Origin of the sequence: Geodermatophilus tzadiensis (assembly GCF_003002915.1) — a bacterium.
GTDB classification, from domain to species: domain Bacteria; phylum Actinomycetota; class Actinomycetes; order Mycobacteriales; family Geodermatophilaceae; genus Geodermatophilus; species Geodermatophilus tzadiensis.
Window position 1 is genome coordinate 225,938 of the sequence record NZ_PVTG01000001.1, and the last position, 115,343, is coordinate 341,280.

The following is a 115,343-nucleotide window of genomic DNA, read 5'->3' on the forward strand; positions in this document are numbered from 1 at the left end:
GTCGAGCTGGTCGAGGGTCCACACCAGCTGGGCGCACAGCTGGGCGAGCCGGGCCGCGGGCAGGTCGGGAAGGCCGGCGAGGTCGACGCTGACCGTGGTGCCGGTGATGGTCACCGCGCGGGTCAGGGTGACGCCGTCGAGCGCGTTGAGGACGCCGGCCGCGAGCGCCGGCGACGGCCCCTCGACCAGACGGTCCACGAGCACCGTCGGCTGGGCCTCGCCGCCGAGCAGGTAGCGCGGGTCGGGCACCACGCGCTGCTCGGTCGGGTCGAGGAAGTAGGCCGCGCGCTCGTCGTAGAGCCGCTCGAAGTCGGGCACCAGCATGAGCAGGCCGTCGGGCGGGTTGGTGATCCGCCACTCCCCCTCGACCTCGACGAGCGTGAACTCGCGGGTGTAGGGCTCCCCCGCCGAGCCGGTGAACACCCCGCGGGTGTCCACGGTGCCCAGCAGGTCGCCGGTCAGCACGACGCCGCCGGCGTCGGTGGTCACGGTCGCGTAGTCCGGCCCGACCAGGGTGATGCCGCTGGTGTCCGACCAGGCGTCCTCCGCCTCGCCGGTGAGGTACTGCCGTGCCACGGGGTGGTTGCGGACGGTGCTGGCCGCCGCGTCGATGAAGCCGCGCACGACCTCCTCGGGCGTGCCGCCCGCCGGCGGCTCCGCCGGCTCGATGCCCACCTCGCCGGCCGGCCGGGCGGAGGCCTCGGTGATCTGCACGGGCGCCGAGGAGGTGGGCACGGTGGAGCAGCCGGTGAGCAGGGCCAGCGCGGCGAGCACCGGCAGCAGGCGCCTCACGGCCGGACCCCGGGACGGCGGACGATCGTGGGCCGCAGCGGCAGCGGCGAGCTGGTGAGGTCGCTGTCGGCGGTCAGCGGCAGGGTGAGCCGGAACTGCGCGCCGAGGCCGGGCTGGCCCCAGACCTGCAGCCAGCCGCCGTGCAGCCGCGCGTCCTCGAGGCTGATCGACAGCCCCAGGCCGCTGCCGCCGACGGTGCGCACCCGCGACGGGTCGGCCCGCCAGAACCGGTCGAACACGTGCTGCGCCTCGGCCGAGGACAGCCCCACGCCGTGGTCGCGGACGGTCACCGCGGCCGCCGTCCGGTTGGCCGCCAGGGTGATGTCGATGGGCTTGCCGGCGCCGTGCTCGACGGCGTTGCCGACCAGGTTGCGCAGGATCCGCTCCACCCGCCGGGCGTCGACCTCGGCGATCACCGGGCCCGCCGGGGCGCTGACCCGCAGCTCGCACCCGTGCCGGCCGGCCAGCGAGGACATCCCGTCGACCACCCGCCCGACGAGCGCGCCGAGGTCGGTGGGCTCCCAGTCCAGCACGGCGGCGCCGGCGTCGTAGCGGCTGATCTCGAGCAGGTCCGACAGCAGCCGCTCGAAGCGGTCGAGCTCCTCGTGCAGCAGCTCGGCGGAGCGGGCGACGTGCGGCGGGAAGTCGCCGCGGGACTCGTGCAGGACGTCGGCGGCCATCTGCACCGTCGTCAGCGGGGTGCGCAGCTCGTGGGACACGTCGGAGGTGAACCGCTGCTGCAGCTGGGAGAGCCCCTCGAGCTGGGTGATCTGCCGCTGGAGGCTGTCGGCCATCGCGTTGAAGCTGGTGGCCAGCCGGGCCAGGTCGTCCTCGCCGCGGACGGTCATCCGCTCCTCGAGCTGCCCCTCGGCCAGCCGCTGCGCGGTGCCGGCCGCCCGCCGCACCGGGTCGACGACCAGCCGGGTGACCAGCACGCCGATGCCCGCGACGAACAGGGTCAGCGCGATGCCGCTGATCGCGACCGTGGTGCGGATGAGGGAGAGCGTCTCCTCCTCCTGGTCCAGCGGGAAGGCGTAGTAGAGCTCGATCTGCCCGGCCGAGGACGCCCCCGCGGGCACCGGCGACCCGACCAGCAGCGTCGGCCGCGCCTGCCCCGAGTCGTTGGGGACCATCGCGTACTGGCTGTACTGGGCGCCGCCCGCGACCCCGGCGCGCAGGCCCTCGGGCAGGGCCGGGTAGATGCCCGGGCGGCTGACCGCGGGCGGCCGCTCCGTGTCGCCGGTCCGGTAGACCATGACCACGTCGAAGGTGCCGGCCGACCCGCCGCGGGTGAGCAGCTGCTGCACGGTGCGCTCCAGGGTGGCCCGCACGCTCGCCGCGTCCCCGGCGGCGATGCCGACCACCTCGGTCTGCGCGTAGACCACCCCGGCCTGCGCCTGGTCGACCGCGGCCTGCTCCTTGACCGAGAGCAGCTGGGTGCGGATCTGGCTGAACAGCACGAGGCTGACGATGACCACGACGGTGCCGGCGACGACCATCGTGATCGCGCCGATGCGCACGTGCAGCGACGAGCGCCACGCCGAGACGGCGGAGGCGCCCAGCCGGCGGGCGCGGATGCGCGCCCGGACGGCCCGGCGGCGCAGTCCGCGCCGCAGCGCGCGCACGTCGCGCGGGCGGTGACCGGCGGCGCGCGCCGGTGCCGGGACCCGGCTGCTGCCCGTGCCGTCGGCGGCCGGGGCGGTCGCCGACGCCGGGGGGTGGGTGGTGCTCACCGGCTCACGGAGCACGCCGGTCGGCTCCCGGGGCCCGCTCCGCTCACGGGGGGCCGGCCTTGTAGCCCACCCCGCGCACGGTGAGCACGATCTCGGGCTTCTCCGGGTCCCGCTCGATCTTGGCGCGCAGCCGCTGCACGTGGACGTTGACCAGCCGGGTGTCGGCGGCGTGCCGGTAGCCCCACACCTGCTCGAGCAGCAGCTCGCGGGTGAACACCTGGCGCGGCTTGCGGGCCAGCGCCACGAGCAGGTCGAACTCCAGCGGGGTCAGCGCGATGGGCGTGCCGTCGCGGGTCACCTGGTGGGCGGGGACGTCGATCTGCACGTCGCCGATGGCGAGCGTCTCGGCCTGCCCGGTCTCCCCGCGGCGCAGCTGCGCGCGCACCCGGGCGACGAGCTCGACGGGCTTGAACGGCTTGGTCACGTAGTCGTCGGCGCCGGCCTCGAGGCCCTGGACGACGTCGATCGTGTCGCCCTTGGCGGTGAGCATGACGATGGGCACCGTCGACTGGGTGCGGATGTCCTGGCAGATCTGCAGCCCGTTGCGCCCGGGCAGCATCAGGTCGAGCAGGACGATGTCGGGCCGGGTCTGCTGGAAGACGCCGAGCGCGCGGTTGCCGTCGGAGACGAAGGCCGGGTCGTAGCCCTCCCGCCGCAGCACGATGCCGAGCATCTCGGCGAGAGCGGCGTCGTCGTCGACGACCAGGACACGGCCGCGGCTGGGCCCGTTGTGCTGAGCGGTGGGGGGCACGCACCCATTCTGCGACGTCACGACCAGATCACGGAGGCGCTGGACCCGGCGTGCCGGATCCAGCGCCCCTCCCCGTGGTGACGTGCTGCAACGGTCCCCGCGGCGACCGACGGGAACGGTCCCTGACGAGCGACTGGAACGGCCCCGCTGCAGGGCCCCACCCTGAGCTTGCGAAGGGTGGGGGGCAGCGGGCGGCCCCCTCGCAGGGCCCCGCCGCGTGCGGAGCACGTGGCGGGGGGCGAGGGGGTCCTGCTAGTAGCGGTAGTGCTCGCTCTTGTACGGGCCCTCGACCGGCACGCCGATGTAGTCGGCCTGGACCTTCGACAGCTCGGTGAGCTTCACGCCGAGCGCGTCGAGGTGCAGCCGGGCCACGTGCTCGTCGAGCTTCTTGGGCAGCACGGTCACCGTGGGCTCCTGGCCCTCGTAGGCGGCCCGGTTGGTCCACAGCTCGATCTGGGCGAGCACCTGGTTGGAGAACGACGCGCTCATCACGAAGCTCGGGTGACCGGTGGCGTTGCCCAGGTTCAGCAGCCGGCCCTCGGAGAGCAGGATGATCGTGTGGCCGTCGGCGAAGCGCCACTCGTCGACCTGCGGCTTGATCTGGGTGCGCTCGATGCCCGGGGTGCGGGCGAGGCCGGCCACGTCGATCTCGTTGTCGAAGTGGCCGATGTTGCCGATGATCGCCTGGTGCTTGGTCTGCCCGAGCTGCTCGGCGGAGATGATGTCGCGGTTGCCGGTGGCGGTGATGATGATGTCGGCCTTTCCGATGACCTCGTCGAGCGTGGTCACCTCGTAGCCGTGCATCGCCGCCTGGAGGGCGTTGATCGGGTCGATCTCGGTGACGATCACCCGGGCGCCCTGGCCGCGCAGCGACTCCGCGCAGCCCTTGCCGACGTCGCCGTAGCCGCAGACCACGGCCACCTTGCCGCCGATCATCACGTCGGTGGCGCGGTTGATGCCGTCGATGAGCGAGTGCCGGCAGCCGTAGAGGTTGTCGAACTTGCTCTTGGTGACCGAGTCGTTGACGTTGATCGCGGGGAACAGCAGCCGGCCGTCGCGGGCGAGCTCGTAGAGCCGCATGACGCCGGTGGTGGTCTCCTCGGTGACGCCCTTGATGCCCTGGCCGATGCGGGTCCAGTAGCCGGCGTCCTGCGCGAGGGTGCCGCGCAGCACGTCGAGGATGACGCCGTACTCCTCGGAGTCGGCCTCGGTGGTGTCGGGGACGGCGCCGTCGGCCTCGAACCGGGTGCCCAGGTGCACCAGCAGGGTGGCGTCGCCGCCGTCGTCGAGGAGCATGTTCGGGCCGACGACCGCGCCGGACTCGTCGCGGAACTCGAACAGCCGCTGGGTGCACCACCAGTAGTCCTCGAGCGACTCGCCCTTCCAGGCGTAGACCGGGACGCCGGCGGGCTGCTCGGCGGTGCCCTCCCCCACGACGATCGCGGCGGCGGCGTGGTCCTGGGTGGAGAAGATGTTGCAGGAGACCCAGCGGACGTCGGCGCCGAGCGCGACGAGGGTCTCGATGAGGACGGCGGTCTGCACGGTCATGTGCAGCGAGCCGGCGATGCGGGCGCCGGCCAGCGGCTGCTCGTCGCCGTACTCCTCGCGCAGCGCCATCAGGCCGGGCATCTCGTGCTCGGCGAGGCGGATCTCCTTGCGGCCGAAGCCGGCGAGGGAGAGGTCGGCGACCTTGAAGTCGGCCTCGCCGTTCGGGGTGGTCAGGACGCGGGTGCCGGTAGAGGCGGTCATGTCGCTCCAGGGTCGAGGCGCCCACCGGGGAGGCGGGCGCTCGGGTCGCTGATCTGAGCGAGCATGCCGAGGCTTCGGCGGGGCTCGTGCCGTCGTCCAGGGTACCGGGTGTTCAGGACTCGCAGCCGACGCCGTCGCCGTCGCCGTCCAGGGCCGGGTTCCACCCCGGGTCGCCCACGCGGACCGGTGCCGCGCCGGCCGCGCGCGCCGCGGCGCAGTCGGGGAAGGGACCGGCCGGCGCGGACGGGGGCTCCTGCTGCGCGGCGGTCACCTCGCGGCTGGGCAGCGGCTCGCCCGGGCACCCGCCGAGCACCGCGGACGCCGCGTCGTGCTCGGCGGCGGTCATCCAGAGGCCGTAGGTCAGCTTCACCGCGACCTGCCGCGCCACGTAGGCGCAGCGGTAGGAGCGGTCCGGCGGCAGCCAGGTCGCGGCGTCGGCGTCCCCCTTGGCCTGGTTGAGCGGGCCGTCGACGGCGAGCAGGTTGAGCGGGTCGTTGGCGAAGGCGGTGCGCCGGGCGGCGTCCCAGCGCTGGGCGCCCTTCTGCCAGGCGTCCGACAGCGCGACGACGTGGTCGATCTGCACCGCTTCACTGGTGCCCTCGCCGCGGCGGAACGCGATGGTGGCGCCGGAGTAGGGGTCGTCGAGGGTGCCGGTGAGGACGACGCAGTCGCTGCCCGGCCGGAACGTCTCGCCGGTGAGGTCGCGGGCGAGGACGTCGTTGCGGGTGTCGCAGCCGTTGCGGTCGGTGTCGGCCCAGGCCTCCCCGAACTCGTCGCGGGAGTAGCCGGTCTGCGGCGCGCGGCCGCGCACCGGCACCGACGCCAGCGCCTCCAGCGCGCTGCCGGCGACCGCGGCCGTCGGCACGGCGTCCCCGGCGGCACCGGCGGCACCGGCGGAGGACCCGCCCAGCTCGGCACAGCCGGTGGCCAGGACGGCGGTCACGCCCAGGGCGCCGGCGCGCGCGAGGGCCGTGCGGAGGGACACGGCCGACGCTACGTCCGGCCTCCGCTCCGGCCGGGCCGCGACACGCGGCCGCGGCGCGGATCAGCGCAGGTTCGTGGTGGCCCGGTAGAGGACGGCCGGCCCGCGGGCGGTGACCGGCGCACCGGCCGCGACGAACGCCGACTGCCCGCGCTCGAGCACCACCTCGCCGTCGGCACCGGTCAGCGTCGCCCGCCCCTCGGCGCAGAGCACGACCTGCGGCCCGCGCGTGGTGAACGAGCCGGCCTGCTCGTCGAGCTGGGCGCGGGTCAGGTCGAAGTCCTCGACCGGCACCGGGTAGCGCAGCCCGCCGGGGCCGAGCACCGGGTGGATGACCGGGACGCGTCCGTCGGAGAAGTCCAGCACCTCGATGAGGGCGGCCAGGTCGACGTGCTTGGCGGTCAGGCCGCCGCGCAGCACGTTGTCCGAGCTCGCCATGACCTCGACGCCGGCCCCGGACAGGTAGGCGTGCAGGTTGCCGGCCGGCAGGAACACCGCCTCACCCGGCGCGAGCTTCAGGTGGTTGCACAGCAGCGAGATGACCACGCCGGGGTCGCCCGGGTAGGTCTCGGCCAGCGACGCGGCCCACCGGTAGGTGTTGATGAACTCCGGGTCGTGCGCGGCGACGAAGCCCGCCGCCCGTCGGGCGACGACGTCGACCAGGTGGGTGCGCCGCTTGCCCGACAGCGCGAGCAGCTGCGGGATGGCCGCCTGCAGCCCGCCGCGGGCCAGCGCCGCGATGGTCGGCTTGAGCTCGGGCAGCTGCAGCTTGGCCAGGCAGTGCAGCGACTCCTCCACCGGGCGGAAGCCGCACAGCGCCTCGAAGGTGGTCAGCGCCAGCAGCAGCTCGGGCTTGTGCCACGGGTCCTTGAAGGTGCGCGCCGGGTCGTCGCGCGGCACCCCGGCGGCCTCCTCGGCGAGGAAGCCGGCCTGGGCCTGCTCCATCGTCGGGTGCGCCTGCAGCGACAGCGGCGTCTCGGCGGCGAGGACCTTCATGAGGAACGGCAACCGGGCGCCGAAGCGCTCGTGGACCTCGGGGCCCAGCAGCTCCTGGGGCTGCTCGGTGATCGCCTTGTCCAGCGCGACGCCGGTCGAGAGCACGCTGGGCTGGTCGGGGTGACCGCCCATCCACAGCTCCGCGTACGGCTGGTCGGCGGGGACCGGCTCACCCAGCAGGTCGGGGATGACGGTCCGCGACCCCCAGGGGTAGTGCCGCACCGCGTTGTTCATCTGCCACATCGCCCCGCAGGCTACCGGGGCACCCACGGCCGATCCGGGTCCCGCCGCCTCGCGGTCCCCCGATCGGGCGGGCCGGCGGGCGGGCTCGGCCGCCCCGCCGGCCGGGGTCAGCGGCCCAGCGCCCGCTCCCGGTCGAGCGCCAGGGCGAGGTAGACGGCGCTGAAGTCGGCCACGGCCAGCTGCCGGGCCAGCCGCGGCAGCCGGCCGTGGCGGTCGGGCTCGCCGTGCTCGGCCAGCCCGCTGACCGGCACGTTGTGGGCCGTCGCGGTGCGCAGCACCTCCGCCATCGCCTCCGCCGCCGACCGCGGTTCCCGCTCGCCGCCGCCGTCGTGGGAGGCGGCGTCGGTGTCGCGGATGGTGAGCAGCCGCAGCCGGCGGCCCTCGTCGTCGGTGCGGTCGCGGAAGAAGTCGTCGCCGTCGCGCGGGGCCAGAGGGCCGCCGAGGACGGCGCGGGCGGCCACCCGCTGGTCGGGCAGCCGGTAGCCGCTGGCGGGCAGGCCCGCGAGGGTGGCCAGCTGGTCGGCGAAGCGGGTGGCCGCGGTGCCGGCCAGCGACCCCTCGGCGACGATCACCGGCAGCGCGTCCAGCAGCTCCAGGGCCAGGGTCTTGGCCGGGTTGACGAACGACTCGCGCGCCGGCCCGCACTCGGCGGCGACCTCGTCGAGCGTCGCCGCGACGGCCTCGCAGTCGGCGGCGGCCTGCCCGACCAGGCCCAGCCCGGTGGCCAGGCGCAGCAGCGGGGTCAGCAGCGACCACAGCGTGGTGTGCCGGACGCGCGAGCGCGGCAGCGGCACGTACGGCATCCGCGCGGTGGAGCAGGCCGCGCGCAGCGGTGCGTCCTCGGCGCCGATGCCCAGCAGCGAGACGCCGCGGCGGGCGGCCTCGTAGGCCGGCGCCACCGCGTAGGCGCCGGCGCCGGTCCGGGTGGCGACGACGGCGACGTCGGTCGGCCCGGTCCACACCGGCAGGTCCGGGCCGGGGACGACGTCGACGGTGACCGGGCTGGCGGGGCCCAGCAGCGCCCGCAGCACCGAGGCGGCCACCGCCCCCTCGCGCCGGGCGACGATGACCAGCCCGCGCGGGCGCCCACCGGTGGTGATCCGGTCCAGGCCGGCCTCGTCGGTCAGCCGGGCGGTCTCGCGGACCTGGGCACCGGCACCGGCGACGGCCGGCAGCAGCCCGCGGGGGTCGCGGGCACGCAGCACGTCGAGGTCGTCGAGGACCTCCTCGGCCAGCTCGGGCGAGGTCATGCCGACCGGGTCCGGGCCTCGTCGAGCAGCAGCACCGGGATGCCGTCGCGCACCGGGAAGGCCCGGTCGCAGGTCGGGCACACCAGCTCACCCGCAGCCTCGTCCACCGTCAGCGGGCTGTGGTGGGTGTCGGGGCAGGCCAGGACCTGCAGCAGCACGGGGTCGAGCCCCAGCGGTCCGGTCCCGCTCACGCGCGCACCATCCCCAGCACCCGGTCCCGCAGCTGCACCATGCGCGCCTCGTCGGGAGCCTCGACGTTGAGCCGCAGCAGCGGCTCGGTGTTGCTGGCCCGGAGGTTGAACCACGACCCGTCGGGCAGGTCGACGGTCAGCCCGTCGAGCTCGTCGAACGTCGCGCCCTCGGCCTCGAACGCCTCGCGGACGGCCGCGGTCCGCCCGGCGGCGTCGGCGACGGTGGAGTTGACCTCCCCGGAGGCGGCGTAGCGGCTGTAGGCGGCGGTCAGCTCCGACAGCGTCCGGCTCTGCTCCCCCAGCGCGGCGAGCACGTGCATCGCCGCGAGCATGCCGGTGTCGGCCCGCCAGAAGTCGCGGAAGTAGTAGTGGGCGGAGTGCTCGCCGCCGAAGACCGCGTCGGTGCGCGCCATCTCGGCCTTGATGAACGAGTGCCCGACCCGCGTGCGCACCGGGTCGCCGCCGTGCTCGCGGACGATCTCGGGCACCGCCCGCGAGGTGATCAGGTTGTGGATCACCGTCGTCCCCCGGCCCTTGGCCAGCTCCCGGACGGCGACCAGCGCGGTGATCGCCGAGGGGCTCACCGGCTCGCCGCGCTCGTCGACGACGAACACCCGGTCGGCGTCCCCGTCGAAGGCCAGGCCGATGTCGGCGCCCTCGCGGCGGACGGCCTCCTGCAGGTCGACGAGGTTGGCCGGGTCCAGCGGGTTGGCCTCGTGGTTGGGGAAGGTGCCGTCGAGCTCGAAGTACAGCGGGACGACGTCCAGCGGCAGGCCGGCCAGCACGACGGGGACGGTGTGCCCGCCCATCCCGTTGCCCGCGTCGACGACCACGCGCAGCGGCCGGATGCCCGACAGGTCGACCAGCCGGCGCAGGTGCTCGGCGTAGTCGGGAAGCAGGTCGCGCTGGGCGACCTCGGCGGTGCGGGCGGGCTCCCGGTCGTAGCTGTCGCGCTCGGCCCACTCGCGGACGGTGGCCAGCCCCGACTCCTGCCCGACGGGCGCGGCGCCGGCCCGGCAGAGCTTGATGCCGTTGTACTGCGCGGGGTTGTGGCTGGCGGTGAACATCGCGCCGGGGACGTCGAGCGAGCCGGCGGCGAAGTAGAGCAGGTCGGTGGAGCCCAGGCCCGCCTCGACGACGTCGACGCCGCGGGAGAGCACGCCCTCGGCGAAGGCGCGGGACAGCGGCACCGACGAGGGGCGCATGTCGTGCGCGGTGACGACCGCGGTGGCGCCGCTCTCGGTGGCCACGAGCTCGGCGAAGGCGGCGCCGATGCGCCGCGCGACGTCCTCGTCCCACTGGTCGGGGACGACACCCCGGACGTCGTAAGCCTTGATGATCGCCGACAGGTCCGTCACTGCCACCCTCGCCTGGACTGCCCGGCCGCGCGGCTGCGTCCGGTGCCCGTCGACACTAACGGCGGCTGGCGGTGGGGACCTTCACGGGATGTCGGGGAGCACCCGCAGGTGGCCGCGGCGCGTGCCGCGGCCGTCGTCGGCCGGCGGCCGGGGCGGCTCGGGACGAGCGGCCTCGCGGACGGCGTCGGCCAGCGCGAGCAGGTCGTCACCGGTCGGACCGGAGTCCTCGACGTCGATCTCGTGCCGGACGACCTCCCAGCCGCGCGGCACCGTGAGCCGCTCGGCGTGGAACTCGCAGAGGTCGTAGCTGTGCGGCTCCGAGAACGTGGCCAACGGCCCGACGACAGCGGTCGACTCGGCGTACACGTAGGTCAGGGTCGCCGCCGCCGGTTGTGCGCAGCCGCTGCGCGAGCAGCGACGTGACTGCCTCACCACCGGTTCCTCACGCGAGGCACAGTAGCCGCGTCCGCGGGGTGTCGGCGACAGGCGCACCGGTGCGCGCACCTCTGTTCCCCCACCGTCCCCACGCATCCAACCCGACGCTCCCGGGCACTCCCGCACCGGGTCGCCGGTCCCGCCGGGCGGTCGGTGCGCTGCCCGCGCCCCCGGCGCGCCGTACGCTCGCCCCGCCATGAGCCGACCCGACCGCCGCTCCCCCCGCACCCGCCGCGACCGGCACGGCCGGGGCCTGCGGGGCCGCCTGGTGCCCGGCGACGTGCCGCTCTCCCGCAGCCGGGCCGAGCAGTTCGACGACCTGGTCCTCGACGCGGTGGAGGACCTCGAGCGCCGCTGGGAGCGCGAGCTGGCCGGGGTCGAGTTCGCCGTCGAGGACGTGCCGTGGGTCGACCACACCGACCCCGACGAGGTGGTGCTCGACCCCGACGTCCTCGACGACGGCACGGTGCCGCTGGCGCGGGTGCTGCCCGCCCACCGCGAGGACGGCCGCGACGTGCCGGCGCGGATCGTCGTCTACCGGCGGCCGCTGGAGATCCGGGCGCACGACCGCGACGATCTCGCCGACCTCGTCCGCGATGTGGTCGTCGACCAGGTGGCCGTGCTGCTGGGCCGCGACCCGGAGGAGATCGACCCCACGGGCTGAACAGGACCCCTCGCCCCCACCACTCGCTCCGCTCGCGGTGGGCCCCTGCGAGCGGGCCGTTCCATCAGGTCGCCACCGGGCTGCCGAGGTCGGCGGCGAGGCGGCGGGCCTCCTCCAGGCGGGCGCGGGCGAAGTCGGCGTCGAGACCGTCGCCGCGGTCGGCCCGGGTCAGCCGGGCGACCAGCTGCTCGAGGGCGACGGCGTGCCACAGCAGGCCGACGTCGGGCTCCTCCCACCCGGCGGTGCGCGACCGGACGACGTCGGCGACGCGCCCGCGGTCGTCGGCGTCGGGCGTGGTGGCCCACAGCGTGAGCAGGTCGCGGTGGCGGGGCGCGGCGCGCACGCCGGACCACTCGAGGACCACCAGCCGCCCCTCCGCGTCGGGCCCGGTGGCCTCCGCGGTGGTGTCGACGACGGCGTTGGCGGCGCGCAGGTCGCCGTGGCCGGCCTCCGACAGCGGCAGCTGCGCCGCGGCCGCGCGCACCGCCCGCAGCTCGCCGACCCGCACCCCGCCGCGGAGCAGGCGCGCGGCGTCGCCCACGGTGCCGCGCGCCCGGCGCAGCACCGGCGGCGCGGGCGGGGACCACGGCTCCCCCGCGGGGACGGGCAGGGGCGCGATGCGCAGAGCGGACTCGACCGCCACCGCCGTCCACCGCGGCCCGCCGGAGGGGCCCGGGTGCACCCGCCGGGACAGCAGCCAGCGGCCGTCCTCGGCCGTGCCGAGGACCTCCGGGACACCCACCTGCCGGTCGGCGGCCCAGCGGCGCCCCCGCAGCTCGGCGCGCAGCCGGCGCAGCCCGCTCTCGGTGACGGCCAGGTCGAGCACGGAGTCGGCGAGCACCCCCTGGACGACGCCGAGGCGGGTGCTGAGGTCGGTGACCGCGAGCAGCGGGCCGCCGGCGCCGAGCTCGGCGAGCAGCGCGGCGACCCGCTCCCGCGCCGCCGTCCCCGCCGCACCCGACACGCTCCCCGCCACCCGGGGATCGTGGCAGGGACTCCGGCGGGTCGCACGGAGGGCCGGCGCGGGCGGCTTGGGATGCTCTCGGGGATGGACTCCCCCGCTCCGGTCGCCGCCTGGGTCGTGCTGGCCGTGGCGCTGCTGGCGCTGGGCGTGGTGGCCGCCGGCCTGCTGCTGGACCGGCGCCGGAGGCCCGCCGAGCCCGAGCCCGGGCCCGGGCCCCCGCCCCGGCCGGCCGGTCGCCGCTGGGCGCAGGACGACCTGCCCGGGTTCCTCGAGGCGCCCCCCGGCACCCCGGGGGCCGGCGACGCGGGGACCACCCCGCCGCCGGAGCCGGCCGCCCCGGGTCCGGCGGGGCCCGACCCCGCGGGCCGGACGGTGGCCGGGCTGACCGCCGCGGCGCTGGCGCTGGTCGCCGTGCTGGCCGCGGTCGCGGGCCTCGCGGGAGGCGGGGACGCCCTCCCCGGCCCGCCCGCGGCGGCTCCGGCGCCCCGACCACCGGCCCCGACGGCGGCACCGCCGAGCACCGCCCCGCCGGACCTGCCACCCGTGCCCGCCGACCCGCTGCCCGGCGAGCGGGGCGCGGGCGCGCTGGCCGCGCGCTCGGTGCCCCTGGGCGACGACGGCGTGACCGCACGCCTGGCGCTCGGCGGGCTGGTGCTGGAGCGGCGGGCGGTCGGGGTGACCGTCGCCTACCCGTCGGTGAGCGTGACCGTGGGCAGCGGCCGGGCGCTGGCGCACCTGCTGCTGCCCACCTGGAACTGCCTCGGCGACACGGCGCCGGCCGACCCGGCCGCGGCCGGCTGCACGCCCGCCGTCGTCGAGTACGCCGACCTCCCGACGCCGGCCCTGGAGGTCACCCGCGACGGCGACACGCTGCGGCTGACCGGGCGCTTCCCCACCTACACCCGCCCGTCGGGGACGCCCCCGGCCTACACCGGCCGCGTCTACCCGCTGAGCGTGACCGTGGCGCCGGCCGGGCGGCTGCGCGACGGGGAGGCGCGCGCCGAGGGGGCGCTGTTCCTGGGCACCGACCGCGCGGAGTCGCTGCCCGACCCGGCGCTCAGCCGGATCCGCGTCGCCGGCTGAGCGGCACCGCCGGCAGGTGGGCCGCGCCCCGGTCGAGGACCGCCCGCAGCACGCGCCCCTGGCCGGACAGCGTCACGCCGACGGCGGGCGCACCCCGGGCGGTGGTCAGGCCGCCGAGCTCTGAGCGCCCCCACCAGGGCAGCCGGTCGGCGCCGTCGACGAGCGTCAGCAGGCCGGCCCGCAGCCGGCCGCCGTCGGTCACCGTGGCCACCTCCACGCGGCCGAGCGCGGCGTGCAGCCGGGCGGCGGCGCGGACCAGGTCGCGGGCGCGCCGGTCGCGCTCCCCCGCCAGCAGCGCGGGCAGCGCGCGGTCGAGGTCGCGGGCGTCCCGGCTGCGCTCGACCCGGCCGGGGGCCACTGCGTCGAGGTCGTCGACCAGGCGGGTGGTGCGCGCGCTGGCCACCCGGGCGTCGGGCCGCAGCCGGGCCAGCGCCCGCACGGTGGGGTCGCCCAGCGGCAGCCCGGCCAGCCGCAGCCGCCAGGGCCGGCGCAGCGAGGTGAGCAGGTCCAGGACGCCGGCCGCGAGCCGGTCCGCGGCGTCCTCGTCCCGGGCAGGCAGCCGCGCGGTCGGGCGGCCGCCGGGTGCGGGCAGGCCGTCGCCGAGCAGGGTGGCGGTCACGACCGGGCCGGTCGTCGCCAGCGCCAGCAGCGCCAGCGCGTCGGGGCGGCCCGACCCCCGGGGTCCGACGACGACGGCCGCGGGCAGCAGCCGCGGGCGCCGGTGCGCCGCCTGCACGGACAGCACGGCGGTCAGCCAGGGCGCCTCGGCGGTGACCGGCGCGGCGAGCGCCCGGGCGAGCGGCACGGCGGCGCGGACCTCGCGGGCGACGTCGGCCCGGCCCAGCGCGGTGCGCGTGTGCCTGTCCCCGCCGTCCACCGGCCCATCCGACCACAGCGCCGGGCGACCGGCCCCGGGGACGCCGCAGCCCCCGACGGCGGTGCCGTCGGGGGCTGGGGAGGGGCGGGAACGGCCCCGGGGCGGGGCCCCCTGAGCCTGCGAGGGGTGGGAGGCGGGGGGCCGTCGACTAGATGGCGCGACGGCGCAGGCGGCGGCGCTCCCGCTCGGAGAGCCCGCCCCAGATGCCGAAGCGCTCGTCGTTGGCGAGGGCGTACTCGAGGCAGTCGGCCTTGACCTCGCAGCCGGTGCAGATCTTCTTCGCCTCGCGGGTCGAGCCGCCCTTCTCGGGGAAGAACGCCTCGGGGTCGGTCTCGGCGCACAGCGCGCGCTCCTGCCACGACTGGGCCTCGTCCTGCAGGGCCGCGCCGAGCATCCCCATCAGGCCCAGGTCGGGCCGGTCGGCGCCGCGGCCGCCCCGCTCCGTCGAGCCGATGTAGTCACTCAGCCACGAGACCTCTGCCATGACGATGCGTCCCCTTCGCTGTCGTCCCCGGAGGCCGAGTCCCCGGGTCTCCCCCGGGCGTCCCCCCGCGCCTCGTACCGGTCGGAATTACACGCGTGTCGTTGCCTGAGCGTCAACTTCGCCCCGTGTAAGCGGTTGACCACACGTGCCCCAGCAGTCACACCGCGTTCGTCACATCTCGTGGCAGTACCCGACACGCCCGGCTAACAGTGGACAACTGCCCATCGGGCACGATGAGTTTCGTGGAGATCGTCGTCCTCGCCGGAGGTGTCGGAGGGGCCCGGTTCCTCACCGGCCTGCGCGGCGTCGCACCGCCGTCCTCGGTCACCGCGGTGGTCAACACCGGCGACGACGTGACCCTGCACGGGCTGCGGGTCTGCCCCGACCTCGACACCGTCGTCTACACCCTCGGGGGCGCCATCGACCCGGAACGCGGCTGGGGCCGTGCCGGGGAGACGTGGACGGTCAAGGAGGAGCTGGCCGCCTACGGCGCGGAACCGACCTGGTTCGGCCTCGGCGACCGCGACCTCGCCACCCACCTCGTGCGCACCCGGATGCTCGACGCGGGCTACCCGCTCTCCGACGTCACCGCCGCGCTGGCCGACCGCTGGCAGCCGGGCGTGACCGTGCTGCCGATGAGCGACCAGCGGGTGGAGACCCACGTCGTCGTCGACGACCCCGACACCGGCCGCCGCGGGGCGATCCACTTCCAGGAGTGGTGGGTGCGCCACCGCGCCGAGCCCATCCCGCACGCCTTCGTGCAGGTCGGTGCCGAGCGGGCCCGCCCGGCACCCGGTGTGGTCGAGGCGCTGGCCCGCGCCGACGCCGTCGTCCTGGCGCCGTCGAACCCGGTCGTGTCGATCGGCACGGTGCTCGGCGTGCCGGGCCTGCGCGACGCGCTGCGCGCCACCCCCGGGCGCGTGGTCGGGATCTCCCCGATCGTCGGCGGCGCGGTGGTGCGCGGCATGGCCGACCGCTGCCTGCCGGTGCTCGGCGTCGAGGTCAGCGCCGAGGGCGTCGGCCGGCACTACGGCGCCCGCTCCGACGGCGGCCTGCTCGACGCGTGGCTGGTGCACGAGGGCGACCCCGCGCAGGTGCCCGGCGTCGACGTCCGCGCCGTGCCGCTGCTGATGGGCTCGCCCGAGGCCACCGCCGCGATGGCCCGCGCCGCACTGGACGCCGCAGGTGTCTGAGCCGGCGGGCGTGCGGGTCCTCCCGGTCGCGGGGCTGCCGGAGTTCGGCCCCGGCGACGACCTGGCCGGCGCGATCGCCGGGGCCGCCCCGTGGCTGGCCGACGGCGACGTCGTCGTCGTCACCTCCAAGGTGGTGTCCAAGGTGGAGGGCCGGGTGGTGCCGGTGCCGCCCGGCGCCGACCGCGAGGCCGTCCGGCAGCGGGCCATCGACGCGGAGACGGTGCGGGTCGTGGCCCGCCGCGGGCCGCTGAAGATCGTCGAGACCCGCCAGGGCTGGGTGGTCGCCGCCGCCGGCATCGACGCCTCCAACGTGCCCGGCGACTCCCTCGTGCTGCTGCCCGAGGACGCCGACGCCTCGGCGCGGGGGCTGCGCGCCCGGCTGCGGGAGCTGCTCGGCGTCGACGTGGCGGTGGTCGTCAGCGACACGTTCGGCCGCACCTGGCGCGAGGGGCTCACCGACGTCGCGGTCGGCTCCGCGGGCATCGCCGCGCTCACCGACCACCGGGGTGCCGTCGACGCCCACGGCAACCGGCTGGAGACCACCCAGGTCGCCGTCGTCGACGAGCTCGCCTCGGCCGCCGACCTGGTCAAGGGCAAGCTCGACGGCGTGCCGGTCGCCGTCGTCCGGGGGCTGTCGTTCCCCGCGCTGACGGAGGACGACGGCACGCGGCCGCTGGTGCGGCTGGGCCCCGGCGACCTGTTCCCCTACGGCAGCCGCGACCTGGTGGGCAGCCGGGTGCCGGTGGTCGACCTGGTGCCGCGGCCGGGTGACCGCGAGGCCGTCGCCGAGGCGTTCCGGGTGGCCAGCGCGGCGCTGCCGGAGTTCCCGGTGGTGCTGCGGCACGGCGGGGAGGGCGACGGCGTGGTCGACGTCCACCTCTACGAGCGGGTCACGACGACGACGGCGCTCAACCTCGGCGCGCTGGTCGGCGCGGTGCTCGTGCAGCTGCACGCGGAGGGCTGGGCCACCCGCTGGGAGCCGGTCGGCACGCCGGGCGGGTCCTCACTCGTCGGGAGGTTGTGGCTGGGCTCGCCGCGGGTCTGACGGCCGCGCAGTCGCTAGCGTCGCCGGGCATGCGGGGGATCATCCTGGCCGGGGGCACGGGCAGCCGCCTGTTCCCCATCACGCAGGCGGTCAGCAAGCAGCTGATGCCGGTCTACGACAAGCCGATGGTCTACTACCCGCTCTCGACGCTGATGATGGCCGGCGTCCGCGAGGTGCTGGTGATCACCACCCCCGGCGACCAGGCGGCCTTCCGCGCGCTGCTCGGCGACGGGAAGCGGCTCGGGATGCGCATCGAGTACGCCGTGCAGGAGCGACCGGAGGGCCTGGCGCAGGCCTTCCTCATCGGGGCGGGTTTCGTCGGCGACGAGTCGGTGGCCCTGGTGCTGGGCGACAACATCTTCTACGGCGCCGGCCTCGGGACCGCCCTGGGCCGGCTGCCCGACCCCGACGGCGGGCACGTGTTCGCCTACCACGTCGCCAACCCTCAGGACTACGGCGTCGTGGAGTTCGACGGCGCGGGCCGGGTCCTGTCGATCGAGGAGAAGCCGGTGGCGCCCAAGAGCTCCTACGCCGTGCCGGGGCTGTACTTCTACGAGTCGTCGGTGGTCGAGGTGGCCCGCGGGATCCGGCCCAGCGCCCGGGGCGAGCTGGAGATCACCGCCGTCAACGAGCACTACCTGCGGCGGGGCCGGCTGACGGTGACCGTCCTGGACCGGGGCACCGCGTGGCTGGACACCGGGACGTTCGCCTCCCTGCGCCAGGCCACGGAGTTCGTCTCGGTGGTCGAGGAGCGGCAGGGGCTCAAGATCGGCTGCATCGAGGAGGTCGCCTGGCGGCAGGGCTGGCTCGACGACGACGGCCTGCGGCGCGCCGCCGAGCCCCTGGGCAAGAGCGGCTACGGCGACTACCTGCTCGGCCTCCTCGACGGCCGCTGAGGAGCGGCGACGATCAGGTGACCTGATCATCGCGGTGCGGGAGGACGGCCCCGCCCTCAGATGCGGCGGTAGTTCGTCGGCGCCGTCCGCGGACCGCGGCGGGGCGGCATGCTCCCGCCGACGTGCAGCAGGCGCACGACCCGCTGCCGGTGCCCCCGCCACGGCTCGAGCAGCTCCATCATCCCGTCGTCGTCGGTCCTGCGGCCGGCCAGCGACCAGCCGACCAGGTTCTTCAGGTGGTAGTCGCCGTAGCTGACGGTGTCCGGGCAGCCGTGGGTGCGCTGGACCACCTCGGCCGCCGTCCACACGCCGATGCCGGGCACCGTGCGCAGCTTCCGCTGCAGCGTCGGGGAGTCGCAGCCGTCGTCCGGCTCCAGCGCGTGCGCCACCGACGCCACGTGCAGCAGCGCCCGCCGCCGCGCGCCGTCCAGACCGCAGCGGTGCCACTCCCAGTCGGGGATCTCGCGCAGCCGGCGCGGCGAGGGCAGCACCCGCATGCCCGCGGGCGCCGGACCGGGCGCGGGGTCGCCGGCCAGCCGCAGCAGCGCCCGCCACACCCGGTGAGCCTCGACCACGGTCACCTTCTGCTCGAGCACCGCCGGCACCAGGGCGTCCCAGGTGCGGCCGGTGCGGCCCAGCCGCAGGTCGGGCGTGCGCCGGGCGATCGCGCTGACGAGCCGGTGGCAGTCGGGGTCGAACCCGTCCGGGCAGTCGTCCGCGCCCAGCCAGCCGGGCACCGCCGTCCCGGCCCACTCCGCGCCCGGACCCCACGCCTGCACGCGCACCTCCCCGCCGCGGCAGGTGATGCGCACCGTGGCCGGCCCGCACGGCGTGGTGGTGGTGCGCCACACGGCGTCGCCGTCCCACTGCATCGCCGGGTCGCCGGCGCTGCGCTGGTGCGGACGCAGCACCGCCGTGAGGTCGAAGCGCCAGTCCGGCCGCCAGCAGTCGGTGAAGTCGGCGCCGTCGAGGACGGGCGCGGGTGCCGGCGGGGTCCGGGCCGGCAGGGAGGTGGTCACGCGGGTCTCCGGGGAAGAGAGGTGGAACAGCCCGCGCGTCAGCGCGGGGCCATGCGCAGGGCACCGTCCATGCGGATGGTCTCGCCGTTGAGGTAGCCGTGCTCGACGATGGCCAGCGCCAGCCGGGCGAAGTCGTCGGGGCGGCCCAGTCGCTTGGGGAACGGGATGCCGTCGGCCAGCGCGGTGCGGGCCTCCTCCGGGAGGCTGCCCAGCAGCGGCGTGTCGACCAGGCCGGGGGCGATGGTGCACACCCGCACGCCGACGCTGGACAGGTCGCGGGCGGCGGGCAGCGTCAGGCCGACGATGCCGCCCTTGGAGGCGGCGTAGGCGACCTGCCCGATCTGCCCGTCGAACGCCGCGATGGAGGCGGTGTTGACGACGACGCCGCGCTCGCCGTCCTCCTCCGGCTCGGTGGCGGCCATCGCGGCGGCGGCCAGGCGCAGCACGTTGAAGGTGCCGACCAGGTTGACCATGACGGTGCGCAGGAACGGGTCGAGGTCGTGCGGGGTGTTGCCCTTGCCCACGGTGCGCTGCGCCCAGCCGATGCCCGCGCAGTTGACCGCGATGCGCAGCGGCCGGTCCTTGCCGGTGGCGTCGGCGACCGCGGCGGCGACCTGCGCCTCGTCGGTCACGTCGGTCCGCACGAAGGTCGTGTGCCCGCCCAGCTCGGCGGCCAGCGCCTTCCCGCGCTCCTCGTTGAGGTCCACGATGGTCACCGCCGCCCCGCGCGCGGCCAGCGCGCGGGTGGTGGCCTCCCCGAGGCCGGAGGCCCCGCCGGACACGACAGCTGCGACGTCGAAGCTCTGCATGCCGGGCATTCGACCACGCCGCCTAGCTGTACCGGCCACCGAACCTCTCCTCGACGGCCGCGAGCAGGGCCTTGACCCGCTCGGCGTCGGCCACCGGGCACACCATCGTGACGTCGGCGGTGGCGACGACGACGCTGTCGCGGACGCCGACCAGCGCCACCACGTGCTCCGGGTCGTCGCTGAAGACGATGTTGCCCGCGCTGTCGAGGGACACCGCGAGCCCGGCGACGGCGTTGCCGCCCTCGGTCGCCAGGGTCTGCGCGAGGGCCGGCCACGAGCCGACGTCGAGCCAGTCGACGTCGAGGTCGGCGACCAGCACCCGGCCGGGCTCGGTGGCGGCCGGCTCGAGCACGGCGTAGTCGACGCTGGTCTTCGGCAGCGTCGGGAAGACCTCGGCGAGGACGGCGTCGCGCTCGGGCCCGGCCGGTGCGGCGACCACCCGGCCGAGCCCCGCGGCGCTGGCCGGCAGGTGCTCGGCGAGCGCGTCGAGCACGGTGCGCGCCCGCCAGACGAACATGCCGGAGTTCCACAGGTACTCGCCGGAGGCCAGGTAGCCCTCGGCGGTGGTGCGGTCGGGCTTCTCCTTGAACGCGGCGGCCTCGGCCACCCCGGGCACCTCCGTGGGCGCGCCGCGGCGCACGTAGCCGAAGCCGGTGGCCGGCGCGGTGGGCCGGATGCCGAGGGTGACCAGCGCCCGCGGGCGGGCGGTCAGCGCGTCGTAGGCGGTGCCCAGCGTCGCCGCGAACCGCTCCACCGGCCGGATCACGTGGTCGGCGCTGACGACGGCGAGCTCGGCGTCGGGGTCGGCCTCGGCCACCAGCGCGGCGGCCAGCCCGACGGCGTTGGCGGTGTCGCGGGCGACCGGCTCGAGCACCAGCCGGTCGGGGCGCAGCCGGGGCAGGGCCGCCTGCACCTGCTCGCCGTAGCGCGCGGCGGTGCACACCCAGATCTGCTCGGCGGGCAGCACCGCCTCCAGCCGCGCGAACGCCTCGGCGAGCAGGCTGTGCGCGCCGCCGTCCCCGCTGCTGACCACGTCGAGCAGCTGCTTGGGCCGGGCGGCGCGCGACAGCGGCCACAGCCGCGTGCCCGAGCCGCCGGCCATGACGACCGCGTGCCTCATGCCGATGCCTCCTGTCGGGTGCGGGTGCGGGCCGACCGCCCGACGTCGTCGGCGCGGCGCTGGAACCGGGCCCCGGCGGCCACCCGGCCGCTGACGTAGGAGAGCAGCATCCGGGCGCCGAGCCCGGCCCGCAGCGCGCCCCGCAGCGGGGCGTTGCGCCGGCCGGGGTGCTGTCCGGACAGGTAGCGCAGCGCGCTGGTGTGGTGCACCCGCGCCATGCGGTGCGGCTCGCGGCGGGTGGCGTGCCCGCCCTCGTGCACCACGACCGCCGTGGGCGCGTACACGTGCAGCCAGCCGGCCCGTCCCAGCCGCTCGGCGAGGTCGACGTCCTCGAAGTACATGAAGTAGCCGGGGTCGAAGCCGCCGACCGACCAGAACGCCTCGAGGTCGACGAGGAAGCAGGAGCCCGACAGCCAGCCGGCGGTGCGCTCGCGCGGCGCCTCGCGCTCGCGGCGGTAGCGCGCCGTCCAGGGGTTGGCCGGCCACGCCCAGCCCAGCAGCGCGTGCCCGGCGCCGGTCGACAGCCGCGGCAGGTCGCGCGCCGACGGGTAGAGCTCGCCCTCCGGGGTGCGGATGGCCGGGCCGACGGTGGCCGCGCGCGGCCAGCGGCCGGCGACGGCGAGCAGCTCGTCGAGCGAGCCGGGCTCGAAGCGGACGTCGGGGTTGGCCACGAGGGCGTACCCCTCCGTCACCCCGGCCAGGCCGGCGTTGACCGCCGCGCCGTAGCCGACGTTGCCGCCGGTGCGCAGCAGCCGCACGTGGTCGTGGCGGGCGGCGACGTCCTCGGGGACGCCGTCGGTGGAGCCGTTGTCGGCGAGCACGACCTCGACCGGGCGGGTGGTGGCCTCGGCCAGGGAGGTCACGAACCCCTCGAGGGTCTCGCCGGGCGAGTAGGTCACCGCCACCACGCGCAACGGCCGGTCGGGAGGGGGGCTGGGCACGGGCCGACTGTAGGAGGCGGGCCCGGGGAGGCAGGGGCGGACGGCGGGAGGGCGGGGCGGGTGTGGCCGCTGGGACGTGGGGGACGGTCCCGTCACGAAGCGCCCCAGGAGCCCCGCGGGAGCCCGGGCCACGGAGGCCGCGCCGGTACAGTCGCCAGGCGTGACCTCAGCCCGTCCTGACCTCGTCGTCGTCGGTTCCGGCTTCTTCGGCCTGACCGTCGCCGAACGGGTGGCCAGCCAGCTGGACAAGCGCGTGCTCGTCCTCGACCGTCGCGACCACATCGGGGGCAACGCCTACTCCGAGCCGGAGCCCGAGACCGGGATCGAGATCCACCGGTACGGGGCCCACCTGTTCCACACGTCCAACGAGCGGGTCTGGCAGTACGTCAACCAGTTCACCGAGTTCACCAAGTACCAGCACAAGGTCTACTCGATCTACGCGGGCAAGACGTACTCGCTGCCGATCAACCTGGCCACCATCTGCCAGTACTTCGACCGGAGCTTCTCCCCCTCCGAGGCCCGGGCCCTGGTGGCCGAGCAGGCCGGCGAGATCGACACCGCCGAGGCGCAGAACCTCGAGGAGAAGGCGATCTCCCTGATCGGCCGCCCCCTCTACGAGGCCTTCATCCGCGGCTACACCAAGAAGCAGTGGCAGACCGACCCCACCGAGCTGCCGGCCGCGGTCATCGCCCGCCTGCCGGTGCGCTACACCTTCGACAACCGGTACTTCAACGACACCTACGAGGGCCTGCCGGTCGGTGGCTACACCGCGTGGCTGCAGAAGATGGCCGACCACCCCAACGTCGAGGTGCGGCTGTCGACCGACTGGTTCGACGTCCGCGACCAGCTGCCCGCCGACGTGCCGACGGTGTTCACCGGCCCGATCGACAAGTACTTCGACTACGAGGCCGGCGAGCTGGGCTGGCGCACCCTGGACTTCCAGACCGAGGTGCTGCCGATCGGCGACTTCCAGGGCACCTCGGTGATGAACTACGCCGACGAGGACGTGCCCTTCACCCGGATCCACGAGTTCCGGCACTTCCACCCGGAGCGGGACTACCCGACCGACAAGACCGTCGTCGTCCGGGAGTACTCGCGCTTCGCCGAGACCGGCGACGAGCCGTACTACCCGATCAACACGCCCGAGGACCGGGCGAAGCTCGAGCGCTACCGCGAGCTGGCCAAGCAGGAGGCCGCGGAGAAGCGGGTGCTGTTCGGCGGCCGGCTGGGTACCTACAAGTACCTGGACATGCACATGGCCATCGGCTCCGCGCTCTCCATGTTCGACAACCGCATCCGGCCGTTCTTCGACGAGGGCGGCTCCCTCGACGGCCGTCTCGAGGACTGACAGCGAGGACAGACTCCCCCATGACCGCACAGCAGGTGGCCGACGCACCGGTCAACCCGGACACCGTCAGCGAACCGGCCCAGACCGACCTGGTCCCCGACAAGGCCGTGACGCTCGTCCAGCGGGTCCTCATGCCCCGGCCGGCCGACCCCCTCAAGGTCCGCAGCCTCTACCTGGACGAGGAGAACTCCCCGATCCGGGTCCGGCAGGACGGGCGGCACTCCGGCCTCATCGCGGCCGGCTCCGAGGTCTCCTTCGCCACGTACTTCAACGCCTTCCCCGCCAGCTACTGGCGGCGGTGGAGCGTGCTGGGCTCGATCGTCCTGCGGGTCACCGTCTCCGGGACCTGCCGGGTCGACGTGCACCGCTCCAAGGCCGACGGCGAGTCGATGCACGTCACCGGCGTCTCGCACCAGGGCGACGAGCAGACCCTCGAGCTCGAGCTGGACCTGGCGCCGTTCATCGACGGCGGTTGGTACTGGTTCGACGTCACCGCCGAGAGCGACACGGTGGTCCGCGAGGCCGGGTGGTACGCCCCCCAGGCGCCCGCCGAGGAGCCCCGGCTGGCCGTCGGCATCTGCACCTACAACCGCCCCGTCGACGCGCTGGCCGCCGCCCGCGCGCTCGTCGAGGACCCCGCGGTGCTCGAGCGGCTCGCGCTGGTCACCATCGCCGACCAGGGCAACAACCACGTCCGCGACGCCGCCGGCTACGACGAGGTCCGGGCCGCGCTGGGCGACCGGCTGCGGGTGGTCGAGCAGCCCAACCTCGGCGGCAGCGGCGGCTTCGCGCGCACCATGCACGAGGCCTTCACCCGCAGCGACGCCACCCACGTGGTGCTGCTCGACGACGACATCATGATCGAGCCCGACAGCCTGCTGCGGGCGCGCGCCTTCGCCGCCTACGCGAAGAGCCCGATGATCGTCGGCGGGCAGATGCTGGCGCTGCAGAACCGCTCGGTGCTGCACAGCATGGGCGAGATCGTCGACCGCGAGACGTTCTTCTGGACCAACGCGCCGAACACCGAGTACCACCACGACTTCGGCAGGAAGACGCTGCGCGAGTCGCCGGACCTGCACCGGCGCATCGACGTCGACTACAACGGCTGGTGGATGTGCCTCATCCCCCGCGCGGTGACCGAGCGGATCGGCATGCCGCTGCCGGTCTTCATCAAGTGGGACGACGCCGAGTACGGCCTGCGCGCCTTCGCCGCCGGCTTCCCCACCGCGTCGCTGCCGGGCACCGCCATCTGGCACCTGTCCTGGGGCGACAAGGACGACGCCAGCGACTGGCAGGCCTACTACCACATCCGCAACCGGCTGGTCGCCGCGGCGCTGCACTCGCCGTACCGGCACGGCGGCAAGCTGTTCCGCGAGATGCTCAAGGCCGACCTGCGGTTCCTCATCAACCTGCAGTACTCGACCGTCGAGCTGCACCACCTGGCCTACCGCGACTTCCTCGCCGGGCCGGACGCGCTGTTCCGCGACATGCCGCAGTCGGTGGTGCGGGCCCGCGAGGTGCGCGCCACGCACGCCGACGGCCAGGTGCTGCCCTCCTCGGCCGACCTGCCGCTGCCCTCGATGCCGACGGCCAAGGCGGTGCGGTTCCGCCGCATCCCGGTCAACCCGCTGTCGATCGGCAAGACCCTGGTCAGCGCGCTGGTGCACAACGCCCGCCCGGTCGCGCCGGAGAACCTGGGCACCCCGCAGCTGAACCTGGCCTTCCAGGACGCGCGCTGGTTCCTGCTCTCCCGGCTCGACAGCGCCACCGTGGGCACCGCCGACGGCCGCGGGGTCACCTTCCGGCGCCGTGACCCGGCGACCTTCCGCCGGCTGGTGACGACGTCGGCGCAGCTGCTGCGCCGGATGTCGCAGGAGTTCCCCGACCTGCAGCGCCGCTACCAGGCCGCGGCCGGCGAGCTGACCTCCATGGACCGCTGGGGCGAGGCCTTCGAGGAGTGGGGCTACCGGCGCCTGTAGCCGCCCCGCAGACGACGAGGGCCCCGACCGGGAGATCCGGTCGGGGCCCTCGTCGTCTCCGGGCACTCCGGCGTGGCGCAGCGCCGGCCGGGGTCCTCCGTCAGGGACGGGTCAGGCGCTCCCGGCGGCCGGCGCGGGTGAGCCGCCGCCACTGCCGCCAGCCGGCGGGGTCGCGGCGGGAGACGAGGAAGAACCAGCCGAAGCGGACCGTCTCCAGCGGCCGCAGCCAGCGCATGCCGGGCTGGGCCATGAGGTAGCCGCGGTTGCGGTAGGTGAAGTACCGCTTGACCTCGTCGGCCGGGTACTGCGCCGAGAGCCGGCCGCCGAGGATCGGCGCGAACTCCGTCGTCCCCTCCGGGTGCAGGTAGGCCGCCTGCGGGCAGGTGCCGAAGGGCAGCCCGGCGCGCAGCAGCCGCCGGTGCACCTCGGTCTCGTCGCCGCGGAAGAACAGCCGGTAGTCCGGGACGCCGACGACGTCGAGCGCCTCGGCCCGGAACAGCGCGCCGTTGAACAGCGAGGCGTAGTTCGGCAGCAGGTCCAGGCCGGCGAAGTCGCCGCGCCGGCGCCGCCAGCGCAGGCCGCGGCGCAGCGGGAAGGCCAGCCGGTCGGGGTCGGCCATGTCGGTGACCAGCGGGCTGACCTCGGCCAGCCCGTGCCGCCGGGCGGCGTCGAGGAGCGTGGCGAGCACGGTGTCGTCGGCCGGGCGGCCGTCGTCGTCGGCGCACCACACCCAGTCCGCGCCGATCGCCAGGGCGTGCAGCATCCCGTAGGCGAAGCCGCCGGCCCCGCCGAGGTTGCGCGCGCTGGGCAGGTGGGTGGCCGGCAGCCCGCTGGCCGCGACGACGTCGGCGGCCGACCGGTCCGGGCCGTTGTCGACGACGACGACGTGGTCGACCGGGCGGGTCTGCGCGGCGAGCGCGGCCAGGCTGTGCGCCAGCAGCTCCTGCCGGTGCCGGGTGACGACGACGGCGACGATGCGCTCCCCGGCCGCGGGAGCGGCCGCCGTCACGCCGGCAGGCCCTTGTAGGCCCGCAGCACGTCCTCGAGGTCGCCCTGCTGCTTGATCCGGCCGTGCTCCATCCAGATGCCGGTGTCGCACAGCTCGCGGAGGAACTCGTCGGAGTGCGAGGCGAACACCAGCAGCCCCGAGCGCTCGACCAGCGCCACCAGCCGCTGCCGGGACTTCTCCAGGAAGGCGGCGTCGACGGCGCCGATGCCCTCGTCGAGCAGCAGGATCTCCGGGTCGATGCTGGTCACCACGCCCAGGGCCAGGCGCACCCGCATGCCGGTGGAGTAGGTGCGCAGCGGCATGTGCAGGAAGTCGCCGAGCTCGGTGAAGTCGGCGATGTCGTCGACCCGCTCCTGCATCTGCCGGCGCGTCATCCCGAGGAACAGGCCGCGGATCATGATGTTCTCGAGCCCGGAGATCTCGGGGTCCATACCGACGCCGAGGTCGAACACCGGGGCCACCCGGCCGCGCACCTCGGCGATGCCGCGGGTGGGCTCGTAGATGCCCGACAGCAGCCGCAGCAGGGTGGACTTGCCGGCGCCGTTGTGGCCGACCAGGCCGACGCGGGCGCCGTGCTCGAGGGACACCGTGATGTCCCGCAGCGCCTCGATGACCGGGACCTTGCGGCTGCTGTCGACGTTGCCGCCCACCAGGCCAACGACGGTCTTCTTCAGCGACCGGCTCTTGGCGTCGAAGATCGGGAAGTCGACGCAGGCGTCCTTGGTGACGATGCCGATCGGGCTGCTCGGGTTCGCCGTGCTGTCGTTGCTCACGCTCACACCCAGTAGGAGACGCGGGACCGGTAGCGGCGCAGCACGACCATCGTGAGCGCCCAGCCGACCACCGTGATGGCGAGGACGACCACCCAGTGCCGCCACACCTGGTCCTGGCCCAGGAGCGGCCTGCGGATGATCTCCACGAAGTGCAGGAAGGGGTTGAACTCGGCCAGCCGCGCCCGCTCGGCGATGGCGGGGTTGGGGCTGTTCACGAGCTCGTCGTAGATCCAGACGATCGGCGTCAGGAAGAAGGCGAGCTGCACGATGCTCTGCGTGATCGGCAGGATGTCGCGGAACCGCGCCGTGATGGTGCCGACCGCCAGGGCCACCCAGGCCCCGTTGAGCGCCAGCAGCACGAAGGCCGGGATCGCGTAGACGACGGTCCACGTCAGGGGCTGCGGGAAGACCAGCAGCATGACCACGTACACGAGCAGGTTGTGGGCGAAGAACAGCACCTGCCGCCACACCAGCCGGTAGACGTGCACCGACAGCGGCGAGGGCAGGTGCTTGATGAGGCCCTCGTTGGCGATGAAGACCTCGGAGCCCTCGTTGATGCAGCCGCTGATGAAGTTCCAGACGACGAAGCCCACGAGGACGTGCGGCAGCAGGCGGGACAGCTCGATGTCGAACAGGCCCGAGTAGAGGACCCCGAGCGCGACGGCGGTGACCGCCATGCTGATCGTGATCCACACCGGCCCGAGGACCGATCGGCGGTAGCGCTGCCGGATGTCCTGCCAGCCGAGGTGCCCCCACAGCTGGCGCTGGCGCCACCCGTCACGGAGGTCGTCGACGGCCCTGCGCCAGCTGCGCACGCCGGGAGAGGCCGTTGCGGTCACGGTTCCCAAGCTACCCATCCTGGACGAGACGGCCGTCAGTGCGTGGTGACGGTGAGGGTGCCGGTGGTGGTGTTGCAGACGATCCGGCCGTGCTCGAAGTCGCCGGCCCGCCCCTCGGGCACGGCGTACTCGTTGCTGGTGGGCAGGCCCAGCGCGCCGGCCGGGCCACCCTGGGCCAGGTAGGTATCCAGGATCGCGCCGTGCACCTCGCGGGCGCCGGTGGCCGCCGAGGAGTAGATCCGCCCGCCCTGGAAGGTGCCCACCACCGCCTGCGTGCCCGCCACCGGCGTCTCGTCGGAGGTCGGATAGCCCAGGAAGGACTGCTCGCCGTTGAGCGAGGAGTACAGCTGCCGGATCCAGCCGTGCACCTCGAACGCGCCGGTGCCCGGTGACCAGTAGATCGCCGCACCGGAGGCGAACACGCTGGCCGCGCCGCGCCGGTCGGGCATGCCCAGCTGGTCGCTGACCGGCGCACCGATCCACGCCCCGGCCCCGCCCAGGGCGGTCCACTTCGCCGCGATCGGGCCCAGCACCACCCGCGCGCCGGTGCGCACCGAGGAGTAGACGACCCCGCCGGTGTAGTCCTGCAGCACCCCGGCGCCGTCGGCGGCCGGGCGCTCGTCCGACGTCGGCCAGCCCAGCGCACCACCGGGCCCGCCGGCGTCGGCCCACTTCTGCCCGATCCAGCCGTGCACCTCGAAGGCCTGCGCCGCCCCCGGCGCCCGGTACACCGACCCGCTCTGGAACGCGCTCACCGACCCGCCGGCCACCGGCTGGGGATCGGCGGTCGGATAGCCCAGGAAGGAGCGCACCCCGCCCAGCGCCGTCCACTTCGCCGCGATCGGGCCGACCAGGTCGTGCGCGCCGGTGCGCGCACTGGAGACGATCAACCCGTTGGAGAACTCGCTGACCGCCCCCACCCCGTCCGGGGCGCGCTGCTCGTCGCCGACCGGATAGCCCACCGCCGCCGACCCGGCACCGGCGGCGATCCACCGCTGCCCGATCCAGCCGACCACCGCGTGCGCGCCGGTCTGCGCGGTGGAGTACACCGCGCCTCCGGCGAAGGTGTTGTACGCCCCGGCGGCCGTGGCGACCTCATCGGAGGTCGGGAAGCCCAGCACCCCGCCCTCGCGGCCCAGCGCCGTCCACTTGTCCAGCACCCAGCCCCACACCGCGTGCGCCCCGGTGCCCGCCGAGGAGGAGATCACCCCCCGCTGGAACGACTGCGTCACCCCACCGGCGACCCCGGTCTCCTCCGACGTCGGGAACCCCAGCACCGACTGCTCCCGACCCAACGCCGTCCACCGGTCGAACACCCACCCCTTGACGACCCGGGCACCGGCGGGGCTGACGTAGACCGAGCCGCGCTGGAAGGTCTGGTAGACCCCGTCACCGCGGGGGGTGGGCTGCTCGTCGGAGGTCGGGTAGCCGAGCTCGCCGCCCTCGCGGCCGGCGGTCCACCAGCGGTCGGCGATCCAGCCGCGGGTGACGCGGGCGCCGGTGGCCGGGGACCAGTGGATGGCGCCGTAGGCGTAGTCCTGGAAGCAGCCGCCGTCGCGCAGGCCGCAGCCGATGGCCGAGCGGGGGGCGCCGAGGACGCCGCCCTCCCCGCCGAGGGCGGCGTAGCGGCGGGCGACCTCACCGCCGCCGGGTGACTGCGTGGTGCCGAACCAGTCGGTGTAGTACAGCCAGAAGTTCCGGTTGCCGTAGGCCGAGCAGCCGTCGCCCACCTTGTAGCCCGCGGCCAGCGCGGCGGCGTTGGGCTGGTAGGGCGTGTAGTTGTAGAGCCCCGCGGTCGCCTGGTTCTGGATGTAGACCGGCGAGGTGCCGCAGGCGGCGTCGGGGTGGAACCGGACGTTGACCGTCGTGCCGGCCCGGTGCGCGTAGCGGGTCGCGTTGAGCTGGTAGACGCGGTACTGCCGGGCGCCGCTGTAGACCTGGTTGAAGAAGCCGTTGTAGGCCGGGTTGCACGGCGCGGTGTCCGGGCAGGCGAAGCCCATCGCCTCGCGGTACCGGCGGGCGTAGAGGGAGGACCCGGTGTTGGTCACCAGGGACTGCTCCTTCTGCAGGATCACCATGAGCACCCGCTGGCTGATCCCGCAGGACTGCCCGACCTTGGCGATGATGTCGGCCGCGCTCTCCTGCCAGGCGGCGCGGTAGCCCTGGCAGTACTGGTCGGCCGGCTTGTCCTCGGTGTCCTGCCGGTAGACCTTCAGGCACGGGGTGCCGTCGGCGCCCGTGCGGCAGGCGGCGCCCTTCTGGTCGAGGAAGACCTGGACCTCCGGCGCGGTCATCGCGCGGCCGTCGTAGAAGAGGTCGTCGGAGATGATGTTGCCGGGCTGGAACTGCCGGGCGTCGGCGGCCGCGGCCCGGTCGGCCGGCGCGGGCCCGAGCACGGGCAGCAGCACGGCCAGCGAGAGCAGGACCAGGACGAGGACGACCGCCCGGGGCGCGGTGCGGCGGCTCACGGGACGTCCACCTGCACCGGCTCGGCCGTCCCGGAGGCGCCCGACGAGCGGTAGGACAGCACCGCCGTCCACCGCCCGGAGCCGAGCGCCGACCCGGCGACCTCGAGCCCGCCGCACGCGGTGGTGGAGGCGTCGGCCAGGCCGGTGGTCTCGGCGACGACCTCCTGGCCCCCGCGGGTCAGGGTGAGCGTGCACGCGCCGCCGTCCTCGACGACGCCGGTCACGTACCCGCCGGCGGCCACCACCCCGGCGGCGCCGTCCCAGGCGGCGTAGCTGGTGACCACCTCGACGCGGGCGTCGTCGTCGGCGTCGTCGTCGGCGTCCCCGCCGGTGTCCCCGCCGGCGCCCGGGCCCGGTGCCGGGTCGCGGTCGGTGGCCACGTCGTCGTCGCCGTGGGAGACCGGCGCCGGCGTGGGGACCGCGGTCGAGCTGCCGGAGCCGCCGGCCGGGTCCTCCGCCGTCGTGCTGCCCGGTGCCGTGCTGCCGGCGGCCGGGCTGCCGGCGGCGGGGGTCCGTGAGCTGTCGGCCGCCGGCGTGCCGCCCGACGAGCAGCCGCCGAGCAGGAGCGCCGCGGCCACGGGGACCAGCGCTGCGGGGAGCAGGACGGCGGGACGGCGGGAGCGGGCGCGGGTCACGGGTTCCTCCTGGACGCGTACGCACGGACACCCGGCCCGAGCCGGACGGCCGCGCACCGCCGGAGGCCGGGGGCCGACGGCGGTGCGGTCGGGGTGCGGGGGGACCGGCTGTGCCGCCGGTCGTCCCCCTCGGTCATCGGCAGCCGGGGGAGCCGGGTGTACCGCCGTGGCGGGGGCGCCCGGCTCCCGGGGTCACCGGGGGGTGACGGTGAGGGTGCCGGTGGTGGTGTTGCAGACGATCCGGCCGTGCTCGAAGTCGCCGGCCCGCCCCTCGGGCACGGCGTACTCGTTGCTGGTGGGCAGGCCCAGCGCGCCGGCCGGGCCACCCTGGGCCAGGTAGGTGTCCAGGATCGCGCCGTGCACCTCGCGGGCGCCGGTGGCCGCCGAGGAGTAGATCCGCCCGCCCTGGAAGGTGCCCACCACCGCCTGCGTGCCCGCCACCGGCGTCTCGTCGGAGGTCGGATAGCCCAGGAAGGACTGCTCGCCGTTGAGCGAGGAGTACAGCTGCCGGATCCAGCCGTGCACCTCGAACGCCCCGGTGCCCGGTGACCAGTAGATCGCCGCACCGGAGGCGAACACGCTGGCCGCGCCGCGCCGGTCGGGCATGCCCAGCTGGTCGCTGACCGGCGCACCGATCCACGCCCCGGCCCCGCCCAGGGCGGTCCACTTCGCCGCGATCGGGCCCAGCACCACCCGCGCGCCGGTGCGCACCGAGGAGTAGACGACCCCGCCGGTGTAGTCCTGCAGCACCCCGGCGCCGTCGGCGGCCGGGCGCTCGTCCGACGTCGGCCAGCCCAGCGCACCACCGGGCCCGCCGGCGTCGGCCCACTTCTGCCCGATCCAGCCGTGCACCTCGAAGGCCTGCGCCGCCCCCGGCGCCCGGTACACCGACCCGCTCTGGAACGCGCTCACCGACCCGCCGGCCACCGGCTGGGGATCGGCGGTCGGATAGCCCAGGAAGGAGCGCACCCCGCCCAGCGCCGTCCACTTCGCCGCGATCGGGCCGACCAGGTCGTGCGCGCCGGTGCGCGCACTGGAGACGATCAACCCGTTGGAGAACTCGCTGACCGCCCCCACCCCGTCCGGGGCGCGCTGCTCGTCGCTGACCGGATAGCCCACCGCCGCCGACCCGGCACCGGCGGCGATCCACCGCTGCCCGATCCAGCCGACCACCGCGTGCGCGCCGGTCTGCGCGGTGGAGTACACCGCGCCTCCGGCGAAGGTGTTGTACGCCCCGGCGGCCGTGGCGACCTCATCGGAGGTCGGGAAGCCCAGCACCCCGCCCTCGCGGCCCAGCGCCGTCCACTTGTCCAGCACCCAGCCCCACACCGCGTGCGCCCCGGTGCCCGCCGAGGAGGAGATCACCCCCCGCTGGAACGACTGCGTCACCCCACCGGCGACCCCGGTCTCCTCCGACGTCGGGAACCCCAGCACCGACTGCTCCCGACCCAACGCCGTCCACCGGTCGAACACCCACCCCTTGACCCACTTCGAGCCGTGGGCCTGCGTCCAGTAGATGCCGCCGTTCTCGAAGAGGGCGTAGTAGCCGTCGCCGCGGGGGGTGGGCAGGTGGTCCGACGTGGGGGCGCCCAGTGCCTCGGGCCCGCCGAGCGCGAGGTAGCGGTTGAGGATGTCGCCCCACAGCGCGCGGGCGCCGGTGGTCGGGGTCCAGTACATCCGGCCGCCGCTGTACTGCTGCCAGACCGTGCCGGCGGTGATCCGCGCCGCGCCCACCGGGGACCCCAGCTGCGCCCGGATCGCCGGGTCGGAGGCGTACCGGGCGGGAATGCCCTGCAGGGACCCGGCCATCGCGGCCGTCACCCGGTTGCGGATCTCCGGCAGCCGGCCGTAGCCGTACTGGCCGGGACAGGTGGTGCTGCCGACGTCGCGGTGCCCGAAGACCGTCGGGAGGGTGACCTGCACCCCGGCGGCGTAGCGCGAGGTGCCGCCGCCGCCGGAGGTCAGCACGGTGCTGCCGCGCGGGTCGACGTTGTACAGGGCGAACTTCCACGCGATGACGGCGGCCACCGAGTCGACCGTGGCCTGCGGGACGGCGACGGTGTCGTAGCTGCCGAGCATGGAGACGCCGAAGGTCCCGGTGTTGAAGCCCCCGGCGTGGGCGCCGACCACGGTGCTGGCCAGGCCGCCGTAGCGGCCCTCCCACAGGCGGCCGAACTTGTCGACGATCACGTTGTAGCCGATGTCGCCCCAGCCGCGGCTGACCGTGTGGTAGCGGTAGATCGAGCGCATCATCGCCGGCACCTGGTCGGCCGTGTAGCCGTTGGTGTCGGCCGTGTGGTGCAGCGTCGCGGCCTTGATCGTGGTCGCGTACTCGGGGTCCCAGGTGCGGATGTTCTCGTCGGCGCCCCACTGCGCGCGGGAGTACACCGGCGGCATGGTCGCCGCCGCGTTCGCGGTGTCCTGGATGTCGGGCTGGCCCAGGGACGTGTCGGCGTCGCTGTCACCCGGGTCGATCAGGTCGAGCTGGACGTCGGTCGGGGCCGCGCCGGAGCGGGTCACCAGCTCGACCTCGACGCCGGTGCTCGGCCCGGTCCACAGCGGGGAGGTGCCGCCGCGGGTGTCGGGGTCCCCGGCGACGTCGGCGTCCGGCTCCTGCTCGGCGTCCTCGGTGCCGACCTCGGTCCAGGCGCCCCAGTCGCCGTCCGCGTCCTGCACGCGGACCTGCACGCGGACGTCGACGACGGCGGGGTCGGCCGCCCAGGTGACGCCGACCAGGGAGAACTCGTCGACGTCGGTGCGGGTGACGGTGAGCGTGGGCGCGCTGTCCGGGACGCCGGGCACCGGGTCGGTCGTGCCGTCCTGCACGTCGGCGTCCCCGGCGGGGTCCTCGACCGAGCCGAGGTCGACCTGCACGGCGGCGGTCTCGACCGGCTCGGGCTCCGGGGCCGGTGCGGCGTAGACGGGCAGCACGGTGACGAGCGCCAGCAGCGCGGTGAACGCGAGCAGTCCCGTGACGAGGCGGCGACGCAAGGGTGTCCTCCGGTGTGCCGGGGTGCGCACGCCGGGGAGCGCACGGCTTCCCCTGGAGGATCGGCGCCGCCGGCACCCCGCCCGGTGCTCCGACACGGCCCGGCACCTGGGAGTCCGTCCCACCCGTCACACCCACCGCAGCCGACCCCCGCGTGGGGGACCGGTCGGTCACACCGGCTCAGCCGAGGGTGCGCACCGCCCGGGCCAGCGCCTCGCGCCAGGGCCGCTGCGGGGGCAGCCCCGCGGCGAGCCAGGCGCTGCCGTCGAGCACCGACCAGGCCGGGCGGGGTGCCGGCCGGGGGAAGGCGGCCGTCGTCGTCGGCGAGACCAGCGCGGGGTCGGCGCCGAGCTCCTCGTAGACCGCCCGCGCGAGCCCGAACCAGCTCACCGCGCCGGCGTCGGTCCGGTGCAGCAGCGGCGGGACGGGCCCGGTCCGCTCCCCCACGGCGACCAGCCCGGCCGCCAGGTCGGCCGACCAGGTGGGCGAGCCGACCTGGTCGTCGACCACCGACACCGGGGCGCCGGCGGCGGCGCGGCCGGCCATCGTCCTCACGAAGTTGGCCCCGTGCCGGCCGTACACCCAGGCGGTGCGGACGACGGTGGCGTCCCCGCCGGCCGCAGCGACGGCGCGCTCGCCGAGCGCCTTGCTGCGCCCGTAGGCCGAGCGCGGGGCGACCGGGGCGTCGACCGGGTAGGGCGTGGTGGCGGTGCCGTCGAAGACGTAGTCGGTGGAGACGTGCACGAGCCGGGCGCGGCCGGCCAGCTCCTGCGCCAGCCAGCCCGGGGCGTGGCCGTTGACGACGGTGGCGGTGTCCTCGTCGGTCTCGGCGGCGTCGACCGCGGTGTAGGCGGCGGCGTTGACCAGCACGGCCCGGTCGGCGCGGACGCCGTCGAGCCAGGCCCGGACGGCGCCGCGGACCGCCGTCTCGTCGGTGAGGTCGAGCTCGGCCCGGCCCAGCGCGGTCACCGCGTCGCCGGGCCGGCCGGCGAGCACCTCGAGCAGGTCGTGCCCGAGCTGCCCGCGGGCGCCGGTGACCAGCCAGGCGGTGCTCACGCCTCCGGGTCCGGCGCGACGGGGGCGCGGTGGGCCGTCGCGGCGGCGGCCTTGAGCGGCTCCCACCACGCGCGGTTGTCGCGGTACCACTGCACGGTCAGCGCCAGGCCCTCCTCGAAGGGCACCTGCGGCGCGTACCCCAGCGCCGCGGTCCTGGAGTAGTCGACCGAGTAGCGCAGGTCGTGGCCACCGCCGCGCGGGTCGACGATGGGCTGCACGTAGCTCCAGTCGCGCCCCGTGGCCTCGAGCAGCTTCTCGGTGAGCTCGCGGTTGGACAGCTCCCGGCCGCCCCCGATGTTGTAGTACTCGCCGGGCAGGCCCTTGTCGACGACGAGCTGGATGCCCCGGCAGTGGTCGTCGACGAACAGCCAGTCGCGGACGTTGGCGCCCTCGCCGTAGAGCGGCACCGGCTGCCCGTCGAGCAGGTTGGTGACGAACAGCGGGATGACCTTCTCGGGGAAGTGGTAGGGCCCGTAGTTGTTGCTGCAGCGGGTCACCGAGATGTCCAGGCCGTAGGTCTTGGCGTAGGCGCGGGCGACGAGGTCGCTGCCGGCCTTGGCCGCCGAGTACGGCGAGTTCGGCTCGAGCAGGGAGTCCTCGGTCCAGGAGCCCTCGTCGATGGAGCCGTAGACCTCGTCGGTGGACACGTGCAGCACCCGGCGCACGCCGTGCCGCAGCGCCGCCTCGAAGACCTGCTGCGCGCCGAGCACGTTGGTCAGCACGAAGTCGGCCGCGCCGTGGATGGACCGGTCGACGTGCGACTCGGCGGCGAAGTTGACGACCAGGTCGTGCCCGGGGACGGCGGCGTCGAGGTCCTCGCGGCTGCAGATGTCGCCGCGCACGAAGCGGAACCGCGGGCTGTCGGCCACCGGGGCGAGGTTGGCGGGGTTGCCCGCGTAGGTCAGCTTGTCGAAGACGGTCACCTCGGCGTCCTCGTAGCCGGGGTAACCGCCGGTCAGCATCGTCCGGACGTAGTGCGAGCCGATGAAGCCCGCTCCGCCGGTCACCAGCACGCGCATGGCTGCATCCTCCGTCGGGCTGCGGCCGCGGGCATCCTCCCCCGGTGTGACGTCTGGGGCGCGTGGGGCCGGCCGCGACTCGTCGGGCGGCCGGTGTCAGACGGGCGGGGGCGACGGCGAGACGGAGCGTTCCGCCGTGTCGCGGGCCCGGCGGGTCCACCCGGCGCCCCTAACCTCGGTCCCGTGAGCCGAGACCGCAACGAGCGAGGCGGGTCCTCGGGCCGGCCCCTCCCGGCCCGGCTCGACCCGCGCGCCGGCCGTCCTCCCCGCAGCGTCCGCGGCCAGGCGGCTCCCGCCCGGACCGGGCAGCGCGACGACGACGAGCGCGCCGTTCGCGGGCGGTCGCGCACCGGCCGGGGCGCCGTCGTGGCGCGCGCGGTCGCCGCCGTCCTGTCGGTGGTGCTGCTCGGCGCCAGCGGCTGGGGCTGGTACCTCGGCCGCGTCGCGGAGGCCACGGTCAACCGCACCGACGCCATCCCGACGGCGGGCAACTCCAACGCCGGCGACGCCCCCGAGGCGATGAACCTGCTGCTGGTGGGCAACGACAGCCGCTCGCAGCTGTCCGAGGAGCAGCTGGCCGAGCTCAGCGCCGGCACCGACTCCGGCATCAACACCGACACGATGATCCTGGTGCACGTCCCGGCCGACGGGTCGCGCGCCTCGTTCGTGTCGTTCCCGCGCGACTCCTACGTGGAGATCCCCGGCCACGGGATGGACAAGCTCAACGCCGCCTACGCCTACGGCTACGGCGAGGTCGACGACTCCGCGCCCGAGGAGGAGCGCGCCGCCGGCGGCGCGCAGCTGCTGGTGCAGACGATCAGCCAGCTGACCGGCCTGATGATCGACCACTACGCCGAGGTCGACCTGCTCGGCTTCTTCGAGCTCAGCAGCGTCGTCGGCGGCGTCGAGGTCAACCTCTGCGCGCCCGTGGACGACTCGGCCTACTCCGGCGCGGTGTTCGACGCCGGCGTGCAGACGATCGCGGGCGCCGAGGCGCTGGCCTTCGTCCGGCAGCGGCACGGCCTGCCGCGCGGCGACCTCGACCGCATCGTGCGCCAGCAGGTGTTCATGGCCGGTGTGCTGCGCAAGATCCTCGACGAGGACGTGCTGCTCGACCTGGGCAAGCAGCGGCAGCTGGTGGAGGCGGCCTCGCAGTCGCTGACCATCGACCGCGACCTGGTGCTGCTCGAGCTGGCGCAGCAGATGCAGGCCGTCACCGCCGGCAGCATCGAGTTCCAGACCGTGCCCATCGTCGGCGACGACCGCGACGACGAGGGCCGCTCCATCCTCCGGCTGGCCGACGAGGACGACCTGCACGCCTTCTTCGCCGACCTGTCGGCCGAGCCGGAGCAGGCGGCCGCGCCCACCGCGGAAGCCCCGCCGACGGCCGCGCCGTCGGAGGTGTCGGTCGAGGTCTACAACGGCTCGGGCATCCCCGGCCTGGCCGGCGAGGCAGGCACCGCCCTGGAGGACGCCGGGTTCACCGTGACCAGCACCGGCAACGCCTCGAGCAGCGACTACACGCAGACGACGATCCGTCACGCCGCGGGCGACGAGGCACTGGCCGCGGCCCTGGCCGCACAGGTCCCCGGCGCGGTGACCGAGGCGAGCGAGGACCCCTCCCCCGGCACGGTCCAGCTCGTCCTGGGCGAGGACTTCAACGGCGTCGGCCAGCAGACCACCCCGCAGGCCCCGGCGCCGACCGCCACGGCGGCCGAGCCCCCGCGGACGGCGGCGGACACCTCCTGCATCAACTGACGCCCTGCGCCGGCTGACGGCGTCGCGAGACGGGTCGGGCCCCTCCCAGCCGGGAGGGGCCCGACCCGTCTGTGTGTCCGTCCCTGCGTCCGCCCGTCGGTGCCGTGAGCCGGCCGGTGCTGGTGGCCCCGGGGCCGCCGCACGCCCAGGACGCCGGACCCGGTGGCCGGACCCGGTGGCCGGACCCGGTGGCCGGACCCGGTGGCCGGACCCGGTGGCCGGACCCGGTGCCCGGGCAGGACGGGGCGGCACGGACACGGCCGGGTGACCGGCAGCCCGTGGCCCGGCGGTCGTGGGAGGGTCGGCCGCCACCGTGCCGCGGCCGTCCTGCCGTGCCGTGCCGTCGCGCCGTGGGCCCTCGTCCTGCAGTCACGTCGGGCGGCCGCGCCGGGTGGCCGCGGGCGGGGTGGGTCCTGGCACACGGGAGGCGGCGCGGCGACCGGGTCGGCGCCGTCCTCCCGGGCGGACCCACCGCGGGGAGCCGCCACGGCCGGGCCGCCGGTGGGCGCCGGGAGCGCTGCCGTCGGGGCCGCCGTCCCCGGCCGGACGCGGGGCTCCACGTCCCGGGGACCCGCGCCCATCGGACGGCCGGGGTCCCCGCACGGGACCGCCCCACAGGGTCCGGACACGCCGGCGCCCCGCCCGGCAGGAGCCGGACGGGGCGCGGGGGCGGGAGGCCGGGCGGACCCGGCGCGGGGTCAGCGGGTGTAGATGCCGATCCCCACGACGGCGGCCCACAGGACGCCGAGGACGAGCAGGACCCGGTCGCCGAGGACGATCTCCTCGGGAGCGCCGGCCTCGCCCTTGTCCACGTCGCGGGCGTAGCGCAGCACGGCCATCACGAAGGGCGCGATGGAGATCGTCGACCAGGGCACGCCCTCCTGCGTGCGGCCCATCTCGAAGGCCCACAGGCAGTAGGCGGTGCAGGCGACGCCGGCGGACAGGCTCCACACGAAGCGCAGGTAGCTGGCCGAGTACTCCTGGAGCGTCTTGCGGGTGGCCGCGGCGTCCCCGAGGACGACGAGCTCGGAGTACCGCTTGCCGGCCACCATGAACAGCGAGCCGAAGGCGGCGACGAGCAGGAACCACTGCGACAGGGCCAGGCCCGCGGCCACACCGCCGGCGATGCCGCGCAGGAGGAAGCCGGAGGCGACCACCGCGAGGTCGATGACCGGCTGGTTCTTCAGGAAGAGGCAGTACGCCAGCTGGATGACCACGTAGGCGCCGAGCACCCCGGCCAGCGCCGGGCGGGTGAGCAGCACCGCCGCCACGAGCGCCGTCGCGAAGAGCACCACGGCCATCGCCACGGCCAGCCAGCGCGGGATGATGCCGGCGGCGATCGGCCGGAACCGCTTGCGCGGGTGCCGGCGGTCCTCGAGGACGTCGATCGTGTCGTTGACCAGGTAGACCGCCGACGAGGCCAGGCAGAACAGCAGGAACGCCACCGCGGTCGGGCCGAGCACCTCGGGCCGGTGCACGACGCCCGCGGCCATCGGCGCCGCCAGCACCAGGACGTTCTTGACCCACTGGCGGGGGCGGACCGACCGCACGAGCGCCCAGGCGAAGGTGCCGCGCCACCCGGGGAGCCGGGGCGGCAGCGGCGGGTTGGCGGAGCGGGTGCTCGGGGCGACCTCCGCCGCGGGGGCCGGCGCCGGCGGGACCTCCGGCGGGGCGCCGCTCGGGCGGGACTGCGGGGACACGGTCACGGTCATGCCTTCCAACCTTCGGGACGGGTCAGGCGGCGCCGGACCACGGAGCCGACCCCGGCGCCGAGCAGGGCACCGGAGACGACGTCGGACGGATAGTGGACGCCCAGCAGGACCCGCGACACGAGCATGAGCGCGGTGACCGACGTCATCGCCGGCCGGCCGACCATGGGGCCGAAGCCGACGGCCGCGGCCGCGGTCGAGCAGCTGTGCGCGCTGGGGAAGGACAGCCGGCCGGCCGTCCTCACCAGCGAGGGCACGTCCTCCAGCGCGGGCCGCACCCGCCGGACGACGCGCTTGACGACGACGCCCGAGGCGTGCGCGGCCAGGACACCGGCCGAGCCGGCGAGCCACTCCTGGCGGCGGCGGCCGCTGAGCGCGCCCGCGGCGCCGATCGCGAGCCAGCCGAGGGCGTGCTCGCCGAAGAAGGACAGGGCACGCGCGGCCGGGACCGCGGGCGTGCCGCCCAGGGTCCGCCGGGTGCTGCGGAGGAGTGCGTGGTCGGCGCGGGTCAGCGCGGCCACCAGAGTCGCGGTCATCGGTTCCCGACTGTAGGGCCGTCCCGAGCACCGCCCCGGGAGGCGCGGGGCGGACTGTCCCGTCACGGTGCCACTCTCGTACCGTGCCTCCCACCCGACCCACCACGCCCTCGGACCTGCTGACCGCCGCGCTGCGCCGGGACGCCGCCGCCCCGCTGGTCACCTCCTACGACGACGCCACGGGCGAGCGGGTGGAGCTGTCGGCCACGACGCTGGCGAACTGGGTGGCCAAGACGGCGAACCTGCTGCAGGACGAGTTCGACGTCGGCCCGGGCAGCACCGTCGCGGTCGCGCTGCCGGTGCACTGGCAGACCGCCGCGGTGCTGCTCGGCGTCTGGAGCTGCGGCGCCGCCGTCCTGGACACCGCCGTGGAGGACGACGGCCGGCTCGACTCTGCCGACGTCGTCCTGGCCGCGCAGGACCGGCTCGCCCCGCTCGAGGAGCAGGACCTGCCCGACCTGATGGGCCTCTCCCTGCACCCGCTGGGCCTGGGCATGACCGACTACCGCGGCCCGGCCCGCGACTTCGCCCTGGAGGTGCGCGCCCACGGCGACGTGTTCACCCCCTGTGTGCCGGCCGACCCGGACGCGCCCGGCCTGCTCGCCGGCGGGCTGCAGCTGACCCTCGGCGGGCTGGCCGCCGCGGCCGGCGAGCTGGCCGGCCGGCTCGGCATCGCGGCCGGCGACCGGGTGATGGTCGAGGAACGGACGGCGGCGGAGGCCGGGCCGGTCGCCTGGCTGCTCGCGCCGCTGGCCGCCGGCGCCTCGCTGGTGCTGTGCCGGAACGCCGTGGTCGGCGCGCTGAGGAGCCGGGCGGAGGCCGAACGGGTCACCGCTACGCTCGGCCTCCGGATCGAGGGCTTCCGCGAGCTCGGCCGGCCCGCCTGAGGGCGCCGGCCGGGCCGCCTCACGGACGGACGGTGGTCAGATGGTGGACAAGGTCGTCGGGAGCGCCCGGGAGGCGGTGGCCGACATCGGGGACGGCGCGACCCTCGCCGTCGGCGGGTTCGGGTTGTGTGGTGTGCCGATCAGGCTCATCGACGCGCTGCTGGAGAAGGGCAGCCGTGACCTGACCACCATCTCCAACAACTGCGGCGTCGACGACCAGGCGCTGGGCGTGCTGCTCTACGCCGGCCGCATCCGGCGCACGATCAGCTCGTTCGTCGGCGGCAACAAGGAGCTCGCGCGGCTCTACCTCTCCGGTGAGCTGGAGGTCGAGCTGACCCCGCAGGGCACCCTGGCCGAGCGGCTGCGCGCCGGCGGCGCCGGCATCCCCGCCTTCTACACGCCCACCGGCGTGGGCACGATGGTCGCCGACGGCGGCATCCCGGTGCGCTACGACGCCGAGGGCGCCGTGGTGGAGACCTCCCGGCCCAAGGAGCTGCGCGAGTTCGACGGCCGGCAGTACGTGCTCGAGACCGCGCTGACCGCCGACTTCGGGCTGGTCCGGGCGGCGGTGGGTGACCGGCACGGCAACCTGGTGTTCCACGAGTCGGCGATGAACTTCAACCCGCTGGCCGGGATGGCCGGGCGGGTCACGATCGCCGAGGTCGAGGAGCTCGTCGAGCCCGGCGAGATCACTCCCGAGCAGGTGCACCTGCCCGGGGTGTTCGTCGACCGGGTGGTCGTCGTCGGCCCGGAGGGCAAGAAGATCGAGCGGCGCACCACCCGACCACGCCCGACTGCTGCCGAGCCGTCCGCCGCACCCCTGGCGGCCGGCGGCGAGGAAGCGACGGAGGAGACCCGATGACCCTGTCCCGCGACCAGCTCGCCGCCCGGGTGGCCCAGGAGCTCACCGACGGCTCCTACGTCAACCTCGGCATCGGCATGCCGACGCTGGTGCCGAACTTCGTGCCCGACGGCGTGCACGTCGTGCTGCACTCGGAGAACGGCGTCCTCGGGGTGGGGCCCTACCCGTTCGAGGGCGAGGAGGACCCCGACCTCATCAACGCCGGCAAGGAGACGGTGACGATCCTGCCCGGCGCCAGCTTCTTCGACTCCGCCACCAGCTTCGCGATGATCCGCGGGAAGCACCTCGACCTCGCCGTCCTCGGCGCCATGCAGGTCAACCCACGCGGCGACCTGGCCAACTGGCTGATCCCCGGCAAGATGGTCAACGGCATGGGCGGCGCGATGGACCTCGTCCACGGCGCCCGCCGGGTGATCATCATGATGGAGCACGTGGCCCGCGACGGGTCCCCGAAGCTGGTCGAGGAGTGCACCCTCCCGCTGACCGGCCGGGCCTGCGTCGACCGGGTGGTCACCGACCTGGCCGTCGTCGACGTCACCGAGGACGGGTTCGTGCTGCGCGAGGTCGCCCCCGGCGTGAGCACCGACGAGGTCGTCGAGAGGACCGGCGCCCCGCTGACCGTCCCCGGGGACGTCCCGACGATGGCGCTGCCGGCCACGGTCTGAGCGCGCCACCGCTCCCCCGGTGACGTTCTCGGTCGTCGCCCGCCACCCCGGCACCGGGGAGATGGGCATCGCGGTCTCCTCGTGCATCCTCGCCGTCGGCCGCGCCGTGCCCAGCGCCCGGCCGGGGGTGGGCGTGGTCGCCGTCCAGGCGCGCAGCCCCCGGGGCCTGGGGCCGGTGCTGCTGTCCGGGCTGGCCGAGGGCACCGCGCCGGCGGTGCTGGTGCGCCGCGCCGCGCACGCGGCCGAGGACGTCGACCGGCAGATCGCCGTCCTCGACGTCTCCGGCGCGGTGGCCGCCGACACCGGGCCGGGCTCGTTCCCGGTCAGCGGCCACCGGGTCGGCGACGGGTGGAGCGTGCAGGGCAACATGCTGGCCTCGCCCGACGTGCTGCCGGCGATGGCGCGGGCCTGCGAGACCGCGCGCGGCCCGCTGCCCGACCGGCTGCTGGCCGCCCTCGCCGCGGGCCAGGACGCCGGCGGCGACCTGCGCGGGCGGCAGTCCGCGGCGCTGCTGGTGGTGAGCGGGGAGCCCGCGTCGGAGGAGGACGACGGCGTGCGGGTGGACCTGCGCGTCGACGACTCCGGCGACCCGGTGGCGCAGCTGCGGATGCTGCGCAACCTGCAGCGCGCCTACGACGAGCGCGACTACGAGACCCTCGCGCTGTTCGCGCCGGAGGGCGCCCGCGACCTGTACGCCGCGCTCGCCGCCTCCCGGCGCGGGGACCGGGCGGCGGCGCGGGCCGCGCTGGAGGCCGTCCGCGCCCGGCCGGGCTGGTCGGCGTGGCTGGCCTCGATGGCCGGTGACGCGCGGCTGTCGGCGGTGTCCCGCCTGCTGGGGTGAGCCCGGTGGTCCCCGCCGGGGACCACCGGGCCCACGCTCAGCCCTGCGGGTAGGGCCAGCGGGCCTCCTCCGGGCCCTGCCAGCCCCAGCGGGTGTCGGTCGTGACGTCGAGGTCGTAGGCGTCGGCGGCGTACGGGGCCACGACCCGGTACACCTGGACGTCGCGGATGCCCGGCCAGTCGCGGAACGCCCCGCCGACCAGGGTCACCGACGAGGTCCGCAGCGTCGGCGCGAACAGCCCGCCGCGGTTGAACTGCCAGGTGGCGTCCGCGACGCCCTGCACGCCGCGGTCGCCCCACATGACCGCGTACTGCATCGGCTCGGTGATCCCGCTGGTGATGTCGAGCTGGCGCTCGCAGGGGAACAGCCAGGAGAACTGCCAGGCGACGCCGACCGGGGCGTCGGCCGGGGTGTAGTCGGACAGCGCGACGACGGGCACCACCGACGGTCCGGTGACGGCCAGCCAGCCGGGGCTCGTGGTCGTCCCGTCCTCGGCGACCAGGCGGACGGCGTCCGCGCCGGCCGCGAGCTCGGGGCCGACGTCGAGGGCCACGGTGCGCCAGATGGCCGCCTGGGTGCCGTCCTGGATCTCGGCGCTGGAGACGACGGCCGGCTCGCCGTCGTCCGAGGACCGGCCGTACTCGACGGTCAGGCGGTTGCCCTCCCCGTCGAGCTTGCCGCTCACCAGCACCGTGACCCGCTCGTCCGCGGCGAGGTCGGCGGGCAGCTCGAACCACGGGGAGGTCAGCGCGCCGATGGCCTCGCCGTCGGTCTCGCCGTCCAGGCTGCCCCAGACGTAGGTGGCCGGCCCCTCCCCCGCCGGCGTCGGCGGCGGGCTGGGCGGGTACCAGCCGCCGCCCTCGGTGAACACGCCGTCCCCGCCCGTCGCCTCGCCGGTGGCGGCTAGCGGCCGGGCGGCCTCGACGTCGAGCAGGTCGATGCCCTGCGCCGCCCCGCAGTCGCGGGCCAGCGGGTCGGTGATCGCGTCGCTCCACGGCGAGTAGCCGTCGAGGGTCCGCAGCGCCCCGTAGGCGAAGCCGCCCACGAGGTAGAGCACCGAGGTGGCCAGCAGGACCGACGCCAGCACCGGCACGGCGGTCAGCCACGGCCGCCTCCGCGGCAGCCCGAGCCGGCGGCCGGCCACCCGCACCAGCAGCACGACCGCCACGGCGGCGGCCAGCCACAGCACCGGGCTGTCGAAGGACACGGGCCCCACGAACGGCGCCTCGAACGCGTGCGGGACGCCCTGCAGCCAGGAGTACGCCCAGGAGTTCGGGCCGTGCATGACCAGCGCGGAGAGCAGGACCAGCGTGCCGAGCGCCGGGACGGCCGCCGGCCACCCGGGCCGGCGTCCGGGCAGCGTGCGGACCAGCACCGGCAGCGAGGTGAGGAACAGCGCGAGGAACGCCGGCCCCAGCCCGGAGAGGGCGCCGAAGTGGTGCGTCCACTTGCTCGGGGTGATCCACAGCAGGAGGAAGGCCGCGGCCAGGCTCTGCGCGGCGAGGACCAGCTGCGGGCTCAGCGTGCCGCGCCGGCGGGAGGCCGCGGCGAGAACGGCGAACCACAGCAGCGAGGCCACGCCCAGCAGGACCGCCGTCCGCTTGGCGAAGGAGCCCATGGCGATCTCGGAGAACAGGAAGTTCCAGCGCTGGTACTCGTCGAACCAGTCGTTCTGCGCCTGGATCGACAGGAAGATCTGCTGGCCGCGCAGGAAGTCGTTGAGCGAGCCGTCGCCGAACGCGGCGACGCCGGCCACGGCGCCGGGGGCCAGCACCGTGAGACCGCGCAACCACGCCGCGCCGGCGGGCACGCCCTCCCGCACGACGCCGACGATCGCCGGCAGCCCGACGAGCAGCGGCGCGAGCGCGACGAAGCCGGTGGGGTGGGCGACCATGCCGAGCGCGCCGGTGACCGCGGCGACGCCGAGCAGGGCCAGCCGCCGCTGCCGGACGCCGACCGACACCGCGAGCAGGGTGGCGACGGCGAGGAAGCCGACGGCGGCCTCGGGGCGCACGCCCATGCCGTAGGGCAGCCACCACGCCAGCAGGGTGAGGGCGAGGACCACCTGCAGGCCGGCCCGGCCGCGGCGGGAGCGCTCGAGGACCGCGGGCAGCGCGCCGGGCTGGGTGGTGAACCGGCGCAGCGCCCACCAGGTCAGCAGCCCGGTCACCAGGGCCGGGATGCGCTGCACCGTGGAGCTGTCGCCGAACACCTGCCACTCGCCGAGCACCCGGTAGAACCAGGTGAACGGCGTGAAGTTCTGGTTGAGCAGCTGGTAGTAGTTGCCCACCATGCCCTCGTCGGCGGCGCTGCGGGCCATGGCGGCGTAGTAGCCGTCGTCGTCGGACATCGGCGCCAGGAAGACCCACGCCACCATGACGGCGGGGACGACGAGGTCGACGACGGAGAAGCGGCCCCCCACCCGGCGGGTGCGCTCCCGGTGCCGGCCGGCGGCCCGGTCCTCGGCGACGAGGAAGGCCAGGGCCAGGGCCGCGCCGATGACGACCAGCGCGACGAGCACCCACTTGAGCGGGGACGGCGAGGTGGCGAACTGGTCGTCGACGACCAGCTCGACGGACAGGTCCTCACCGGCGGAGGTGTCCAGCGCGGTGACCGACGTGGCCAGCACGTCGACGGCGGGGAGCCGGCCGGGCTCGCCCTGCGCCACCGTCTCGCCGTCACGGGCGACGGTCAGGCCGCCCGCGTCCCCGGTGACGGTGTAGACGCAGTCGCCGTCGAGCGGGGCGTCGGTGACCAGCTGGCGGCCGTTGGCGTAGACGTCGAGGGTGCCGTCGGTGGTGGCGGCGAGCAGACCCTCCCCGCCGGCACTCGGCTGGCCGGGCACGACTGTGGCGAGGACCACACCCCCGTCCGTCCCGTCCGCCACACGCGCCGCGGCGCAGGTGAACCGGGCGTCGAGCTCCAGGGGGGTCTGGGCGGTCAGCTCGAGCATGCTCGACACGGGGGCCGAGGGATCCTGCGGCCAGGAGACGACGGGGCGCTCCATCTCCACCGGGGCCACCGGGAGGAGCACCACCGCCAGCACGGCGACCAGTGCCGCCACCTGCGCGAACCGCGTCCACCGCGGTCGGCGCCGCCGGTCCTCCACCGGTGGGGGCGGCGTCACGACCGGGCGGGGCGCGATCCCGGATCGGGTCACTGTCACTCCTCGTGTTTGAACGGTGTCACTCGGTACGAGTGAACACTGCCGCGGCGGTCCGCCGAGTGTGACGCGCTGGTCCTTCTCACCTGCGACGGGCGCACGGCCCACCCGGTTACCGTGCCAGAGTGCGGAAGCAGGTGACGGCCCCGGAGGCTGCCGCGGGGCCCGCTCCCGGCTCGTCCTCGGGTGTCGGCGCCTCCGGCCTGGGGCTCGTCGCGGTGGCGATCGTCGGCTCCGGCCTGTTCACCTACGCCTACCTCGCGCTGGTCGCCCGCTCCGTCCCGGTCGAGGACTACGGCTGGTTCGGCTCCTACTGGTCCCTGGCGCTGGTCCTGGGCTTCGGCGTCTTCCAGCCCATCGAGCTGGAGCTGGCCCGGCTGGTGCACCTGCGACCCCCGGGCGCCCCGCTCCCCCGCGGCGCGGTCGCCTGCCTGGCGGCGCTCACGACGGGCTCCACCGCCGTCGTCCTGCTCGCCGCCGGCCTGCTGGTGCCCGCGCTGGGCGGGGAGTCGGGCTTCCTCTTCGCGCTGCTGTGCGTGTGCCTGGTCTCCGCCGGCCAGTTCCTCCTCCGCGGCCTGCTGCTCGGCAGCGGCCGGCTCGGCCTGCACGGCGCCGTGCTGCTCGTCGACTCCGGACTCCGGGTGGTCCTCGCGCTCGGGCTGGCCCTGCTCGCGCCGTCGGCCGGCGGCGTCGTCTACGCCTGGACCCTGGTCGCGGCGATGGCGCTGGCGCACCTGCCGCTGCTGGGCTGGGTGCTGCTGCGCCGCCGCACGCGGCGGGTCCCGCGGCCGGCCGACGACCCGTCTGCGGGCGAGCTGGCCGGCGCCGTCGGGCACCTGCTCACCGGCTCGCTGGCCGCCCAGGTGGTGCTCAACGCGGCCCCGGTGCTGGTCAGCGTGCTCGCCGCGCCGGGCGAGGACGCCGACGCCGCCCGCTTCGTCGCCTCCTTCACGCTCGTGCGGCTGCCGCTGTTCGTCGCGGTGCCGCTGCAGAGCGCGCTCATCCCGCTGCTCACCCGCCTGCAGAGCGAGGGCGACGACGCCCGGCTGCGCCGCACGGTCGTCCGGGGCTGCGCCCTGGTCGGCGGCCTGGCCGTGCTCGCCGCACTCGCCGGGTGGCTGCTCGGCCGGCCCGTCGTCGCGCTCGTCTTCGGGGAGCGCTACGCCCTCGAGGGCGGCGCGATCGCCCTGCTCGCCGTCGGCAGCGTCCTGCACCTGGGCCTGCTCGTGGCCAGCCAGGCGCTGGTCGCGGCCGCCCGGCACCGCCGGGTCGCCGTCGTCTGGCTCTCCGGGCTGGCCGCGAGCGCGGTCGCCCTCGCTGCGGTCCCCGACCTGGTGCTGCGCTGCGCCGCCGCGTTCACCGTCGGCTCCGGCGTGGCCCTGCTGGTGGCCGCCGTCTCGCTCCTGCGGGCGGGCCGGGAGACCCCCGCGCCCGCCGCCCCGTCCTCCCGGGAGGAACCCCGCCATGCCCCGCACGCATGACGTCCTGATCGGCGTCAACTACTACGCGCCCTACGTCAGCGGCCTGACCAACGTCGCCCGCGACGTCGCGGTCGGCCTGGTGCAGCGCGGGCTGCGGGTCAAGGTGGTCACCAGCCGGCACGACGCCGCCCTGCCCGCGCACGAGGTGCTCGACGGCGTCGAGGTGGAGCGCGCGCCGGTGGTCGCCCGGCTGGGCAAGGGCGTGATCAGCCCGTCGTTCGTGCCGCGGCTGCTCGCGGCCAGCCGCACGGCCGGGGTGACCAACCTGCACCTGCCGATGCTGGAGGCCGGCCTGGTCGCCGGGCGCTGCTCCTCCCCGCTGGTGGTCACCTACCACTGCGACGTGAGCCTGCCGCCGGGCCTGCTCAACTCCGTGCAGCGCACCGGCATCGACCTCTCCAGCCGGCGCGCGCTGCGGGCCGCCGACGCCGTCGTGGTCACCAGCGACGACTACGCGCGGCACAGCCGGCTGTGGCCGGCGATGGCCGGGCGCACGGTCGCCATCCCGCCGTCGTGCCACCAGCGCCCGGCCGGCTCGCCCCGCTACCGCGACGGCCAGGGCCTGCACGTCGGCTTCCTCGGCCGGATCGTCGAGGAGAAGGGCCTGCAGTACCTGGTGCGCGGCTTCCAGCGGTTCGCCGGCCCCGACGACCGGCTGCTCATCGGCGGCGACTTCGCCAACGTGGCCGGCGGGTCGGTCGTCGACGAGATCCGCGGCCTGGTCGACGCCGACCCGCGCACCCGGCTGCTCGGCTTCCTGCCCGACGAGGACATCGCCGACTTCTACGCCTCGCTCGACGTGTTCGCGCTGCCCTCGATCAACGCCTTCGAGGCGTTCGGCATCGTGCAGGTCGAGGCGATGATGGTCGGCGTCCCCGCGCTGGCCAGCGACCTGCCCGGGGTGCGGACGCCGGTGCAGGAGACCGGCTTCGGCGTCGTCGTCGCCCGGGAGGACGCCGACGCGATCGCCGACGGGCTGCGGCGGCTGGCCGCCGACCGGCCCGACCGGGAGACCGGTGCCGCGCGGGCGCGGGAGCGCTACGGCCTGGACACCGTCCTCGACGCCTACGAGCGGCTGCTCACCTCCACCGCCGTCCACTAGGCCGGGCCGCCGGCGTCCGCCCGGCAGGGTGCGCGGCGCATCAGCCAGGTGCGCGGGCCGCCGTCGGGCAGGTCGACGACGGCGGTCACGGCGAAGCCCAGCCGCCGGTAGAGGCGCACGGTGGACTCGGCGCTGGTCTCCAGCCGCACCGGCAGCCCGTCCCGGTCGGCGCGGGTCAGGCCGGCGGCGAGCGCCGCCGTCCCCAGGCCGCGTCCCTGCCGGCGCCGGACGACGCCGACGCTGGCCAGGAGCAGGTGCTCCTCGCCCGACCGGTGGGGCGCCAGCACCGCCTCGGCCGCGGCCGCGGCGGCCGCCCGGCTGCCGGCCAGCTCGACCGACGCGGCACCGACCTCGGCCCAGACGTCCTCGGGGACCGCGGCGCTGGGCAGCCAGACGGCGACGGCGGCCGGGCCCTCGGGGGTCGTGCCGATGTCGACGTGCCCGTACGGCAGGGCGACGGTGCCGAGGTCGAGGCGGAAGAGCCCGGTGAGCCGCTGGGCGTGGGCGTCGGCATCGACGGTCCACCGGGTCCAGGGGTGGTCGGCGAAGGCGTCGGCGAGGACGTCGGCGGCGGTGGGGACGTCCTCGGGTCGCGCCGGGCGCACCTGCAGGGTCATCTCGCTCCTCCGTCTGCAGCCGGGGGCTGCCGGTCGTGGGATCAGGTCGCCCGGACGGTGAACGGGACCGTGACCACGTCCCCGTCGGCCAGGCGGAACTGGCCCCACAGCTGGTACGTCCCGACGGTGGGGAACTCGACGTGGACGTCCAGCTCCGGCCCGAACGTCTGCCCGGGCAGGGCGAAGACCGGCCGGCCGGTCTCGTCCTCCACCTCGGCGTGCTCGTGGGCGAACGTGTGCCCGTCGGCACGCATCACCACGACGTGCCCGGCGGCGGCCAGGTAGGGCTGCAGGTCGTCGACCGGTCGCCCGGTGGCGGGGTCGGTGAACGTGAAGTGCAGGTCGCTCGACCCCCCGGCCTCGGCGTCGCCCCCGAGCTCGACCCGCACGCCGTCGACGACCACGGCGCGCGGCCCGGCGGCGAGCTCCACCGGCTCCGGCGCGGCACCGGCCACGGTGACCACCTGCCGCTGGTGGACGTCGCTCATCTCGCCCTGCCGCCGGAACTCCGTGTTGACGACGTAGCGCCCGGCCGTGGGGAAGGTGAGGTCGACGGCGAGCTGCCCGGGCCGTCCGGCGGGCTGCGGGTGGACGTGGGCGAAGGTGCCCAGGTCGTCGCGCGTGGCGATGAGGTGCATCCACGCCTCGTGGCTGCGGGCGATGTCCTCGACCGGCTCGCCGGTGGCGCTGTCGGTGACGGTGACGCGCAGGCGGGTCGGCTGCCCGGGACGCACGTCGGCGGGCAGGTCGAGGTGGACGTCGACCCCGGCGTCATCGGCTCCGGTGGGTGGCACCTCGGCGGTCATCATCACGCTCATCGCCGGGCGCATGGGCATGCCGGTGCCCTGGACCCACGCCAGCTGGCCGTTCATGCCGTGCTCGGCGAAGTCCATCCGGGACACCGCGGTCAGCCCGGCGCCGAGCCCGAGGGCGACGACCGCGATCCCGCCCAGGTAGGCGTACTGGCCGACACGGGAGCGCAGCGGCGGGTGCAGGATCGCCGCGGCGGTGGCCGGGCGGTGGAAGCGGCGCAGCCGCAGCGCGTTGGTCACGACGCTCACCGAGCTCATGGCCATCGCGGCGCTGGCCAGGACCGGGTCGAGCAGCAGGCCGTTCCACCAGTACAGCGCGCCGGCGGCGACCGGGAGGAGCAGCAGGTTGTAGACGCCGGCCCAGGCGAGCCCCTGCTTCATCGTGGTGACGGTGCGCCGCGACAGGGCGATCGCCGAGACGATGCCGCGCAGGTCGCCGCCGACGAGGGTGATGTCCGAGGCGGCGATGGCGACGTCGGCGCCGGTGCCGATGGCGATGCCCACGTCGGCCGCGCTCAGGGCTGCGGCGTCGTTGACCCCGTCCCCGGAGAAGGCGACGACGTGCCCCCGCTGCTGCAGCTCGCGGACCTCCGCCGCCTTGTCCGCGGGCAGGACCTCGGCCAGCACGTGGTCGATGCCGACCTGTCCGGCGATCGCCGCCGCGGTGGCGGCGTTGTCGCCGGTCAGCATCCACACCTCCAGACCGAGCGCCTGCAGCTGGGCGACGGCCTCGGCCGACTCGGGCTTGACGGTGTCGGCGACGGCGAGCACCGCGGCCGCGGCTCCGTCGACGGCGGCGAACATCGGCGTCCGACCGGCCGCGGCCTCGCGCGCCGCTGTGGGTTCCAGAGCGGTGACGTCCACGACGTGGGCGGCCATCAGGGCGGCGTTGCCGACCAGGACGTGCCGCTCGTCCACGACGGCGTCGATCCCGTGGCCGGGCACCGCGTCGAAGGAGCGCAGCGGCGGCAGGTCGAGGGAGCGCTCGGCGGCCGCGGCCACGACGGCCTCCCCGACCGGGTGCTCGCTGCCGGCCTCGGCGGCGGCCACGAGCGCCAGGACGTCGTCCTCGGTCCACGCGGACGCGGTGGTGATGCCGGTGAGGGCCGGCTTGCCGCGCGTGATGGTGCCGGTCTTGTCGAGCACGACGGCGGTCACCCGGCGGGCGGTCTGCAGGGCGTCGCCGTTGCCGATGAGGATGCCGAGTTCCGCGGCGCGCCCGGTGCCGACCATGACCGCGGTCGGCGTGGCCAGGCCCAGCGCACAGGGGCAGGCGATGATCAGGACCGCGATGGTCGTCGTGATCGCCATCGTCAGCCGGCCGCTGTCCGGGCCGAACAGCGCCCAGACGAGGAAGGTGGCCGCGGCCAGGCCGAGGACGATCGGGACGAACCAGGCCGAGACCCGGTCGGCCAGCCGCTGCAGCGGGACCTTCGCGCCCTGCGCGTCCTCCACCAGGCGGACGATCTGCGCGAGCGCGGTGTCGGCACCGACCGCGGTGGCCCGGAGGACGACGGTGCCGGTGCGGTTGAGCGTGGCGCCGATCAGCTGGTCGCCGGCCGTCTTGTCCACCGGCAGGCTCTCGCCGGTCAGCATGCTCTCGTCGACCGCGGTCGCCCCGTCGGTGACGACGCCGTCGACCGGGACCTTCTCGCCGGGCCGGACCCGCACCAGGTCCCCGACGGCGACCTGCTCGACCGGGACGTCGACCTCGGCGCCGTCGCGCACCACGCGGGCCGTCCTCGGCGCGAGGCCGACCAGGGCGGTGATCGCCGCGGCGGTCTGCTTCTTCGCCCGGGCCTCCATCCACCGGCCGGCCAGGACCAGGGCGAGGATCACCAGCGAGGTCTCGAAGTAGACGTGCAGCGGCAGTCCCCAGCGCTCCGCGGCGGCCGGCCACAGGGTGACGAACGCGCTGTAGCCGTAGGCGACGCCGGTGCCCAGCGCCACCAGGGTGTTCATGGTGGTGGTGCGGTGGCGGGCGGCGACCCAGGCGGCGCGGTAGACCTCCCGTCCGGCCCAGAACTGCACGACGGTGGCGACCACGAGGACGGCCGGCATCAGCCAGTCCATCGTGTCGAGGTACAGCGGCACGTACATCAGCGCCATCAGGCCGAGCCCGACGGCGAGGGTGACCTGCCACCTCCTCCTCAGCGCGGCGAGGTGCGCGTCGCCGTCGGCGGTCGGGGCCTCGGCCGGCGCGGCCGTCCCGGTCGCGGCCTGCGCCTCGCGGCGCGGGGTCGCGGTGTAGCCGGCGCGGGCCACCGCGGCGGTCAGCTCGTCGAGGCCGACCTGTCGCGGGTCGAACCGGACGGTGGCCACCTCGGTGGCCAGGTTGACCTCCGCGGCGGACACACCGTCCACCCGGTTGAGGGCCTTCTCCACCCGGCCCACGCAGGAGGCGCAGGTCATGCCACCGATCTCGAGCGTGCACGCGGCGGGAGCCTCGTTCGCGGCGGGCGGTGGCGCGGTCGTCGTCGTCATCTCCGGGTCTCCTGGTCGGGCGGCGTCTTGGCGCTGGACCGGTGCTCGGCGGCCGGCTCCCGGCTCGGACCGGGAGAACCGCCGGGCTCGGGGCGGTGATCGACCGGTCGTCGGCGGGGCTCAGCAGTGGGCGTACTCGTGCGGGCGCAGCAGCATCGCCGCGGCCATCGCCGGGAGCATGAGCACGTGGCCCCACAGCAGCAGGGCGTCCCGGTCGATGAGCCCGAGGGCGAGCGGCACGAACAGCACCAGGAAGGGCAGGTACATCGCCGCGGCCATCTCGGCGACGGGCCGCCACCGGTGGCCGCGGAACCTCATCCACGCCGACATGGCGACGGTCATGTCCGTCGCCATGACCAGCGCGCCCGTGTACGGGTCGTGCATCAGCTCGGCGGCGCCCAGGGCGTCGAGGACGAGGGTCCACACCGGGTGCAGGGCCACCATGCCGACGGCCATCGCGACGACCATCTCGAGGAAGTGGAGGGTGAACCTCCTGGCGCTCAGGTGGTGCGTGGTGTGCGCGGTCTCGGGGTGCGCGGTCTCGGGGTGCGCCGTGGCGGCGCTGGGCGTGTGGGTGGAGGTGGACACGGTGGGTCTCCGGTGAGGATCGAGGTGGGGGATCACGGGACGAGGGCGTAGCCGGCCTCGTCGACCGCGGCGGCGATGTCGGCGCGGTCCAGCGGCGCGGAGGCGGTGACGGTCACCGTGCCGGTGGCCAGGTCGACGGTGACCGACTCGACGCCGGCCACCCCGGAGATCTCCTCGGTGACCGCCCGCCGGCAGTGTGCGCAGGTCATGCCGGTGATGGTGAAGGTGGTCGAGCCGACGAAGGTGCGGGGCGTCTTGGACAACACGGGGACTCCTCGGGGTGGTGGTGGCCGTCGGGGACGAGACTCGGTGCGGGGGTGGGTCGCTCTCACCGGGGAAACCGCCGGGATCCGCACCGGGATCGCCAGGTGGGGGTCAGTGACCGTGGGCACCGTGGCCGTGGCCGTGGCCCGCGGCCCCGGCGGGCGGCCGGCCGCCGGGCAGGGCGAGCGCGGTGAGGACGACCAGCGCGGCCAGGACGCCGACGGTGGCGACGAAGGCGCGGCCGTAGCCGTCGACGAGACCGGCGGAGGTGGCGAGGTCACCGGCGACGGCGGTGAGCCCGGCGACGCCGAGGGCGGCGCCGATCTCGTGTCCGGTCATCATCAGCCCGCTCGCCAGGCCCGAGCTCTCCCCCGGCACGTCGCCCATCGCGGCGACCGCGACGGCCACGAACACCGGCCCGACGCCCGCGCCGAGGAGCAGGGAGCCGGGCAGCACGTCCGCGACGTAGGAGGCGCCGCCGGCGTTCGCGGCCAGCAGGAGCGCGCCACCGGCCGTGCCGACCAGGCCGCCGAGGACCAGCGTGCGGGCCCCGAGGTGGCCGATGACCCTCGATGCGACGGCGGCGGTCAGGGTGATCGCCGCGGCCAGGGGCAGGAACTGCAGGCCGGCGACGACGGGGGACGAGCCGAGGACGTCCTGCAGGTACAGCGAGGTCAGGAAGACGGCGCCGACGACGACGCCGGTGACGCCGGCCATGACAGCCGAGGCGGAGACCAGCGATCGGGTGCGCCACGTCGCCGGGGGCACGAGGGGCTCCGGGACCCGGCGCTCGAGCCGGGCGAACGCGGTGAGCAGCACCGCGGCGGCGGCCAGCGCGAGCCAGGTGCGCGGCGCCGTCCAGCCGGCCGAGCGGGTGGCCTCGATGCCCGACACCAGGGCCAGCAGGCCGCCCACCAGGGTCAGCGCGCCCGGCACGTCGAGCCGGCGCAGCGCACCCGTCCGGGACGCGCCCCGGGCCACGGCGCGCAGGGTGCCGAGCACGACGGCGACGCCGATCGGCACGTTGATCACGAACACCGCCCGCCAGCCCAGCGCGCTGGTCAGCGCCCCGCCGAAGAGCACGCCTGCGGCGATGCCGAGGCTGCCCACGGTGCCCCACACGGCCAGCGCCGTCCGCCGCTGCCTGCCGGCGTAGACGGTCATGACGATCGACAGCGCCGCCGGGGTGAGCAGCGCGGCGCCGGCTCCCTGCGCGGCGCGGGAGACGATCAGCATCCACGGGGCCTGGGCGAGCGCGCTGGTCAGGGAGGCGGCGGTGAACAGGCCGACGCCGGTGAGGAACGCCCCTCGGCGGTCGAACAGGTCCGCGATGCGGCCGCCGAGCAGCAGCAGGCCGCCGGAGAGCAGCACGTAGGCGCTGACGGTCCACTGGAGGTCCGCGGTCGAGAGGTGCAGGCCGCGGCTGATCGACGGCAGCGCGACGTTCACCACGGAGACGTCGAGGACCACCATCACCTGCGCGGCGATCGCGAGGCCGAAGACGGTCCACGGCCGGCGCGGCTCGTCGACGGGAGTCGTGGTCGGGGAGGCCGACGGGTGCGGGTGGGCCGGCGCCGCCGGTCCGGGAGCGGAGTGGGTCGACACGGGTCTCTCCTCGGGAAGCAGGTCCGGGTGCGTCTGCCACCGTCCGGCGTGGCCGGGTTCGGTCGCGCCGGTGGTTCCGCCGGGACGGGGTGCTCCCGCGGGCGACGGCTCCCGATCGGCCGGGGACTACACGGAGAACCGGTCGATCCCGTCCCGAAGCGCACTAGGGTCCCGACGTGCTGTCCGGCAGGCACCCCGAGCGCGCGGCCATCGCGGCACTGGTGGACGAGGCGCGGGTCGGCCGGGGCGGGGTGCTGGTGCTCACGGGGCAGCCCGGCGTGGGCAAGTCGGCGTTGCTCGCCGACGCGGTGGCCCGGGCCGACGGCATGACCGTGCTCCGCACCCAGGGCCTCGAGTCGGAGTCCCCGCTGGCGTTCGCCGCGCTGCAGCGCCTGCTGCGCCCGGTCGTGGCCGGGTGCGTGCACCACCTGCCGCCGCCGCAGGCCCGGGCGCTGCGGGCGGCCTTCGGCGAGGTCGACGACGGCCCCGGCGACCGCTTCCTCGTCTTCCTGGCGGCGTTGAGCGTGCTCGCCGACGCCGGACAGCACCGCCCGGTGCTCGCCGTCGTCGACGACGCCCACTGGCTCGACGACGCCTCCGCCGCGGCGCTGCTGTTCGTGGCCCGCCGGCTGCAGGTGGAGCGGGTCGCCCTGCTGTTCGCCGCCCGGGACGCCGACGTGCGGACCTTCGACAGCGGCGACCTGCCCCGCCTCTCCCTCGGCGGCATCGACGCCGAGGCGGCCGGTGAGCTGCTCGGCACCCGTGCCGGGGTGTCGGTGCCGGCGGACGTGCGCGACGCACTGCTCGCGAGCACCGGGGGCAACCCGCTGGCGCTCGTGGAGCTCGCGGAGGCCCTGACGTCCGAGCAGCTGTCCGGCCTGGTGCGGTTGCCCGCCCGGCTGCCGCTGACCGAGGGCGTGGAACGCGCGTTCCTCGACCGCTGCCTGCGGCTGCCCGAGCCGGCCCGGACGGTGCTGCTGGTGGCGGCGGCCGACGACTCCGGCCGGGCGCGGGTCGTGCGGCAGGCGGCCGCCTCCCTCGGAGCCGGGGAGGACGCGCTGCAGGTGGCCGAGCGTTCGGGACTGCTGCAGGTCCGCGACGCCGCCGTCGACCTCCGGCACCCACTCGTGCGCTCGGCGGTGTACGGCGCAGCCACCAGCACCGAGCGACGCCGGGCGCACCGGGCGCTCGCGGCCGTGCTGACCGGTCCCGACGGAGCCGACCGGCGCGCCTGGCACCTCGCGGCCTCCGTCGAGGAGCCGGACGAGGCCGTCGTCGCCGCGCTCGACGCCGCCGCCGAGCGGGCCCGGGCGCGGGGAGGGCTGGAGGCGGCCGCGGCCGCCTGGGAACGCGCCGCCGAGCTCTCGCCCGCCGGGGACGCCCAGGCCGAGCGGCTCTACGCCGCAGCCCGCTCCGCCTGGCTGGCCGCCCAGCCGGCGCGGGCCCGGGCGCTGGTCGACGCCGCCGCGGCCCAGGCCGGGGACCCGCTGCTGCGCGCCGACGTCCTGCGGCTGCGGGCGCGTGTCGAGTGGAACACCGGCTCGCTGCACACCGGGCAGCGGATGGTGCTCGAGGCCGCCGCCGAGGTCGCTCCCCACGACCACCAGCGGGCGCGGGAGATGGCCGTGTTCGCCGTGGCGCTCGCCGCGTTCGGGGCGCGTTCCGGCAGCGCCGTCGACCCCACCGCGCTGGTCCCCGCGCCGGTGTCGGCAGCACCGCTGCGCGCCCGGTGCTTCTCCGACCTGCTGCACGGCCTCGACGCCGCCGTGCGCGGCGACTGGCCGGCGGCGATGCCGCCGCTGCAGGAGGCCTTCGCCCTCGCCGAGCACCTGGCCGAGGAGGACCTGGACCTGCTGCCCAACCTGGGCATCGCCGCGGTGTACCTGGGCGACGACGCACTGATCCGGCGCTACCACGAGCAGCTGCTGGCCCGGGCCCGGAGCACCGGCGCGGTGCTGATGACCCTCTACTCGCTGGCCCGGCTCGGGTTCGCCGACCTGACCGGCGGGCGGTGGACCACTGCCCGCGCCGCGGCCGCCGAGGCGCTGTCGCTGGCGGAGCAGTCCGGGCACCGCGGGTTGGCCGCCCTCCCGACGGCGTGGCTGGCGCTGCTGGCCGCTCTGCGGGGTGAGGACACGGTCGACGAGCACCTCGCCGACGTGGAGCAGATCTGCGCCGAGCACCCGCTCGGCATCCTGGCCGAGGTGGTCCCCGACGTCCTGCGCTGGGCCCGCGGCGTCCGCGACGCCGCCGAGCCCGCCGGCGCGCTGCACCAGCTGGAGCAGATCCGCCACCCGATCACCCGTCGGCTGGCCGCCACCGACCGCATCGAGGCCGCCGTGCGGGCCGGCCGGCCGGACCTGGCGTCCGCCTGGGTGGAGGAGCTGGCCGGTTTCGCCGAGGCGACCGGCTCGGGCTGGGCGCAGGCCGTGGCCGCGCACGGCCGGGCGCTGCTCAGCGACGGACCGGAGGCCGAGCGCCACTTCGACCAGGCCCTCGCCGCGCACGCCGGGACCGGACGCCCACCCGACCGAGCCCGCACCCAGCTGGCCTACGGCGCCTTCCTGCGCCGCGCCCGTCGCCGGGTCGACGCCCGTCCCCACCTGCGCGCCGCCCTGGAGACCCTCGAGGACCTCGGCGCGCACCGGTGGGCCGACCGCGCCCGGCAGGAGCTGCGGGCGTCCGGGGAGACGACCCGCCGCCGCGACGTCTCCACCGTGGTGGACCTCACCCCGCAGGAACTGCAGGTGGCCCTCCTGGTGAGGCAGGGCCTGGCCAACCGGGACGTCGCCGCTCAGCTGTACGTCAGCCCCCGCACCGTCGACTTCCACCTGCGCAACGTGTTCGCCAAGCTCGGGGTCAGCAGTCGCACCGCACTGGCCGCCCACCCGCTGGACTGACTCCCGTGTCGGCCGCCGGGACCCGCCCGGTGGTCCCGCCGCCGTCGTACGGTCGGCGCCGTGCTGGCCGGACGGGACGCCGAACGCGCGCGGATCGCCGCCCTGCTCGACGGCGCGCGCGGCGGGACCGGAGGTGCGCTGGTCGTCCGCGGCGTCGCCGGAGCCGGGAAGTCGACGGTGCTGACCGAGGCGGTGGACGCCGCGGCGGACATGCGGGTGCTGCGCACGTCGGGTGTGGAGTCGGAGTCGCCGCTGGCCTTCGCCGCGCTGCAGCGGCTGCTGTGGCCGGTGCGGTCCCTCCTCGCCGGGCTGCCCGCGCCGCAGCAGGCCGCGCTCGGTGCCGCCCTCGGCGAGGCCGCCGGTGAGGGGGAGCGCTTCCTGGCCTTCCTCGGCACGCTGAGCCTGCTCGCCGACGCCGCCGAGGACTCCCCCGTGCTGGCCGTCGTCGACGACGCGCACTGGCTGGACGACGCCTCGGCCGCGGCGCTGCTGTTCGTCGCACGGCGGCTGCAGGCCGAGCGGGTGGCCCTGCTCTTCGCCGCGCGCGACGGCGACGCCCTCCGCTTCGACGCGCCCGACCTGCCGGCCGTCGTCCTCGGCGGCCTGACCGGGGCGGACGCCGAGGTGGTGCTGGCCGCGCGGGCCGGCGGCGCCGTCGACCCCGCGGTGCGCGACCAGCTGGTCGAGGCCACCGGTGGCAACCCGCTGGCGCTGGGAGAGCTGTCCGAGGTGCTGACCGCCGATCAGCTGGCCGGCCGGGCGCCGCTGCCGACGCCGCTGCCGCTGACCGGCGGGGTGGAGCGCGCCTTCCTGGACCGCTACCGCCGTCTGGGCGAGGCGGCGCGGCGGTTCCTGCTGGTGGCCGCGGCCGACGACACCGCCCGGTCGGCCGTGGTCCGGGCCGCCGCGGAGCACCTCGGGGTCGGCGACGACGCCCTCGACGAGGCCGAGCGCGCCGGTCTGCTGCGCGTCGACGGGAGCGTCGTGTCCCTCTACCACCCGCTGGTGCGCTCGGCGGTCTACCGCGCGGCCACGAGCGCGCAGCGCCGGGCCACCCACCGCGCGCTCGCCGAGGTGTCGGGCGCCGACCCGGACCGGCGGGCGTGGCACCTGGCCGCCGCGGCCGACCGGCCCGACGACACGGTCGTCGCCGCACTCGACGCCGTGGCGGAACGGGCGGCCGGCCGTGGCGGGCACGAGGCGGCCGCGGCGGCGTGGGCGCGCGCGGCCGAGCTCACCGCGGGCGGGGAGGCGCGCGGGCGCCGGCTGTACCTGGCCGCGGCGTCCCAGTGGCTCGGCGCCCACCCGGCACGGGCGGTCGCGCTCGCCGCGGCCGCGGCCGCCGACGTGAGCGACCCCCGGACACGTGCCCAGCTGCTGGTGCTGCGGGGGCAGGTCGAGTCGCACACCCGGTCCCTCGACGACGGCTTCGACCTGGTCCTGCAGGCGACGGAGGTCGCCGCCGGTGTCGACCCGGCGATGGCGTCCTCGCTGGCCATGGTCGCGGCGGCGTTCTCCGCGTTCGGCGCGCGGTCGCCGCGGCGTCTCGACCCGTCGGCACTGGTCCCCTCGCCGGCCCTGGAGGCCCCGGCCGCCGTGCGCACCGCCTCCGCCCTGCAACGGGGTTTCTCGGCGGTGGCCCGGCGGGAGTGGGCCGTGGCGGCGGAGTGCTTCGCGGACGCGTTCGCCGTGGCCGACGACGAGCCGGCCGAGGACCAGCACGCGCTGCAACCCAACCTGGGCCTGGCCGCGATCCTGATCGGCGACGACGAGCGGGGGCTGCGGCTCCACGCGCAGCACCTGACCACGGCACGCCGTGCCGGAGCCCTCAACTGGGTCGAGCACGCGCTGACCCGGGGCGTGCTCCCCCAGGTCGCGACCGGGGCCTGGACGCAGGCGGCCGCTGCTGCGGCGGAGGCACTGCCGCTGGCCGCCAGCACCGGCCACGCGGCCATGACCGCCCTGCCCACCGTCGAGCTGGCCCTGCTGGCCGCCCTGCGCGGGGACGCCGCGGCGGAGGAGCACCTGGCCCACGCGGCCGCCGTCCGGCAGGCGCACCCGGCCGGGGTCACCGACACCCTCGTCCTCGACCTGCTGCACTGGGCCAGGGGACTGCACGCCGCCCGGCAGCCGGCGACCGCTCTGCACCACCTCGAGCAGATCGGCGCCCCCTGGGTGCGCCGGCTCGCGGCGATCGACGCCCTGGAGACCGCGGTCCGGGCCGACCGCGCGGACGTGGCCCGCGCGTGGCTGGCGGAGCTCACCGCGTTCGCCGCCGGCACCGGCGCCCCCGCCGCGGTCGCCGTCGTCGAGCACGGGCACGCCCTGCTCGCCGGGGGGGACCGCGCGGAGGAGCACTTCCGCCGCGCCCTCGCCGTGCACGCCTCCTCCCCGCGCCTGCCCGACCGCGCCCGCACCGAGCTCGCGTTCGGCGAGCACCTGCGCCGCGCCCGGCGCCGGGTCGACGCCCGCGAGCACCTGCGCACCGCCCTGGCGCTGTTCGAGGAGCTGGGCGCCACCCCGTGGGCCGAGCGGGCCGCTCAGGAACTGCGCGCCTCCGGGGAGACCGCCCGGCGCCGCGACGTCTCCACCGCCACCGAGCTGACCCCGCAGGAGCGCCAGGTGACCGCCCTCGTCCGGCAGGGCCTGTCCAACCGCGACGTCGCAGCCCAGCTGTTCGTCAGCCCGCGCACCGTCGACTTCCACCTGCGGAACGTCTTCACCAAGCTCGGGGTGGCCTCCCGCGCGGAGCTCACCGCCCTCCCCCTGAGCTGACGCACCGCTGCCGGACGGCCCGGGGACACGTGCCCGCGGCCGACCCGGCGGTTCTGCCGGTGTGACGCCTCCGGCCCGTTCCTAGCGTCCGACGCGGACCCGGCGCGGCGAAGGGACCCTCGGGACCGGCACCACCCGTCCGCCTCCACCGCCGCCCACCGCCGTTCCCCGACAGGAGCCGTCATGCCCCTCCCCCTCCGCACCGACCGGTCCCTCGACGTGCTCGTCATCGGCGCCGGCCAGGCCGGCCTGGCCATCGGCCACCACCTCGCCCGCCGGGACGCGGACTTCCTGCTGCTCGACGCCGGACCCGAGGTGGGCTCCTCCTGGCGCTCCCGCTGGGACTCGCTGCGGCTGTTCAGCCCCGCGCGGTACGACTCCCTGCCCGGCCTGCCGTTCCCCGCACCGGCCGACACCCACCCGGGCAAGGACGAGGTCGCCGATTACCTGGCCGCCTACGCCGCCCACTTCGCCCTGCCGGTGCGCGTGGACTCCCCCGTGCTCCGCCTGCACCGGGACCCGGACGGCAGCTTCGTGGCCACCACCCCGACCGGGACGGTGCACGCCCGGCAGGTGGTCGTCGCGACCGGCCCGTTCCAGACCCCGCACGTCCCCGCGATGGCGCAGCAGCTGGAACCGGCCGTGCCGCACGTGCACAGCGCCGCGTACCGCAACCCGGCGCAGCTGTCCGGCGCGGGCCGTGTCCTGGTCGTGGGCGCCGCCAACTCCGGACTGCAGATCGCCGCCGAGCTGTCCGCCACCCAGCCGGTCACCGTCGCCGTCGGGACCCGGCCCACCGCGCTGCCCCAGCGCCTCGCCGGCCGCGACCTGTTCTCCTGGCTGGACGCGGTCGGGTTCTTCACCGTGCCGGCGCACACCCGCCTCGCCCGTCGCCTGCGCGCCCGCGGCGACCTGGTCATCGGCACGCGCAGCAGCGATCTCCGCCGCCGTGGCGTCGAGTTCCGGCCCCGCCTCACGGGCGTCGCCGGCCGCACCGCCCGCTTCGCCGACGGCACGACCCTCGACGTCGACGCGGTCGTGTGGGCCACCGGCCACCGGCCCGACCACTCGTGGCTGCACGTGCCCGGCGTGGTCGTCGACGGGCAGGTCCGGCACGACGCCGGCGTCACCGGCGTCCCCGGGCTGTACTTCCTCGGGCTGCCGTGGCAGACCTGCCGCGGCTCGGCGCTGCTGGGCTTCGTCGGTGCGGACGCCGCCGCCCTGTCCGACCGCATGGCCGCCGACGCGCGCGGGTCGGGGCCGGAGGTCGGACCCCGCCGTCGCGAGTCGGCGACCTCACCGGCGTGACGCCTCTCCGCGCTCCCGACCTCGGCCCCGTTCCGCCGGAGGAGGCACCGGTGCCCACCTCGACCCTCGCACCGGGCTCCGACCCTGGCACCGGCGCCCCGCCGGTCCCGGCGGCCGGTGCCTCCGCGGCGGTCCGCACGTTCCTCCTCCGCTACGTCGCCACGCTGGTGCCGCTGCTGACCGCTCTGACCGCGCTCGACCTCGGGTGGGAGCTGCTCGGCGGCGGTTCGTGGCCGGCCGCCGCAGCCGTCGTCACCGGCTGGACGCCGGCCGTCGCCGCCTGGGTGCGCCGCTGCGGCTGGCCGGCCGGCGTCGTCCTCGCGGCCGGCGCAGCCCCGGCCGCCGTGCTCGCGCCACCGGCCGCGCTGGGCTGGCTGTCCCCGACCGGACTGGTGCTCTGGGGACCGGTGAGCACGGTGCTGGCCGGGGCGCTGGCGATGGCCGGCTCGTCACCCGCACTCGCACCCGCGGGCCCGCGGCCGGTCGAGCCGTCCCCCTCGACCCGACCACCTCGACCGAGGAGTCCTCGATGACCGCACACCGCACCTCCCGCGCACTGCGCACACCGGTGGCGTGGGGCGTCGTCCTCGGGGTCCTGCAGGCCGCCTCCCCGGTGGCCTTCCCCTGGCTGGACGCCGCGACCGTCTACGCCCTGGGGCTCGCCCTCATCGCCGCGGTCTACGTCGGCTTCGCCGTGGCCGACGGGCGCCGGCACGTCCTGGTCGTCGAGACCGCCGTGGCGGCCCTGTTCGTGGTGGTCGCCGCGGCGGGGGCGCCCGGCTCGACCTGGCTGCTCGTCGCCGGCCTGGCCGGCCACGGCGTCAAGGACGCCTGGCAGCACCGCACCGGCTTCGTCCGCGGGACCCGGTGGTGGCCACCGTTCTGCGCCACGGTCGACTGGGTCGCAGCCGGGCTGATCGCCCTCGCGATCGGCACCGGCTCCCCCGTCGCGTCCTGAGCCGACCCGACACCACCCGCCGTGTCCGCGACGGCGGCGCCCCACCGCAGGAGCTGGCGGGCGACGACCGTCCGCCGGACCTGGCCGGTGCCCCCGTGGACCGGGGTGGTCACGGCCGCTCGGTCACCGGGGTGGCCGCGTCGTCGACGGTCGGAGCCGCGTGGGTCGCCGCCCAGCTGGCGAGCAGCCTGAGTGCGTCGTCGGAGGGCGTGCCGGGCTCGGCGGTGTAGAGGGTCGTGCGCAGGTCCGCGGCGTCCTCGGCCGGCAGGTCGAAGGTGGGGTAGCCCAGCTCGAGGGAGCCCACCACGGGGTGGTGGAACCGCTTGACGCCGTTGTGGTGGATGCGGACGCCGTGGACGGCGCGCTGGTCAACGTCGGCGCGCCCGCCGACCCGCTGAGCGTCACCGCCGTGTCGCTCATCGGCGGACGGCGGACCTCCGCCGGCTCGATGATCGGCGGAATCGCCGCAACCCAGGAGATGCTCGACTTCTGCGCCGAGCGCGGCATCGGCGCCGAGGTGGCGGTCATCCCCGCCGACCGGGTCGACGAGGCCCACGAGCGGGTCCTGGCCTCCGACGTCCGCTACCGGTTCGTCATCGACACCGCCACCCTGCGGTGACCTCGGACCGGTTGGCCCGCCCGGAGGGGACGGCGACCCCGGCCGTCGTCCCCTCCGGGCGGCGGCTCCCCTACCGCAGGAGACTCCGTGCGATCACCATGCGCTGGATCTGGTTGGTGCCCTCGTAGATCTGGGTGATCTTGGCGTCGCGCATCATGCGCTCGACCGGGAAGTCCTGCGTGTAGCCGGCGCCGCCGAAGAGCTGGACGGCGTCGGTGGTGACCTTCATGGCGACGTCGGAGGCGAAGGCCTTGGCCGCCGCGCAGAGCCGGCCGAGGTCGGGGTCCACCTTGCCGCCGGAGTTGCCCGTCTCGCCGCGGGCGGCGGCGACGTAGACGAGGTGCCGAGCGGCCTCGATCTGCATGGCCATGTCGGCGAGCATGAACTGGACGCCCTGGAAGTCGCTGACCGCCTGGCCGAACTGCTTCCGCTCGCGGGTGTACTCCACGGCGGCGTCCAGGGCGCCCTGTGCGATGCCGACGGCCTGAGCGCCGATGGTCGGGCGGGTGAAGTCCAGCGTGCGCAGCGCGGTCTTGAAGCCGGTGCCCTCGGCCCCGATGATCCGGTCGGCCGGGATGGTGCAGTCGGTGAAGTAGAGCTCGCAGGTGGGCGAGCCCTTGATGCCCATCTTCCGCTCCTTGGGACCCACGGTGAAGCCGGGGTCGTCGCGGTGGACGACGAACGCGGAGATGCCGCTGGCCCGCTTCTCCGGGTCGGTGACGGCCATGACCGTGTACCACTCCGAGACGCCGGAGTTGGTGATCCAGGCCTTGGTGCCGTTGAGCACCCAGGTGTCGCCGTCGCGGCGGGCGCGGGTCCTCATCGCGGCGGCGTCGGAGCCGGCCTCCCGCTCGGACAGGCCGTAGCTGATCATCGCGTCGCCGCGGGCGATCGAGGGCAGCACCGCCTGCTTGAGCTCCTCCGACGCCGACAGGATGATCGGCATCGAGCCCAGCTTGTTGACCGCCGGGATGAGCGACGCGGACACGTCGACCCGGGCGACCTCCTCGATCACGATGCAGGTGGCGACCGCGTCGGCAGCCTCACCGCCGTAGGCCTCGGGGATGTGCGTGGCGTGGAAGCCGGCCGCGGTCAGCGCCTTCTGCGCCTCGATCGGGTAGCGGGACTCCGCGTCGACCTCGGCCGCGTACGGCGCGATCTCCCGCTCGGCGATGTCCCGGACGGCGGCCCGGATCGCGTCGTGCTCGTCGGTCAGCTGGTAGAGCCCGCTCGTACTCACGAGTAGATGCTAGGACGTCCCAGCACTTGAGCGGGAGGCGTCCTCACCCTCGGCGAGGCGGGCCCGCAGGGCGGCGTCACGGGCGACGACGGTGTCGGCGAGGTCGGCCTGGAACCGCTCGACGGCGGCCCGCAGCTCCGGGTCGGCGGCGGCGAGGACGCGGACGGCGAGCAGCCCGGCGTTGCGGCCGCCGCCGATCGACACCGTGGCCACCGGGACGCCGGCGGGCATCTGCACGATCGACAGCAGGCTGTCGAGGCCGTCGAGCCGGTCGAGCGATCGGGGCACCCCGATCACCGGCAGCGACGTCGCGGCGGCGAGCATGCCCGGCAGGTGCGCCGCTCCCCCGGCGCCGGCCACGAGCACCCGCAGCCCCCGCCCGGCCGCCGCGGTGGCGTAGTCGAGCATCCGCTGCGGCGTGCGGTGCGCGGAGAGGACGTGCACCTCGTACGGGACGCCGAACTCGGCCAGCGCCTGGGCGGCGGGCTCCATCGTCGGCCAGTCCGAGTCGCTGCCCATGACGATGCCGACGACGGGCTGGTCCACTCAGTGCTCCTCGGGAGGGGAGAAGGCGAACGCGGGGTCGACCTCGCCGTCGGCGAGGTAGCGGGCCGCGGCGACGGCCCGGGCGCGCACCTCGGCGAGGTCGCCGCCCAGCGCGGTGACGTGGCCGAGCTTGCGGCCGGGGCGCTGGCCCTTGCCGTACCAGTGCAGCTTCACGTCCGGCCAGTGCGCCATCAGGTGGTGCACCCGCTCGTCGATGCCCGGGCCGGTCCAGCCCTCGGCCGACGCGGCGCCGCCGAGCACGTTGGCCATGACGACGGCCGGCGCGGCGAGCGCCGTCGACCCCAGCGGGTAGTCGAGGACGGCGCGCAGGTGCTGCTCGAACTGGCTGGTGCGGGCACCCTCGATGGTCCAGTGGCCGGAGTTGTGCGGGCGCATGGCCAGCTCGTTGACCAGCACGCCGTCGGCGACCTCGAACAGCTCCACGGCCATCACCCCGACGACGCCGACCCGGTCGGCGATCCGCACCGCGAGCTCCTGCGCGGTGCCGGCGATCTCCTCGTCGAGGCCGGGCGCCGGCGCCAGCACCTCGGTGTTGATCCCGTCCTGCTGGACGGTCTCCACCACCGGCCAGACCGCGACCTGGCCGAACGGCGAGCGGGCCACCAGCACGGCGAGCTCGCGCACCAGCGGCACCCGCTCCTCGGCCAGCAGCGCCGGGTGCGCGGCGAACAGGTCGGCCGCCTGACCGGCCTCGTCGAGGACGAACACGCCGCGGCCGTCGTAGCCGCCGCGCGGGGTCTTGACCACCACCGGCCACCCGCCGTGCGCGTCGGCGAAGGCGGCGAGCTCCCCGGGCGAGCGCACCTCGGCCCACGCGGGCTGCGGCTCGCCGGCCGCGGCCAGCGCGCGGCGCAGCACCAGCTTGTCCTGCGCGTGCACCAGGGCCTCGGGGCCGGGCGCGACGCGGACGCCCTCGGCGGCCAGCGCCCGCAGGTGCTCGGTCGGGACGTGCTCGTGGTCGAAGGTGACCACCGTCGCGCCCTCGGCCAGGGCGCGCAGCGCGTCGAGGTCGCGGTGGTCGCCGATCCGCACGTCGGCGGCGACCAGCGCGGCGGACTCGGCGGGGTCGGTGGCCAGCACGCGCAGCGACTGGCCCAGCGCGATGGCGGCCTGGTGGGTCATCCGGGCCAGCTGCCCGCCCCCCACCATCGCCACGACGGGCAGGCCGGTCCTCGGGTCGGTCGGGGCAGCCATGGTGGCTCCACCGTAGCGAGCGCCACCGCCGTCGCCCGTCCGCGCCGGGTGCACCCCGGAGGACCCGCGGGTCCGTACAGTGCGGAGACGTGCTGTGGCTCCCCGCGGTCCGTCGCCGCCTCGGGAGCACCCGGCTCCTCGTGCGGGAGCTCGGCGCGTACGGAGCGGTGGGTGCGGCCTGCTTCGTCCTCGACCTCGGCGTCTTCCAGCTGCTCTACACCTCCGGCACCGGCGCGGTGACGGCGAAGCTGGTGTCGTCGGTCGTCGCGGGGACCGCGGCCTACGCCGGACACCGGTTCTGGTCCTTCGCGCACCGGGAGCGCTCGGGCTACGGCCGCGAGTACGTCGTCTTCATGGTGGTCAACGGCCTGGCCCTGCTCCTCGGGCTGTCGCTGGTCGCCCTCGTGCGGCACCCGCTGGGGCAGGAGGGCACCCTGGTCCTCCAGGCCACCAACGTCGCGTCGATCGCGCTCGGGACGGTGATCCGCTGGTCGGCCTACCGGCGCTGGGTCTTCCGGGCGCCGGTCGCCGACCGGGCGTGACGCGCCGGCACGGGCGTGCCGGGCGCGGCCGCGCCCGCGGCGTACGGCCCGCGTCGCCCCTGGTGCTGGTGCTGGCGCTGGCGCTGGCGCTGGTGGCCGGCTGCACCGCCACCGGGCCGGTGGGCGCGCCGGGCGGCGCGTCGCCGTCCGCGGGCGGGGGCACCGACGCGCCCGCACCGCCCCCGCCCGGCAGCCGGGTGCTGTTCTTCGGCGACTCCTACACGGCGGGCTACGGCGCGTCGTCGGAGGAGGCCGCCTTCCCCGCCCTGACCGCGGCCGACTTCGGCTGGGACGCCGACGTCCGCGCCGGGCCGGGCACCGGTTTCGTCGCCGGCGGCGGGGTGGGCCAGGTCTACCTGGAGCGGCTGGGCACCGTCGACCCGCCCCGGCCCGACCTCGTCGTCCTCCAGGGCGGGCTCAACGACGCCCGCCTCGTCCAGGACACCGCGGTGGAGCGGACGGCGGCCCTCCGGTTCCTCGCCGAGCTGGACCGGCGGTTCCCGGGAGTCCCGGTGGTGCTCCTCGGACCGCCGCTGGTCCCCTCCATCCCCGACGTCGCCGTGCGGCGGGTCGACCGGGCGCTCGCCGAGGCCGCCGCCCAGGCCGGGGTGCGCTACGTCAGCCCGGCGCAGGAGGGGTGGGACGTCGCCTCCCGCCTGACGGCCGACGACCTGCACCCCGACGACGACGGCCACGCCTACCTCGCCGCGCGCCTCGCCGCGGCGCTCCGCGCCTCCGGGGGCTGACGGGATCACCGGGGCACCCGTGGCGGTTGTGACGCCTGGGTCGGCAGACGTGACCGGTCCGTCCGGCTGCCGGGTGTCGGACTCCAGTCGAATGACCGGATCGTTACCTTCCGATGGCCCGCGTGTCCGACGGCGGGTGGGGCCGGGACCCAGCCGCTGAGGCGGCGGTCGGCTCGAGGCACAGACGGGAGACCAGCCGAGTGCGCACGACCACGACCCCTCCTCGCGCCGAGCGGCGCCTGGGCATGCTCGACGTGCTGCGCCTGTTCGCCGCCGTCACCGTCGTCGCCTTCCACTACACGGCCCGTCACAGCCCGGGCTGGAACGGTCCGGTGCCCGAGGAGCTGGCCGGCGTCGGCCAGTGGGCGGCCTACGGCCGGATGGGCGTCCCGCTGTTCTTCGTCATCAGCGGCTTCGTCCTGCTGATGAGCGCCTGGGGCCGGGACGTGCGCGGCTTCGTCGCCTCGCGGGTGGGCCGGCTGTTCCCGGCGTACTGGGTCGCGGTGGCGTTCAGCGTCGTGCTCGTCGTCGTCATCTGGCCGGAGAACCCCGCCTTCCTCGGGCACGAGGTCACCACGTCCGGTGCGCTGCTGAACTTCACGATGGTGCAGGGCGCCTTCGGCGTCCCGGACGTCGACGGCCCGTACTGGACGCTGTGGTACGAGGCCCGCTTCTACCTGCTCATCGCGCTGTTCATGATGGTCGGCATCACCCGCAACCGGGTCCTGGCCTTCTGCGCGCTGTGGCCGGTCCTCGGCGCCATGGCCCACGGCACCGGCTCGGGCCTGCTGTCGGCGTTCCTCATGCCCGACTACGCGCCGTTCTTCGCCGGCGGCATGCTGCTCTACCTCATCCACCGCGACGGCCACGACCTCGGCAGCTGGCTGCTGGTCGGGCTGCAGGTGTCCATCGCGCTCAACTTCTCGATGAACGTCTACCCCGGCGTCCTCGGCGCCGAGACCCCCTGGACGCCGTCGAAGGCCGTGATCGCGATCGTGTCGCTGGCCTGCTTCGGGCTGGTGGCCCTGGTGACGCTCACCCCGCTGGCCGCCCGCAGCGCCGGGTGGATGACCGTCGCGGGTGCGCTGACCTACCCCGTCTACCTCGTGCACGAGAACCTCGGCTGGTGGGTCATCCACCTGACCCGCGGGGCCCTCGGCCCCTGGGGCGCGGTCGCCCTGGCGACGGCCGTCGCCTTCGCCGCCGCCTTCGCGCTGCACTACGGGGTCGAGAAGCCCTACGGCGGCCGGCTGCGCCAGGCGACGCTGCGGATGCTCAGCCGCCCGGAGGAGCGCCGCACGCAGCGGCCGGCGGGGGACGCCGCCGGCGCTGCCGGTCCCGCCGAGGTGACGCCCGCGCCGCGGGGGACCGGGATCCCGGTGCACCGCGAGCCGGCCGCCGACCGCCGCACCGCCGACCACCGCGGTCCCGACCGTCGCGCCGCCGACCACCGCGCCGCCGACCACCGCGCCGCCGACCACCGCGCCGCCGACCGTGCCGTGGGCAGCCGTCCCGCCGGCGGCCGCCCGGCCGGGTCCGGGCCGGCCGCCGACCCGGGGCGGTCCGCCGCGGGCCGGCACGCGGAGCGGCGCAGCTCGCGGCTGGCCCGGCCCGGCCAGGACGACGAGGACCCCGCGACCGTGGTCTTCCCGCCGGAGCTGCCCGAGCCGCGCGACAGCGCACTGACCGGTCCGCAGCTGCTGCGCTGACGACCACCCCGGACGGCCCGGGGCCCGCGCGGACGCGATCCCGCTCGGGTCCCGGGCCGTCGGCCGTGCCGGGCGGCCCCGGACGACCGGGCGGCGGGGTCAGCCGGCCAGGCGCGAGCCCGACCGTCCCGCGACCACCTCGAGCCGGGTCGCGACCCGCGTGCGCAGCTCCTCGAGGTGGCTGATGACACCGACCGTCCGCCCGCCCCGGCGCAGCTCGTCGAGCACCGTCATCACCGCGTCGAGCGCCTGGGCGTCGAGGGTGCCGAAGCCCTCGTCGACGAAGAGCGTGTCCATCTGCACGCCGCCGGCCTCGGCGGTGACGACGTCGGCCAGCCCGAGGGCCAGGGCGAGGGAGGCCATGAAGCTCTCCCCGCCGGAGAGGGTCTTGGTGGGCCGCCGGGTGCCGGTGTACTCGTCGAGCACGTCGAGGCCCAGGCCGCCGCGGGCGCCGTGGCGGCCCAGCGCGTCGCTGTGCAGGAAGGTGTAGCGCCCGCGCGACATCTCCTGCAGCCGCCGGCTGGCCACCTCGGCCACCTGCTCGAGCCGGGCGGCGAGCACGAAGGACTGCAGCCGCATCCGCAGCGTGTTCGCGCCCCGTCCTCCCACCAGGTCGGCCAGCCCGCCCACCTGGTCGGCGCGGGCCCGGCGCTCGGCCAGCTCGACCTCGGCGGCGACCACCTCGCCGGCCAGCCCGTCGAGGGCGGCGGCGCAGCGGCGCGCCTGGTCCAGCGCGGTCACCGCCTCCTCGCGGCGGGCGGTCACCTCCGCGCAGTGGGCCTGCAGCGCCGCGACGTCGGGCCGCTCCCCGAGGTCGGCGAGCTCGGGGTCGGCGAGGGTGGCGGCCAGCACCGACCGGGCCTCGTCGTGCTCCCTCAGCCGGCGGTCGAGCGCGGCCAGCTCCCCGCCGGCCAGCAGGGCCGCACCGGCGTCGCGGACGTCGGCGAAGCCGGCCGCGGCGGCCCGCTCCGCGGCGGCCGCCCGCGCCTCCGCGTCGGCGGCGAGCTCACGGCGCTCCTCCTCGGCGGCGGCGACGACGGCCTCGCACCGCTCGGCCGCGGCGGTGAGCCGGGCGACCCGGGCGCGCAGGTCGGCGTCCTCGCCGCGGGCGGCGTCCAGCCGGGTGGTCAGCTCGGCGAGCGCCTCGGCGCGCGCCGCCCGCTCGGCGGCGCACCGCTGCAGGGCCTCGCGGTCGGCGGCCAGCGCGGTGGCGGCCGCGTCGCGCCGGGCCTCGGCCGCGGCGAGCGCGCGGCGGGCCCCCTCGACCTCCGCGGCCCGCGCGCCGACCTCGCGACGCTCCGCGCGGGCGGCAGCCGCCTGCGCGGCGAGCTCGTCGGCCGGCCGCTCCCCCGCCCGCTCGCGCAGGACGGCGAGCTCGCGCTGACCCTCCTCGACGACCCGGCCGGCGGCGGCCCGCCGCTCGTCGGCGGCGTCGACCGCGGCGCGGGCCCGCTCCTCGTCGTCGGCGGTCACCGACGCCCCGGCCGGCACCGCGGGCCGCGGGTGCTCGACCGAGCCGCACACCGGGCAGTCGGCACCGTCGGTGAGCCCGGCGGCGAGCTCGGCGGCCATGCCCTCCAGCCGAGCGGTGCGCACGTCGACCAGCCGCTCGCGGGCCTGCAACCAGGTCAGCCGGGCGGCGTCGGCGTCGGCGCGGGCCCGCTCGAGGCGGCCGGCGACCGCGGCGGCGCGCGTGGCGGCGTCCAGCGCGGCGGCCGCGGCCTCCTCGCCGGCGACCACCCCGGGCAGGCGGGCGGCGGCGGCGTGGGCGGCGTCGAGCCGTTCCTGGGCGGCGGCCACCCGGGCCGGCTCCTCCTCGGCGGCGCGGGCGCCCTCGGCGCAGCGGGCAGTGAGCCGCTCGGCCTCCCGCGCCAGGCGGGTGACCTCGGCAGCGAGCTGGGCGGCCCGGCCGGCCTCGGGCAGCAGCGCCCGGGCGGCGGCGGCGGTGTCGCGCAGCTCGCGGGCCGTGTCGGCGGTGGCCTCGCGCCCGCCGGCGACCGCGTCCCACGCCGCGGCGGCGGCCTCCCGCGCGGCGGTCGCGCGCCGGGCGTCCCGGGTGGTGCGGGCCGCCGTCCCCAGGACGTCGCGCAGCACCTCGGCGCGGCGGCCGGCGTCGGCGCGGGACCGCAACGGCGCCAGCTCCGGGTCCCGCGCGGTGAGCCGCTCGAGCTCGGTGCGGGCGCGGTCGCGGCGGGCGTGCCGGTCGGCCAGCGCCCGGGCCGCGGCCAGGTCCCCGTCGGCACGGGCACCGTCGGCGGCCGCGGCCTCCGCGGCCTCCGCGGCGCGGTCCTGCCGCTCCGCGGCCCGGGTGCGGACCCCGCGCACCCACGTCCCCACCGACGCGCCGGGGCGCGCGCCGACCAGCTCGGGCGCCAGCTCCTCGGGCACCTCGACGTCGGCGATCTGGGCGACCCGGTGCAGCAGCGTGCTCACCCGGTGCCGCTCGGCCCGCAGCGCCTCGTCGGCGGCCCGCCGCTCGCCGGCCAGCCACTCCTCGGCGCGGGCGAAGCGGTCGACGTCGAACAGCGTGCGCAGCAGCCGCCCGCGGTCCTCGGGCTCGGCGCGCAGGAAGCGGGCGAAGTCGCCCTGCGGCAGCAGCACCACCTGGCAGAACTGCTCGGCCGACAGGCCCAGCCGCGCCCGCAGGTGCTCCGAGCCCTCGTCGATGCGGGTGCTCACCGGCTCCCAGCCCCCGCCGGACCAGCGCTGCACGGTCAGCCGGGCCTGCTCGGTGGTCTCCCCGGCGCCGCGCTTCTTCGGCCGGGTCTGCTCCGGCCGGCGGGTGACCAGCAGCCGCTCGCCGGCCAGGGTCAGCTCGCAGGACACCTCGGTGCGGGTGGCGGCGTCGGCGTGGTCGCTGCGCAGCCGCCGCGCCTCGCCGCGCGCGCCGGGGACGGTGCCGTAGAGCGCGAACACCACGGCGTCGAGCAGCGTGGTCTTCCCGGCGCCGGTGGGTCCCCACAGGAGGAACAGCCCGTCGCGGGCGACCTCGTCGACGTCGAGGGTCTCGGTGCCGGCGAACGGGCCGAAGGCGGTGAGGGTGAGGGAGTGCAGCCTCACCGGGTCAGCTCCTCGCGGGCCGCCGCGCCCAGCGCCCGGGCCAGCAGGTCCCGCTCGGCGGGGGTGGTCCCCACTCCGTCGCGGACGTGGGCGACGAACTCGCCGGCGACGTCGACGTCGCCGCGGCCGCGCAGCCGCTCCTGGTAGCTGCGGCCGTCCCCGCCGCCCCCGCCGCCGACCCACTCCAGGTGCACGCAGTGCCCGAACCGGGCGCGCAGCTTGCGCATCGGGTCGGCCGGGCGGACGTCGTCGGTCAGCCGCGCGGACACGAACGCCTCCTCCGCCGCGGCGTGCGCCGGGTCGTCGAGCAGCTCCTCGAGGGTGCCGGTGAGGACCACCAGCGGCCGGGGCTCCGGCAGCGGCACGGCGCGCACGCCGGCCAGGCCGGAGGCGTCGAGGTCGACCAGCCACACCTGCTTGCCCTGCCCCGCCTCGCCGAAGGAGTAGGCCATCGGCGAGCCGCTGTAGCGCAGCCGGTCGGTGAGCGACTGGGGCCGGTGCAGGTGGCCCAGCGCCACGTAGTCGACGCCGTCGAACACCCACGCCGGCACCAGGTCCACCCCGCCGACGCAGATGTCGCGCTCGCTCTCGCTGGCCACGCCGCCGCCGACGAAGGCGTGCGCGAGCACCACCGACCGCGCCCCGGGGCGCAGGAACAGGTCGGCGCGCACCCGCTCCATCGCCGCCCGCAGCACCGCCTCGTGACTGCGCGCCACCGGCAGCCCGAGCTCGTGGCGGGCGATCTCGGGCTCGAGGTAGGGCACGCCGTAGACGGCGACCTCGCCGTGCCCGTCGCCGAGCAGCACCGGCTCGTCGAGCCGCGCGGTGGCCGCGCGGACGTGCAGGCCCGCCTTGGTCAGCAGCCCGGAGAAGGTGCCCAGCCGACGGGCGGAGTCGTGGTTGCCGGGGGTGAGCACGACCGTGGCGCCGGCGCCGAGCAGCCGCTCGACCACCCGGTCGAGGACCGCCTGCGCGTCGGCCGAGGGGACCGCGCGGTCGTAGACGTCCCCGGCCACGACGACGGCGTCGACGCCCTCGGCGGCCACCACGCCGGCCAGCCCGGACAGCACCGCCTCCTGCTCGGCGAGCAGGTCGGCACCGTGCAGCGACCGCCCGATGTGCCAGTCGGAGGTGTGCAGCAGCCGCATGGGCGCGGACGGTAGGTCGGGGTGCTGACAGAACCGGACAGGCTCGCCGTGACCGGTCGGTCACACACCGGCGGGCGGACGCCGCTCAGAGCGGTGCGGTGGAGTGCCCGGAGGCGCGACGCCACCGCCGGCGGCCGTCGTCCGGCTCGTCGTCCGGGTCGGCCCAGGAGTCGTACGCCTCGTCGTACCCGTCGTCGTACGGGTGCGCGTGGGGGCCGGTGTGCGGGTCGGCCGGGCGCTCCCGGCGGTCGGCGTCCTCCTCGACCAGGTGGCTGAGCAGCTGCTGCACGCCGGCGCTGTCGGGCACCTTGCGCAGCACCGTGGGGCCGCCCTCGCCGGCCGACTCGACGGTCACCGTGCCCGAGCGCACGACCCGCTCCCACAGCGTCTGGGAGAAGGAGACGTCGGTGACCCGCGAGAGCGGCAGGTCGCGGCCCCTGCGGGCGAGCACGCCCTCGCGCAGCAGCAGCCGCTGCGTGGTCAGCACGGTGGAGGTGGTCCGCCAGCGCAGCACCGGCCGGCCGACGAGCACCGCGAGCAGGACCACCGCGACGGCGAGCAGCACCAGCCGCAGCACGCCCTGGTGGTCGCCCGCGGGCACCAGCGCCGCCAGGTAGGAGCCGGCGCCGACGACGAGCAGGAACCGGACGACCGGCCAGAACAGCGTCGTCCAGTGCGGGTGCAGGTGGCGCACGACCTCCTCGTCGTCGGCGAGGAGCTTGTCGGGGTAGGGCACCCCGCCAGGATGACCGAGCGGGGGCGGCGCGTCAGGCTCCCGCCGGGCGTGTCCGCACGTGCTGCACGTCGCCGCTGGCCAGCTCCACGGTGCCGTCGGGGGTGCGCACCACCAGCCGGCCGTCCCAGTCGACGCCGGTGGCGGTGCCCGACAGCGTGGCGCCGTCGGGCAGGGCGACGGCGACCTCGGCGCCGACGGTGGAGCACCAGGCGAGGTAGTCGGTGGCCAGGCCGGTGGCCACCGGGTCGCCGAGCGCGGCGGTCCAGGCGAGGTAGCGCCGCTCCAGGGCCCGCAGGTAGGCCAGCAGCACGGGGGCGCGGTCGACCGGGGCGCCGGTCACCAGCGTCAGTGACGACCCGGTCGGGGGCAGCTCCTCGCGCCGGGTCGAGACGTTCAGGCCGGTGCCGACGACGACCGCGGTGCCGGCCGCCTCGGCCAGGATGCCGGCGAGCTTGGCGCCGTCCACCGCGAGCAGGTCGTTGGGCCACTTGAGCGAGGAGCGCACGCCGGTGACCTCGCCGACGGCCTCGGCCAGCGCCACGCCGGTGAGCAGCGGCAGCCACCCGCGCCGGGCCGCCGGCACGTCGGGGCGCAACAGCACCGAGACGGTCAGCCCGGCCCGCGGCGGGGAGGCCCAGGTGCGCGCCAGCCGCCCGCGGCCGGCGGCCTGGTGCTCGGCGACGAGGACGAGCCCCTCGCCGGCGTCGTCGTCGCCGGCCCGCTCGAGGAGGACGGCGTTGGTCGAGCCGACCTCGTCCACGACCTCCACCGAGCGCCACAGCCGGCTGTCGCGGGTCAGCGCCGCCTGCAGCGCCGGGGCGTCCAGGGGCGGGCGGTCGAGCTCCGACCAGCGGGCGGAGGACGCGTCGGGCACTCCCCTACGCTACGGCCCCGTGACTGCGGCTGAACGGGAGAGCGCCGGCGAGCACACGCCCGGTGACATCGACGTCCACACGACCGCCGGCAAGCTGGCGGACTTCGAGCGCCGGGTCCAGGAGGCCGTCCACGCCGGGTCCGAGCGGGCGGTGGAGAAGCAGCACGCCGCCGGCAAGATGACCGCCCGCGAGCGCATCGAGGCGCTGCTGGACCCCGGCTCGTTCACGGAGCTCGACGAGTTCGCCCGCCACCGCTCCACCACCTTCGGCATGGAGGCCCGGCGCCCCTTCGGCGACGGCGTCGTCACCGGGTACGGGACGGTCGACGGCCGCCCGGTCTGCGTCTTCTCCCAGGACGTCACCGTCTTCGGCGGCAGCCTCGGCGAGGTCTACGGCGAGAAGATCACCAAGGTCCTCGACCTGGCCGTGCGCAACGGCTGCCCGGTGATCGGCATCAACGAGGGCGGCGGCGCGCGCATCCAGGAGGGCGTGGTCTCCCTGGGCCTCTACGGCGAGATCTTCCGGCGCAACGTGCACGCCTCCGGGGTCATCCCGCAGATCTCGCTGGTCATGGGCGCCGCGGCCGGCGGGCACGTGTACTCCCCCGCGCTCACCGACTTCGTCGTGATGGTCGACCAGACCTCGCAGATGTTCATCACCGGCCCCGACGTGGTGAAGACGGTGACCGGTGAGGACGTGACGCTCGAGGAGCTCGGCGGCGCCCGCACGCACAACACCAAGTCCGGCGTCGCGCACTACCTGGCCGAGGACGAGGCCGACGCGCTGGACTACGTCACGGCGCTGCTGTCCTACCTGCCGAGCAACAACCTCGACCCGCTGCCGGTCGTGGAGGTCGCCCCGGCCGACACCACGCCGGACGGCGTCACCGACGCCGACCACGAGCTCGACACGCTCGTCCCCGACTCGGCCAACACGCCCTACGACATGCACACCGTCGTCGAGCACGTGCTCGACGACGGGGAGTTCCTCGAGGTGCAGGCGCTGTTCGCGCCCAACATCGTGGTCGGCTTCGGCCGGGTCGAGGGCCGGCCGGTCGGCGTGGTGGCCAACCAGCCCACCCAGTTCGCCGGCACGCTGGACATCGACGCCAGCGAGAAGGCCGCCCGCTTCGTGCGCACCTGCGACGCCTTCAACATCCCGGTGCTCACCTTCGTCGACGTCCCGGGCTTCCTCCCGGGGACCTCGCAGGAGTGGGAGGGGATCATCCGCCGCGGCGCGAAGCTGATCTACGCCTACGCCGAGGCCACGGTCCCGAAGATCACCGTGATCACCCGCAAGGCCTACGGCGGCGCCTACGACGTCATGGGCTCCAAGCACCTGGGCGCCGACCTCAACCTGGCCTGGCCGACCGCGCAGGTCGCCGTCATGGGGGCCCAGGGGGCGGTCAACATCCTGTACCGGCGCGAGCTCGCCGACGCCGCCGACCCCGACGCCCGCCGCGCCGAGCTCGTCACCGAGTACGAGGACACGCTGCTGTCGCCGTACATCGCGGCCGACCGTGGGTACGTGGACCAGGTGATCCGCCCCTCGGAGACCCGCATCGAGATCACCAAGGCGTTGCGGCTGCTGGCCAACAAGCGGCAGACGCTCCCGCCGAAGAAGCACGGGAACATCCCGCTGTGAGCGAGCAGCGTCCCCTCCTGCGGGTCGTGCGGGGCGAGCCCACCGACGAGGAGCTCGCCGCCCTCACCGTCGTGGTGGCCGCGCTCGCGCAGGGCGGCCGGCCGCGCCGCCGTCCGGTGCCGGTCGGCGCGTGGGCCTCGTACGGCGACGCGCACCGGCAGCCGGTGCGGCCCGGCCCGGGCGGCTGGCGCGCCTCGGGGAGGTTCGCGTGACCGGCGTGCGCCGGCTGGTGCTCGCCTCGGCGTCCCCCGCCCGACTGGCCCTGCTGCGCCAGGCGGGCCTCGCACCCGAGGTCGTGGTGAGCGACCTGGACGAGTCCACCGTGACGGCGCCGCGGGTCGCCGAACGGGTCGCCCTGCTGGCCGCGGCCAAGGCCGCCACCGTCGCCGGGCGGGAGGACGACGCGCTCGTCGTGGGCGCGGACTCGCTGCTGGAGTTCCGCGGCCAGGCGATGGGCAAGCCGGCCGACGCCGCCGAGGCGCGGGACCGCTGGCGGCGGATGTCCGGCCGCAGCGGCACCCTGCACACCGGCCAGGCGCTGCTCGACGTCCGCGGCGGGTCGGTGGCGTCCCGGGACGTCGTCGTCACCTCGACGGTCGTGCACTTCGCCACCCCGACCGCCGCCGAGGTGGACGCCTACCTGGCCACCGGGGAGCCGCTGGCGGTGGCCGGCGCCTTCACCCTCGACGGGCTGGGCGCGCCGTTCGTCCGGCGGGTGGAGGGCGACCCGGCGTCGGTGGTCGGGCTGTCCCTGGCCGCGCTGCGCGAGCAGCTGGCCCGGCGCGGCCTGGCGATCACCGACCTCTGGCGCCGGTAGGGCGTCAGCCGCCGGGCGCCGGCGCGGGCCGACGCGAGGCCGACACGTCGGGGTCCGGGGACAGCGCGAGGCAGTCGCAGTGGTCCGGCGTGCCGGCGATGTGGTCGCGCGCCTCCGCCGCCGACATGACCCGCCGGGTGACCCAGTCCGGCCGCTCGCCCAGGCGCAGCAGGAACTCGGTGTAGCCGCGCTCGGCGAGCAGGTCGAGCACCTCGTACGCCCCGGGGCGGTTCACCTCGAAGAACACCGACGGCCGCACCGTCGTCAGCCCCCGCAGGGCCCCGAGCTCGTGCCCCTCGACGTCGATCTTGACCAGCGTGGGTGCCCCGTGCTCGGCCACCAGCGTGTCCAGGGTGTTGAGCGGGACGGTGATGCTGGTCCCCCACTCCAGCTCCGCCCCCGCGCCGGTCGCCCCCGTCACGCGCTCCTCCTCGAGGGTCGCGAGCGCGTCGGCCGTCGTGCAGAACAGCAGCGCCTCGCCGGCGTGGTCGGACACGGCGGTCTGCACCACGGTCACCCCGTCGTCGGCGCGGAACCGGCGGTGCAGGTGCTCGGACAGGCGCGGCTGGGGCTCGACGGCCACGACCCGGGCGGCGAGGTCGCGGAAGGCCGCGGTGAACTCGCCGATGTTGGCACCGACGTCGAGGACCAGGTCGCCGGGGTGGACCAGCTCCGAGAACAGCCGGCGCTGGTTGCGGCGCGTCCCGACGACCTTCCGGCCGACGTTGCGGACGTGGAAGTACAGCCCCGGCGTCCGGGTGAGCAGCAGTCGGTGGAGGGCCAGCATCCGCGAAGGCTAAGCGACCGGGGCGGGTTTCGGTACGGCGCCCGGGACGGTCGATCCGGCGTCCGGCGCGGCGGGCGCGGACCGAACCGGGCGGGAGCCGGGAGACCGCACTGGATACAGTCCGGGCGGTCCACGAGCGAGGAGACGTCCGTTGCAGAAGGTCCTGATCGCCAACCGCGGGGAGATCGCCGTCCGCGTCGCGCGTGCGTGCCGGGACGCGGGGCTGGTCAGCGTCGCCGTCTACGCCGAGCCCGACCGGGACGCGCTGCACGTGCGGGCGGCCGACGAGGCCTTCGCCCTCGGCGGGACGACGCCCGGCGACTCCTACCTGGTGATCGACAAGATCCTCGACGCCGCGAAGCGGTCGGGCGCCGACGCCGTCCACCCCGGCTACGGGTTCCTGTCGGAGAACGCCGGCTTCGCCCAGGCCGTCCTCGACGCCGGGCTCACCTGGATCGGCCCCTCCCCGCAGGCGATCATCGACCTCGGCGACAAGGTCGCCGCCCGGCACATCGCCATGAAGGTGGGCGCACCCCTCGTCCCGGGCACCGAGGACCCGGTCGGGGGCGCCGACGAGGTGCTCGCCTTCGCCCGCGAGCACGGCCTCCCCGTGGCCATCAAGGCCGCCTTCGGCGGGGGCGGGCGCGGCCTGAAGGTCGCCCGCACCGAGGAGGAGATCCCGGAGCTGTTCGACTCCGCCGTCCGCGAGGCGGTGGCCGCCTTCGGCCGCGGCGAGTGCTTCGTCGAGCGGTTCCTCGACCAGCCGCGGCACGTCGAGGCGCAGGTGCTCGCCGACACCCACGGCAACGTCGTCGTCGTCGGCACCCGGGACTGCTCGCTGCAGCGGCGCAACCAGAAGCTGGTCGAGGAGGCGCCCGCGCCGTTCCTCAGCGACGAGCAGCGGGCGCGCATCCACGAGTCGGCCAAGGCCATCTGCCGGGAGGCCGGCTACCACGGCGCCGGCACCGTCGAGTACCTCGTCGGCGCCGACGGGTCGATCTCCTTCCTCGAGGTCAACACCCGGCTGCAGGTCGAGCACCCGGTGTCGGAGGAGACCAGCGGCATCGACCTGGTGCGCCAGCAGTTCCGCATCGCCGACGGGCTGCCGCTCGAGGTTCCCGAGGACCCGGTCCCGCGGGGGCACAGCATCGAGTTCCGCATCAACGCCGAGGACGCCGGGCGCGGCTTCATGCCCGCCCCCGGCCCGGTGACCCGCCTGGAGATCCCGCAGGGCCCGGGTGTGCGCTGGGACTCCGGCGTGGAGACCGGCGGCGAGGTGGCCGGCGCGTTCGACTCGATGCTGGCCAAGCTGATCGTCACCGGCGCCACCCGCACCGAGGCCCTGCAGCGGGCCCGCCGCGCGCTCGACGAGCTGGTGGTCGAGGGCATGCCCACGGTGATCCCGTTCCACCGGGCGGTGGTGCGCGACGAGGCCTTCACCAGCGAGCCGTTCAGCGTGCACACCCGCTGGATCGAGACCGGCTGGGACAACCAGGTCCCGCCCTACACGGCCCCGCCGGCCGGGACCGACGAGGAGGCGCCGCGGCAGACGGTCGTCGTCGAGGTCGGCGGCCGCCGGCTGGAGGTCTCGCTGCCCGCCGGCCTGGCCGCGGGGGGCGGCGTTCCGGTGGCCGCGGGCGGCGGTGCGAAGCCGCGCAGGCGGGGGTCCGGGCACGGCGGCTCGGGGGCGTCCGGCGACTCCCTCACCTCGCCGATGCAGGGCACGATCGTCAAGGTCGCCGTGGAGGAGGGCGCCTCGGTGGAGGCCGGCGACCTCGTCGTCGTCCTCGAGGCCATGAAGATGGAGCAGCCGATCGTGGCGCACAAGGCCGGCACCGTGACCGGCCTGGCGGCCGAGGTCGGTGCCGGCGTCACCAGCGGCGCGGTCCTCTGCACCATCGTCGACGCCGCCGCGGAGTAGTCGGCCGCCGACCCGGCGGCCCCCGCCCTCAGCGGAGGGGGTCGGCCGGGGAGGTCCAGACGACCCGGCCGGCGGAGTGGATCGCCAGCCGCCCGTCGTCCTGCACGACGGCCACCGCCCCCGGCGACCGCCACGTGCCGGTCGCCCACAGCGCCCGGCCGTCCCCGGCGTAGCTGACCAGGTTGCCGTCGGACTGCATCACCAGCCGCACGCCGCCGCCGTAGGCGTGGCTCGCCCAGACGGGGCGGCCGTCGGCGGCGTAGACCACCAGGTTGCCGTCGGTCTGCGTCACCGCGCGGTAGCGGCCGTTCGGCGAGGTGATCGCCTGCTCGGCGGCGAGGGCCTGCCCGGGCCGCAGCCGGTCGGGGGTGTCCCAGCCGGTGGACCACACCGGCGCCCCGTCGGCGCGGTAGAGCACCAGGTTGCCGTCGTCCTGCATCACCAGCGCGCCCGGCCGCGCGCCCCAGGTCCGGGTGTCCCAGACCGGGTGGCCGCCGTGGGTGTAGACGACGAGGTTGCCGTCGGTCTGCAGGGTCAGGTAGGTGTCGCGCGCGTAGGTGTTGCTCGCCCACAGCACCCGCCCGTCGGCGGCGTAGACGACGAGGTTGCCGTCGGCCTGGAACACCGCGCGGTAGCGGCCACCGGGGGCGGTGAGGGCCTGGTCGGCGACGAGGGCCCGGCCCGGGCGCAGCGCCTCGGGCCGGTCGCGCCCGGTCGACCAGGCGGTGCTGCCGTCGGCCCGGACCAGCCGCAGGTCGCCGGAGTCCTGCAGCACGAGGCGGGTCGCGCCGCTGCCCCACGTGCGGCTGTCCCACAGCGCGCGCGTGCCGGCGTAGACGACCAGGTTGCCGTCGGTCTGCATCACCAGCCGGGCCCCCGCGCCGTAGCTGCCGCTGGCCCACGGGACGCGACCGTCGGGGGCCTGGACGACGAGGTTGCCGTCGGTCTGCATCGTCGCCCGGTAGCGGCCGTCGGCCGACCGCAGCGCCTGGCCGGCGGTGAGCTCCTGACCGGCCTGGAGCACGGGGGTGCCGTCCGCGCCGGCGCTCGGCGTCGCGCCCACGACCTCCACCGTGGCACCGGCGGTCCCGAGCTCGCGCACGGTGACGGTGAGGCCGGCGACGGCCACCGGCCGGCCCACCGGCAGGGCGGTCTGCCGGTCACGCGACCAGTTCGCGCGGGCCGACGGGGTGGCGTCGAGCAGGAGGGCGCCGTCGGACCCGGTCGTGCTGCGGCGGAGCAGCACCCCGGCCTCCAGCTGCCACCGGTTGGTCGGGGCGAGGTAGGCGTCGCGGCCGGCCGCCGGCCGGTACTCCAGCCACGACTCGGTGCCGTCGGCGGCGACCAGGCGCAGGGCACGCACGCCCGTGCGACCGGAGACCGGCGCCAGGGTGTGGGTCGCCGGGGGTCCCGAGGGGGTGACGGTGCGCACGCCGTCCGCGGGCAGCACGCCGAGTCGGGCGGCCTGCGGGACGCTCAGCGACCCGACCTGCTCCCAGGAGCCGCCCATGACGTCGTAGTAGTCCTCGTAGGGCGCCACCGCGCAGGAGCCGGTGTCGAGAGCGGCGTCGCACTGGCGCAGCGAGGAGTGGCCCAGGCCGAGGTTGTGGCCCACCTCGTGAGCGAGAACGGACAGGGTGGTCGCGCGCACGTAGAGGTAGCCGCCGGAGCCCGGTCCGGTGCCGATCTGCGCGAGGCCGTACGCGCAGTCGGGCATCTGCGCCGGGTAGCCCGGGACGTAGAGGAGCAGGTGCCGGCCCGGGCCGCGGGGAAAGCCCACGGTGGCCGCCACGTCGTCCCACATCCGCCAGGGGTCGCTGCAGGCGTAGGACGTGGACACCCAGGACGGGGCGCCGGCGGTGGCGTGCAGGCGGACCGCGCCGTCGGTCTGGCTGGACCAGAAGTCGGCGACCGGCCCGTTCACCGCGTCGACCACCTGCTGCACCGTGGTGGCGTCCGCGGCCAGGCCCGGGGGGCTGACCAGGACGACCGTGACCTCGTTGGTGTACGGGGCCGTCGTCGCCGCGGGCGCGGGCTCGGCCGGGGCGAGGACCTCCGCGGCCACCACCTCGTGCACCGGCTCGTCGGTCGCGGCGGTCGTCCCGGGCACCTCCTCGCCGAGGACCACCTCGACGGTGGCGCCCACCGGGAGCTCGTCGACGTCGGCGGTGTCGACGCGGACGCCCTCCCCCGTGTCGGTCTCCACCCAGCTGGCCAGGTCGCCGTGGTCGCCGGTGCGCTCCGCGGCCGCGGCCGGGTCGGCGGACTCGACGTAGGCCTGGACGAGCTCACCGACCACCGTCGCGCCGGCGGCGGGCTCCTCGTCGGCGTGCGCGGGCGCGCCCACCCCGAGACCGGGCACGAGGGCCAGCGCCGCCGCGGCGACGGTGACGAGCACCGGGGTCCGCAGGGCACGCGGGCGGGACACGAGTGACACGGGGACTCCAGACGTGTGGGACGTGCCCTTCATCGGCACGCCGCCCGCCCGCCTGTACCGGCGCCCGGCGCGCTCACCCCAAGAGGTCAGCGGCGGCGCAGGAGGGGCAGCCGGCGCGCGGCCAGCGCGGTCCCACCGATGCCGAGGACGCTGCCGGCGGCCAGTGCCGGGGTGGTCCACGACGGACCCGCCGGCTCGCTCGCGGCGGCCTCGGCCGGGGCGGCGGCCTCGGCGGGCACCGCCGGAACCGGGCCGGCGGACGGCGCGGCGGGAGCGGACGCGGGGACCGGCGTGGACGTCGGCGCGGGGACGGCTGCCGTGCCCGCCGCTGTCCCCGGCGCCGCGGCGGTGACGGGGGCCGGTGCGGTGGCCGGGGCGGTCGCGGCCGCGCCGGGCAGCACGTCCGGCGCCGGTGCCGGGGCGGTCGCGACCGCACCGGCGGCCGGGGCGCCACCGACCACGGTGACCGTGGCGCCCGCGGCGGTGACCGCGTCGACCGTGACGGTGAGCTCGCCGCCGCCGACCGACACCGGGACCCCGGGCCGGAGCGCGGCCTGCAGGTCGGCCTCCCAGCCGGCGCGCGGCGACGGCGAGCCGTCGAGCAGCAGCGAGGTGTCGGGCAGCGCGCCGACCCGGTGCAGCAGCACGCCGCTGTCGAGCCGGTAGCGGTTGTCGGTGCCCAGCCACTCGTCGCGGCCCACGGGCGCGCGGTACTCCAGCCAGTAGGCGGTGCCCGCGGCGTCGGTCAGCCGCACCGCGCGGGTGCCGCCGCCGCTGCCCAGGGGGGCGAGGGTGACCGTCGTCGTCCCCGGGCCGGCGGTCTGCGTGGCGGCGGCGGGCAGGACGCCGAGCCGGTCGGCCTGGGCCGCGGTGAGGCTGCCGACGCGGTCCCACGAGACGCCCATGACGTCGTAGAAGTCGCGGTAGGCGGCGGTGCGGCACGCGCCGGGGCCCTCCACCGTGCCCTCGACCGTGCCGTCGCACTGCAGGCCGCTGGAGTGGCCGAGGCCGAGGTTGTGGCCCAGCTCGTGGGCGATGAGGGCGGGCAGGTCGTCGCGGACGTAGAGCCGGCCGCCGGACGCCGCCGACGAGCCGACCTGGGCCAGCCCGTACGAGCAGCCGGGCAGGTCCCCGGGCTGGCTGCTGACGTAGAGCAGCAGGTGCCGGCCGGGGCCGGGCTGGAAGCCGACGCGGGCGGCGGCCTCGTCCCACAGCGCCGTCGGGTCGGCGCAGCCGGCGGCGGTGCGGATCCAGTCCTGCGCCTGGGTGACGCCGACGGTGACCGCGCCACCGGTCTGCTCGGACCAGAAGCGGGCGACCGGGTCGTTGACGGCGGAGACGACCGAGTCCAGCGACGTGCCGTCCGGGGTGCCGCCGTGCGGGACGACCATGACGACGGTGACCTGGTTGGTGACCGAGCCGGCCGGCACCGGGGCGGCCGCCGGGGCGGCCGCGACGAGCTCGGCGCCGAGGACCTGGCGGGCCGGCTCGTAGCCGTCCGCGACAGCCTCGTCGGTCTGGGGGGCGCCGACGGTGACCTCGACGGTGCTGCCGGGCTCGAGGTCGCCGACGGCCGCGGTCGGGACGCGCACCGAGGTGCCGTCCTCGCCCTCGACGAACGTCAGCGGCTCCTCGTGCGACTCACCCGCGTGCTGGCCCTCCGGGGAGGTCTCGGGCCAGGCCTGCACCAGCTCCCCGACGACGGTCTCCCCGCCGTCGGCCTGCGCCGACGGCGCGAACGGGCCCGCGCAGACCGCGAGCACGGCACCGGCGACGGCCAGGGACCGGGGCAGGCGGGCGGGGACTCGGCGCGGGGACATCTCCCCGCACATCGGCCGCCCCGCACCCCGGGGGCACCATCGGGGACCCGCCCGTCACACCGGTCCCGCCCGCCCCGTCCCGGGCGTCCCGTGCGTCACGCCAGCGCGTCGGCCCTCATCAGCCGCCGGCCGGCCTCGGTGATCGAGCCCGACAGCGACGGGTAGATGGCGAAGGTCTGCGCCAGGTCGCTGACCGTGAGGCCCTTGGTGACCGCCAGCGCGATCGGCAGGATCAGCTCGCTCGCGCCCGGCGCGACGACCACGCCGCCGACCACGACGCCGGTGGTCCGGCGGGCGAACAGCTTGACGAAGCCGGCGTGCAGGTCGCTCATCTTGGCGCGCGCGTTGGTGGCCAGCGGCAGCCGGACGACGTCGAGGTCGTGGCCCTCCGGCAGCGTCTTCTCCTGGACGCCGACGGTGGCGATCTCCGGGTGGGTGAACACGTTGGCCGCCACGGTCTTCAGGCGGATGGGCTGCACGGCCTCCCCCAGCGCGTGCCACATGGCGATCCGCCCCTGCATGGCCGCGACGCTGGCCAGCTGGAAGACCCCGGTGACGTCGCCGGCGGCGTAGATCCCGGGCACGTTGGTGCGCGAGACCCGGTCGACGACGACGTGCCCGGACTCGCGCAGCTCCACGCCGCACGCCTCGAGGTTGAGGCCGGCGGTGTTGGGCACGGTGCCCACGGTCATCAGCGCGTGCGAGCCCTCGACGGTGCGGCCGTCGGTGAGCTCGACGAGCACGCCCTTCTCGGTGCGGGTGACGCCGGCCGCGCGGCCGCGCTCGGCGATCCGCCCGCCGCGCGCCTGGAAGACCTCGGCGATGACGTCGGCGGCGTCGGCGTCCTCACCGGGCAGCACCTGGTCGCGGGAGGAGACGAGGGTGACCGGCACGCCCGCCTCGAGGTAGCCGGAGGCGAACTCCGCGCCGGTGACGCCCGAGCCGACGACGACGAGGTGCTCGGGCATGTCCTCGAGCTCGTAGAGGTCGCGCCAGTCGAGGATGCGCTCGCCGTCGGGCTCGCTGCCGGGCAGCACGCGCGGGTCGGCGCCGGTGGCCACGAGGACGACGTCGCACTCGAGGGTCTCGAGGACCGCGCCGTCGGGACCGAGCACCTCGACGCGGTGCTCGACCAGCCCGCGGACGTCGTCGGCGAGGCGGCCCTGCCCGGCGACGATCCGCACGCCCTCGGCGGAGAGCCGGGCGTGGATGTCGGCGGACTGGGCGACCGCCAGGCCCTTGACCCGGTGGTTGACCGTGGGGAGGTCCAGGCCGACGGTGGCCAGGTCGGTGCCGCGCAGGCCGAGGACGGCCGAGTCCCGCACCGAGGTCATCGTGCCCGCGGCGGCGATGAGGGTCTTCGACGGCACGCAGTCGGTGAGCACGCTCGCCCCACCGAGGCCGTCGCGTTCGACGACGGTGACCTGCGCGCCGAGCGAGGCGGCCACCAGCGCGGCCTCGTAGCCGGCCGGGCCGCCGCCGATGATGACGATGCGGGTCATGGGGGATCTCCTGCGTCGCGGTGCGGGTGTGGCCCCCATCGTCCCAGCCCGGGCGCGATGTGTCGGCAGGCTCACGGGTCGTGCGGGCCACACCGGCCCGTAGGCTCGGGCGTCGATGGCTCTCTACGCCGCCTACGGGTCCAACATGGACCCCGAGCAGATGCTGCGCCGCTGCCCGTCCTCGCCGCACGTGGGCACGGGCTGGATCCGCGGCTGGCGGCTGACCTTCGGCGCCGAGGAGTACGGCTGGGAGGGCGCGCTGGCCACCCTCGTGCCCACCGACGACGACTCCCCCGGCGTCTTCGTCGCCCTCTACGACCTGACCCCGGCCGACGAGCGCACCCTCGACGCCTGGGAGGGCGCCGACCGCGGCCTGTACCGCAAGCTCAACCTGCGGGTGCACACCCTCGGCGGGGACGCCGTCGCCTACGTCTACGCGCTCGACGCCTTCGAGGGCGGGCTGCCCTCGGCCCGGTACCTCGGTGCGATCGCCGACGCCGCGCAGGCCGCCGGCGCGCCCGACGACTACCTCACCGAGCTGCGCGCCCGGGAGTGCCGCACGAGCTTCTGACCCGGCCGGTCAGGGGACGGGCAGGCGGGCGTCGCGCGCCCCGCGCGGGTCCGGTGTCCGCGCGACGCCGGGGCGCCGCGCGGGCAGCGGCGGCAGCGGAGGCCGCGGCACGGCGGTGGAGCCGCGCGGCCGGGGCGGCACGGCGGGGCCGGCGGCCGCGGCCCGCGGGGCGCCGTCCAGCACCCGGCCGAGATCGCGCTCGACGGCCCGGCGCAGCCGCCCGCCCAGGGGCCGCTCGACGAAGCGGTGCACGGCGTACGCCACGGCGAGCACCGTCGCGGTGACCGCGGCGAGCACGGCGTAGGCCGGCAGCACCGGGGCCAGCAGGTGGATGAGCACCCAGCCCGGGAACTCGTGCACGAGGTAGAGCGGGTAGGTCAGGGCGCCCAGGGTGGTCAGCCACCGCCAGTCCAGGTCGGCCACCCGGGCCGTCGTGGCGACCACCAGCGCCCCGACGCAGGCCGCCAGCAGCACGGCGAGGGCGCGGAAGGACACCCCGGCGCCGGCGATCGCGACCGACCACGGGATGTAGTACGACCAGCAGACCCACAGGGCGAGCAGGACGTTGAACCCCAGCAGCAGCCCGGCGGCCGTGCCCCACCCCTCGCGCCGCACGAGGTGGAGCAGCAGCCCGACGCAGAAGAACGGGGCGGCGTTGGGCTCGAGCAGCGTGACCAGCAGGCCGGTCCCCGTCTGGGCGGCGAGCGCCCCGAGCAGCGGCCAGGCGAGGCAGAGCAGCAGCACCCGCTCCCGGGTGAACCCGGCGAGGCCGACGAGCGCGAGCAGGGCGTAGAACTTCAGCTCCACCCACAGCGTCCAGAAGACGCCGTCGACGTGGCCGACGCCGAAGGCCTGGTGGAGCATCGTCAGGTTGAGCACCACGCCGTGCAGGCCGAGGTCCTCCCAGACCGGCACCAGCGGGACGACCCAGAGCACCCCCGCGACGAGCAGCACGGCGACCCAGTAGGCGGGGAACAGCCGGCCCACCCGCGACGCGACGAACGAGTGCACCGGGCGGCCCCAGGCGCTCATGAGCACCACGAAGCCGCTGATCATGAAGAACAGGTAGGGCGCGAAGCCGCCGTAGACGGTCAGCCGGCTCAGCGTCGGGAAGACCTCGCGGACGCTCTCGCCCCACCCGGGGTTGTCCCGCCCGGTGTAGTGGAAGGCGACCACCGCCGCGGCCGCCGCGAACCGCAGCCCGTCGAGTGCCCGCATCCGCCCGACCGCCGGGACTCCTCCCTCGCGCACCACGCCCCCGTCCCCGCCGGGCCTCACCCGGTCGACGGCGGGACGCTAGCCGCGGCCGCGCCGCCGGCGGAGCCGACCCGCCCGGGCCCGGGACACCGGCGCGCCGGGTGTGACCAGCGGGTCGCGAGCGCCTCAGGAGGACGCCGGCGTCCCGCTCCCGGGGCTGCCGAGGAAGGTCTCCAGCAACTGCCGGGCGGCCAGCGCCGGGGTGAGCTCACCGGCCAGCACCGCCTTCTCCAGCTCCGGTGCCGACGAGCGGACGGCGGGGTGCGCGCGCAGCCGGTGCTCCAGGCCGTCGCGGACCAGCTGCCAGGTCCAGCGCACCTGCTGCGCGCGGCGGCGCTCGTCGAACGCGCCCGAGGCGCGCGCCCGGTCCTGGTGCTCGACCACCTTGGCCCACACCGCGGCCAGCCCCTCGCCGGTCAGCCCGGCGCAGGTGAGCACGGGCACGTCCCACTCGCCGTGCCCGCGCAGCATCCGGATCGCCCCGGCCAGCTCGCGGGCGGCCTTGCGCGCGTCACCGGCGGCCGGGCCGTCGGCCTTGTTGACGGCGATGACGTCGGCGATCTCGAGGATGCCGCGCTTGATGCCCTGCAGCTGGTCGCCGGTGCGCGCCAGCGTGAGGAACAGGAAGGAGTCGACCATCTCGGCGACGGTGACCTCCGACTGTCCGACGCCGACGGTCTCCACCAGCACGACGTCGTGGCCGGCCGCCTCGACGACGACCATCGACTCCCGCGTCGCCTGCGCCACCCCGCCGAGCGTCCCGGCGGTCGGCGCCGGCCGGATGAAGGCGGCCGGGTCCACCGACAGCCGCGCCATCCGGGTCTTGTCACCGAGGATCGACCCGCCCGAGCGCGCCGACGACGGGTCGACGGCGAGCACCGCGACCCGGTGGCCGGCCGCGGTGAGGTCCACCCCGAGCTGGTCGATGAACGTCGACTTGCCCACGCCGGGCACCCCGGAGATGCCGACCCGGCGCGCGTTCCCGGCGTGCGGGGTGAGCTCGACGAGCAGCTCCTGGGCCCGCTCGCGGTGGTCGGCGCGGCGCGACTCGACCAGCGTGATGGCGCGGGCGAGCGACCGCCGGTCCCCGCCGAGCACCCCCTCGACGAGCGCCGGGACGTCCGGTGCCGGCATCAGTGCCCGAGACGCGAGGACAGCGTCCGCAGCAGCTCCTGCGCCGCCTCGGCGATGACCGTGCCCGGCGGGAACACCGCGGCCGCGCCCATCTCCCGGAGGGTCGGGACGTCGTCGGGCGGGATCACGCCGCCGACGACGATGAGCACGTCGTCGGCACCGAGGTCGGCGAGCGCCTGCTTCAGCGCCGGCACCAGCGTGAGGTGACCGGCGGCCAGCGACGAGACGCCGACGACGTGCACGTCGGCCTCGACCGCCTGCCGGGCGACCTCCTCCGGCGTCTGGAACAGCGGGCCGACGTCGACGTCGAAGCCGAGGTCGGCGAACGCGGTGGCGATGACCTTCTGCCCGCGGTCGTGGCCGTCCTGGCCCATCTTGGCCACCAGGATCCGGGGACGGCGCCCCTCGGCCTCGGCGAACGCCTCCGCCATCCGGCGGGTCTCCTCCACCGGGCCCGAGCTGCCGGCCTCGTCGCGGTACACACCGGAGATGGTGCGCACCTGGCCGGCGTGCCGCCCGTAGACCTCCTCGAGCGCGTCGGAGATCTCCCCCACCGTCGCCCGGGCCCGCGCCGCGTCGACGGCGAGCTTGAGCAGGTTCGCGTCCAGCTCGCGCCCGCGCCGTCCCTCCGCGGCGGCCCGGGCGGCGTCGGTGAGCCGGCGCAGGGCGTCCCGGACGGCGGAGTCGTCGCGCGAGGCGCGCAGCTCCTCGAGGCGCGCCTTCTGCTGGGCCAGCACGTCGGCGTTGTCGACGCGCAGCACCTCGATCGCCTCGTCGGCCTCGACCCGGTACTTGTTGATGCCGATCACCGGCTGGCGGCCGGAGTCGATGCGCGCCTGGGTGCGGGCGGCGGCCTCCTCGATGCGCAGCTTCGGGATGCCGTCGTCGATGGCCTGGGCCATGCCGCCGTGCTCGGCGACCTCCTCGATGTGCGCCCAGGCGCGGCGGGCCAGGTCGTAGGTCAGCCGCTCCACGTACGCCGAGCCGCCCCACGGGTCGATCACCCGCGTCGTCCCCGACTCCTGCTGCAGCAGCAGCTGGGTGTTGCGGGCGATCCGGGCGGAGAAGTCGGTGGGCAGCGCGAGCGCCTCGTCGAGGGCGTTGGTGTGCAGCGACTGCGTGTGCCCCTGCGTGGCGGCCATCGCCTCCAGGCAGGTGCGGACGACGTTGTTGTAGACGTCCTGCGCGGTCAGCGACCAGCCCGAGGTCTGCGAGTGGGTGCGCAGCGACAGCGACTTGTCCTTGGTCGCGCCGGCCTCCTTCACCAGCCGCGCCCACAGCAGCCGCCCGGCGCGGAGCTTGGCGACCTCCATGAAGAAGTTCATGCCGATGGCCCAGAAGAAGGACAGCCGCGGCGCGAACGCGTCGACGTCCAGGCCCGCAGCCTTGCCGGCCTGCAGGTACTCGACGCCGTCGGCGAGGGTGTAGGCCAGCTCCAGGTCGGCCGTCGCCCCGGCCTCCTGGATGTGGTAGCCGGAGATGGAGATCGAGTTGAAGCGCGGCATCTCCGCCGAGGTGAAGGAGAAGATGTCGCTGATGATCTGCATCGACGGCTTCGGCGGGTAGATGTAGGTGTTGCGGACCATGAACTCCTTGAGGATGTCGTTCTGGATGGTCCCCGTGAGCTGCTCCGGCTTCACCCCCTGCTCCTCGGCGGCGAGCACGTAGAGCGCGAGCACCGGCAGCACCGCGCCGTTCATGGTCATCGACACGCTCATCCGGTCCAGCGGGATGCCGTCGAAGAGCTGCCGCATGTCCAGGATCGAGTCGATCGCCACCCCGGCCATGCCGACGTCACCGACCACGCGCGGGTGGTCGGAGTCGTAGCCGCGGTGGGTGGGCAGGTCGAAGGCGACCGACAGGCCCTTCTGCCCGGCAGCGAGGTTGCGCCGGTAGAACGCGTTGGACTCCGCGGCGGTGGAGAAGCCCGCGTACTGGCGGACCGTCCACGGCTGGGTCGTGTACATCGTCGGGTAGGGCCCGCGCAGGTAGGGCGGCAGGCCCGGGTAGGTGCGCAGGAAGTCCAGCCCGGCCAGGTCGGCGGGGGTGGCCAGCGGCGGGACCGCGATGCCCTCGGGCGTCTCCCAGGTCGCCTCCTCCACGCCGCGGCCGGTGGCCTCCTTGAACGCCTTCGCCCAGTCGTCCGCACCGGCGCGCGCGGCCGGGCGGCCCAGCTCGATGCCACCGAAGTCCGGGATGTCGCTCATGCCGTCACTCCCACCTGCTCGTGGACCGTCCTCAGCACGTCCAGCGCGTCGCACCCGGCGTACACGTACCCGTCGACGCCGTCCACCCCCAGCGACGGCTTGCCCGCCAGCCACACCTGCCCGGCCCCGGCGGCGCGGAGCTCCGCGGCGAGGGCGGCCGCCGACCGGGCGTAGTCGGCGTCGGTGCCGCAGATGCAGGCCACCGTCGTCCCGGCGTCGGCGAACCCCGAGGCGCCGTCGCCGGCCGGGGTCTCCACGCCGCCGGCCTGGAACAGGTTGCCGGCGAAGGTGGCCCGCGCGGTGTGCCGGGCGACCGACCCGAGGGTGGCCAGGTAGACCCGCGGGCGCGAGGGCGCGGCGTCGGCGCGGTCGCGCAGCTCCTCGTACTCCTGCGCCGCGCGCACCCGCGGCAGGCCGCCGGTGGGGTGCAGGTCGGCCGCGGGCTGCCGCTCGGGCAGCTTCTCGGCCAGGTTGGGGAACTCGCTGACGCCGGTGATCGCGTCGGCGCGGGTGGCCAGCCGCCTCGCCCGGGTGTCCCAGGCGGCGGCCAGCCGGTCGCGCACCAGCCCCGAGGACAGCGCCGCGGCCAGCCCACCGGCCCGCTCGACCTCGGTGAACCACGTCCACGCGGCCTGCGCCAGCGACTCGCTGAGCGACTCGACGTACCAGGAGCCGCCGGCCGGGTCGAGCACGCGGGCCAGCGAGGCCTCCTCCACCAGCAGGTTCTGGGTGTTGCGGGCGATCCGGCGGGAGAAGGCGTCGGGCAGGCCGAGGGCGGCGTCGAAGGGCTGCACGGTGACCGCGTCGGCCCCGCCCACGCCCGCGGCGAAGCAGGCGACGGTGGTCCGCAGCATGTTCACCCACGGGTCCCGCCTCGTCGTCATCACCGACGACGTCACCGCGTGCTGGCGCTGCGCGCGGGCGGCGGGTGAGGCGCCGCTGACCTCGCCCACCCGGTCCCACAGCCGGCGGGCCGCGCGCAGGGCCGCGATGGTCGTGAACTGGTCGGCGCTCGCCGAGTAGCGGAACTCGAGGCGGCCGAACGCCTCGTCCACCGGCAGGCCCGCGTCGGTGAGCGCCCGGAGGTAGGCGACACCGGCGGCCAGCGAGCAGCCCAGCTCCTCGACCGCGGTGGCCCCGGCGTCGGCGTAGACGGTGGCGTCGACGACGACGGTGCGCCAGCCCGCGGGCGTGCGGCGGGCGAGGTCGGCCAGGCCGGTGAGGTCCTGCTCCTCCCCGGACGCGGCGTGCACGCCGAGCGGGTCGAGGCCCAGCGAGCCGCCGGGCGCGAGGTCGGTGCGGTCGCCGACCAGCGCCAGCAGCGCCTCCGCCGCCGGGAGCCCGCCGGAGACGGCGACCGGCGCGAGGTCGAGGTAGACGTCGGCGAGCACGTCGGGGAGCGCCCCGACCGGCACCGCGCCCTCGCCGAGCACCAGCCACAGCGAGGTGACGCCGTTCTCCAGGTCGGCCGCGACGGCCTCCCGGGTCACGGCGACGTCGGGGTGCGCGTGCCGCTGCCGGACGTCCCAGCCCGCCGGCACCCCGCTGTCGGGCGACGCGCCGGCCCGGGCACCGCGGACGTAGGGCGGCAGGCCCGGGACGCCGACCGCGGTGGGCAGGTCGCCGGCGTCGTCGGCGTCGTAGAGCGGGGCCACGGCGACGCCGGTGGCCACCGTGCGGCGCAGCGCGTCCTCGACCGGGTCGGGCAGCTCCTCGCGGCCGGCCTTGCGCAGCACCCCGGCGACCAGCTCGCGCCACCGGTCGCGGTCCACCGGCGGGAAGTCCCCGGCCAGGGAGAGCTCGTCGGGCACCGCGTGCTCGGCGGGGACCTCGTCCTCGCCCGGCGTGGCCGTGTGGGTGGCACTCATCGGCGGACTCCTCCCAGTAGGGGACCGTTCTACCGGCGTTCCCCCGGCCGCGGGCGGGCGGGGTGCCCGGGTGCGGGTGCACCGGCGGCGGGGCCGGTGGTCCCGGCATCGGCGGCCAGGGCCTGCAGCGCGGCGCGGACCATGAGCCGCAGGCCCACCCCGATCGCCCGCTCGTCGACGTCGAAGGTGCCGCGGTGCAGGTCCAGGGGCGCCCCGCCGCCGTGCGTGCCCAGCCGGGCCAGCGCGATCGGGACGACGTCGGCGAACCAGCCGAAGTCCTCCCCGCCCATGCTCTGCGGCGTCGGGCGCACGCCCTCCGGGCCCACCGTGGCCAGCGCCGCGGTGCGCAGCAGCGCCACGGTGCGCGGGTCGTTGACCACCGGCGGCACCCCGGGCACGTAGTCGACGTCGACCTCCGCGCCGGTGGGGGCGGTGACCTGCTCGACCAGCCGGCGCAGCAGCGCCTCGGCGGTCTTCCACTCGTCGCGGTCGAGCACCCGCACGGTGCCGCGCAGCAGGCCGCGCTGCGGGATGGCGTTGGCGGCCACCCCGGCGTTGACCGCGCCCCACACCAGCGACATGCCCGCCCGCGGGTCCACCTGCCGCGAGAGGAGTCCGGGCAGGTCGGTGATCAGCCGGCCCAGCGCGTCGACCAGGTCGACGGTCAGCTGCGGCCGGGCGGTGTGCCCGCCGGGGCCGGTGAGGGTGACGTCGAGCCGGTCGCAGGCCGCGGTGATCGAGCCGGTGCGCAGCCCCACCGCCCCCACCGGCGTGGCCGGGTCGCAGTGCAGCGCGAACGCGCGGGAGGCGCCCTCGAGCACGCCGGCCTCGACCACGTGCAGCGCGCCGCCGGGCACGGTCTCCTCCGCGGGCTGGAACACGCAGCGCACCGTGCCGGGCAGGTCGTCGAGGTCGGCCAGCGCGAGCGCGGCGCCCAGCACGACGGTGGTGTGCACGTCGTGGCCGCAGGCGTGGCACATGCCCTCGCGGGTGGAGGCGTAGGGGACGTCCTTGAGGTCGGCCAGCGGCAGGGCGTCGATGTCGGCGCGCAGCACGACGGTCGGCCCCTCCCCCGAGCCGACGTCGACCACCAGGCCGGTCCCACCCGGCAGCCGGCGCGGCGCCAGCCCGCCCTCGGTGAGCTGCTGCTCGACGTAGGCCGTCGTCTCCACCTCGGCGTAGGCCAGCTCGGGGTGCGCGTGCAGGTGCCGGCGGACGGCGACCAGCTCGTCGGCGTGGCCGGTCACCCACGCGTCCAGGCCGGCGGCCAGCTCCTCGGGGGTGCGGCTCATGCGGCGTGCCCGCCGGCACAGGACGCCGGGCCGGGGACGGGTCCGTCGGGCCGGGTGGCCGGGCCGGTCGCGGGGAGGCCGTCGCGCATCTCGGCCAGCAGCCCGTCGACGACGGCGCGCAGGTCGCCGCCGGACTCCAGCGCCGCGGCGCGCTGCCGCTGGTAGGAGGCGCCGACGGCGAGCACCTTCTCCACCCCGGCCAGCTCGGTCTCGCAGCCCAGCCGACGGGCGACGGGGGTGAGGTCCTCGGCCAGGTCCAGGATCGCCTGCCGGACCGGACGGACCGTGCCCTTCTCGTCGACGACCACGTCGGCGTCCAGGCCGTAGCGGGCGGCCCGCCACTTGTTCTCCCGGAGCACCCAGCTCGGCGGGGTGGGCAGGGTGTAGCCGCGGTCGAGCTGGCCGTCGAACTGCTCGACGAGGCACTGGGAGAGCGCCGCGACGACGCCGATCTCCTCGAGGGTCGGCAGGCCGTCGCAGATCCGCAGCTCCACGGTGCCGAAGCCCGGGTGCGGGCGGATGTCCCACCACACCTCGCGCACGCTCTCGATGGAGCCGGTGGAGATGAGCGTCTCCATGTAGGTCTCGAAGCCCGACCAGTCGGCCAGCTGCGTGGGCAGCCCCGCCGTCGGCATGCCCTCGAACACCTTGCTGCGCGCCGAGGCCAGGCCGGTGTCGCAGCCGACCCAGAACGGCGAGGACGCCGACAGCGCCAGGAAGTGCGGGACGTACTGGGTGAGCGCGTTGACGATCGGCATCGCCTTGTCCGGCGAGCGGACGCCGACGTGCACGTGGACGCCGAAGATCTGCAGCCGCCGGGCCAGCCACTGCATCCGCTCGACCAGCTGCAGGTAGCGCTCCTTGGGCGAGATCAGCTGGGTCTGCCAGTCGGTGAACGGGTGGGTGCCCGCGCACATCAGCCCCAGCCCGCGCCGGTCGGCGGCGGCGGCGACCTCGGCCACCGTGCCGGCGAGGTCGGCGGTGGCCTCCTCGACCGTGGTGCAGACCCCGGTGATGACCTCCACGGTCGACTGCAGCAGCTCGTGCTTGGCCTTCGGGTGCTCCTCGGCACCCTCGGGGCAGATCTCGGCGAGGATCTCCGTCGCGCCCGCGGTCAGTTCCCGGCTCTGCCGGTCGACGAGCTGCAGCTCCCACTCGACGCCCAGGCTGGCCCGCTCGGAGGAGGCGAAGGGGATCTGCACCCCACGAGGATAGGGAGGTCCGCCGCTCGCGACCCCCTGGAACGGCGTCAGACCGCGGCGAGCTCCGCGGCAGCGGCCACCGGCCGGCCCAGCAGCAGCGACGGGGGCACCCGGGAGGTGGCTGCGGCGAGCACCGCGGCCACCGCCCGGCGGCCGTGCCTCGCGGGGTGCACGGTCACCGCGCACAGGTCACGGCCGACCACGGACACCCCGGCGCCGTCCTCGGTGGGCACCAGCGCCTCCACCCGCGACCACGGGATCCCGTGCACGTCGCCGTCGGCGTCGCGGTGGGCCAGCCCCTCCTCGGAGACCACCAGCACCACCCGCGCGGCCGGGTCGAGCAGCCGCCGGTGCAGCGGCGGGCGGAACCGCGCCCCCTCCGGCAGCGCCGGCAGCACGCCGCACAGCGGGCGGCGCGGCACCCGGGGGTCCGGCCCGTCCCAGGTGGCGGTGTCCGGCACGGTGAGCACCGCGGTCGGCTCGGCCCGGCGCAGCGCCGCGGTCACCGCGGCCGGGGTCACCGCACGCCAGGCGGCGAGGGTCTCGGCGGCGGTGCGGAACGGCAGCCCGACCGCGGCGCAGTACGCCGCGTCGGCGAGCTCGGTGCCGGCGGCGTCCTCGTCGTCGAGCTCGGCCTCCAGCCCGGCGACGGCGTGCGCCACCTCCTCCGGCGCCGGGCCGTCGGCGCACAGCTGCGCGAAGCTCGCCCAGAGCAGCTCGGCCACCTCGGCGTCGCGGCCGGTGCGGGCGTCGACGACGACGGCCACCTCCCGCCGGTCGGCGGCGAGGTCGAGGATCAGCGAGTCGACGGCGTAGCTGAGGCCCGAGGCGTGCCGGGCGCGCTCGCGCACCCGCTCCTGCAGGACGTCGACGCCGACTGCCAGTGCGGCGTCCGCCGGGGAGTCGGTGGCCAGCAGCAGGCCGACGCCGGGCGCGTCGGTGCGGGTCCACACCGGCCCGTCCTGCGGTCGCGGCACCGGCGTCCGGCGGGCCGGGCGGGGGCCGGCGGGCAGCGGCAGCCGCAGCCCGGAGGGCAGCGGGCCGTGGCACCACAGCGCCGCGTTGCCGCGGACGAACCAGCGGGCGGCGTGCGCGCGCACCGTCTCCTCGTCCAGGTGCTCGGGGCCGGGGCCGGCCGAGACGGTCAGCCCGGGGCCGGCCAGCCCGTAGCGGGCCGCCCACAGCGCGCTGACCGTCGAGGAGCCGGTGCCGCAGCCCTCGGCCTGCAGCACGCCGGCCTCGGCGGTCATCCGCCCGGTGGGCAGGTCGGCCAGCGCGCGGCAGATCCCCTCGAGGAACGCGCCGACCGCCTCCGGCCGGCCGGTGGCGAAGAAGGCGGTGCTGTCGACGTCGGTGACCGCGTTGCAGCGCAGGTGGGTGCGCGGCAGCGCGGCCATCGCCAGGTGCTCGACGAGGTGGGTCACCTCGATGGTCGCGAACGTCTCGTCGCGCAGGCCGACGCCGAAGACCAGGGCCGCCGTGGTCCGCTGCCGGCCCCCCGCGGTGAACACCGGGACGCCGTCGATCTGCGTTCGCTGCACGCGGCCATCGTCCGGGGCGACCCGGCCGCCGTCCCCGGCCGACACGCGGCCGGGACGGGTGGGGCGGGTGCGGCGAGGGGCTGCGCCGCCGCCCGGCGGAGTCGGGTTAGCGTCGACGGGTGAGCGATCGCCGCCCCGGACCCGACCCCGCCTCCCTGGCCCGCACGGCCGCCGACGACCTCGGCTCGGCCCTCGGGGAGGGGCACGACACCGCCGTGGTCATGGGCTCGGGCTGGGCGCCCGCCGCCGACGCCTTCGGCCCCGCCGACTCCGTGGTGGGCATGGGCGAGCTGCCCGGCTTCGCCGTGCCCACGGCCCACGGCCACGGCGGTGAGATCCGTTCCGTGCGCGTCGGGCGGCGGAAGGTGCTGCTGTTCCTCGGGCGGACGCACCTCTACGAGGGCCGCGGCGTCGACGTCGTGGCGCACGGCGTGCGCACCGCCGCGGCCGCGGGCGTGCGCACCGTCGTCCTCACCAACGCCGCCGGCGGCCTGTCGCCCGACCACCGCGTCGGCCAGCCGGTGCTCATCAGCGACCACCTCAACCTCACCGCCCGCTCGCCGCTGGTCGGCGCGACCTTCGTCGACCTCACCGACCTGTACTCGGCGCGGCTGCGCGGCCTGGCCCGCGAGCTCGACCCGTCGCTCACCGAGGGCGTCTACGCCGCGCTGCCCGGCCCGCACTACGAGACGCCGGCCGAGATCCGCATGCTGCGCACGCTGGGCGCCGACCTGGTCGGCATGTCCACCGCGCTGGAGGCGATCGCCGCCCGCGCCGCAGGTATGGAGGTGCTCGGCCTGTCGCTGGTCACCAACGCGGCGGCCGGCGTCACCGGCGAGGAGCTCGACCACCAGGAGGTGCTCGCCGCGGGCCGGGCGGCGGCCGGCCGGCTCGGCAGCTTCCTCGTCGACCTGCTGGGCCGGCTGCCGTGAGCGGTCCGGTCCTGGTGACCGGCGCGGCGGGGCGGATCGGCACGGTGCTGCGGCAGGGGCTGCCCGAGCGCGGCTGGCCGGTCCGCAGCCTCGACGTCGTCGAGCTGCCCGAGCCGCGGCCGGGCGAGGAGACGCTGGTCGCCGACGTCACCGACCTCGGCGCGCTGACCGCCGCCACCCAGGGCGCGGCCGCCGTCGTCCACCTGGCCGGCGTCTCGGGCGAGTCCACCTGGGCCGCGGTCTCCTCCGCCAACATCCAGGGCACCTGGACGGTCCTCGAGGCCGCGCGGCGCACCGGCGTCGCCCGGGTCGTGCTGGCCGGCAGCAACCACGCCACCGGTTTCACCGGGCGCCCGGCGTCGGGCCCGCTCGCCGAGCACGACGGCCCCTCGCGGCCGGACACGTTCTACGGCGTGACGAAGGTGGCCGTGGAGGCGCTGGGCTCGCTCTACGCCGACCGCTACGGCCTCGACGTCGTCTGCCTGCGCATCGGCACCCAGGCCCCCGAGCCGCCGACGACGCGCGCGCTGGCCACCTGGCTCTCGCCGCGCGACACCGTCGCCCTGGTCGACGCCGCGCTGCGCGCCCCCTCCCCCGGCTTCCGGGTGGTGTGGGGCACCTCGGCCAACACCCGCGGCTGGTGGGACCTCACCGCCGCGCGCGAGCTGGGCTACGAGCCGCAGGACGACGCCGAGAGCTTCGCCGCGGCCCTGGTCGCCGCGCACGGCGAGCCCGACCCGGCCGACCCGGTGCACGCGCGGGTGGGCGGCGAGTTCACCCTGCCGTCCTACGACGCGGACGGGCTCTCCTCGTGACCGTGCTCGACGCCGCCCGCTCCTGGGCCGCCGAGGACCCCCACCCCGGCGACCGCGCCGAGATCGAGGCGCTCGTCGCGGCCGGGGACACCGCCGAGCTCGCCCGCCGCTTCGCCGGGCCGCTGACCTTCGGCACCGCCGGGCTGCGCGGCCCGCTGCGCGCCGGGCCGGCCGGGATGAACGCCGCCGTCGTCACCCGCGCCGCCGCCGGCCTGGGCACGTGGCTCACCGCGGCCGGGCACGGCGGGGGAAGCGTGGTGGTCGGCTTCGACGCCCGGCACCGCTCCGACGAGTTCGCGCGGGTCACGGCGGCGGTGCTGTCCGGGGCCGGGTTCGCCGTCCGGGTGCTGCCGCGGCCGCTGCCGACACCGGTCCTCTCCTTCGCCGTCCGGCACCTGGGCTGCGTGGCCGGCGTCATGGTGACCGCCAGCCACAACCCGCCGCAGGACAACGGCTACAAGGTCTACCTCGCCGACGGCGCGCAGCTGGTGCCCCCGGCCGACCGCGAGATCGAGACCGCCATCGCCGCCGTCGGCCCGGCGCGGGAGGTGCCGACGTCCGACGCGTGGGACACCCTCGGCGACGACGTCGAGGCCGACTACGTCGCCGCCGTCGTGCGGGCCCTGGAGCCCGGGCGGGTGCCCGGCCGCGACCGCCTCGTGGTGGCCTACACCGCGATGCACGGGGTCGGCGCGGCCACCACGCGGGCGGTGTTCGCCGCCGCCGGGCTCGCGCCGCCGGTGAGCGTGCCGGAGCAGGACTCCCCCGACCCGGCGTTCCCGACGGTCGCCTTCCCCAACCCGGAGGAGCCGGGCGCGGTCGACCTGCTGCTCGCGCTCGCCGAGCGGTCCGGCGCCGCGGTCGCGATCGCCGAGGACCCCGACGCCGACCGGTGCTCGGTCGTGTGCGACGGCCGCCAGCTCACCGGCGACGAGGTGGGCGCCCTGCTCGCCGACTGGCTGCTGCGCCGCGGCGTGCGCGGCACCTACGCGGCCTCGCTGGTCAGCGGCTCGCTGCTGCACGCACTGGCCGGGGCGCACGGCGTCCGCTTCGCCGAGACGCCGACCGGGTTCAAGTGGATCATCCGGGCCGGCACCGACGACGAGCCGCTGGTGTTCGGCTACGAGGAGGCGCTGGGCTACGCGGTGACGCCGGGCGTCGCCCGGGACAAGGACGGCATCTCCGCGGCGCTGGCCGTCGCGCTGCTGGCCGCGGAGCTGCAGGCCGACGGGCGCACGCTGGTCGACCGGCTCGACGAGCTCGCCGTCGAGCACGGGCTGTTCGCCACCGGCCAGCTCTCGGTGCGGGTGGAGGACCTCTCGCTCATCACCGACGCGATGGCCCGGCTGCGCGCCACCCCGCCGGCCCGCCTGCTCGGCCGCGCGGTCACCGCCGCCGACCTGCTGCACGAGGACCCGCCGGTCGACGCCGTCCGGCTGCTCGGCGACGGGGTGCGCGTGGTGGTGCGGCCCAGCGGCACCGAGCCCAAGCTCAAGGCCTACCTGGAGACCGTCGTCCCGGTGCACGACGACGCCGGCGTCATCGCCGCCCGCGGCCGCGGCATGGACGAGCTCGACCAGCTGCGCGGCGAGATGGCGCACGCGCTGGGGCTCTAGACCGTGGACGTGCGGGCGCTGGTGTTCGACGTGTTCGGGACCGTCGTCGACTGGCGCGGCGGGGTGGCCCGCGAGGCGGCCCGGCTGCTCGGCCCGGACGTGGACGCGGCCGCGTTCGCCGACGCCTGGCGGGCGCGCTACGTGCCGTCGATGCAGCGGGTGCGCTCCGGCGAGCGGCCGTGGGTGGTGCTCGACGCGCTGCACCGCGAGTCGCTGCCGGCGGCGCTCGCCGAGGTCGGCGTGGACGGCGTGCCGGACGACGTCGCCGACGAGCTGGTCCTGGCCTGGCACCGCCTCGACCCCTGGCCCGACGTCGTCGCGGGGCTGACCCGGCTGCGGCGGTCGTACCTCCTGGCGCCGCTGTCCAACGGCGGGGTGCGGCTGTCGGTCGACCTGGCCCGCCGCGGCGGGCTGCCGTGGGACGCGGTGCTCGGCGCCGAGGTGGCCGGGCACTACAAGCCCGACCCCGAGGTGTACGACTCCGCGCCGCGGCTGCTCGACCTGCCGCCGTCGGCGGTGTGCATGGTCGCCGCCCACGGCGACGACCTCACCGCCGCACGGGCGCGGGGACTGCGGACGGCCTACGTGCACCGGCCCGGCGAGTTCGGCGGCCTGCGCACCCCGCCGGCCACCGATCCCGACGCCGACCTGAGCGTCGGCTCCCTCGAGGAGCTCGCCACCGCGCTGGGCTGCTGAGGGCCCAGGCCGCGAGAGTGCAGTCGTCGCCGTCCGCGGCGGCGTGTCCGCGCGTGTCGGCGGCCACGACTGCCCTCTCGGCGCGGGGCCCGACCGCGTGCGCGCCGCGGCTCAGGCGGGCACGGGCTCCCGGCAGCCGGAGGCCAGTGCCCGCTGCGCGGCGGCCAGCACGACGACGACCTCCCGGCCGAAGCCGACGTCGCACGGGTGCGCGCCGCCGGTGAGCGCCGCCGCGGAGAGCTCGTCGACCGCCGCGGTCAGGGAGGCGACCGGGCTCTCGGTGTCGGGCAGCAGCACCAGCCGGCCGGCGTCGCCGTGGACGGAGAACTCGACGCCCGTGGCCAGCGGCGCCACGGTGTGCGACAGCGTGACGGTCGAGGCCACGCCCGGGGTGGCGTGCTGCAGGACCAGGTGCACGGTGTCGCCGACCCCCGCGCCCGCCTGCACCGACACCACCGGGCCCAGCGCCGGCACCAGCAGCGACAGCGCGTGCGGGCCGATGTCCCACAGCGCCCCGTGCCGGCGGCGCCAGGCCGAGTCGAAGGGGCTCCCGGCCAGCGCGGACAGCCAGGAGGCGGCGCCGCCGGCCAGCCGGGTGCGGCCGGCCTGGGCCAGCCAGGTCGTCGTCTGGGCCTGGAAGCGGAACGTGAAGAACACGACCGAGGCGACGCCCGCCGACCGCGTCGCCGTCACCACCCGGTCGGCCTCCTCGACGGTCAGCCCGATCGGCTTCTCCAGCAGCAGGTGCCGGCCGGCGGCGGCCGCCTGCTCGGCGAGGGGGACCTGCACGTCCGGCGGGACGGCGACGGTCACCGCGTCGACCTGCTCCAGCAGCGCGGCGAGGTCGTCGGTGCCGGGGACGTCGAACTCCGCCCCGGCCTCGGCGGCCTTCCCCGCGTCCCGCCCCCAGATGCCGACGAGCTCGGCGGTGGGGTGCCCGGCGATCGCCGCCGCGTGGACGATGCGGGCCCAGTGACCGGTGCCGAGGACCGCGAAGCGCACGGTCAGACCGCGCCGAACTGGCGGTCGCCGGCGTCGCCGAGCCCGGGGACGATGTAGGCCTGGTCGTCGAGGCCCTCGTCGACGCTGGCGGTGAACACCCGCAGCGGCAGCCCGCTCCGCTCCAGCCGCTCGAGACCGGCCGGGGCGGCGAGCGCGCACAGCACGGTGATCTCGGTGGCGCCGCGGTCGGTGAGCAGCGTGCAGCAGTGCACCAGCGAGCCGCCGGTGGCCAGCATCGGGTCGAGGACGAACACGTGCCGGCCCACCAGCGACTCCGGCAGCGAGGCCATGTACGCCTCGGGCTGGAAGGTGACCTCGTTGCGGGCCAGGCCGACGAAGCCCATCTGGGACTCCGGCAGCATCCCGTGCGCGGTGTCGGCCATGCCCAGGCCCGCCCGCAGCACCGGCACGATCAGCGGCGGCGCGGCCAGCCGGTAGCCCGTCGTCGTGGTCACCGGCGTGGTGATCGACTCCTCGGCCACCTGCAGGTCGCGCGTGGCCTCGTAGACCAGCATCTGGGTCAGCTCGCGCAGCGCCGCCCGGAACGCGGCGTTGTCGGTCCGCTCGTCGCGCATCCGCGACAGTCGGGCGCGGGCCAGCGGGTGGTCGACGACGGTCAGCTGCACGGGCGCCACCGTATCGGGCCCCGCCGGGGGGCTCCTCCGACCACGGCGCCGACCCGGAGGCACGGTGGAGGCCCGACGCGGTCGCCGTCAGCGGAAGTACTGCTGCACCACCCGGCGGGCCATCGCCACGGCGTAGCTCTGGCCGCGGTCCTGCGGGTAGATCTGCGACATGGTGGCGAGCACGACGCCGGGCATCGAGGTCTCGTGCGGGGGGATCGACTCCCGGTAGGCCGGGGTGACCACCGGCTGGGCGAAGCCGGCGCGGGAGAAGTGCCAGTCCTGCACCCAGGACAGCTCGAAGTCGGGGTTGAGCCGCTGGAGCCAGGGCTCGTACCGCTGCAGCAGCTCGGCGGGGTCGGTGGTGAAGCGCCAGTCGTCGCGCGGGACGTAGTTGCCGACGTAGACGACGTGCCGCCCGCCGTACTCCGACGTCGGCACCATCCGGGTGTGCTCGACGACGGCCAGGAACGGCGCCGACGGGTCGTTGACGTTGAGCCAGTAGTACGGGATGACGCTGCGGTCGCACTCCAGGACGAAGCAGGTGGCGCCCAGGTACTCGGCGCGGTGCAGGACGTCGTCCTCCGGCGCGCCGGTCGCCCGGGCGAACGCCGGCTGGGGGACGGTGACGAGGACCCGGTCGAACTCGGCGCGGGCGCCGTCCTCGGTGGTCACCTCCACCGGCCCGGCCGGGTCGGGCTGCGCGATGTGGGCCAGCCGCCGTCCGGTCTCCACCCGGCCGCCGCGCTCCTGCACCGAGCGCAGCAGCGCGGTGTAGACCTGGTGGAAGCCGCCGTCGAGGTACCCGAGCTTGAACGTGCGGAAGTGCACCCGCGCCCACAGCCAGGCCATCGAGATCTCCGGTGCCCGCGCGCCGAACTTGCCGACCAGCAGCGGCTCCCAGATGACGTCGGCGGCCCGCCGGCCGGCCCAGCGCTGCACCCACTCCAGCGCGCGCCGGTCCCCGAACCGCTCGCCGTCGCGGACCGCCTTGAGCAGTGCCGACGACGCTCCGAAGCGGACCCGGTCGGCCAGCCGCAGCGGCGGGAAGGCGAGCATGTCCCGGGGCGTGGAGAAGTCGTGCAGCACGCCGTCGTGGTAGATCCCGGTCGTCGTCGCGTGGAAGCGCAGCTTCGGGGCCAGACCCAGCTCGCCGATCAGGTCGATCATCGCGCGGTCGCTGGCGAAGATGTGGTGGTAGTAGCGCTCCAGCGGGGTGCCCTGCACCTCCAGCGACCCGGCCAGCCCGCCGATCTCGTCCGCGCCCTCGAGCACGGTGACCTCGTGGCCGTCGGCGGCCAGGTCGTGCGCCGCGGTCAGGCCGGTCGCGCCGGCGCCGATGATCCCGATCCTCATCGGAAGCTCCACCTCTTGTTCAGCAGGAACTGCAGGACGGCCACGACCGGCAGCGACACCACCTTGACCACGTTGGCGTCGACGCCCAGCCAGGTGTGGAAGACCAGCAGCAGCACGGCCACCAGCCCGATGCCGACCAGGCCCACCGCGTAGAAGCGGAGGAACCGGCGCAGCATGCCGTCGCGCACGCGGAAGTTCAGGTAGCTGTTCAACAGGAAGTTGTTGGTGATCCCGGCCGAGGTGCTGAGCACCGTGGCGAGCTGCTCGTGCAGGCCGAGGACGTTGTAGAGCAGCAGGAACAGGACCAGGTCCAGCAGCACACCGGAGACCCCGATGAGCTGGTACAGCACGAAGCTGCGGTACCGCCGCCAGGCCTCACGTGCCGGTCCCCCGAGCCGGCTCGTCCCCGTGGTCACGCCCGATCACCTCCTGGACGACGTAGAGCGGACGCGCCTGCACCTCGGTGTAGATCCGGCCGACGTAGGAGCCGATCACCCCGAGCGACAGCATCTGCACCCCGCCCAGGAACAGCACGACGATCATCAGCAGCGTCCAGCCGGGGACGGAGATCTCCGGCAGGAACAGTCGCACACCGAGGGCGTAGACGATCCCCAGCAGCGCGATCACCACGGTCACCAGGCCCAACCGGGTGATGAGCTTCAGCGGCACCGTGGAGAAGCTGGTCACCCCGTCGGCGGCCAGCCGCAGCATCTTCGTCAGCGGGTAGTTCGTCTGCCCGGTGACCCGCTCGTCGCGGTTGAACGGCACCGCCACCTGCTCGAAGCCGAGCGAGGCCACCAGCCCCCGCACGAAGCGGTTGCGCTCCCGGTGCGACCGGAGCAGGTCGGTGGTCGTGCGGTCGGTGAGCCGGAAGTCCCCGGTGTCCACGGGGATGTCGATGTCGGCGAAGCGGCGCAGCAGCCGGTAGTAGGCGTGGGCGGTGAGCCGCTTGGTCAGGGTGTCGCGGCGGCTGCGCCGCTGGGCGTAGACGATCTGCGCGCCGGCCTCCCAGGCCGCGATCAGCTCCAGGCTGACCTCGGGCGGGTCCTGCAGGTCGGTGTCCATGACGATCACCGCGTCCCCGGGGGCCTGGTCGTACCCGGCCGTGATCGCCATCTGGTGGCCGAAGTTGCGGGACAGGTCCACCACCCGGACCTCGGGACAGGACGCGGCCAGCTCGCGGAGGACCGCCAGCGAGCCGTCGCGGGAGCCGTCGTTGACGTACACGAACCGGAAGTCCAGGTCGGGCCGGGCCCGGGTCGCGGCCACCAGCCGGGCGTGGAACTCCCGGATCCCGGCCTCCTCGTTGTAGACCGGCAGCACGTAGGAGACGAGCCGCCGCGGCGCGCCGTCGGCTCCCCCGCCGGGGACCTCGGCCGTCACCGGTCGCCCTGCCAGCCCCAGAGCTGCACCTGGTCGGTCCTCCGGTCGTACGCGTCGCGGGCCATGCGGTAGTCGAGCAGCTGCACGCTCCCCCAGTCCTCCTGCGCGGTGCCGGCCAGCCGGCTCGGGGCCTCCTGCCGGGCGGCGAGGGCGATCCCGGCGAAGCTGCCGCCCTGGCCGGGGGCGTAGGCGATCGCGGCCAGGCCGCTGTAGGCGCTGGGGGCGGCGAGCAGCACGTCCGGGGTCTCGGCGAGGCCGTCGGCGACCACCGGGACGTCCCGCACGCAGGGGAAGTGCCAGGACAGCGGCCACTCGGGCAGCACGGTCCCCCGGCCCGCGAGGAACTCCTGCAGGCCCTCGGCGCTGCGCACCCGCGGCCCGGTCACGGCCAGCCAGCCGCCGGCGTCGGTGGCGGCGTCCGTGGCCAGCACGCGGACCCGGTCCGCGCCGGCGGGGACGGCGTCGGCCGTGACGGAGAGCGGGCGCCACGCCGAGGCGCCCGCCGCCCCGTCACCGAGCGGACGGCGCTCCAGCGCGGTCACGCCCCCGCCGTCGTCGGACCGGCCGAACTCCAGCTCCAGCACGTTCGCCCCGCCCGTCCGGCCGGCCGCGGAGACGGTGAGGTCCTGCTCGCCGGACAGCGCCGGCAGGGCGAACCACGCGCTGGTCAGGGTGCCGGTGGACAGCTCGCCGCCGTCGAGGCTGCCCCACACGGAGGTGGCCGGGCCCGAGCCCGGCGCGGCGGGGGGCGGGGACGACGACGGCCACCCGCCGCCGCTGACGAAGCCCGCCACCGCGTCCTCGCCCGCCGTCGGCTCCAGCGGCCCGTCGGGGTCGTCGGCGAGCACCTGCACGGCGTCGGCCAGCCCGCAGGTGTCCCCGGTCACGGCCGCCAGGTTGACCGCGGTCAGCGAGTAGCTGCCGGCCGCGGCCTGCCGCAGCGGCGCCACGGTGAAGGTCCCGACCAGCACCAGGACGCCGGCGGCCAGGCCGGCCGCGGCGAGCGGGACGGGCAGCAGGACGGCGGCGGTCGCGGCCCTCCCCCGGCCGGGCCGCCACCGCAGCCGGACGACGACGGCGGCCGCGACGGCCGCGAGCAGGAGCCAGGGCACGGGGTTGCCCAGGGGGACCCCGAGGGGGCGCACCGGCACGTCCCGGTACGGGAGGCCGTAGTCGGAGTACAGGAACCAGCCGTTCGCCCCGGAGAGGCCCACCCCGACCGCCAGCGCCAGCAGCCCGGCGCCGACGAGGCCGATGGCGACCACCCCGCGGTCGTGCGCGCGCTGGCGGGCGCTCTGCACCAGCAGGACGCCGGCCACCACGAGGAAGGGCACGGCCAGCCCCACCACCGCGCCGAAGTGGTGCGTCCACTTCGACGGGGTCAGCGCCAGGACCACGAAGGCGAGCGCCGTCGAGCCCGCCACCAGGTGCGCGGTCGGGGCGACCCGCGGTCGCGGGAGCCGGCGGGCGAGCAGCAGGCCGGTGACGACCAGCAGGGCGAGGGTGACGAGCACCGGCACGCGCTTGGTCGTGGTGCCCTGACCGCCGCCGTTCATCAGCGCGGCGTACCGGACGACCTCCTCGTACCAGGCGAGGTTCGGCCCGATCCGGGTGTGCAGCTCCGTCGCCTTCGCCACGCCGTGCCAGGACTGGTCGGCGAACATCACGACCAGCCCGGTGCCGGCCAGGCAGCCCAGCAGCGCGACGCGCCCCAGCAGGGGCGCCCAAGCGCCGCCGGTGCCGGCGCGCAGCGTCCGCCAGGTGCGCGGGAGCAGCACCAGCACGGGCGCGAGGACGACGACGCTCGAGGGCGTGACCGCGACCGCGACGCCGGCCACCAGCGCCGCCGCCCCGATCGTCGGCAGCGGGCGGCGGGCGCCCGGCGCGGTGCCGCGCAGCAGCAGCGCGAGCACGCTCGCCGCGGCCAGTGCGACGAACGGCTCGGGCCGCACGCCGAGGTCGAACGGGAGCCACCACGCCAGGAAGCACAGGGCGGCCGCCCACCGGACGACGGGGCGCCGGCCCAGGCCCGGGAGGGCGGCGCCGAGCACGCCCCGGCTGACGACGAACCAGGTGGCCACGCCGGCGAGGTAGCTGGGCAGCCGCAGCCAGACCGGCTCGAGGGTGAGCGCGACCAGCGGTTCGACGAGGCGCTGCACCAGCGTGAACGGCGCCTCGGAGGCGTTCATCCAGTGGTAGTAGTTGCCGACGTCGCCGCTCTCCAGCGCGTTGCGGATGGTCATCGTCGCGTAGCCGTCGTCGTCGGTCTGCGGCGCGATGAGGACCCACCCGCTCAGCACCGCCACCACGGCGACGTCGGCCAGCACGCGCAGGGCCCGCCGGGGGACGCGCTCCCGCGCGACGCGGGCCGCCTGGGGGCCCTGCCGCGCCAGCAGCGCCAGGGAGAGCAGGACGAGCAGCGCGTGACCGGCGATCACCGCGGTCTTGAGCGTGCTGGGCCGGCTCTCGAACCAGGTGCGCGTGCGGGCGGTGACGGTCGTGTCGGCCGCCTGGTCGGGGTCCAGGTCCGTGACGAAGGCGAACACGTCGGGGACCGGCTCCCCCGGCAGCGCCGTCGGCGGCGCCGACCCGCTCGCCACCGTCGTGCCCGCGTCGTCGGCGTCCACCCGGACGTCGCAGCCCGTCGCGGCGGGCGCCTCGTCGCGGACCAGCCGCCCGCCGACCAGCACCTGCAGCCGCCCGCCCTCGGTGGCGACCACCAGCGCGGACGTCGACCCGCCCGGGGGCGCCACCGTGGTGGCCACCAGCGTGGTGCGCTCCGAGCGGCCGAGGCCCGCCTGGACCGCCGGGCACGGGACCGCCACGTGCAGCTCGGCCGGCCGGTAGGGCACGAAGAAGGCGGTGGTGGAGACGGGCTGCTCCCCGGCTGCGGGCCAGCTGACCACGGTCCGGTCGGCCACCACCGGCGCGAGCGGCACCGCCAGGGCCAGCACGGTGCCGAGCAGGCCGACCAGCAGGGTGAGCGCCGTCCACAGCCGTGCCCGGGAGGCCGGGGGACGCCGGTCGGGGACGGGCTCGCGGAGCGCGTCGTCCGCGGTCGGCGACAGAGTCCTCGACACCCGGGGCCTCTCGATGGGGAGCGCGGTCCGGGGAAGGCTAGCCGACGTCCCGTCGTCCCCCGGGCAGCGAACGGGACACGGCCGGTGGGACCGGGCGCGCACCCGAGCGGGTGTGCGCTGCCCGGCGCGGGACCCGCGCGGGAGAGAATGCGGACATGACCCACGTGCTCGACCCCGGGACGCTGGCGGCCGGGACCCGGCCCGGTCCGGGGCCCGGGACGGCGTTCGACGACGTGACCCGCTCCGACGCCGCCCTCCGCGCCTTCCTGCACGGCCTGCCCGGCGTCGACCAGGTGGGGGCCGAGCAGCGCGCCGCCACCCTCGGCACCCGCTCGATCAAGACCACGGCCAAGGCCTGGGCGATCGACACCGCGATCTCGATGGTCGACCTGACCACCCTGGAGGGTGCCGACACGCCGGGGAAGGTCCGCAGCCTGGCGGCCAAGGCCCGCCGTCCCGACCCCACCGACCCGACCGCCCCGGCGGTGGCCGCCGTCTGCGTCTACGGCGACCTCGCCGGCGTCGCGCGGGAGGCGCTGGCCGGCACCGGCGTCCACGTGGCCGCCGTGGCCACCGCGTTCCCCAGCGGCCGGGCGAGCCGGGAGGTCAAGCTCGCCGACGTCCGTGACGCCGTGGGCAACGGCGCCGACGAGATCGACATGGTCATCGACCGCGGCGCGTTCCTCGCCGGCCGCTACCTCGAGGTGTTCGAGGAGGTCGTCGCGGTGAAGGAGGCGTGCGGGGGCGCGCACCTCAAGGTCATCCTCGAGACCGGCGAGCTGGTCACCTACGACAACGCCCGCCGCGCCTCGTGGCTGGCGATGCTCGCCGGCGCCGACTTCGTCAAGACCTCCACCGGCAAGATCTCCCCCGCCGCGACGCTGCCGGTGTGTCTGGTGATGCTCGAGGCGGTCCGCGACTTCCGCGCCGCCACCGGCCGGCAGGTCGGCGTCAAGCCCGCCGGCGGCATCCGCACCACCAAGGACGCGATCAAGCACCTGGTGCTGGTCAACGAGACCGTCGGCGCCGACTGGCTGTCCCCCGACCGGTTCCGCCTCGGCGCCTCCAGCCTCCTCAACGACCTGCTCCTGCAGCGGCAGAAGCTGCGCACCGGCCACTACTCCGGCCCCGACCACGTGAGCGTCGACTGACCATGACCAGCCCCCTGTTCGAGTACGCCCCGGCCCCCGAGTCCCGCTCGATCGTCGACGTCGCGCCGTCCTACGGCCTGTTCGTCGACGGCGAGTTCGTCGACGGCTCCGGCGACACCCTCAAGACGGTCAACCCGGCCACCGAGGAGGTGCTCAGCGAGGTCGCGGTGGGCACCGAGGCCGACGTCGACCGCGCCGTGCGGGCCGCCCGCCGCGCGTTCACCCGCGTGTGGGGCCCGATGCGCCCGGCCGACCGCGGCAAGTACCTGTTCCGGATCGCCCGGATCCTGCAGGAGCGGGCGCGCGAGTTCGCCGTCCTGGAGTCGCTGGACAACGGCAAGCCGATCCGGGAGTCCCGCGACGTCGACGTACCCCTGGCCGCGGCGCACTTCTTCCACCACGCGGGCTGGGCCGACAAGCTCGGCTACGCGGGCCTCGGGCCCGACCCGCGGCCGCACGGCGTGGCCGGGCAGGTCATCCCGTGGAACTTCCCGCTGCTCATGCTCGCGTGGAAGGTCGCGCCGGCGCTGGCCACCGGCAACACCGTCGTCCTCAAGCCGGCCGAGACCACGCCGCTGACCGCGCTGCTGTTCGCCCAGGTGTGCCAGCAGGCCGACCTGCCGCCGGGTGTGGTGAACATCGTGACCGGCGCCGGCGAGACGGGTCGGGCGGTGGTGGAGCACGCCGACGTCGACAAGGTCGCCTTCACCGGCTCGACGGAGGTGGGCCGCTCGATCGCGCGCGCCGTCGCCGGCACCCGCAAGGTGCTGACGCTGGAGCTCGGCGGCAAGGCGGCCAACATCGTCTTCGACGACGCCCCGATCGACCAGGCCGTCGAGGGCATCGTGCGCGGCATCTTCTTCAACCAGGGCCACGTGTGCTGCGCGGGCTCCCGGCTGCTGGTGCAGGAGTCGGTGCACGACGAGGTGATCGCCTCGCTGCAGCGCCGGATCGGCACGCTGCGGGTGGGCGACCCGCTGGACAAGAACACCGACGTCGGGGCGATCAACTCCGCGGAGCAGTTGGCCCGCATCCGGGAGCTGTCCGAGATCGGCGAGGCCGAGGGCGCGCACCGCTGGCAGCCCGCGTGCGACCTGCCCGACCGCGGCTTCTGGTTCCCGCCCACGGTGTTCACCGACGTCTCCCCCGCCCACCGGATCGCCCGCGACGAGGTGTTCGGCCCGGTGCTGTCGGTGCTCACCTTCCGCACGCCGGACGAGGCGGTGGCCAAGGCCGACAACAGCACCTACGGGCTGTCGGCCGGCATCTGGACGGAGAAGGGCTCGCGGATCCTGGCGATCGCCGACCGGCTGCGCGCCGGCGTGGTGTGGGCCAACACGTTCAACCAGTTCGACCCGACGTCGCCCTTCGGCGGCTACAAGCAGTCCGGCTACGGCCGGGAGGGCGGCCGGCAGGGGCTGGCCGCCTACCTGAAGGGGGCCTCCCACTGATGTCGGACCGCCTGGCCGTCCGCAAGACGTTCAAGCTCTACCTGGGCGGGGCCTTCCCCCGCTCGGAGTCCGGCCGCACCTACGCCGTCACCGACGCGCGGGGCGCGTTCCTCGCCAACGCCGCGTGGGCCTCCCGCAAGGACGCCCGCGACGCCGTCGTCGCCGCCCGCGGCGCCTTCGCCAAGTGGTCGGGTGCCACCGCCTACAACCGCGGTCAGGTGCTCTACCGGGTCGCCGAGGTGATGGAGGGCCGGCACGCCCAGTTCTGCGAGGAGGTGGCCGCCGGCGAGGGGCTGTCGGCCGGACGCGCCCGCGCCGTCGTCGACGCCGCCGTCGACCGCTGGGTCTGGTACGCCGGCTGGACCGACAAGCTGGCGTCGGTGCTGGGCAGCGCCAACCCGGTCGCCGGGCCGTTCTTCGGCTTCTCCACGCCCGAGCCGACCGGCGTGGTCGCCGTCCTGGCGCCGCAGCGCTCGTCGCTGCTCGGCCTGGTCAGCGTGCTGGCCCCGGTGCTCGCCGGCGGCAACACCGCGGTCGTCGTGACCTCGCGGGAGCGGCCGCTGCCGGCGGTGACGCTGGGCGAGGTGCTGGCCACCAGCGACGTCCCCGGCGGGGTGGTCAACCTGCTCACCGGCGACGCCGGCGAGATCGGCCCGTGGCTGGCCGAGCACGACGACGTCGACGCCGTCGACCTCACCGGCGCCCCGCCGGCGCAGGCGATGGAGCTCGAGCGGCTGGCCGCCGGCAGCATCAAGCGGGTGCTGCGCCCGCCGGCCGAGGAGCCGGACTGGAGCGCCGACCCGGGGCTGTCCCGCATGACGCCGTTCCTGGAGACCAAGACCGTGTGGCACCCGAAGGGAGTGTGAATCCCCCGGGTGCGCTCCCGGCCGGACCCGGCAGGATGGGCTCCGTGGCCAGGCCCAGCATCGTCCCGATCGCCCTCACCCTCGACGACCGCACCGGCTACACGCTGTGGGCGCCGCCGTGGGAGGAGGACGGCGAGGAGTGGCAGGCCTTCCTCGGCACCTCCGAGACCGACACCGCCACCGTGCACCTGTTCCCCACCCCGGCGGCGCTGGCCGCGTTCTGCCGCACCAGCACCGACCACGACCTCGCCGACCACCCGGTCTGGCCGGTGGTCACCGGCCTGGGCGCGGAGGACCTGACCCCGGACGACGACCACCGCTACGACCTCGACGGCGTCTACGACATCGCCGCGGAGAACCCCGACCGGTGGGCGGTCGAGGAGCTGTCGGCCACCATCGACATCGTCAGCCGGCTGGCCGAGTGCCTGGACACCGCCGGTGCCGACGAGGACGACGACGAGCCGGTGGCCCGCCGGCGCGCCTCCGCCGCGGCCTCGGACGACGAGGACGACACCGAGGACGACACCGAGGACGACGCCACCGCGGACGACGACGAGGAGACCGAGTTCCCGGCGCTGGCCGAGCTGGTCGCCCGCCCGGAGATCGGCTCGCTGGGCCTGGGCGTGGAGGCCTTCGTCGGCCGCTCCGGTGAGGACGCCTGGGTCGGCGTCGGCGGGGCCCTCGACGAGCTGTGGGAGGACGTGGTCGAGGAGCTGTCGGCCCACCTCGACTGGACCGGCGCCGGGACCACGACCCTGGACGCCTACCCGTCGGCCGCCGAGGACGACGTCCTCGACGACTCCGACGACACCGACGACACCGACGAGGACGCCGGCACCGGGACCGCGGTCGGCGCGACACCGGCGCGGGTGGCCGGCACCGGCGGCGGGCGCGGCCCGGAGCGGACGGTGGCCCGGGGCTCGGACGGCTCGGGCGACCGGCCGGCGGCGGGCTCGACGGCCGCCGCGCCGGCCGAGGCCGCGACCGCCGGGACGAGCACCATCCGCGGCGGCGGGCAGGTCAGCGCCACCCCGGCCGCGGTCGCGGCGGCCGCGGAGTTCTGGGAGGCGGTCGGCATCCTGCCGGTGGAGCTCGTCGTCCCCGAGGGCGCCGGCGTGACGCTGCGCTGCTACGTCGAGGACGTCGCCCGCTTCCTCGGCCGCGACGGCGAGGTGTACCTCTTCGACACCCCGGCCGACCTGGCCCGCTTCTGCGCCGGCGACGAGGAGCACGACCTCACCGAGATCGCGTCGTGGCCGGAGGTGGCCGACACCGACACCCTCCCGCTGCCGGCCGAACAGGACCGCTACGACCTCACCGAGCTGTCCGAGGTGCTCGGCGAGGTGGCCGGCGGCGCCGCCGGGCTGGTGGACCACACGGTGTTCGTGCAGCCGGTCGAGGGCGTGCGTGACGTCGCGGAGTACGCCCGGCTGGCCCGCGTCGACGAGCTGCTGGCACCGGGGGCGCCGCTGGGCCGGGCGGTCACCCGCGCGGAGCGGGAGCCGGAGGCGCCGCTGCCCGCCGAGGACGCGGCCGCGCTGCGGACGGCGTGGGACGAGGTCGTCGCCCAGGTCAGCGGGGCCCTGGTCTTCCGCCACGGGTAGTCGTGCTCTGCCCACCATGCGTGGGCAGAGCACGAAGGCGGGGTCCCGGGGTGTGCTCCCGAGCGCAGTCGTGCTCTGCCCCCAGTCGTGGGCAGAGCACGACTGCACGCGGAACAGCACAGCGGCCGGCCCCGGGGATCCGGGACCGGCCACTGGTGAGGTGCTGGGACGGCCCCTCCGCAGGGCCCCGCACCGAGCGGCAGCGAGGGGTGGGGGGCGGAGGGTCCTCCCCTAGTCGCGGGCGGACGCCGGACGGTCGAACCGCCCGCCTCGCTCGCCCGGGCCGCGGGAGCGGTCGCGCTCACCCGAGGGGCGGCGCGGACGCTCGCCCTCCCGGCGCGGACGCTCACCGTCGCGCCGGCCACGCTCGCCCTCGCCGTACGGGCGGCGCGGGCGGTCGCCGTCACGGCGCGGACGCCGGCCGCCGGGGCCGCCGTGCGGACGGCGCGACTCGCGGGCCGGCCGCTCGACCGGCTCCACCGGCACGCCGCTGGCCACGAGCTCGGCGATCGGGGCGTCACCGGGGCGGACGCGGGTGACCTGCGGGTCGACCTTGGCCTGGCGGAACCGGCGCTTGGCCTGCCCCACCTGGTCGGGCAGCAGCAGGGAGACGACCACACCGGCCGCACCCGCACGGGCGGTGCGCCCGGAACGGTGCAGGTAGGTCTTGTGGTCGGCCGGCGGGTCGTAGTGCAGGACCAGCGAGACGTCGTCGACGTGGATGCCGCGAGCGGCGACGTCCGTGGCCACCAGCACCGGGCTGCGGGCGTCGGTGAACGCCTCCAGCGCCCGGCGGCGCGCCGACTGCGGCAGCCCACCGTGGATGGCCTCGGCCTTGATGCCGACCGCCTGCAGGTTCTCCGTCAGCCGGTCGACCCCGAGCTGCGTGCGCGCGAAGACGATGGTCCGGCCCGGGCGGGCGGCCAGCTCCTGCGTCAGCGGCACCTTGTCGCGGAAGGCGATGCTGTAGGCCAGGTGCTCGGCAGGCGGGGCGTCGTCGCCGGCCCGCTTCACCTCGTGCCGGGCCGGGTCCTTGAGGTAGCGGCGGACCAGGGTGTCGACCTCGCCGTCCAGCGTGGCCGAGAACAGCAGCCGCTGGGCGTCGGGGCGGGTCTGGTCGAGCAGCTCCTGCACGACCGGCAGGAAGCCGAGGTCGGACATGAAGTCCGCCTCGTCGACGACGCTGACCTCGACGTCGGCGAGGCTGGCCTCGCCCTGGCTGATGAGGTCCTGCAACCGGCCGGGGGTGGCGACGACGACGTCGACGCCGCGGCGCAGCTGCTGGATCTGCCGGTACATCGGGGCACCGCCGTAGACGGTGGCGAAC

95 protein-coding genes (2 of these 95 running past the window's edge) are annotated in these 115,343 nt (G+C 76.1%); 36 read left to right on the forward strand and 59 right to left on the reverse strand.

Going from position 1 to position 115,343, the window contains the following annotated elements; genetic code table 11:
- From LY71_RS01080 to LY71_RS01125, 10 genes are all read right to left on the reverse strand, one after another.
- A protein-coding gene (locus LY71_RS01080; RefSeq protein ID WP_106275134.1) for an LpqB family beta-propeller domain-containing protein crosses the window boundary here: on the reverse strand, window positions 1-792 show its beginning. 918 nt of this gene lie to the left of the window's left edge; the window shows 792 of its 1,710 coding nt (coding positions 1-792); its start codon is at window positions 790-792; the stop codon falls past the left edge of the window.
- A complete protein-coding gene (mtrB, locus tag LY71_RS01085) occupies window positions 789-2,525 on the reverse strand; it encodes an MtrAB system histidine kinase MtrB (RefSeq protein WP_106275457.1) in 1,737 nt (578 codons plus the stop codon). The genes LY71_RS01080 and mtrB overlap by 4 nt, the downstream gene beginning before the upstream one ends.
- Before the next feature lie 43 nt (window positions 2,526-2,568).
- The gene (gene mtrA / locus LY71_RS01090) at window positions 2,569-3,276 is read right to left on the reverse strand and encodes an MtrAB system response regulator MtrA (protein ID WP_091108511.1); all 708 of its coding nucleotides are present in this window, start codon (window positions 3,274-3,276) and stop codon (window positions 2,569-2,571) included.
- A gap of 252 nt (window positions 3,277-3,528) precedes the next feature.
- Window positions 3,529-5,025 (reverse strand): adenosylhomocysteinase, encoded by a 1,497-nt coding sequence (gene ahcY / locus LY71_RS01095; RefSeq protein ID WP_106275135.1) that lies wholly within the window; start codon window positions 5,023-5,025, stop codon window positions 3,529-3,531.
- A gap of 112 nt (window positions 5,026-5,137) precedes the next feature.
- On the reverse strand, window positions 5,138-6,010 hold the full coding sequence (locus LY71_RS01100; RefSeq protein ID WP_106275136.1) for a GmrSD restriction endonuclease domain-containing protein: 873 nt from the start codon (window positions 6,008-6,010) through the stop codon (window positions 5,138-5,140).
- A 60-nt stretch (window positions 6,011-6,070) separates the two neighbouring features.
- The gene (gene manA, locus LY71_RS01105; RefSeq protein WP_245887583.1) at window positions 6,071-7,273 is read right to left on the reverse strand and encodes a mannose-6-phosphate isomerase, class I; all 1,203 of its coding nucleotides are present in this window, start codon (window positions 7,271-7,273) and stop codon (window positions 6,071-6,073) included.
- An 80-nt stretch (window positions 7,274-7,353) separates the two neighbouring features.
- The gene (locus tag LY71_RS01110) at window positions 7,354-8,496 is read right to left on the reverse strand and encodes an SIS domain-containing protein (RefSeq protein WP_106275138.1); all 1,143 of its coding nucleotides are present in this window, start codon (window positions 8,494-8,496) and stop codon (window positions 7,354-7,356) included.
- Window positions 8,493-8,687, reverse strand: coding sequence for a Trm112 family protein (locus LY71_RS01115; RefSeq protein ID WP_091362661.1), 195 nt, complete (start codon window positions 8,685-8,687; stop codon window positions 8,493-8,495). The genes LY71_RS01110 and LY71_RS01115 overlap by 4 nt, the downstream gene beginning before the upstream one ends.
- Window positions 8,684-10,051 carry a phosphomannomutase/phosphoglucomutase gene (locus LY71_RS01120; RefSeq protein WP_245887584.1) on the reverse strand — a complete coding sequence of 456 codons (1,368 nt, stop codon included), beginning with the start codon at window positions 10,049-10,051 and terminating at the stop codon, window positions 8,684-8,686. The genes LY71_RS01115 and LY71_RS01120 overlap by 4 nt, the downstream gene beginning before the upstream one ends.
- A gap of 75 nt (window positions 10,052-10,126) precedes the next feature.
- The gene (locus LY71_RS01125; RefSeq protein ID WP_342747991.1) at window positions 10,127-10,537 is read right to left on the reverse strand and encodes a DUF3499 domain-containing protein; all 411 of its coding nucleotides are present in this window, start codon (window positions 10,535-10,537) and stop codon (window positions 10,127-10,129) included.
- A gap of 139 nt (window positions 10,538-10,676) precedes the next feature.
- Here LY71_RS01125 and LY71_RS01130 point away from each other — a divergent pair, with 139 nt between their 5' ends.
- Window positions 10,677-11,144, forward strand: a complete 468-nt coding sequence (locus LY71_RS01130; RefSeq protein ID WP_106275140.1) for a metallopeptidase family protein — start codon at window positions 10,677-10,679, stop codon at window positions 11,142-11,144.
- Window positions 11,145-11,208: 64 nt separating this feature from the next.
- Here the strand turns inward: LY71_RS01130 and LY71_RS01135 are convergent, their stop codons facing one another.
- Window positions 11,209-12,120: a hypothetical protein gene (locus LY71_RS01135; RefSeq protein WP_146146036.1), complete on the reverse strand. Its 912-nt coding sequence runs from the start codon at window positions 12,118-12,120 to the stop codon at window positions 11,209-11,211.
- Between the two features lie 72 nt (window positions 12,121-12,192).
- Here LY71_RS01135 and LY71_RS01140 point away from each other — a divergent pair, with 72 nt between their 5' ends.
- Window positions 12,193-13,191, forward strand: coding sequence for a hypothetical protein (locus LY71_RS01140; RefSeq protein ID WP_106275142.1), 999 nt, complete (start codon window positions 12,193-12,195; stop codon window positions 13,189-13,191).
- Here the strand turns inward: LY71_RS01140 and LY71_RS01145 are convergent.
- Both LY71_RS01145 and LY71_RS01150 read right to left on the reverse strand, forming a co-directional pair.
- Window positions 13,166-14,068, reverse strand: a complete 903-nt coding sequence (locus LY71_RS01145; RefSeq protein WP_211297081.1) for a hypothetical protein — start codon at window positions 14,066-14,068, stop codon at window positions 13,166-13,168. The genes LY71_RS01140 and LY71_RS01145 overlap by 26 nt on opposite strands.
- 148 nt (window positions 14,069-14,216) lie before the next feature.
- Entirely contained in the window at window positions 14,217-14,468 is a 252-nt protein-coding gene (locus LY71_RS01150; protein WP_170121186.1) for a WhiB family transcriptional regulator, read from the reverse strand.
- A 317-nt stretch (window positions 14,469-14,785) separates the two neighbouring features.
- Here LY71_RS01150 and cofD point away from each other — a divergent pair, with 317 nt between their 5' ends.
- The 3 genes from cofD to rfbA are packed head-to-tail and all read left to right on the forward strand — an operon-like array spanning window position 14,786 to window position 17,686.
- The gene (gene cofD, locus LY71_RS01155) at window positions 14,786-15,745 is read left to right on the forward strand and encodes a 2-phospho-L-lactate transferase (protein ID WP_245887585.1); all 960 of its coding nucleotides are present in this window, start codon (window positions 14,786-14,788) and stop codon (window positions 15,743-15,745) included.
- Window positions 15,738-16,790 carry a coenzyme F420-0:L-glutamate ligase gene (locus tag LY71_RS01160; protein ID WP_106275145.1) on the forward strand — a complete coding sequence of 351 codons (1,053 nt, stop codon included), beginning with the start codon at window positions 15,738-15,740 and terminating at the stop codon, window positions 16,788-16,790. The genes cofD and LY71_RS01160 overlap by 8 nt, the downstream gene beginning before the upstream one ends.
- A 29-nt stretch (window positions 16,791-16,819) precedes the next feature.
- On the forward strand, window positions 16,820-17,686 hold the full coding sequence (rfbA, locus tag LY71_RS01165; protein ID WP_106275459.1) for a glucose-1-phosphate thymidylyltransferase RfbA: 867 nt from the start codon (window positions 16,820-16,822) through the stop codon (window positions 17,684-17,686).
- Between the two features lie 56 nt (window positions 17,687-17,742).
- On the opposite strand, the gene LY71_RS01170 is transcribed toward rfbA, so the two are convergent.
- From LY71_RS01170 to LY71_RS01185, 4 genes are read right to left on the reverse strand one after another with little or no spacing between them, the layout of a single operon-like run.
- Entirely contained in the window at window positions 17,743-18,705 is a 963-nt protein-coding gene (locus LY71_RS01170) for a DNA-3-methyladenine glycosylase family protein (RefSeq protein WP_245887586.1), read from the reverse strand.
- A 38-nt stretch (window positions 18,706-18,743) separates the two neighbouring features.
- Complete coding sequence (locus tag LY71_RS01175) at window positions 18,744-19,514, reverse strand: SDR family NAD(P)-dependent oxidoreductase (protein WP_106275461.1); 771 nt, start codon at window positions 19,512-19,514, stop codon at window positions 18,744-18,746.
- Between the two features lie 22 nt (window positions 19,515-19,536).
- A complete protein-coding gene (locus LY71_RS01180; RefSeq protein WP_106275146.1) occupies window positions 19,537-20,634 on the reverse strand; it encodes a mannose-1-phosphate guanylyltransferase in 1,098 nt (365 codons plus the stop codon).
- Window positions 20,631-21,575, reverse strand: a complete 945-nt coding sequence (locus LY71_RS01185; protein ID WP_106275147.1) for a glycosyltransferase family 2 protein — start codon at window positions 21,573-21,575, stop codon at window positions 20,631-20,633. Before LY71_RS01185 ends, LY71_RS01180 begins: the two co-directional genes overlap by 4 nt.
- Before the next feature lie 160 nt (window positions 21,576-21,735).
- Between LY71_RS01185 and glf the strand changes: the two genes are divergently transcribed.
- Both glf and LY71_RS01195 read left to right on the forward strand, forming a co-directional pair.
- Window positions 21,736-22,923 (forward strand): UDP-galactopyranose mutase, encoded by a 1,188-nt coding sequence (gene glf / locus LY71_RS01190; RefSeq protein ID WP_106275148.1) that lies wholly within the window; start codon window positions 21,736-21,738, stop codon window positions 22,921-22,923.
- Between the two features lie 20 nt (window positions 22,924-22,943).
- Window positions 22,944-24,902: a glycosyltransferase gene (locus LY71_RS01195; protein ID WP_106275149.1), complete on the forward strand. Its 1,959-nt coding sequence runs from the start codon at window positions 22,944-22,946 to the stop codon at window positions 24,900-24,902.
- 100 nt (window positions 24,903-25,002) lie between these two features.
- Here the strand turns inward: LY71_RS01195 and glfT1 are convergent, their stop codons facing one another.
- The 8 genes from glfT1 to rfbB all read right to left on the reverse strand — a co-directional run bounded on the left by glfT1 (window position 25,003) and on the right by rfbB (window position 35,690).
- Window positions 25,003-25,911 (reverse strand): galactofuranosyltransferase GlfT1, encoded by a 909-nt coding sequence (glfT1, locus tag LY71_RS01200; protein WP_106275150.1) that lies wholly within the window; start codon window positions 25,909-25,911, stop codon window positions 25,003-25,005.
- A complete protein-coding gene (wzt, locus tag LY71_RS01205; protein ID WP_245887587.1) occupies window positions 25,908-26,684 on the reverse strand; it encodes a galactan export ABC transporter ATP-binding subunit Wzt/RfbE in 777 nt (258 codons plus the stop codon). Before wzt ends, glfT1 begins: the two co-directional genes overlap by 4 nt.
- A gap of 2 nt (window positions 26,685-26,686) precedes the next feature.
- Window positions 26,687-27,523 (reverse strand): galactan export ABC transporter permease subunit Wzm/RfbD, encoded by an 837-nt coding sequence (gene wzm / locus LY71_RS01210; RefSeq protein WP_245887588.1) that lies wholly within the window; start codon window positions 27,521-27,523, stop codon window positions 26,687-26,689.
- Window positions 27,524-27,558: 35 nt separating this feature from the next.
- Window positions 27,559-29,991: a hypothetical protein gene (locus LY71_RS01215; RefSeq protein WP_106275152.1), complete on the reverse strand. Its 2,433-nt coding sequence runs from the start codon at window positions 29,989-29,991 to the stop codon at window positions 27,559-27,561.
- Complete coding sequence (locus LY71_RS23280) at window positions 29,988-30,626, reverse strand: hypothetical protein (RefSeq protein ID WP_106275153.1); 639 nt, start codon at window positions 30,624-30,626, stop codon at window positions 29,988-29,990. Before LY71_RS23280 ends, LY71_RS01215 begins: the two co-directional genes overlap by 4 nt.
- Before the next feature lie 192 nt (window positions 30,627-30,818).
- Complete coding sequence (locus tag LY71_RS01225) at window positions 30,819-33,617, reverse strand: N-acetylmuramoyl-L-alanine amidase (RefSeq protein ID WP_106275154.1); 2,799 nt, start codon at window positions 33,615-33,617, stop codon at window positions 30,819-30,821.
- Window positions 33,618-33,795: 178 nt separating this feature from the next.
- Window positions 33,796-34,671, reverse strand: coding sequence for a dTDP-4-dehydrorhamnose reductase (gene rfbD / locus LY71_RS01230; protein ID WP_106275155.1), 876 nt, complete (start codon window positions 34,669-34,671; stop codon window positions 33,796-33,798).
- A complete protein-coding gene (gene rfbB / locus LY71_RS01235) occupies window positions 34,668-35,690 on the reverse strand; it encodes a dTDP-glucose 4,6-dehydratase (RefSeq protein ID WP_106275156.1) in 1,023 nt (340 codons plus the stop codon). The genes rfbD and rfbB overlap by 4 nt, the downstream gene beginning before the upstream one ends.
- Window positions 35,691-35,873: 183 nt before the next feature.
- On the opposite strand from rfbB, the gene LY71_RS01240 reads away from it, so the two are divergent.
- Window positions 35,874-37,448, forward strand: a complete 1,575-nt coding sequence (locus tag LY71_RS01240) for an LCP family protein (protein WP_106275157.1) — start codon at window positions 35,874-35,876, stop codon at window positions 37,446-37,448.
- A 698-nt stretch (window positions 37,449-38,146) separates the two neighbouring features.
- Here LY71_RS01240 and LY71_RS01245 read toward each other — a convergent pair.
- Window positions 38,147-39,160, reverse strand: coding sequence for a decaprenyl-phosphate phosphoribosyltransferase (locus LY71_RS01245; protein WP_106275158.1), 1,014 nt, complete (start codon window positions 39,158-39,160; stop codon window positions 38,147-38,149).
- Entirely contained in the window at window positions 39,157-39,693 is a 537-nt protein-coding gene (locus LY71_RS01250; protein ID WP_106275159.1) for a phosphatase PAP2 family protein, read from the reverse strand. The genes LY71_RS01245 and LY71_RS01250 overlap by 4 nt, the downstream gene beginning before the upstream one ends.
- An 83-nt stretch (window positions 39,694-39,776) precedes the next feature.
- Between LY71_RS01250 and LY71_RS01255 the strand changes: the two genes are divergently transcribed.
- The 4 genes from LY71_RS01255 to LY71_RS01270 are packed head-to-tail and all read left to right on the forward strand — an operon-like array spanning window position 39,777 to window position 42,948.
- The gene (locus LY71_RS01255) at window positions 39,777-40,580 is read left to right on the forward strand and encodes a TIGR03089 family protein (RefSeq protein ID WP_106275160.1); all 804 of its coding nucleotides are present in this window, start codon (window positions 39,777-39,779) and stop codon (window positions 40,578-40,580) included.
- A 40-nt stretch (window positions 40,581-40,620) separates the two neighbouring features.
- Window positions 40,621-41,442, forward strand: a complete 822-nt coding sequence (locus tag LY71_RS01260) for a CoA transferase subunit A (RefSeq protein ID WP_170121170.1) — start codon at window positions 40,621-40,623, stop codon at window positions 41,440-41,442.
- Window positions 41,439-42,107 (forward strand): CoA transferase subunit B, encoded by a 669-nt coding sequence (locus tag LY71_RS01265; RefSeq protein ID WP_106275161.1) that lies wholly within the window; start codon window positions 41,439-41,441, stop codon window positions 42,105-42,107. The genes LY71_RS01260 and LY71_RS01265 overlap by 4 nt, the downstream gene beginning before the upstream one ends.
- A gap of 19 nt (window positions 42,108-42,126) precedes the next feature.
- Complete coding sequence (locus LY71_RS01270; RefSeq protein WP_106275162.1) at window positions 42,127-42,948, forward strand: DUF1028 domain-containing protein; 822 nt, start codon at window positions 42,127-42,129, stop codon at window positions 42,946-42,948.
- 37 nt (window positions 42,949-42,985) lie between these two features.
- Here LY71_RS01270 and LY71_RS01275 read toward each other — a convergent pair whose 3' ends face one another.
- Entirely contained in the window at window positions 42,986-46,108 is a 3,123-nt protein-coding gene (locus LY71_RS01275) for an arabinosyltransferase domain-containing protein (protein WP_170121171.1), read from the reverse strand.
- 128 nt (window positions 46,109-46,236) lie between these two features.
- Here LY71_RS01275 and LY71_RS01280 point away from each other — a divergent pair, with 128 nt between their 5' ends.
- Window positions 46,237-47,592, forward strand: a complete 1,356-nt coding sequence (locus LY71_RS01280) for a lipopolysaccharide biosynthesis protein (protein ID WP_146146037.1) — start codon at window positions 46,237-46,239, stop codon at window positions 47,590-47,592.
- Window positions 47,576-48,694: a glycosyltransferase family 4 protein gene (locus LY71_RS01285; RefSeq protein WP_106275165.1), complete on the forward strand. Its 1,119-nt coding sequence runs from the start codon at window positions 47,576-47,578 to the stop codon at window positions 48,692-48,694. Before LY71_RS01280 ends, LY71_RS01285 begins: the two co-directional genes overlap by 17 nt.
- Here the strand turns inward: LY71_RS01285 and LY71_RS01290 are convergent.
- The 5 genes from LY71_RS01290 to LY71_RS01310 form a co-directional block, all read right to left on the reverse strand.
- Window positions 48,691-49,311 carry a GNAT family N-acetyltransferase gene (locus LY71_RS01290; RefSeq protein WP_211297082.1) on the reverse strand — a complete coding sequence of 207 codons (621 nt, stop codon included), beginning with the start codon at window positions 49,309-49,311 and terminating at the stop codon, window positions 48,691-48,693. The two genes, LY71_RS01285 and LY71_RS01290, sit on opposite strands and share 4 nt — an antisense overlap.
- 41 nt (window positions 49,312-49,352) lie before the next feature.
- Window positions 49,353-52,607 carry a heavy metal translocating P-type ATPase gene (locus LY71_RS01295; protein WP_106275166.1) on the reverse strand — a complete coding sequence of 1,085 codons (3,255 nt, stop codon included), beginning with the start codon at window positions 52,605-52,607 and terminating at the stop codon, window positions 49,353-49,355.
- A gap of 120 nt (window positions 52,608-52,727) precedes the next feature.
- On the reverse strand, window positions 52,728-53,195 hold the full coding sequence (locus LY71_RS01300; RefSeq protein WP_106275167.1) for a hypothetical protein: 468 nt from the start codon (window positions 53,193-53,195) through the stop codon (window positions 52,728-52,730).
- A 32-nt stretch (window positions 53,196-53,227) separates the two neighbouring features.
- A complete protein-coding gene (locus LY71_RS01305; RefSeq protein WP_106275168.1) occupies window positions 53,228-53,461 on the reverse strand; it encodes a heavy-metal-associated domain-containing protein in 234 nt (77 codons plus the stop codon).
- A 109-nt stretch (window positions 53,462-53,570) separates the two neighbouring features.
- Complete coding sequence (locus tag LY71_RS01310; protein WP_245887589.1) at window positions 53,571-55,064, reverse strand: MFS transporter; 1,494 nt, start codon at window positions 55,062-55,064, stop codon at window positions 53,571-53,573.
- A 176-nt stretch (window positions 55,065-55,240) separates the two neighbouring features.
- Here LY71_RS01310 and LY71_RS24365 point away from each other — a divergent pair, with 176 nt between their 5' ends.
- The 5 genes from LY71_RS24365 (at window position 55,241) to LY71_RS01335 (ending at window position 63,005) form a co-directional block, all read left to right on the forward strand.
- Complete coding sequence (locus LY71_RS24365) at window positions 55,241-57,964, forward strand: helix-turn-helix transcriptional regulator (RefSeq protein ID WP_106275170.1); 2,724 nt, start codon at window positions 55,241-55,243, stop codon at window positions 57,962-57,964.
- A 60-nt stretch (window positions 57,965-58,024) separates the two neighbouring features.
- Window positions 58,025-60,739 (forward strand): AAA family ATPase, encoded by a 2,715-nt coding sequence (locus LY71_RS24370; RefSeq protein WP_106275171.1) that lies wholly within the window; start codon window positions 58,025-58,027, stop codon window positions 60,737-60,739.
- Window positions 60,740-60,922: 183 nt separating this feature from the next.
- A complete protein-coding gene (locus LY71_RS01325; RefSeq protein WP_106275172.1) occupies window positions 60,923-62,047 on the forward strand; it encodes a flavin-containing monooxygenase in 1,125 nt (374 codons plus the stop codon).
- Window positions 62,048-62,097: 50 nt separating this feature from the next.
- Window positions 62,098-62,580, forward strand: coding sequence for a hypothetical protein (locus tag LY71_RS01330; RefSeq protein WP_106275173.1), 483 nt, complete (start codon window positions 62,098-62,100; stop codon window positions 62,578-62,580).
- A complete protein-coding gene (locus LY71_RS01335; RefSeq protein ID WP_106275174.1) occupies window positions 62,577-63,005 on the forward strand; it encodes a hypothetical protein in 429 nt (142 codons plus the stop codon). Before LY71_RS01330 ends, LY71_RS01335 begins: the two co-directional genes overlap by 4 nt.
- A gap of 109 nt (window positions 63,006-63,114) precedes the next feature.
- On the opposite strand, the gene LY71_RS23895 is transcribed toward LY71_RS01335, so the two are convergent.
- Window positions 63,115-63,309 (reverse strand): hypothetical protein, encoded by a 195-nt coding sequence (locus LY71_RS23895; protein ID WP_245887590.1) that lies wholly within the window; start codon window positions 63,307-63,309, stop codon window positions 63,115-63,117.
- 48 nt (window positions 63,310-63,357) lie between these two features.
- Here LY71_RS23895 and LY71_RS23900 point away from each other — a divergent pair, with 48 nt between their 5' ends.
- Window positions 63,358-63,624 (forward strand): MDR/zinc-dependent alcohol dehydrogenase-like family protein, encoded by a 267-nt coding sequence (locus LY71_RS23900; protein WP_281261574.1) that lies wholly within the window; start codon window positions 63,358-63,360, stop codon window positions 63,622-63,624.
- Window positions 63,625-63,694: 70 nt separating this feature from the next.
- Here LY71_RS23900 and LY71_RS01350 read toward each other — a convergent pair whose 3' ends face one another.
- From LY71_RS01350 to LY71_RS01360, 3 genes are read right to left on the reverse strand one after another with little or no spacing between them, the layout of a single operon-like run.
- On the reverse strand, window positions 63,695-64,864 hold the full coding sequence (locus LY71_RS01350; RefSeq protein ID WP_106275175.1) for an acyl-CoA dehydrogenase family protein: 1,170 nt from the start codon (window positions 64,862-64,864) through the stop codon (window positions 63,695-63,697).
- 9 nt (window positions 64,865-64,873) lie between these two features.
- Window positions 64,874-65,410 (reverse strand): 5-(carboxyamino)imidazole ribonucleotide mutase, encoded by a 537-nt coding sequence (gene purE / locus LY71_RS01355; protein ID WP_245887591.1) that lies wholly within the window; start codon window positions 65,408-65,410, stop codon window positions 64,874-64,876.
- Window positions 65,411-66,625: a 5-(carboxyamino)imidazole ribonucleotide synthase gene (locus tag LY71_RS01360; protein ID WP_106275176.1), complete on the reverse strand. Its 1,215-nt coding sequence runs from the start codon at window positions 66,623-66,625 to the stop codon at window positions 65,411-65,413. It lies immediately after the preceding gene.
- An 89-nt stretch (window positions 66,626-66,714) separates the two neighbouring features.
- Between LY71_RS01360 and LY71_RS01365 the strand changes: the two genes are divergently transcribed.
- The 3 genes from LY71_RS01365 to LY71_RS01375 all read left to right on the forward strand — a co-directional run bounded on the left by LY71_RS01365 (window position 66,715) and on the right by LY71_RS01375 (window position 69,622).
- Window positions 66,715-67,167, forward strand: a complete 453-nt coding sequence (locus tag LY71_RS01365) for a GtrA family protein (RefSeq protein ID WP_106275177.1) — start codon at window positions 66,715-66,717, stop codon at window positions 67,165-67,167.
- The gene (locus tag LY71_RS01370; protein WP_170121173.1) at window positions 67,164-67,913 is read left to right on the forward strand and encodes an SGNH/GDSL hydrolase family protein; all 750 of its coding nucleotides are present in this window, start codon (window positions 67,164-67,166) and stop codon (window positions 67,911-67,913) included. The genes LY71_RS01365 and LY71_RS01370 overlap by 4 nt, the downstream gene beginning before the upstream one ends.
- A gap of 200 nt (window positions 67,914-68,113) precedes the next feature.
- Window positions 68,114-69,622 carry an acyltransferase family protein gene (locus tag LY71_RS01375; protein WP_170121174.1) on the forward strand — a complete coding sequence of 503 codons (1,509 nt, stop codon included), beginning with the start codon at window positions 68,114-68,116 and terminating at the stop codon, window positions 69,620-69,622.
- A gap of 99 nt (window positions 69,623-69,721) precedes the next feature.
- Here LY71_RS01375 and LY71_RS01380 read toward each other — a convergent pair whose 3' ends face one another.
- The 4 genes from LY71_RS01380 to LY71_RS01395 all read right to left on the reverse strand — a co-directional run bounded on the left by LY71_RS01380 (window position 69,722) and on the right by LY71_RS01395 (window position 75,440).
- Window positions 69,722-72,682 carry an AAA family ATPase gene (locus LY71_RS01380; protein WP_106275179.1) on the reverse strand — a complete coding sequence of 987 codons (2,961 nt, stop codon included), beginning with the start codon at window positions 72,680-72,682 and terminating at the stop codon, window positions 69,722-69,724.
- Window positions 72,679-73,830, reverse strand: a complete 1,152-nt coding sequence (locus LY71_RS01385) for an exonuclease SbcCD subunit D (RefSeq protein WP_106275180.1) — start codon at window positions 73,828-73,830, stop codon at window positions 72,679-72,681. Before LY71_RS01385 ends, LY71_RS01380 begins: the two co-directional genes overlap by 4 nt.
- Window positions 73,831-73,915: 85 nt before the next feature.
- Entirely contained in the window at window positions 73,916-74,566 is a 651-nt protein-coding gene (locus LY71_RS01390; protein ID WP_211297083.1) for a PH domain-containing protein, read from the reverse strand.
- Window positions 74,567-74,597: 31 nt separating this feature from the next.
- Window positions 74,598-75,440, reverse strand: a complete 843-nt coding sequence (locus tag LY71_RS01395) for a biotin--[acetyl-CoA-carboxylase] ligase (RefSeq protein WP_106275181.1) — start codon at window positions 75,438-75,440, stop codon at window positions 74,598-74,600.
- A 19-nt stretch (window positions 75,441-75,459) separates the two neighbouring features.
- On the opposite strand from LY71_RS01395, the gene LY71_RS01400 reads away from it, so the two are divergent.
- From LY71_RS01400 to LY71_RS01410, 3 genes are read left to right on the forward strand one after another with little or no spacing between them, the layout of a single operon-like run.
- Complete coding sequence (locus tag LY71_RS01400; RefSeq protein WP_106275182.1) at window positions 75,460-77,085, forward strand: acyl-CoA carboxylase subunit beta; 1,626 nt, start codon at window positions 75,460-75,462, stop codon at window positions 77,083-77,085.
- The gene (locus LY71_RS01405; protein WP_106275183.1) at window positions 77,082-77,297 is read left to right on the forward strand and encodes an acyl-CoA carboxylase subunit epsilon; all 216 of its coding nucleotides are present in this window, start codon (window positions 77,082-77,084) and stop codon (window positions 77,295-77,297) included. The genes LY71_RS01400 and LY71_RS01405 overlap by 4 nt, the downstream gene beginning before the upstream one ends.
- A complete protein-coding gene (locus LY71_RS01410; RefSeq protein WP_106275184.1) occupies window positions 77,294-77,902 on the forward strand; it encodes a Maf family protein in 609 nt (202 codons plus the stop codon). Before LY71_RS01405 ends, LY71_RS01410 begins: the two co-directional genes overlap by 4 nt.
- A 4-nt stretch (window positions 77,903-77,906) precedes the next feature.
- On the opposite strand, the gene LY71_RS01415 is transcribed toward LY71_RS01410, so the two are convergent.
- Window positions 77,907-78,689 (reverse strand): FkbM family methyltransferase, encoded by a 783-nt coding sequence (locus tag LY71_RS01415; RefSeq protein ID WP_106275185.1) that lies wholly within the window; start codon window positions 78,687-78,689, stop codon window positions 77,907-77,909.
- A 151-nt stretch (window positions 78,690-78,840) separates the two neighbouring features.
- Between LY71_RS01415 and LY71_RS01420 the strand changes: the two genes are divergently transcribed.
- Window positions 78,841-80,610 (forward strand): acetyl/propionyl/methylcrotonyl-CoA carboxylase subunit alpha, encoded by a 1,770-nt coding sequence (locus LY71_RS01420; RefSeq protein ID WP_106275186.1) that lies wholly within the window; start codon window positions 78,841-78,843, stop codon window positions 80,608-80,610.
- A 28-nt stretch (window positions 80,611-80,638) separates the two neighbouring features.
- Here the strand turns inward: LY71_RS01420 and LY71_RS01425 are convergent, their stop codons facing one another.
- The 3 genes from LY71_RS01425 to LY71_RS01435 form a co-directional block, all read right to left on the reverse strand.
- Window positions 80,639-83,047: a hypothetical protein gene (locus tag LY71_RS01425; RefSeq protein ID WP_106275187.1), complete on the reverse strand. Its 2,409-nt coding sequence runs from the start codon at window positions 83,045-83,047 to the stop codon at window positions 80,639-80,641.
- An 86-nt stretch (window positions 83,048-83,133) separates the two neighbouring features.
- Window positions 83,134-84,867, reverse strand: coding sequence for a reprolysin-like metallopeptidase (locus LY71_RS01430; RefSeq protein ID WP_106275188.1), 1,734 nt, complete (start codon window positions 84,865-84,867; stop codon window positions 83,134-83,136).
- A gap of 95 nt (window positions 84,868-84,962) precedes the next feature.
- Window positions 84,963-86,369, reverse strand: a complete 1,407-nt coding sequence (locus LY71_RS01435; protein ID WP_106275189.1) for an NAD(P)H-quinone dehydrogenase — start codon at window positions 86,367-86,369, stop codon at window positions 84,963-84,965.
- A 115-nt stretch (window positions 86,370-86,484) separates the two neighbouring features.
- Between LY71_RS01435 and LY71_RS01440 the strand changes: the two genes are divergently transcribed.
- A complete protein-coding gene (locus LY71_RS01440; RefSeq protein ID WP_106275190.1) occupies window positions 86,485-86,940 on the forward strand; it encodes a gamma-glutamylcyclotransferase family protein in 456 nt (151 codons plus the stop codon).
- A 9-nt stretch (window positions 86,941-86,949) separates the two neighbouring features.
- Here the strand turns inward: LY71_RS01440 and LY71_RS01445 are convergent, their stop codons facing one another.
- The 7 genes from LY71_RS01445 to LY71_RS01475 all read right to left on the reverse strand — a co-directional run bounded on the left by LY71_RS01445 (window position 86,950) and on the right by LY71_RS01475 (window position 97,441).
- Window positions 86,950-88,158: an acyltransferase family protein gene (locus tag LY71_RS01445; RefSeq protein WP_106275191.1), complete on the reverse strand. Its 1,209-nt coding sequence runs from the start codon at window positions 88,156-88,158 to the stop codon at window positions 86,950-86,952.
- A 165-nt stretch (window positions 88,159-88,323) separates the two neighbouring features.
- Complete coding sequence (gene meaB / locus LY71_RS01450; RefSeq protein WP_106275192.1) at window positions 88,324-89,331, reverse strand: methylmalonyl Co-A mutase-associated GTPase MeaB; 1,008 nt, start codon at window positions 89,329-89,331, stop codon at window positions 88,324-88,326.
- On the reverse strand, window positions 89,331-91,538 hold the full coding sequence (scpA, locus tag LY71_RS01455) for a methylmalonyl-CoA mutase (protein WP_106275193.1): 2,208 nt from the start codon (window positions 91,536-91,538) through the stop codon (window positions 89,331-89,333). Before scpA ends, meaB begins: the two co-directional genes overlap by 1 nt.
- Window positions 91,535-93,406 carry a methylmalonyl-CoA mutase subunit beta gene (locus LY71_RS01460; RefSeq protein ID WP_106275194.1) on the reverse strand — a complete coding sequence of 624 codons (1,872 nt, stop codon included), beginning with the start codon at window positions 93,404-93,406 and terminating at the stop codon, window positions 91,535-91,537. Before LY71_RS01460 ends, scpA begins: the two co-directional genes overlap by 4 nt.
- A 29-nt stretch (window positions 93,407-93,435) precedes the next feature.
- On the reverse strand, window positions 93,436-94,698 hold the full coding sequence (locus LY71_RS01465; protein WP_106275195.1) for an amidohydrolase: 1,263 nt from the start codon (window positions 94,696-94,698) through the stop codon (window positions 93,436-93,438).
- Complete coding sequence (locus LY71_RS01470) at window positions 94,695-95,900, reverse strand: glutamate--cysteine ligase (RefSeq protein WP_106275196.1); 1,206 nt, start codon at window positions 95,898-95,900, stop codon at window positions 94,695-94,697. Before LY71_RS01470 ends, LY71_RS01465 begins: the two co-directional genes overlap by 4 nt.
- A 47-nt stretch (window positions 95,901-95,947) precedes the next feature.
- The gene (locus LY71_RS01475) at window positions 95,948-97,441 is read right to left on the reverse strand and encodes an insulinase family protein (protein WP_146146038.1); all 1,494 of its coding nucleotides are present in this window, start codon (window positions 97,439-97,441) and stop codon (window positions 95,948-95,950) included.
- A 119-nt stretch (window positions 97,442-97,560) separates the two neighbouring features.
- Between LY71_RS01475 and LY71_RS01480 the strand changes: the two genes are divergently transcribed.
- The 4 genes from LY71_RS01480 to LY71_RS01495 are packed head-to-tail and all read left to right on the forward strand — an operon-like array spanning window position 97,561 to window position 101,500.
- Window positions 97,561-98,373 (forward strand): purine-nucleoside phosphorylase, encoded by an 813-nt coding sequence (locus tag LY71_RS01480; protein WP_106275198.1) that lies wholly within the window; start codon window positions 97,561-97,563, stop codon window positions 98,371-98,373.
- Entirely contained in the window at window positions 98,370-99,188 is an 819-nt protein-coding gene (locus LY71_RS01485; protein WP_106275199.1) for an NAD-dependent epimerase/dehydratase family protein, read from the forward strand. The genes LY71_RS01480 and LY71_RS01485 overlap by 4 nt, the downstream gene beginning before the upstream one ends.
- Complete coding sequence (locus LY71_RS01490; RefSeq protein WP_106275200.1) at window positions 99,185-100,804, forward strand: phospho-sugar mutase; 1,620 nt, start codon at window positions 99,185-99,187, stop codon at window positions 100,802-100,804. Before LY71_RS01485 ends, LY71_RS01490 begins: the two co-directional genes overlap by 4 nt.
- A 9-nt stretch (window positions 100,805-100,813) precedes the next feature.
- Entirely contained in the window at window positions 100,814-101,500 is a 687-nt protein-coding gene (locus LY71_RS01495; RefSeq protein WP_211297084.1) for a haloacid dehalogenase type II, read from the forward strand.
- Between the two features lie 111 nt (window positions 101,501-101,611).
- Here the strand turns inward: LY71_RS01495 and LY71_RS01500 are convergent, their stop codons facing one another.
- The 6 genes from LY71_RS01500 to LY71_RS01525 form a co-directional block, all read right to left on the reverse strand.
- The gene (locus tag LY71_RS01500) at window positions 101,612-102,502 is read right to left on the reverse strand and encodes a Gfo/Idh/MocA family protein (RefSeq protein WP_106275202.1); all 891 of its coding nucleotides are present in this window, start codon (window positions 102,500-102,502) and stop codon (window positions 101,612-101,614) included.
- A gap of 2 nt (window positions 102,503-102,504) precedes the next feature.
- Window positions 102,505-103,128 (reverse strand): uracil phosphoribosyltransferase, encoded by a 624-nt coding sequence (gene upp, locus LY71_RS01505; RefSeq protein ID WP_106275467.1) that lies wholly within the window; start codon window positions 103,126-103,128, stop codon window positions 102,505-102,507.
- Window positions 103,129-103,215: 87 nt separating this feature from the next.
- On the reverse strand, window positions 103,216-104,481 hold the full coding sequence (locus LY71_RS01510) for an NAD(P)/FAD-dependent oxidoreductase (RefSeq protein ID WP_106275203.1): 1,266 nt from the start codon (window positions 104,479-104,481) through the stop codon (window positions 103,216-103,218).
- Window positions 104,478-104,897, reverse strand: coding sequence for a GtrA family protein (locus LY71_RS01515; RefSeq protein ID WP_106275204.1), 420 nt, complete (start codon window positions 104,895-104,897; stop codon window positions 104,478-104,480). Before LY71_RS01515 ends, LY71_RS01510 begins: the two co-directional genes overlap by 4 nt.
- Entirely contained in the window at window positions 104,857-105,864 is a 1,008-nt protein-coding gene (locus tag LY71_RS01520) for a glycosyltransferase family 2 protein (RefSeq protein WP_106275205.1), read from the reverse strand. The genes LY71_RS01515 and LY71_RS01520 overlap by 41 nt, the downstream gene beginning before the upstream one ends.
- Window positions 105,861-108,944 carry an arabinosyltransferase domain-containing protein gene (locus LY71_RS01525; protein WP_170121175.1) on the reverse strand — a complete coding sequence of 1,028 codons (3,084 nt, stop codon included), beginning with the start codon at window positions 108,942-108,944 and terminating at the stop codon, window positions 105,861-105,863. The genes LY71_RS01520 and LY71_RS01525 overlap by 4 nt, the downstream gene beginning before the upstream one ends.
- A 155-nt stretch (window positions 108,945-109,099) precedes the next feature.
- Here LY71_RS01525 and deoC point away from each other — a divergent pair, with 155 nt between their 5' ends.
- The 4 genes from deoC to LY71_RS01545 are packed head-to-tail and all read left to right on the forward strand — an operon-like array spanning window position 109,100 to window position 114,016.
- A complete protein-coding gene (gene deoC, locus LY71_RS01530; RefSeq protein ID WP_106275207.1) occupies window positions 109,100-110,095 on the forward strand; it encodes a deoxyribose-phosphate aldolase in 996 nt (331 codons plus the stop codon).
- A gap of 2 nt (window positions 110,096-110,097) precedes the next feature.
- Window positions 110,098-111,546 (forward strand): aldehyde dehydrogenase family protein, encoded by a 1,449-nt coding sequence (locus LY71_RS01535; protein WP_211297085.1) that lies wholly within the window; start codon window positions 110,098-110,100, stop codon window positions 111,544-111,546.
- A complete protein-coding gene (locus LY71_RS01540; protein ID WP_106275208.1) occupies window positions 111,546-112,412 on the forward strand; it encodes an aldehyde dehydrogenase family protein in 867 nt (288 codons plus the stop codon). The genes LY71_RS01535 and LY71_RS01540 overlap by 1 nt, the downstream gene beginning before the upstream one ends.
- A gap of 44 nt (window positions 112,413-112,456) precedes the next feature.
- Window positions 112,457-114,016: a hypothetical protein gene (locus LY71_RS01545; protein WP_106275209.1), complete on the forward strand. Its 1,560-nt coding sequence runs from the start codon at window positions 112,457-112,459 to the stop codon at window positions 114,014-114,016.
- Between the two features lie 231 nt (window positions 114,017-114,247).
- On the opposite strand, the gene LY71_RS01550 is transcribed toward LY71_RS01545, so the two are convergent.
- Window positions 114,248-115,343, reverse strand: the 3' portion of a protein-coding gene (locus tag LY71_RS01550; protein ID WP_106275210.1) for a DEAD/DEAH box helicase. It continues 392 nt past the right edge of the window; 1,096 of the gene's 1,488 nt are visible here — the last part of the coding sequence; its start codon lies off the right edge, out of view; the stop codon is at window positions 114,248-114,250.

What these genes read in the sequence shown, in the direction of transcription:
- LY71_RS01430 (WP_106275188.1), bottom strand. Translation starts at nt 84,867, where the DNA reads ATGTCCCCGCGCCGAGTCCCCGCCCGCCTGCCCCGGTCCCTGGCCGTC.
- scpA (WP_106275193.1), bottom strand. Translation starts at nt 91,538, where the DNA reads ATGAGCGACATCCCGGACTTCGGTGGCATCGAGCTGGGCCGCCCGGCC.
- ahcY (WP_106275135.1), bottom strand. Translation starts at nt 5,025, where the DNA reads ATGACCGCCTCTACCGGCACCCGCGTCCTGACCACCCCGAACGGCGAG.
- deoC (WP_106275207.1), top strand. Translation starts at nt 109,100, where the DNA reads ATGACCCACGTGCTCGACCCCGGGACGCTGGCGGCCGGGACCCGGCCC.
- LY71_RS01180 (WP_106275146.1), bottom strand. Translation starts at nt 20,634, where the DNA reads ATGAGGCACGCGGTCGTCATGGCCGGCGGCTCGGGCACGCGGCTGTGG.
- LY71_RS01290 (WP_211297082.1), bottom strand. Translation starts at nt 49,311, where the DNA reads ATGACCCTGCAGGTGCGCCCGGCGCGACCCGAGGACGTCCCCACCGCC.
- meaB (WP_106275192.1), bottom strand. Translation starts at nt 89,331, where the DNA reads ATGCCGGCACCGGACGTCCCGGCGCTCGTCGAGGGGGTGCTCGGCGGG.
- LY71_RS01535 (WP_211297085.1), top strand. Translation starts at nt 110,098, where the DNA reads ATGACCAGCCCCCTGTTCGAGTACGCCCCGGCCCCCGAGTCCCGCTCG.
- LY71_RS01140 (WP_106275142.1), top strand. Translation starts at nt 12,193, where the DNA reads ATGGACTCCCCCGCTCCGGTCGCCGCCTGGGTCGTGCTGGCCGTGGCG.
- LY71_RS01110 (WP_106275138.1), bottom strand. Translation starts at nt 8,496, where the DNA reads ATGACCTCGCCCGAGCTGGCCGAGGAGGTCCTCGACGACCTCGACGTG.
- LY71_RS01445 (WP_106275191.1), bottom strand. Translation starts at nt 88,158, where the DNA reads ATGCGGGCACTCGACGGGCTGCGGTTCGCGGCGGCCGCGGCGGTGGTC.
- cofD (WP_245887585.1), top strand. Translation starts at nt 14,786, where the DNA reads ATGAGTTTCGTGGAGATCGTCGTCCTCGCCGGAGGTGTCGGAGGGGCC.
- LY71_RS01510 (WP_106275203.1), bottom strand. Translation starts at nt 104,481, where the DNA reads ATGAGGATCGGGATCATCGGCGCCGGCGCGACCGGCCTGACCGCGGCG.
- LY71_RS01260 (WP_170121170.1), top strand. Translation starts at nt 40,621, where the DNA reads ATGGTGGACAAGGTCGTCGGGAGCGCCCGGGAGGCGGTGGCCGACATC.
- LY71_RS01415 (WP_106275185.1), bottom strand. Translation starts at nt 78,689, where the DNA reads ATGCTGGCCCTCCACCGACTGCTGCTCACCCGGACGCCGGGGCTGTAC.
- LY71_RS01295 (WP_106275166.1), bottom strand. Translation starts at nt 52,607, where the DNA reads ATGACGACGACGACCGCGCCACCGCCCGCCGCGAACGAGGCTCCCGCC.
- rfbA (WP_106275459.1), top strand. Translation starts at nt 16,820, where the DNA reads ATGCGGGGGATCATCCTGGCCGGGGGCACGGGCAGCCGCCTGTTCCCC.
- LY71_RS01175 (WP_106275461.1), bottom strand. Translation starts at nt 19,514, where the DNA reads ATGCAGAGCTTCGACGTCGCAGCTGTCGTGTCCGGCGGGGCCTCCGGC.
- LY71_RS01265 (WP_106275161.1), top strand. Translation starts at nt 41,439, where the DNA reads ATGACCCTGTCCCGCGACCAGCTCGCCGCCCGGGTGGCCCAGGAGCTC.
- LY71_RS01285 (WP_106275165.1), top strand. Translation starts at nt 47,576, where the DNA reads ATGCCCCGCACGCATGACGTCCTGATCGGCGTCAACTACTACGCGCCC.
- LY71_RS01440 (WP_106275190.1), top strand. Translation starts at nt 86,485, where the DNA reads ATGGCTCTCTACGCCGCCTACGGGTCCAACATGGACCCCGAGCAGATG.
- LY71_RS01325 (WP_106275172.1), top strand. Translation starts at nt 60,923, where the DNA reads ATGCCCCTCCCCCTCCGCACCGACCGGTCCCTCGACGTGCTCGTCATC.
- LY71_RS01435 (WP_106275189.1), bottom strand. Translation starts at nt 86,369, where the DNA reads ATGACCCGCATCGTCATCATCGGCGGCGGCCCGGCCGGCTACGAGGCC.
- rfbB (WP_106275156.1), bottom strand. Translation starts at nt 35,690, where the DNA reads ATGCGCGTGCTGGTGACCGGCGGAGCGGGCTTCATCGGCTCGCACTAC.
- LY71_RS01460 (WP_106275194.1), bottom strand. Translation starts at nt 93,406, where the DNA reads ATGAGTGCCACCCACACGGCCACGCCGGGCGAGGACGAGGTCCCCGCC.
- LY71_RS01360 (WP_106275176.1), bottom strand. Translation starts at nt 66,625, where the DNA reads ATGGCTGCCCCGACCGACCCGAGGACCGGCCTGCCCGTCGTGGCGATG.
- LY71_RS01245 (WP_106275158.1), bottom strand. Translation starts at nt 39,160, where the DNA reads ATGACCGTGACCGTGTCCCCGCAGTCCCGCCCGAGCGGCGCCCCGCCG.
- LY71_RS01250 (WP_106275159.1), bottom strand. Translation starts at nt 39,693, where the DNA reads ATGACCGCGACTCTGGTGGCCGCGCTGACCCGCGCCGACCACGCACTC.
- LY71_RS01540 (WP_106275208.1), top strand. Translation starts at nt 111,546, where the DNA reads ATGTCGGACCGCCTGGCCGTCCGCAAGACGTTCAAGCTCTACCTGGGC.
- LY71_RS01335 (WP_106275174.1), top strand. Translation starts at nt 62,577, where the DNA reads ATGACCGCACACCGCACCTCCCGCGCACTGCGCACACCGGTGGCGTGG.
- LY71_RS01465 (WP_106275195.1), bottom strand. Translation starts at nt 94,698, where the DNA reads ATGAGCCGCACCCCCGAGGAGCTGGCCGCCGGCCTGGACGCGTGGGTG.
- LY71_RS01195 (WP_106275149.1), top strand. Translation starts at nt 22,944, where the DNA reads ATGACCGCACAGCAGGTGGCCGACGCACCGGTCAACCCGGACACCGTC.
- LY71_RS01385 (WP_106275180.1), bottom strand. Translation starts at nt 73,830, where the DNA reads ATGCGGCTGCTGCACACCTCCGACTGGCACATCGGGCGGTCGCTGCAC.
- LY71_RS01150 (WP_170121186.1), bottom strand. Translation starts at nt 14,468, where the DNA reads ATGGGGATGCTCGGCGCGGCCCTGCAGGACGAGGCCCAGTCGTGGCAG.
- LY71_RS01130 (WP_106275140.1), top strand. Translation starts at nt 10,677, where the DNA reads ATGAGCCGACCCGACCGCCGCTCCCCCCGCACCCGCCGCGACCGGCAC.